Source organism: Burkholderia sp. AU16482, from assembly GCF_002223285.1.
In the GTDB taxonomy this organism is placed as follows: Bacteria; Pseudomonadota; Gammaproteobacteria; order Burkholderiales; family Burkholderiaceae; genus Burkholderia; species Burkholderia semiarida.
This window is the reverse complement of record NZ_NKEY01000007.1, coordinates 113,662-227,892: the sequence shown is the minus strand read 5'-3', so window position 1 is coordinate 227,892 and position 114,231 is coordinate 113,662. Positions and strand designations below refer to the sequence as shown.

Genomic DNA, 114,231 nt, shown 5'->3' with positions numbered 1-114,231 from the left:
CGACGGCCTCGACCAGCGCCTCGGCGTCGGCGATGGCCTTCGCGTGGTGCTGCGCGGCCGCTTCGGCCTGAGCGATCGCCTCGGTATGGCGCTGCGTGATGGCTTCGGCTTCGGCGGTGGCCTCGGCGTGGCGTTGCGCGGCGGCTTCGGCCTGGGCGATCGCCTCGGCGTGGCGTTGCGTGACGGCCTCGGCCTCGGCGATCGCGGCCCGGTGGCGCTGTGCGGCGGCCTCGGCTTCGGCGGTCGCTTCCGCGTGGCGCTTCGCGGCGGCTTCGGCTTCGGCGGTCGCCGCCGCATGACGTTGCGCGGCCGCTTCGGCTTCGGTCGCGGCAGCGTGATGACGCTGCGCGGCGGCCTCGGCTTCGGCGATCGCCGCCGCGTGCCGCTGCGATGCGGCCTCGGCATCCGCGTGACGTTGCGCGAGCGCTTCGGTCAGCGCGGTGGCTTCCGCATGGCGCTGCGAAGCGGCTTCGGCTTGCGCGGCGGCATCGGTATGGCGTTGGGCGGCCGCCTCGGCGACGGCGGTGGCATCGGCATGGCGCCGCTGCGCGGCTTCGGCATCGGCGGCGGCGGCCGTATGGCGCTGCGCGGCGGCCTTCGCTTCGGCTTCCGCCGCCGCGTGGCGCTCGGCGGCAGCCCGGGCCTCCGCCGCGGCGGCGCGCGCGAAGGCTTCCGCGCTGCGTGCCGCCTGCTGCGCGGCGTGGTGATCGTGGAGGAGCTGATCGACGCCCGTGGCGAGCGAAGCGATCTGATCGTTGAGGTTCATGCGTGTCTTCTCTGCGTAAGACCCGCGATTTTAACCGCTGCGCCGATGCCGGTCCGTGCGCGACGTGTAACAAAGTGCGCAAAGCGGCGCGAGGTGCGCCGCTTTGTGTTACTTCAGGTAGCCCGCCGAGCCGAACCAGTCGAGCGCATCGCGCAGCCCTTCGCGATACGGGCGCGCCCGGTAGCCGAGCTCGCGCTCGGCCTTCGCGGACGTGAAATACATCTTGTTCTTCGACATCCGCAGCCCGTCCACGGTGACGAACGGCTCCTTCTTCGTGAACTTCGCGACCGCTTCGGCGCCCACCGCGAGCGGATACAGCGGCCAGCGCGGCAGCGCGATCGTCGGCGCCTTGCGGCCCGTCATCTGCGCGATGTCCGCGAGCATCTGCTGCAGCGGCAGGTTCTCGCCGCCGAGGATGTAGCGCTCGCCGATCCGGCCGCGCTCGAGCGCGAGGAAGTGGCCGTGCGCGACGTCGTCGACGTGCACGAGGTTCAGCCCCGTATCGACGAACGCGGGAATCTTGCCGAGCGCGGCCTCGACGATGATGCGGCCGGTCGGCGTCGGTTTCACGTCGCGCGGGCCGATCGGCGTCGACGGATTGACGATCACGGCCGGCAGCCCTTCGTCGGCGATCATCCGTTCGACCGCGCGCTCCGCGAGCACCTTGCTGCGCTTGTAGACGCCGATCGCCTGCTCGGCCGTGAGCGGCCGGTTCTCGTCGGACGGGTCGCCGGCGCTCGTCACCTTCAGCGTCGCGACGCTGCTCGTGTAGACGATCCGCTCGACGCCTTCCGCGCGGGCCGCGCGCATCGTCGCGACCGCGCCTTCGAGGTTCGCGCGCTCGATCTCGTCGGGATCGGGCGCCCACAGCCGGTAGTCGGCCGCCACGTGCAGCAGGTAGCGCACGCCGCGCAGCGCGGCGCGCATCGACGCCTCGTCGCGCATGTCGCCGGTGACGATCTCGGCATCGAGATCCGCGACGTTCGTGCGCGGACTGGTCGGGCGCACGAGCACGCGCACCGCATAGCCTTTCTGCTGCGCGATGCGCGCGACGGCCGAGCCGACGAAACCGGACGCGCCGGTGACGAGAACGAGATCGCGGGAAGTATCAGTCATGCGTTTCCTTCTGGGCCGCGCGGGCGGCGCGGCGGTTGGGCATCGGCGAGATTGTACGTGGTCGGCGTGCGCGGCGACGCCCGGCCGGCGCGTGTGCGAAGCGGCCGACGCGACTACAATGCCGGGCTTGAATGCAACGGGAGGGCGACGCGATGAGCCGCAATGAACTGGACGAACGGATCGAGACCTACTACGTGCGGGTGCGCGGCGTCGTGCAGGGCGTCGGCTTTCGTCATGCGACGGTGCGCGAAGCGCATGCGCTGAAGCTGCGCGGCTGGGTCGCGAATCTCGAGGACGGCACCGTCGAGGCGATGATCCAGGGGCCCGGCGCACAGATCGACCGGATGCTCGCGTGGCTGCGTCACGGGCCGCCCGCCGCGCGCGTGACCGAGGTGACGTTCGAGGAACGCCGCACCGAGAAGCGCTTCGAACGTTTCCAGCAGCAGTAAGGGGCACACGACGATCATGACGGGGTATCCGGAGGCGGGGCGCGGCCTGATGCTGTCGGTGATGGCATCGACGCTGTTCGCGCTGATGTCGGCTTACGCGAAACTGCTCGCGCCGCTCACGGGGCTCGACATCTTCGCGTGGCGCATCCTCTGGACCGCGCCGGGCGCGCTCGCGCTGATCGCGCTGCGCGGCCGCTGGCCGGCGCTCGTCGCCCTCGCCGCGCGCGGTGCGCGCGACTGGCGCCTGCTGATCGCGCTACCGGCGAGCGCGGCGCTGCTCGGCGTGCAGCTGTGGCTATTCCTGTGGGCGCCGCTGCACGGCCGCATGCTCGAGGTGTCGCTCGGCTATTTCCTGCTGCCGCTGACGATGGTGCTCGTCGGCCGCTTCTACTATCACGAACGGCTCGACCCGCTGCAATGGGCGGCGGTCGCCTGTGCGGCGCTCGGTGTCGCGCACGAGGTGTGGGCGACGCGCGCGTTCGCGTGGCCGACGCTGGTCGTCGCGCTCGGCTATCCGCCGTATTTCGTGCTGCGCCGGCGCATCAGCGCCGATTCGCTGGCCGCGTTCGCGATCGAGATCGTGCTGCTGTGCCCGGTCGCGTTCGCGATGGTCGCGACGAGCACGACGCGTGTCGCCGGCCATCCGCTGCTGTGGGCCGCGCTGCTGCCGGGGCTCGGCATTCTCAGCACGCTCGCGCTCGCGAGCTACCTGAAGGCGAGCCGCATGCTGCCGATGGCGCTGTTCGGGATTCTCGGCTACGTCGAGCCGGTGCTGCTCGTCGTGGTGTCGCTGCTGCTGCTCGGCGAAACGCTGAGCGTCGCGCAGCTCGCGACGTACGGGCCGATCTGGGCTGCCGTCGCGCTCACCGCGTGGCACGGCGCGATGCTGATGCGGCGCCTGCCCGCGCGCGGGTAACGGCCTCGTCGCGATGCGCGGGCCGTGCGGAAACGTGCCGCGCATCGCGTGCTTCATCGACCGTCGAGCGGCGCCCGTTTCGCTGCCGAATCCCGCCGAATCCATTCGATACCGACCGTCAACCGACGCCGCGCTGACGCGAATCTGGCGACGCCGTCAGCTTTATTGCGCCACGCTCGCGCGTGTAATCGAAGAGAAGATTCAGTTGCATTTTGTTACTTAGGGTCTCCGCTGATCGGCCATTAGACTGACCTGACCGACTTCCCTTCGTATGCAGATTTTCGATGAACGGTCATCTCCGTGCCTGGCCAGCCGGGTTGGCGCGATACGGGCATACGCGTATCGCCGCTGATCGCGTTCGCCTGCTTGTTCCCGATCCCCTCCCCGGTGCGCGTTGCACCGCCGCCGTACAGGTGCGCTCATGTCGTTGAGCCCGCTGCATACCATTACGGTGCAGCCGCCGCGCAGCGGCCGCCTGATCGAAATCGATTTCTTCCGCGGGCTGGTGCTGTTGATGATCGTCGTCGATCACATCGGGGCGAGCGTGCTGTCGCGCGTGACGCTGCACGCGTTCGCGCTGTGCGATGCGGCCGAGGTGTTCGTGTTCCTCGGCGGCTTCGCGACCGCGAGCGCGTACGGCGCGATCGCCGAGCGGCACGGCGCGCGCGCCGCGCAGCAGCGGTTCGTGCGGCGCGCGATGCAGATCTACCGCGCGTTTCTCGCGACGTCGACGCTGATGCTCGTCGTGTCGGCGGTGCTCGACCACTACGGGATCGATGCGCCGAACCTCGCGCTCGACGACGTCAGCGTGATGCTCGCGTCGCCGCTCACGGGGCTCGCCGAGCTGCTGACGTTCCAGCGCCAGCCGTATCTCGCGTCGGTGCTGCCGATGTACGTGCTGTTCGCGCTCGCGTCGCCGGTGCTGGTGCCGTTCGCGCGGCGCCATCCGTGGCCGCTCGTCGCGCTCAGCGTCGCGTCGTGGCTCGCGGCGGCCTGGCTCGGCCCGGAGCTGCTGGACACCGACGGCTTCCGCTGGAGCTTCAACCCGTTCGCGTGGCAACTGATGTTCGTCGCCGGCGTGCTCGCGCGCTGCCAGCCGTTCTACCAGCGCATCGCGCTCGGCCGCTGGGGCGCCGCGGCGACCGGGCTCGCGTGCGCGATCGTGCTCGGTTGCGCGAGCTACAAGCTGTTCTCGGGGCTGCCGGTGCCGGAAGGCGTGTTCAAGCGCGATCTCGCGCTGCCGCGCGTCGTGAGCTTCGCGGCCGTCGCGTGGCTGATGGCCGATTGCGTGCGCTTCGGCTGGATCGCGCGGATCGCGCAGGGCGTGCGGCCCGTCGTGGCGGTCGGCCAGCGCGGGCTGGTCTGCTTCGTCGCGGGCGCGGCGATCTCGCTCGTGATCGATTCGCTGCTGCATCCGGTCGTGCGCGGCGCCGATCTGCGGCATGTCGGCGTGGGCCTCGTGGCCGACGCGTGCGCGCTCGGGCTGATGATGGCGGTGGCCGGTTCGGGAACGTGGATCGCGCGATGGCGCGGCGCGGCGGCGTAGGCGCGCGGAAGTGGCGTATGCGGCGCGGCAGGCGCCGCGCGGCGTCAGTGAGGTGAGCCGATACGGGAGCGGGGCGTGGCGGTGGCGTCGTCGGGTTCGGCGTCGTCGCGTTCGTCCTGCGCCGGCTCGTCGCGCTCCGCGAGCACCGCGTCGGCTTCGGCCGCGGCCCGGGCGGCGCGCATCGCGGTGCAGCGCTGCGCGTGCCGGATGTCCGACAGGATCCTCAAAAGCCGCGTCGTCTTGCTTTTCATCGTGTTCTCCCGCCAGTGCGCATCTCGCGAAGCGGATGCGTTGCCTGCAACCAGTGTAGGACGCGTTCGCGTTTCTGGCGGGAGAATGTGGCGTGCATGCCGCACGCCGAGGGATAGTCCTTACTGCGCGGCGGCGGCCTGCGCCTGCAGCGCTTCTTCGCGGCGCTCGTCCGTGCAGCGCTGATGCTGGCGCGACAGGCGGTTCATCAGCGGCAGCAGCAGCAGCGCGAGCAGCATGCCGATCGCGGCGAGCCAGCCGAGCTTCTCGAACAGCGACAGGTAGAGCGGCAGCGATTCGGTGGCCGGCAGTTCGTGCGACGGCATCTGCGCGAAGTTCGCGACGACGCTGCCCAGATACTGCGACACGCCCGTCGCGACGAAATACGCGCCCATCATGAAGCCGCTCATGCGCGCCGGCACGTAGCGGGCGATCATCGCGAGGCCGAGGCCGCTCACCAGCAGCTCGCCGAGCGAGTACAGGCCGTAGCCCCACACCATGAACCACGACGACACGCGGCCGTCGACCGCATAGCGGCCGCTGATCGTGAACACCAGGTAGCCCGCGGCGACCGCACCGAAACCGAGCGCGTACTTCGCGGCGACCGGCAGATCGCGCCCGCCCTTCGCGACGGCGTTGTAGACCCACACGAGCACCGGGCTCAGCAGCATGATCCAGATCGGGTTCAGCGCCTGGAACTGCGCGGCGCTCCACGTGAACAGCGTCGTGCCGAACAGCATGAAGCGCGGATCGACGTTGCGCAGCGCGAACAGCGTCAGCGACGTCGACATCTGCACGTAGAAGATGAAGAACAGGATCACCTGGCCGATCAGCACGAGCGCCGCGATCAGGCCCGCGCGCTCCGAGCGCTCCGATTTCGCGATCATGTACGCGAAGATCGCGAGAATCGCGAATGCGGCCGTCCACACGCTCGCGACCGCGAGCTGCTTGTGCTGCAGCACGTACAGCGTGACCAGCGCGAGCGCGACGCCGCCGGCCGCGACCGCGCCGAGACGCTTCCAGCGGATCGGCTCGTCGTCCGGCTGCGAGCCGACGTGCGCGAGCGTGCGGTGCATCAGCATGAAGTTGAGGATCGCGAGCAGCATGCCGCCGCAGCAGACCGCGAACGCGGTGTGCCAGCCCCAGTGATCCTTGATCCACGGCGTCGCGAGCATCGACACCGTCGAGCCGATGTTGACCGCCATGTAGTAGATCGTGAACGCGCTGTCGATGCGCGCGTCGTCGCCTTCGTAGATGCGGCGCACCAGGTTCGCCGCGTTGGCCTTGAACAGGCCGTTGCCGACGACGATCACGCCGAGCGACGCGTACATGTACGCCAGGTGATCGTTCGGCACCGCGAGCATCAGGTAGCCGGCGCACAGCACGGACGCGCCGATGATCATCGTGCGGCGCGCGCCGAGCACCTTGTCGCCGATCCAGCCGCCGATCGACGGCGCGGCGTAGACGAGCGCGGTGAACGCCCCCCACGTCAGGTTCGCGTGGCTGTCGGTGAAGCCGAGCCGGTCGACCATGAAGAGGACCAGGAGCGCGGCCATGCCGTAGTAGCCGAAGCGCTCCCACATTTCGATGAGGAAGACCGTCGTAAACGATCGGGTCTGTGAAACAGGTGCTTGCATCATCAATCTCGTTTGAAACGGACGGCGCGGATCGCGCGTCGCCTTGGGGTCGAACTGGCGCCGGAGCACGGTGGCCGGGTAGGCTTGGCGTCGGCGATGGAGCAGTCGGGCGGTTAGCCCGGGCCGGGGTCGAACTCCGCGTTGGAAGGCGGAGCAAGCCCCCGACCGGCGCGCGAATGGTAACGTTTGCCGGTCCGGTGCGTCGGGTCCGCGCCACTTAGGGAAACTCCCGATATGGCAGCAGCTTTCAGGAACATTTGTCTCATCATCTACTTGTAAGCTTCGCGACCGTTCTCCGCAAATTCCCGGAGAGCCGCTTGCAGCTTGCCTGTGAAGCCGGCGAGTCTGGCAAGATAGCGCGTCGTTTCGCTCGCTTCGGCCCCTGTTTAGTGCACCGGGCTCAACGCCGAAAGCGTGTACGAAACCGAAGATTAAGCTATCTCTAATTAACTTAGTTACTTTCCATCAAACATTTTTTGACGACCACTTTTCGGCCTGCTATGGTTCCCCCCACTGAAAACTCGCGATCGGCAGACGCTGTCGCACTGGGCAGCAAGATTCGCGCGTTGCGCCAACGTCTGAAGCGCACGCTCGACGACACCGCTACCGCCGCGGGGATTTCGAAGCCGTTTCTGTCTCAAGTCGAGCGCGGGCTCGCGTCGCCGTCACTGACGTCGCTGGCCGGTATCGCCCACGCGCTCGGCGTGACGGTGCAGTACTTCGTGGATACGCCGAGCGAGGAACGCTCGGTGTGCCGAGGCGATCAGTTGCGCTTCTTCGGGTTTGCCGATTCGGCGAACCTGTTCGCGCGACTGACGAACGTGTCCGAAGGGCGCCAGCTGGAGGCGATCCTCGTGAGGATGCCGCCGGGGCAGAAGCGGTCGGAGGTGACGACACATGCAGGAGAGGAGTTCCTGTACGTGATTGAAGGGGAAGTGTCGCTGACGCTGGAAGGCAAGACGTTCGTCCTGCAGGCCGGGGACAGTTCGCACTATCAGTCGACGGTGCCGCACAGCTGGGTCAACACCGCGAAGATCGAGTCGGTGGTGGTCTGGGTCGGTACGCCGCGGCTGTTCTAACGCACGGGTATTCCATCGTTTCTTCGACGGGATGCCCGTCGAAAGAAATGTAAGGAATACTAACATGCAATACGAGAACCACGGGCCTCCCCGATCGCTGCACCCGTCAGCGTCTCACGCGTAAGCCGCGGCATCCGCCGCGCGACGCCCACCGAACCACCTTCTCAAGACCGCCACGATGAAATCCTTGCATGCCATGTCGGCCGTGCTGGCCGCGCTCGCCCTGACGACGCCCGCCGCCCACGCCGTGACCGTTCCGTCCAACGTCGCGCTCGCTCCCCAACAGGACCTCACGCGCCAGGTGCCGGCCGAAGTCGAGTCGCTCGACCCGGCGCACATCGAATCGTGGACCGGCAACACGATCGGCCTCGACCTGTTCGAAGGGCTCGCGCGCATCGACGCGGCCGGCCAGATCGTGCCGGGCGTGGCGCTGTCGTGGGAACGCAAGACGCCGCAGACCTGGATCTTCAAGCTTCGCCACGACGCGAAGTGGAGCAACGGCCAGCCGGTGACGGCCGCCGATTTCGTCTACTCGTGGCAGCGTCTCGTCGATCCGAAGACGGGCTCGAAGTACACGATCCTCGTCGAGTTCATCAAGAACTCGAAGGACATCATCGCCGGCAAGGCCGCGCCGTCGACGCTCGGCGTGCGTGCGGTCGATCCGTACACGCTGGAAGTGACGACCGACGTGCCCGTCGCGTTCTTCCCCGAACTGACCGCGATGGCGCCGCTCGCGCCGGTGAACAAGGACGTGGTCGCGAAGTTCGGCGACGCGTGGACGCGCCCGGGCAACATCGTCAGCAACGGCGCGTACCAGCTCGCCGACTGGCAGCCGAACAACCGCATCGTGGCGACGAAGGACGCGAAGTACTGGAACGCGTCGAAGGTCGTGATCAACAAGGTCACGTACCTGCCGATCGAAAGCGACGAAACCGCGATGCGCATGTACCAGGCCGGCCAGATCGACTACAGCTACTCGATCCCGTCGGGCATCTTCCAGCAGGTCAGCAAGCAGTTCGGCGGCGAGCTGCGCCAGGGCCTGCAGCTCGCGACCTACTACTACTACCTGAACAACAGCGACGCGGCGCTGAAGGACAAGCGCGTGCGCCAGGCGCTGTCGATGGTGATCGATCGCGACGTGCTCACGTCGAAGCTCACGCAGGCCGGCGAGAAGCCGATGTACGGGCTGATGCCGAACGGCACGAAGGGCGTGCAGCAGCCGTTCACGCCGGAATGGGCGTCGTGGCCGATGGCCAGGCGCGTCGCGGCCGCGAAGGACCTGCTGAAGCAGGCCGGCTACTCGGACGCGAAGCCGCTGTCGTTTACGCTCACGTACAACACCAACGACCTGCACAAGAAGGTCGCGCTGTTCGCCGCGTCGGAGTGGCGCACGAAGCTCGGCATCAACACGAAGCTCGAGAACGTCGAGTTCAAGGTGCTGATGAAGCAGCGGCACGACGGCAAGGTGCAGATCGCGCGTGACGGCTGGTTCGCCGACTACAACGACGCGATGACCTTCTTCGACCTGATCCGCTGCGGCAGCGCGCAGAACACCGTCGGCTACTGCAACAAGCAGGTGGACGCGCTCGTCGAGGAAGGCAACCAGAAGCTCGACGACCAGGCGCGCGCCGCGCTGCTCACGCAGGCGCACGACATGGCGATGAAGGACACGCCGATGGTGCCGCTGTTCCAGTATTCGGCCGACCGTCTCGTGAAGTCGTACGTGGGCGGCTATTCGCTGAAGAACGTGATCGACATGCGCGCCTCGCAGGACATGTACCTGATCAAGCACTGAGCGGAGCGATCATGCTGGCCTACGCATTGAGGCGCACGTTGTGGGCGGTGCCGACGATCCTCGCGGTCATCACCGTCTGCTACCTGCTGCTGCACTTCACGCCCGGCGGCCCGTTCGATACGGAGAAGCAGTTGTCCGCCGCGACGCTCGCGAACCTGAACGCGAAGTACCACCTCGACGAGCCGCTGTGGAAGCAGTACCTGCTGTATCTCGGCTCGCTGCTGCACGGCGATCTCGGTCCGTCGTTCCGTTACGTCGACTGGTCGGTCAACGATCTCGTGAAGAAGGCGCTGCCCGTGAGCCTCGGCGTCGGCGGCGTGTCGATCCCGATCTCGATCGTGCTCGGCGTGCTGCTCGGCACCGTCGCGGCCGTGCGCCGCGACAGCGTGATCGACCGCTTCGTGATGCTGATCGGCAACTTCGGCAACGTCGTGCCGCCGTTCGTGCTCGGCCCCGTGATGGTGTGGATCTTCGCGATCCTGCTGAAGACGTCGGCCGGCAACGGCTGGCTGCCGGCCGGCGGCTGGGGCGACGGCGGCTGGCGGTACCGGTTGCTGCCGATCGCGCTGCTGACCCTCATCAACGTGTCGCTGCTCGCGCGCGTGATGCGCGGCTCGATGATCGAGACGCTGTCGAGCAACTACATCCGCACCGCGCGCGCGAAGGGCCTGCCGGGCTCGACCATCGTGCTGCGCCACGCGCTCAAGCCCGCGCTGATGCCGGTCGTGTCGCTATTCGGCACGGTCTGCATCACGTCGATCACGGCGGCCGTCGTCACCGAATCGGTGTTCGCGCTGCCGGGCCTCGGGCAGCTCGTCGTGAACGGTGCGATCAACCGCGACTACACGCTGGTGCTCGGCCTCGTCGTGCTGACGACCGTCTTCGCGGTGCTGTTCAACCTGCTGGTCGACCTCGCGTACGCGTGGCTCGATCCGCGCATCCGTTATTGAGCGAGGCACAGCGATGACCCCGACCACTCCCGTCGTCGGCCTGCCCGTGCAGACCGATTCGCCGCCGCGTTCGCGCTCGCCGCTCGAGCTGGCGTTCGCACGCTTCCTTCACAACCGTGCGGCCGTGTTCAGCCTCGTGCTGCTCGCGCTGATCACGCTCGCGTGCTTCGTCGGCCCGTGGCTGCTCGCGGCCGATCCCGCCGCGAGCGACTGGGCCTCGATCAGCCTGCCGCCGACCTGGGCGAACCAGCACTGGTTCGGCACCGACGAGCTCGGCCGCGACCTGCTCGTGCGCACGCTGATCGGCGGCCGCGTATCGATCGAGGTCGGCCTGCTCGGCACGCTCGTGTCGGGCCTGTTCGGCGTCGCGTGGGGCGCGACCGCCGGCTTCGCGGGCGGCCGCGTCGACGCCGTGATGATGCGCGTCGTCGACATGATGTACGCGATCCCGTACCTGCTGATCGCGATCCTGATGATGACCCTGTTCGGCCGCTCGTTCATGCTGGTCGTGCTGACCATCAGCGCGTTCTCGTGGATCGACATGGCGCGCGTCGTGCGCGGCCAGACGCTGTCGCTGCGCAACCGCGAGTTCGTCGATGCGGCGCGCGCGATCGGCGTGTCGCCGGCGTCGATCGTGCTGCGCCACGTCGTGCCGAACCTGCTCGGCGTGGTCGTCGTGTACGCGACGGTCTCGGTGCCGAACATCGTGCTGACCGAATCGGTGCTGTCGTTCCTCGGCCTCGGCGTGCAGGAGCCGATGACGAGCTGGGGCGTGCTGATCCAGGACGGCGCGCAGAAACTGGAATCGATGCCGTGGCTGCTGCTGGCCCCGGCCGTCATGCTGTGCGTGACGCTCTACTGCGTGAACTTCGTCGGCGATGGCCTGCGTGACGCGCTCGACCCGAAGGATCGCTGAAGATGGCCGCTCTGTTGGAAGTTGAAAACCTCGGCGTGCGCTTCACGCGCAAGGATGCGCCGCCGATCGACGCCGTGAACGGCGTGTCGTTCTCGCTCGAAGCCGGCAAGACGCTCGGCATCGTCGGCGAATCGGGCTCCGGCAAGAGCCAGACCGTGATGGCGCTGCTCGGCCTGCTGGCCGGCAACGGCACGACGACCGGCGCCGCACGCTACCGCGGCGACAACCTGCTCGACATGGATACGCGCGCGCTGAACGCGGTGCGCGGCGACCGCATCGCGATGATCTTCCAGGATCCGATGACGTCGCTCAATCCGTTCCTGACGATCGAGCGGCAGATGACCGAGACGCTGCAGCTGCATCGCAAGCTGTCGCGCAAGGAAGCGATCAAGCGCGCGATCGAGGCGCTCGAATCGGTGCGCATTCCCGACGCGGCGCGCCGCATCCGCATGTATCCGCACGAGTTCTCGGGCGGCATGCGTCAGCGCGTGATGATCGCGATGGCGCTCTTGTCCGAGCCGGAAATCCTGATCGCCGACGAGCCGACCACCGCGCTCGACGTGACCGTGCAGGCGCAGATCATCGACCTGCTGCGCGAGCTGAACCGCGAGCGCGGCACCGCGATCGTGCTGATCACGCACGACATGGGCGTGGTCGCCGGCCTCGCCGACGACGTGATGGTCATGTACGCGGGCCGCACGGTCGAATACGCGCCGGCCGACTCGATCTTCGCGGCGCCGTCGCATCCGTACACGATCGGCCTGCTCAACGCGCTGCCGCGCCTGACCGACGCGGACGATGCGCCGCTCGTCGCGATTCCCGGCAACCCGCCGATGCCCGGCACCGCGCCGGCCGGCTGCGCGTTCGCGAAGCGCTGCACGTATGCGGAAGAACGCTGCGGCGCCGAGCGCCCGGCGCTCGAAACCTATGGCGCCGCGGGCGCGGTGCGCGCGTGCCACCGGCCCGTGGCCGATCTGATCGGAGGTCTGCGATGAGCGTCGATGAACGCCGCCAAGCCGGCGCGACGGACGACATGCTGCTGTCCGTCGACAATCTGAAAGTGCATTTCCGCGTGCCGCTCGGCGGCTATCCGTGGTCGCCGAAGGGCACGCTGCGCGCGGTCGACGGCGTGTCGTTCGACGTCAAGCGCGGCGAGACGGTCGGGCTCGTCGGCGAATCGGGCTGCGGGAAATCGACGCTCGCGCGGGCGTTGATCGGCCTCGTGCCGATGACGGCCGGCACCGTGAAATGGCGCGGCCAGGCCGTCGCGCCCGATCACCTGCGCGGCACCGCGATGCGGCGCGAAGTGCAGATGATCTTTCAGGATCCGCTCGCGTCGCTCGACCCGCGCATGACGATCGAGCAGGTCGTCGCGGAGCCGCTCGTCACGCATCACGCGGGCCTCGGCCGTACCGAAGTGCGCCGCCGCGTGATCTCGATGCTCGAACGCGTCGGCCTGAACGCGCATCACCTGCTGCGTTATCCGCATGAATTTTCCGGCGGGCAGTGCCAGCGCGTCGGCATTGCGCGCGCGCTGATCAGCGAGCCGAAGCTCGTGATCTGCGACGAACCGGTATCGGCGCTCGACGTGTCGATCCAGGCGCAGATCGTGAACCTGCTGCGCGATCTCCAACGCGAACTGTCGTTGTCCTATCTGTTCGTCGCGCACGACCTGGCGGTGGTGAAGGCCATCAGCCAGCGCGTGCTCGTGATGTATCTCGGCCGCGTGATGGAGTTCGGCACGCGGCATGACGTGTACGGCGTGCCGCAGCACCCGTACACGAAGGCGCTGCTCGATGCGGCGCCGACGCCGGAGCCGGCGCGCGAGCGTGCTCGCCGTCCGATGCTGCTGGCGGGCGAGATGCCCTCGCCGCTCAACCCGCCGTCCGGCTGCGCGTTCCGCACGCGCTGTCCGGTCGCGATCGACGCATGCGCGCGGGACGTGCCGCTGCCGGAAGTGCGGCAGGGGTCGGCGGCGCGCGTCGCATGCATCCGCGCGGGCGCGGCGTGCTGAAGTGACACAGCAAACATAACCAAGGCAGGTCAACAGGGGTAGGTGCGGCGCGAACGATCTTCGCACCGCGGGTACAGGCGCGTCCTTGGCGGGGCTCGCCGGGGGGCTGGGAGCGGATCGCGACCGGCGTGGACGATATCAACACAAGACGAGAATTATTACGATGAAAAAGCAGAAGACGATCGGGACGGCATCGAAGATGCTGCTTGCATGGGGACTGCCGGCGCTCGCCGGCGTCTCGCTGACGGGCGTCGCGCACGCCGACGACGCGGCCCCCGCGCCGCTGACGGTCGCGCAGGCCGCGCCTGCCGCCGGCTCGGGCGCGGCCGTTGCGCAGGCAACGACCCCGAACGCCATTGTCAATGCCGAGGCCAGCCAGGCCGTCACGCCGCCCGACGAGCCGTCGGCGCAGTCGAAATCGAACGGCTTCATCGCCGACAGCCATCTCGACTTCCTGTTCCGCAACTATTCGGACATCCTCGACAACAAGGGCGGGCCGCATCGCCATGCGTGGGTTCAGGGCGTGATGGCGAACTTCGAGTCCGGCTATACGGCGGGCCTGATCGGCTTCGGCGTCGACGCATCGCTGTACGCGGGCCTGAAGCTCGACGGCGGCGCCGGCGCGGGCAACATGGTGCACGTGGCGAAGGGCGGCGGCGGGTCGAACCAGCTTGCATGGGCGTACCCGGGCATCTACGACGTGAAGGCGCGCATCTCGAACACGGTGGTCAAGTACGGTCTGCAGGCCGTCGACAACCCGTTCATGGAGCAGCACGACAACCGCGCGCTGCCGCCGACGTTCCTCGGTGCGACGATCGTCAGCAATGAATTCAAGAACGTGATGCTCGAGGCCGGCAGCTTCACGAAGACCGACGCACGCGGCCATACGACGCTTACCAACCTGACGACGCAATACGGCGGCACGCGCGTGAACCGCCTGACCTACGTCGGCGGCACGTGGGACTACTCGCCGAACGGCGAGGTCGCGCTGTACGCGAACCAGGCCGACGACGTGTGGCACCAGTACTACGCGTCGGTGAAGCACAGCATCGGCAGCCCGCAGACGATCAAGTGGACCGGCTTCGGCAACGTCTACTCGACGCACGACACGGGCGACGCGCTGCAAGGCAAGATCAACAACAACGCGTACAGCCTGTCGCTGGCGGCGCAGCACGGCCCGCACGAGCTGCTGGTCGGCTTCCAGCAGGTGCTCGGCGACCAGTTCTTCGACTACCTGAACGAAACGAACGGCATCTTCCTGACCAACTCGATGGACGTCGACTACAACGCGCCGCACGAAAAATCGCTGCAGCTGCGTTACACGTTCTACGGCAAGGAAGCGGGCCTGCCCGGCTTCAAGGCGATGGTGTGGGGCGTGACCGGCTGGGGCGCGGACGGCAGCGCGGGCGCGGCGAACGACCCGAGCAAGTCGAGCATCTACTGGAGCAACGGCGCGCCGGTGCAGGGCCGTCACCACGAGTTCGGCTTCATCCCGTCGTACACGTTCCAGAGCGGCAAGCTGAAGAACACGAAGGTCACGTTCATCGCGATGTGGCACAACGGTTCGGCCCACTACTCGGACGCGACGAACACCGAGTACCGTCTGGTCGTGAACCTGCCGCTGCACGCGTTCTGACCGAAGGGGGCGCAAGGCCCCCTGTCTCGCACGGCCGGCCGGCGATCGATGCGATCAGGCCGGCTTGTGCCATCCCGCTACGGAATCGTTCGCGGCGGGCACCTCTTCCACGAGCGACGTTAGCTGGCGGCCCGTATCGCGCCACGCGTCGAGGCCGCCGCGCAATGCGAGCGCATCGGTGAAGCCTGCATCGAGCAGGCGCTTGGCCATCAGCGCGGCCGTCACTTCGTTCGGGCACGAACAATACACGACGAATTTCTGCGTGAGCGGATAGCGCGCGACGATGTCGCCGATCTGGCGCTCGTCGGCGAACTGCGCACCGGGAATCGTGAACGGGTCGAGCTTGCGGTGCTCGGGCGAGCGGACGTCGAGCACCACCGGCGCGGCGGCGTCGCGCAGCAGCATGTCGAGCTCGTCGACGCCGATCCGCGCGTTCGCGAGCTGGCGGATCAGCGCACGGCGGCGCATCCAGCGCACGGCCGCATAGACCGCGAGCAGCGCGACGATGACCAGCAGCACCGCGCGGCCGAGTTGGCTCGCGCCGGCGAACAGCCAGTCGATCTGCCGGTAGAACACGAGGCCGGCGCCCAGCCCGACGATCGTCCACAGCGCGGCGCCGAGCGCGTCGTAGCCGGCGAACGTGCGGTAGCGCGTGCCGAGCGCGCCGGCCATCGGCACCGACACGAGCGACAACCCCGGAATGAAGCGCGCGACCGCGAGCACGCGCACGCCGTAGCGGCCGAAGAAGCGCTCGGTCTTTTTCACGCAGGTATCGCGCGACAGCGACAGCCGGCAGATCGTCTTCAGCGTCGTGCCGCCGTAACGCCGCCCGGCGACGTACCAGACCGTGTCGCCGACCAGCGCGCCGAGCACCGACAGCGCCACGACCGTCACGAGTTGCGAGCCGATCATCGCCGGATGCATCGCGGACATCGCGCCGAACAGCACGAGCGTCGGCATCGCGGGCACCGGCAGGCCGATGGCCGCCGCGAGCACGTTGGCGAACACGAGAAGCGGCCCGTACTGGGCGACGAGGTCACGGAGCATGACGGCTGGCCGAAAAGGAAACGCGTGGGCAGGAAAGGCGGATGGGCCGATTATCGGCCTTTTTCAACGCAGCGGCGGGAATGATGCAAAGCGCCTGACGGCGGCAGGGGAATGTGGGTGAGCCGGCGCGTTGCACGCGGCTCACCGTTCGGAATCAGGAAGGCGTACGGGCGAGCGACGCGGCGCCGTGGTTTTCGCCGGGCAGCTCGGCGCCGTGCGAGCGGATCGCCGCGATCAGTTCGGCCGGGGTGATCTCGTAGCGAACCTCGCGGTGGATGCCGGGCTTGCGTTCGTCGACCTCGATCAGCAGCACGCTCTTGCCGTCGCCGGTGGCTTCGAGCCGGAGCGAGCGCAGTTCGCGGCCGTCGGCCGCGTCGTGTTCGGTGAGCAGGGTCATTGCCCCGGATGAGCCGGTAGTGCGCATCGAACCTATCCTCGTATCGTGTCGTGGATGCCGGAGCGGCAAGGATGTCTTTGTTGAATACGGCTTGACGCAGTTTAACGCGAACGGGCCGCGACACGGAGCATTTTCGTGGGCCGGAAATGAGGGCTACACCACCGATCCTTCTGATGTTTGAGCCGCGCCGGGCGGGCGTCTGCGCCGGATCGGCCCCGGCCGGAACCGGTACCCGAACGGCGTTCGCGGCCGCCCCGGCGCGGGCGGCGCGCGCCGCGCCGCGCGTCGCCGCGGTGGCGTCAGAAGCGGTCGGCGAGCCCCATCGCCGGGTCGCTGACCGAGTGGCGGCCGGTTTCGACGCGCCCGGCCACGCGGCGCGAGAAGCTCGCGTCGCTGTCGGCGGTGACGATGAAGTCGTACCAGTAGCCGGTCGAATCGAGCTTCCAGTGCAGTTCGGACTGATCGCCGGCGCGCACCGTGACGGTCCACGTGGTGCCGGTGCCATGGCCGTTGCCGTGACCGTGACCGTTTTCGTCGCCGTGGCCATGACCATGGTCGGCGCTTGCGCCGCGCCCGGACAGCGGCCCGTAGACCTGGTTCGACTTCACCGTGAAGCGCACCGTGCCGCCGCCGTCGTTGCGCAGCCGCAGGTGGAGGCTGCCGCTCGCGCCCGCATAGCCGACGCGCACTTCCGGGTGCGGCGCGCGCGCCCCGGCCAGGCGGCTCAGATCGCCGGTGAAGCGGCGGTGATAGCCGTTCGGGCCGAGCACCCACAGGTCATATTTACCGCCGTCGTCCGCGCGCGCGGCCCAGTCGCCATGCAGCGTCTTGCCCGGCTCGACGACGTAGCGCCGCGGAAGCCGGTCGAGGTGCAGCTTGTCGTAGACGTGAAACACGGCGGCCTCGCGGCCGGTGTTCGCGAACTTCAGCGTGACCGTGCCGGCGGCGGCATCGGCGCGCGCGCTCGCGTGCAGCTCGTACGGCAACGCGCGCGACGGGCGCACGCCGGTCGCCTGCGCGGGCAGCGCGGGCGTGGCGGGCGGCACGATCTTCGGCGCGGTTTGCTGCGCGGCGCTCAGCGCATCGGCCTGGCTTTTCGTCGTGCGGCCCGCGAGCGTCGGCAGCGGCTCGTCGTTCGGCGTGCGGAAGTTGAACGCGCTCGTCAGGTCGCCGCACACCGCGCGGCGGTACGCGCTGATCTGCGGCTCCGCGACGCCGAAGCGCTTCTCGAGGAAGCGCAGCGTCGACGTATGGTCGAACACCTGCGAGTTGACCCAGCCGCCGCGGCTCCACGGCGACACGATCCACATCGGCACGCGCGGGCCCGGGCCGTACGGACGGCCGTCGCTGGCCGGCTGGCTCGACGTGGCCGGCGTGAAGTCGTGGTACTCGACCGCGACGTCGGCGGCCGACAGCGTATGGCCGCCCGCGAGCGTGCCGTCGGCGTTGCGCGACGGCACGGCCGGCGACGGCATGTGGTCGAAGAAGCCGTCGTTCTCGTCGTAGTTGACCAGCAGCACGGTCTTGCTCCAGACCTCCGGGTTCGCCGTCAGCGCGTCGAGCACGGCCTGCACGTACCAGCCGCCCTGCGCGGGGCTCGACGGCCCCGGGTGCTCGCTGTACGCGGACGGCGGGATGATCCACGACACTTCCGGCAGCTTGCCGTCGCGGATGTCGTCGCGCAACGTTTCGAGAAAGCCGTATGGCATCGTGTTGCCGAACCCCTTCGCGAGCGGGCTCAGCGGATCGTCGATCGCCGGATCGTAGAACGCGCCGGCCGCCGTCACCGGCTGCGTGATGTCGGTCGACGCGACGTACGTGGGCCGGCGCGCGGCCGGCATCTGCTCGATCGCCGCGCGCCAGTGGCGGAAGCTCATCATCTCGTTGCAGCCGAAGTTGTCGATCAGGCTCTGGTAGACCTTCCAGCTCACGCCGGCCTGTTGCAGCCGGTCGGCGTACGTCGTCCAGGTCCAGCCCTGGCTCGACGGGCCGATGTCGTTGCCGCCGTTGAACTGGTTGTTCAGCGCGGCGATCTTCACGCGGCTGCCGTCGGCCGGGCTGATGCCGTTCGGGCCGTTGGTGCCGCTCCAGTAGAACAGGCGGTTCGCGATCGTGCCCGTGTGCATTCCGCAGTGGTAGTGGTCGCACAGCGTGAACGCATCGGCGAGTGCGCGCTGGAACGGCACTTCGGCCGCGTCGTAGTAGCCCATCGACAGCGGCGTTTTCGTGTCGGGCCAGCGGTTCATCCGGCCGTGATCCCACGCGGCCTGCGCATCGGCCCATGCGTGCGGCGTGCCGCCCGCGCGCTGCGCGTTGCCCTGGCGCGCGTCGAGGTGATACGGCGTCACGGTCGCGGCGGGCGTCACCTTCGTGTACGACTGGTAGAACACGTCGCGACCGTTCGGCGACGGCACCGCGAAGCGGTCGCCATAGCCGCGCACGCCCTTGAACGTGCCGAAGTAGCTGTCGAACGCGCGGTTCTCCATCATCAGCAGCACGACGTGCTTCACGTCCTGGATGGTCCCCGTTTCGTGGAAGGCGGGAATGGCGAGCGCGCGGCGAATGCTCGGCGGAAACGCGGACAGCGCGGCGGCGGCGAGGCCGGAACCGGCGGTCTGCTGAAGGAATTTGCGGCGTGACGTCATGGCGTTCGGATCCTGTGAAGGTGGGAGCGTTCGTGAGTTCGTCTGGCGGTGCCCGGGTGTCGTCCCGCCACGGGACGGTCCGCGATGCATGCGCGTTCGGGGCGTCGGCCGCGTGTCGCGGCGGTGCGCGCATCGCGGCCGGCGCGGCGCTCAGTCTAGGGAGGCCGCATGACGTCGACGTGATGAGGAAATGACATCGCATGTCGCGAAAGCGACGTTGCATGCACAACGATTCGTTCGAGCGCTTTGCGACCTTGAAAACGGTAATAAATTACCGATCGCCGAGGGTGAGGCTGGTCAGAATTTTCCGGATTCCGCGAGCTTGGCGTGAACGGGTTTCGTTGCGGATGCAACCTGACGGAGATGGCGTGACCCCGTGTTTCAAATGCGTGAAATCGGCTAAGCTCGATGCATTGCCGCGCGCGTGCGCGGTCCGCGCCATCGGCGCGACTTTTCGGACCCGGCCCACCCATGACCGATATCAGGATCCGGCACAGCGAGACGCACGACGTCGACGCGATCCGGCAGATCGCCGCGCACCCCGCGGTGTACATGAATACGTTGCTGCAGCCGTTTCCGTCGCTCGAAAAATGGCAGAAGCGGCTCGACGACATACGTGCGCACGGCGTGAGCCTCGTCGCCGAAATCGACGGCACGGTGGTCGGCCATCTCGGCCTGCGTCCCGAGCCGAATCCCCGCAGGCGGCACGCGGCGGCGCTCGGCATGATGGTCGACGCGGCCCGTCACGGGCATGGCATCGGCGGCCGGCTGCTCGCGGCCGCGATCGATCTCGCGGAGAACTGGCTGAACATCACGCGCGTCGAGCTGACCGTGTTCACCGACAACCGCGCGGCGATCGCGCTCTACGAGAAACACGGTTTCCGCATCAAGGGCGAATCGCCGGATTACGCATTGCGCGACGGCGTGCATGCGTCCGTGTATCACATGGCCCGGATCAGGGCGCGGCAATGAAGGGCCGGCCGTCGCGGACGTGACGGCGCGCGCGGCCGTGCAGCCGCGCTGCCGCGCGTCATATTCAATCGAGAATTCGTTCGTTTTCCTTCGGCTGTATCCGTCGTATCGTCGAACGATTTGCCGGCCGATTCGGCCGGCTTCGCTTCTCCGTATCGATGCCTGCGCGGCGCGGCATGTCGGTCGGCTTCATCGTCATCGCTTCACGGCCCTCGTTGCATGCGCGGCATCGCCCTGAAACCGTCTTTTTCAACGGAATCCGCTTCGATGAAAACCGTTCTCCGCAATCTCACCGCCGCCTGCCTGTTCGCCGCCGCCGGTGCGGCGCTTGCCGCTGCCACGCCCGCGGCCGCGCCGGCGGCGAGCGCATCGCCCGACGGTGCGCATCTGCCGCCCGGTATCGCGTGGCAACACGGCGACGTCGATGCCGCATTCGCGCTCGCGAAGCGCGAGGGCAAGCCGCTGCTGCTGTACTGGGGCGCGGTATGGTGCCCGTCGTGCAACCAGGTGAAGTCGACGATCTTCAGCCAGCAGGCATTCAAGACGCGCTCGTCGTTCTTCGTGCCCGTGTATCTCGACGGCGATACCGAAAGCGCGCAGAAGCTCGGCGAGCGTTTCAAGGTGCACGGCTATCCGACGATGATCCTGTTCCGTCCCGACGGCACCGAAGTGACGCGGCTGCCGGGCGAGGCCGATCTCGACCGCTACATGCAGGCGCTGTCGCTCGGGATGACGGCCGCGCATCCGGTGCGGCAGACGCTCGCGACGGCGCTGAAGAACGGCGCGTCGCTGACGCCGGACGAATGGCGCCTGCTGGCCGACTATTCGTGGGATACCGACGGTGCGCTGCCGGTGCCGGCCGATCGTGTCGCCGAGACGCTGCAGTCGCTCGCGCAACACGCACGGGCGGCCGGCGCGAAAGCCGAATCGGCGCGCTTCGCATTGAAGTCGGCGGTGGTCGCCGCGTCGGACGACCCGACGCAGGCCGGTGCGCTCGACAAGGCTGCGCTGGCCGATTCGCTGCGCACGGTGTTGCACGATGCCGCGCTGTCGCGCGCCGATTCGGACGTGCTGGTCGCGGCGCCCGCGCGCGTGGTCGCGTATCTCGGTGGCGACGACGCGCAGCGCACCAAGTTGCGCGGCGCATACGACGCGGCGCTGGCGCGCCTGTCGACCGACACCACGCTATCGTCGATCGACCGGCTGATGGCGCTGCACGGCCGCGTGCTGCTCGCGCGCGGTGGCGCGCGCAGCGGCACGGCGCCCGCCGCACCGGCGGCGCTGGCCGACACCGCACGCAAGCAGATCGCCGCGTCGGTGCAGGGCGCGGCGAACGCGTACGAGCGGCAGGCGCTCGTCAGCGAAGGCGCGGACACGCTGACCGACGCCGGCCTGTACGACGAATCGGATGCGTTGCTGAAGGCCGAGCTGCCGCGTTCGTCCACGCCGTACTACTTCATGTCGGGGCTGGCCGCGAACGCGAAGGCGCGCGGCGACAAGGCGGCCGCGCTCGACTGGTATCGCAAGGCGTACGACGCGGCGAGCGGGCCGGCGACGAAGCTGCGCTGGGGCGCGACTTACTTTGCGAATGCGGTGGAACTAGCGCCGAACGATTCGGCGCGCATCGAAGGGATTGCCGCCAGCGTGCTCGCGCAGGCCGACAAGACCCGGGACGCGTTCTACGGCGCGAACCTGCGCGCGCTGACCAAGGTCGTCACGCAGTTGAACCGTTGGCGCGGCAGCGGCGCGCACGATGCGTCGGTCAGATCGGTCGTCAAGCAGTTCGACGGCGTGTGCGGGAAGTTGCCGGCGGGCGATCCGCAGGCAGCGGCGTGCGCGAAGCTGATCCAGCCCGTGAAGGCGTAACGACGCGTCGACGGATCGTCGAGCGGGCGGGGCGAACGATTACCGGCCCGACTCCGACGGTGCGCCGCGGTCGCTGCCGTATCCGGCGTCGTGCTCGCGGGCAATTTTTGCTTCGGCCGATACGATGCTGGCCGGATAGAACCAGTCGCTCGACTGGAAGCCGGCCTGCTTGAGCGCCTTGACTTCGGCGTGGACCTGCGCGCGCGTGAGCGGCTGGTTCGACTGGGCCTGTGCGGCGAACGGGGCCGAGACGGCCAGGGCGATGGCAACGGCTTGGAACAGGCGCTTCATGATCGGGACCTCCGCGATTCCGGTAATTCGCGGCGCTTCGTTCGTCGAAGCGCCGCGCGACGTTGGAACCAGTGTAGGCCGCGGCGGGCCCGGGAAAAATGCGATCGCGCCCAACGCAGTGTTTTGCTGCGGGTAACAATGGGCGCGTAAGAGGCGAGGTCGTGCAATGGCCCCGGGTAGCCGCGACGCGTGTGCAGGCGCGGCGGCGCGAATTTGACGTGATTCGGCGGTAGGGAAATGAAGTCGGACCGGATGCGCATTCCGGAATTGATTCCGGCGCGCATGCGGTCCGATCTTGAAAGACGGGAAGGCGGCGCACGAAGCGCCGCCCTGATGCCAACGCTTACACGAGCCCCGTCGCGTAGTACACGGCGATCACGAAGAACACGGCGAGCGTCTTGATGACGGTGACCGCGAAGATGTCGCGATACGACTCGCGGTGCGTGAGGCCCGTGACCGCGAGCAGCGTGATGACCGCGCCGTTGTGCGGCAGCGTGTCCATGCCGCCGCTCGCCATCGCGACGACCCGGTGCAGCACGTCCATCGGGATGTTGGCGGCCTGCGCGCCCTTGATGAACAAGTCCGACATCGCGGCGAGCGCGATGCTCATGCCGCCCGACGCCGAGCCCGTGATGCCGGCGAGCGAGCTGACCGACACGGCTGCGTTGACGAGCGGGTTCGGGATGCTCTTCAGCGCATCGCTGACGACGAGGAAGCCCGGCAGCGCGGCGATCACGCCGCCGAAGCCGTATTCCGACGCGGTGTTCATCGCGGCGAGCAGCGCGCCGGCAACGGCGGCCTTCGAGCCGGCCGCGAAGCGGTCGCTGACGCGCTTGAATGCCGTCAGCACCACCAGCACGATACCGAGCAGCAGCGCGGCCTCGACCGACCAGATCGCGACGACGGTCTTGATCGACGTCGTGACCGGCGCGTGCACGCCCGGCAGCACTTCCGGCGCGACCGTGTACGACGCGGCGCCGTACCACTGCGGGATCAGCTTCGTGAACGCGAAGTTCGACACGCCGACGAGGATCAGCGGCAGGATCGCCAGCGCGGGGTGCGGCAGCGCCTTCGCCTCGACGCGTTCCGGTTCGTTGACGAGCGACGTGCCGTAGCCTTCGCCCTTCGCCATTGCCGAACGGCGCCGCCATTCGAGATACGCGAGGCCGACGACGATGATGAACAGCGAGCCGATCGTGCCGAGCGCGGGCGCGGCCCAGGCGGTCGTCTTGAAGAACGTGGTCGGGATGATGTTCTGGATCTGCGGCGTGCCGGGCAGCGAATCCATCGTGAACGAGAACGCGCCGAGGGCGATCGCGCCGGGCATCAGCCGTTTCGGGATGTTGCTCTGGCGATAGAGTTCGGCCGCGAACGGATAGACCGCGAACACCACGACGAACAGCGAGACGCCGCCATAGGTGAGCAGCGCGCACACCGCGACGATCACCGCATTCGCGCGCGAGCGGCCGATGTAGCGGATCGCCGCGTGAACGATCGACTCGGAGAACCCGGACAGCTCGATCACCTTGCCGAACACGGCGCCGAGCATGAAGACCGGGAAATACAGTTTGACGAAGCCGACCATCTTCTCCATGAAGATGCCCGAGAAAACGGGTGCGACGGCGGCGGGTTCGGTCAGGAGCACCGCGCCGAGCGCGGCGATCGGCGCGAACAGGATCACGCTGTAGCCGCGATACGCGGCGAACATCAGGAACGCCAGCGCGGCGAGGACGATCACGAAAGACAAGGGAGTCTCCTAAAAGCTTGGAATGGCTTTGGTTGTTGTTCGATCGCGCGGTGCACCGCGGACCAACTCGGGTTGGTGCAGGTTTCGTGCCATCGGGCGCATTGCGCCGCCGGACATGGGCCCGCCGACGGCCGGCGGGCCCGCGCCGGCGTAAGTCTGACGATTCTACATAAAACGTCTCCATCGGGAGACGTTTCGGCCATCCGGCCGACCCTCGAAATCATGCAGGGCTTTCCCGGACAACGCATTGCGGGGTGTCTCCAGAGTGAGATAATCCGTCTCGTTCCAGAGACAATCTGGCCGACGATACATGGAGACGACGACACGATGATGAACGACTGGGCCCGCCTGCCCGTCAACTACGGCGACGTGCTGCGGCGCGCCGCCGAGTCGCTGTTCCGGACTTTCGAGGATTCGAGTGCGGGCACGGTGGTCGTCGATCGCGAGGCGCGCGTCGTGTGGATGAACGAGCGTTACGCCGCACGCTTCGGTTTCGCCGATCCGCAGCAGGCCGTCGGCCTCGACTGCGAGGCCGTGATTCCGAACAGCCTGATGCGCGAGGTCGTGTCGACCGGGCAGCCGATCCTGCTCGACATCATGGAGACGGGCCGCGAGCCGCTCGTCGTCACGCGCCTGCCGTTGAAGAACGAGGCCGGCGAGACGGTGGGCGCGATCGGCTTCGCGCTGTTCGACCAGTTGAAGACGCTCACGCCGATTTTTTCCCGCTACGCGCAGCTTCAGCAGCAACTGATCGCGACGCAGCGCTCGCTCGCGCAGGCGCGCCGCGCGAAATACACGTTCGCGAGCTTCGTCGGCACGAGCGCCGCGAGCCTCGAGACCAAGCGCCAGGCGCGTCGCGCGGCGCAAGTCGATTCGCCGGTGCTGCTGCTCGGCGAGACGGGCACCGGCAAGGAACTGCTCGCCCACGCGATTCACGCGGCGTCGGCGCGTGCGCTCCAGCCGCTCGTGACCGTCAACGTCGCGGCGATTCCCGACACGCTGCTCGAAACCGAATTCTTCGGTGCGGCGCCCGGCGCGTACACCGGCGCCGATCGCAAGGGGCGCGTCGGCAAGTTCGAGCTGGCCGATCGCGGCACGCTGTTTCTCGACGAGATCGGCGACATGCCGCTGCCGTTGCAGGGCAAGCTGCTGCGCGTGCTGCAGGACAAGGAGTTCGAGCCGGTCGGCTCGAACCGGATCGTGCGGGCGGACGTGCGCATCATCGCCGCCACGTCGGCCGACCTGCCGGCGCTCGTGGCAGCCGGGCGTTTTCGCGCGGATCTCTATTACCGGCTGAACGTGCTGACGATCCACGCGCCGCCGCTGCGCGAACGCGCATCCGACATCGCGGCGCTCGTCTATGCGACGCTCGAGGAACTAGCGGCCCAGCACGGGCGCGCCGCGCACTGCGAGCTGACCGACGATGCATTGCGGATGCTGTGCGCGTATCCGTGGCCGGGCAACGTGCGCGAGTTGCGCAATACGCTCGAACGCGCGCTGATGCTGTCGGACCGTTCGGTGATCGATGCGCGCGCGCTCGCGCCGTTTCTCGGGCCGGTGCGCATCTCGCCGGACGCTGCGGCGCCGGCGCAGCGGATTGCCGCGGTGCCGGCCGAGCAGCGCGCGGGCGACGCGTTGACGGCATCCGGTGCGCCGGCCGCTTCGTATGCCGATGCACTGGCGGCGTGGGAGCGCCAGTTCCTGACCGATGCGCTGGCGGCTTGTGACGGGAAGGTCGTTGAAGCGGCCGCGCGCATCGGCATCGGCCGCGCGACGCTGTACAAGAAACTGGCGGCGCTCGGTATCGCCCGGTAAGCCGATCGGCGACGCCGATGCGGCCCGATGTAACGCATCGAACAGGAGTCACGATGAAGCAGATCGGCATCGCGGGGTGGCTGACCATGTTGCTGGCGGGCGCCGCACTCGCGCAGGCCGGCAACACCGACACGCCCGACGCGCCCGACGTGCGGCGCAACTGGTACAACGATCCGTTCGTCGCGCTGTCGCGGGACGTGGCCGAATGCCCGTTGCCGCTCGGCCCGTGGATGACGCGCGCCGAGATGACGGACGATGCGCACTACCGCGCCGAACGCGGCACGACCTGCTGGCTCGCCCATCGCTGCACGAAGCCGAACTCGTACATGTATGACGCGTCGATCGCCGATGCGGCGAAGGCGCACTTTGCCGGCTCCGATCGTCTGCGCGGCACGAGCCTGTGGATTACCGTGCAGCGACGTTTCATCTACGTCGAAGGATGCGCGGATACGGCACTCGATCGCCAGGCGCTGCAACGCGAATTCGAGGCGCTTCCGGACGTCGAGCAGGTTTTCATTCGCATCACCGACGATCCGCGCAAGCGCTTGCCGTACAAGGCGCGCGGGCAACCCGACCGCACGCCGGACTGACGGCCGAACGGCTGCCCATGGCATACTCGCGACATTCAAAAAAAGGTTGACGGGAACAACAATGAAACACATGCTTGCGTCGGTCTGTCGGTGGCCTCGGGCGGCCGTGATGCTGGTTCTGGTTGCCGGGCTCGGCGGGTGCGGTGGCGGTGCTCCGCTGTTCACTTCGGACGGGCGTCCGACCACGCAGGTGCAATGCACCGGCAGCGACTGGAGCAATTGCACGGACAATGCCCGGGCCATGTGCAATGGAGATTTCGACGTGATCCAGCAATCGACGGATGACGCCGTACGAAATCTTCTCTTCGCATGCAAGAAGAAAAGCGGTTATTGATCCCGAAATGACCGGCTGAGGAGACCATGATCGGGCGAAGCGCTTTTCTGTTTGCTTGAGTCACTTGTTTTTCACGAATAACACTCACGGAGTCCCATCCATATGGCGACCTACAGGCAATTGACCGCGCAGCTCGAACGGCTTCAGCAAAAGATCGACAAGGAACGTGAAAAGGTGATCGCCGACGCGATCGCGACGATCCGCGCGAAAATCGACGAATACGACATCACGCCGGAAGAACTCGGTTTTCGCCCGGCAGGAGCGGCGGCCGCCGCTGCCGCCGCGAAGCCCAGGCGCACCTTGCCGCCGAAGTACCTGAACCCGAAGACGGGCGAAACCTGGAGTGGCCGCGGGCGGGCGCCGGCATGGCTCGGCAAGAATCGCGGACGTTTCCTGATCAAGGACTGACTCCCGAAAATCCTCACCTTTCGCGTGTCGACCGACGGTGCGAATGGCCATGCGGCCTTCGCACCGTTTTGTTTTTGCGCGCGCGTCATGCGATTTTCCCCTACGGATTGAAGTGCAACGCCGCGCAATTAACGGATACCGTTTTGCGAATTTGCCGCGATCCGACTGCATATCGCGGGGAATTTCCGTAAACAACCGCGTAATGGCGCAGCGCACGCGCATTGGCATTCGCCATTTTCGCGGTGCATGCATGACGCGGATTTTCATCACCGTTCGCGTGGTGGCGCGGTATGTCGTGCGATTCCCGAAGATACTCACCATGGCTCCTGTAAATCCTCACCTTTGAGAGAGCGGCTGCAGCGTCGTGCCGCGTTGCGCCCATCGTGCGAGCGACGCTGCGATGCCGGGCCGCATGTGGTGCAGGCCCATGGTGCGGGCATTGACGTCCGTCGAATAGTCGGCCGTTCGGCATATAGGCAGTCGCGGGCGCTTCGCCTATGCTTGGAGTTCGCGTCGATCGGCGCATGGCCTGCCCGGCCGCATGCCGATCGTGTCGTCTTTCGTCACCGCAGGGAGCCGATGTGACCGTTCGCCATCTCGATGCATTGTTCCAGCCCAGGTCCGTTGCGGTCGTCGGCGCGTCATCGCGCGCGGGCAGTATCGGCGCGATGGTGTGGTCGCGCGTGCTCGACGGCGCGTTCCAGGGGCCCGTGTGGCCGGTCAACCCGAAATATCGCGAGCTGGACGGGCATGCGGTTGTCTCCGATGTCGACCGGTTGCCCGCGCCGCCGTCGGTTGCGGTGATCTGCACACCGCCCGCGACCTGGGCCGGCATCGTGCGCAAGCTCGGCGAGCTCGGCACGCGCGTCGCGGTGATCGTCGGCGAGGCGCGCACCGATGCCGATCGCGCCGCGGTCGATCGTACGCTGAAGGCGGCGAAGCCGTTCGTGCTCCGTATCGTCGGGCCCGGCAGCTTGGGCGTGTTGTCGCCCGCGCGGCATGCGCATTTCGGCGCGCCTGCGTATACGGCGCGATCGGGCGGCGTCGCGTGGGTGTCGCAATCGAATGCGTTGACGAACGCGGTGCTTGGCTGGGCCGATGCGCGCGGCCTCGGCTTTTCGCATGTCGTCGCGCTCGGCAGCGAATCCGACGTCGATGCGGGCGACGTACTCGACTATCTGGCAAGCGACCCCGGCACGCGCGCGATCCTGCTCGAACTCGATACCGTGCGCGCGGCGCGCAAGTTCATGTCGGCCGCGCGCGCGGCCGCACGCAACAAGCCGGTGCTCGCGTTGCGCACCGGCCGGGCCGACCCCGGCGACGCGCTGTACACGGCGGCGTTCCAGCGCGCGGGCATGGTGCGTGTCGATGCGCTCGACGATCTGCTCGACGAAATCGAGACGCTCGGCGTCGGCCGTGTCACCGCGCGTGGGGCGGCGACGCTCGTGACGAGCGACGCGGGCGTGGCGAAACTCGCGGTCGATGCGGTGGCCGAGGTGCGCGACGTACTGACAAACTGGTCGCCCGCGGCAACGTCGGCCGTCGCGGCCGCGCTGCCGCATCTCGCGGCACCCGGCAACCCGCTCACGTTGGGCGACGATGCGCGCCCCGAGCATTTTGCCGAGGCGATCAAGGCGCTCGCTCCGTTTCCGCAGACGGGCACGCTGTTCGTCGTTCATTCGACTTCGCACAGCGCGCCGGCCGATCGGGTCGCGCGCACGCTGATCGACTCGCGGCAATACGCGCATCGCGGCATCCTCGCGTGTTTCTTCGGCGCGGTCGACGCGGCGACGCGCGACGCGCTGCATGCGAACGGCATTCCGGTGCATACGACGCCGCAGCGGCTCGCACACGCATATGCGCGTCTCGTCGACTACAACCTCGGGCGCCAACTGCTGATGCAGACGCCGGAGGGCACGCCGCTGCAGCCGGCCGAGTGCGTGGCATCGGCCCAGGCCGATGCGCGCCGCATGGTCGAAGCCGGCCAGCATGAACTGGCCGGCGAAGCCGCGCTGGCCTGGCTGTCCCGTTTCGGTCTGCAGGGCGAGCAGCCGGACGAACCGGCCGGGAAGAAGATCGTCGATATCGCGGTCGACATGTACGACGATTCGAACTTCGGTCCGGTGTTTCGCTATGCCGTGCCGCCCGCGGACGGTGTATCGGCGCCGTTCGTCGTCTACGGCCTGCCGCCGCTGAACACCGTGCTCGCCCGCGCGGTGATGGAGCGTTCGCCGTATGCGCGCAGCACGCCCGTCGAACCGACGCTCGACGCGCTGACGGCCCTGTCGCAGGCCGTTTGCGACGTGCGTGAAGTCGTGGCGATGTCGGTCACGCTGCGCGTGCTGTCCGACCGCGCATGGGTAATCGCGCCGCGCATCACGCTGGCTTCGGGGCGCAGCCGGCTCGCGATCATGCCGTATCCGCGGCACCTCGAGCAGACGCTCGAGTGGCACGGCGAGACGGTGACGATTCGCCCGATCCGTCCGGAGGACGAAGCCGCGCACAACGAACTGCTCGGTGCGATGACGCCGGAAGATCTGCGGATGCGTTTCTTCGGCGCGGTGCGCAGCTTCGATCATTCGCAGGTGGCGCGCATGACGCAGATCGACTACGACCGCGAGATGGCTTTCATCGTGTCGTTTACCGATGTGTCCGGGCGCGACCACACGCTCGCGGTGGTGCGCGCGGTGGCCGATCCCGACAACGAGACGGCGGAGTTCGCGATCGCGGTGCGGCCCGACCAGAAGGGCAAGGGGCTCGGCCGGCTGATGATGACCCGCATCATCGACTACGCACGCTCGCGCGGCACCGCCTGGATGGTCGGCGAGGCGCTGCGCGAGAATTCGGCGATGATTTCGCTCGCGAAATCGTGCGGTTTCGAGGTGTCGACGACGGAGGAGCCCGGTGTCGTGGGTTTCAGGATGAAGTTGCAGCCGTAGGCGTCAGCCCGCGCCCCGACGCTGAAGGGTTAGCGCATGGCGTCGAGGCAGCAATGTTTCGCCATGCCGGAATTTCGATCAGGAATGCAAAGAAGTCGAAAAATCATCCCGGATGAAGCGCTTGCCAACGTGTCGAGCCTGTCGATCGCGGCGATATCGCGAGGCACGGATGAGGTCGGGAGATGCGCACCAGCGTGCTGCGATATTCGTCTTGCGCCGCCGTTTCAAGCGATGTGCTCGCAAATATTCGCGGCCATATGCCGGCCTCGCGGATTCAAAGCCATCACGAAGGTGAGACAGGTGAGATTTTTCGGGAGCAGTGAGGGAGCTTTTCCGGGATAGCGTGGTGAGCCGATACGGGAGCATTCGGTGAGCTTTCCCGGGAACGGCCGGTGAGCACCTGCGGGAGGTGCCGGTGAGCCTTTCCGGGGCGCTTCGGTGAGCACTTGCGGGAGCAATCGGTGAGGATGTTCGGGAGGTGTCAGTCAGCGTCTCGGGGCGCCTTGGGTGAGGTTTTCCGGGAGGCGGTGGTGAGCGCTTGCGGGATGCTGAGGTGAGCTTTTTCGGGAGCATGCGAATGCACGGCTCCCGCGGGCGCGGCGCCGGCCGATGCCGGCGTCATGCGCGGGTGCAGGCACGCAGGAAGCGTGCCCGCGATGACATTCACGCGGTGAGTTTCGACGCCGCGTCGTTCACCTGATCGCGCGAAATCGCGAGTTCCTCGAGGTGCGGATCGGCATAGACGGCGCCGGTTTCGCGCTCGAGGCGGGCGATCGTCAGCGCACAGCGCGCGGTGTCTTTCGGCATCGCGATGAAGCGCTTGACCGATTCGCCGGACGTGAACGCGTCGAAGAGTGCGCCCCGCACGTCGTCCGGAAGCGTCTTGGTCCACTGGTACGGCTTGCCGTTGAACGTGATCGACGGCGGCAGCGTGCGTTCCTTCTTGGTCGCCGTGATGAGCCCGTACGTGCGGGCCGCGTCGCCGATCTGCTCCGGCGAGAAGAGTTCGTCAGGCGTGATGTCGAACTGCTCGATGTAGTTCTCGATCGCCTGCATCGCGGCGGCGCGATCGTCGCGCTTCTTCTGTGCGCGCGCGACGATATCGCGCAACTCGTCCGCTTCCTCGGGCGTGATCGTGAAGCTTGCCTGCTTCTGCTGAAGTTCGGAGAAACGCTGGAATTCTTGATCGTTCAGAAGTTTGGCCATGACATCCATCGGACACGACGGCCGCGACAACCGGCCGCCGTAGTTTTTGAGAGGGCCGCTATTCTAGCGTAGCGCCGCGGGCGCCCGATGCGACATCGCGCATCGGCCGCCGCACGGGCGTCGCGCGCAACCGGAGCCGGCGCCGCTTCGCGTTGTCCGGTGCGCGGTGCCGGCTATCCCGCGTGTCAGCAGGTCTCGGTGCGGCACATCGACAGATGGGCGGCCGTGTCGCGCAGTGCGCCGACGACCACGTCGACGGACGGCGCCATGTGCGCATCGATCCGGCGCATGTACGGGCAGGTCAGCACCGCGATTGCATGGCCGGCCGGCCCGAGGATCGGCACGGTCAGGTCGGTCACGCCGTACGCCTGGCGGCTGTCCTGGCGCAGATAGCCGGACTGCCGGATCGACTGGCACGCAGTCGCGAGCTCCTGTTCGTTCAGCGGCGCCTCGCCCTTGACCTTGCGGTGCTCGGCCAGCATGTGCGCGCGTTGCTCGGCGCCCTGGAACGCCAGCATCATGCGCCCCGACGCCGTATCGGCGAGCCCGACGCGCGAGCCGAGCCGGACCGACACGCCCCACGGCCCGGGCCCGTCCACCTGGGCGATCACGAGCAGGTTGCCGCGATCGTAGACGGACAGGTGGCACGACTGCTCCGCGGCATCGGCGAAGCGCTGCATCGGCGGCAGCGCCTCGGCGATCAGCCGGTTCATCGGCGGATGCCGGTGTGCAAGCGCGAACAGCTTGAGGCTGAGCGTGTAGCGATCGCCGCCGGTCGAACGCATCACGTAGCGGCGCGCGACGAGGCGTTCGAGCATCCGGTAGATTTCGCTCGCGTTACGGCCGAGCTCCTTCGTGATTTCGGTGCGGGTGAGTCCTTCCTTCTGCTCGGACAGGAGTTCGAGAATGTCGAGGCCCTTGTCGAGCGCGGGGGCGCGATAGCGTTCGATAGCGGCCATCGATTCCCGTGCGTCGCAGCCGGGAAGCGGGTCGTTGGTTGTCTGCATTGTCGGTGTGAGGTTGGGGGATTACTCGATCGATTGGCGACGCACGCTGGCCGGTTCTGCACGTGTAGAGGGCGGCCCCGCGGATGGCGATGAAAGCCATCCGTACGAGCTTAGCAATAAACATACAGTGTGCAATGCAGCGTCTTTTTACTGATCATTACCGGAAAAGAACGGATGGGCAAACGTTTCCGATGACAGGGCACCCCGAATAGCCAGTATTCACGCACCGATGGCCGGCGCCATTGCGAATGGCGGCCGAGCCACCGACGCCGGTGCAGCGCGTGCTGCGTCGCAGCGTCTGCGGGTGCACCAATAGTCGGTATCCGTCGCGCGTCATTTCACGGCGCGCGGCCGATGGTACAAAGGGTTGCGGGCCGGCGACGGCGCGGCCGCGCATGCAGCCGGCCGCATGGGGCGGCGTGCGTCGCAAGTGCCGGGCCGTCGTCGCCGATGCACGGACCGGCGGCTGCCCGTTCGATGCGCGCCGTCCTTGCGTATGGCGCCGCGATCGCTGCGCCCGCGCGACCCCCGCGCGTCGACGGCATGCCGCATGCGGCGCCGACGCGCGCAATCGACGATCGACCATCAGTCCGGTGCGCGGCTGCGGAAGGCCGCGCTGGCCGGTATGCTGTCTCATTCGACAACAGAGGTTAAGCACGATGAAACTGCTTCGCTATGGCCCGTCCGGCCAGGAAAAGCCCGGCATCCTCGACGCGGCCGGCCGGATTCGCGACCTGTCCGCACATGTACCGGATCTTGCCGGCGACGTGCTGTCCGACACCGGCCTCGCGCGGCTACGCGCGATCGATCCGGCCACGCTGCCGCTCGTGTCGGGCGAGCCGCGCATCGGCGCGTGCGTCGGGCGCGTCGGCAAGTTCATCGGCATCGGCCTGAACTATGCCGATCACGCGGCCGAAGCCGGGATGCCGGTGCCGAAGGAGCCGGTCGTGTTCGGCAAATGGACGAGTTCGATCTGCGGCCCGAACGACGGCATCGATATCCCGAAGGGCTCGGTGAAGACCGACTGGGAAGTCGAACTCGGCGTCGTGATCGGCGCGACATGCAAGGACGTCGACGAAGCGCGCGCGCTCGATTACGTCGCGGGCTACTGCGTCGTCAACGACGTGTCCGAGCGCGAATGGCAGATCGAACGCGGCGGCCAGTGGGACAAGGGCAAGGGTTTCGACACGTTCGGCCCGATCGGCCCGTGGCTCGTCACGCGCGACGAAGTGCCCGATCCGCAGCGTCTCGACCTGTGGCTCGACGTCGACGGCCATCGTTATCAGAACGGCAACACGCGCACGATGGTATTCACCGTCGCGCAACTGGTCGCCTATCTGTCGGCGTGCATGACGCTGCAGCCGGGCGACGTGATCACGACCGGTACGCCGCCGGGCGTCGGCATGGGCGTCAAGCCGTCGCCGGTGTTCCTGAAGGCCGGCCAGACGGTGCGCCTCGGGATCGAAGGGCTCGGCGAACAGTTGCAGCGCACACGCAACGCGCAATAAGCGCGTGCGCGGCGGGCGCTGGCCGGAGGGCGCAACCCGTCCGCGCGTGCCGGTCACGCGCTTCGACATGTCGGCCCGGCCGCCGTCGGTGGCGGCCGCGAACCGAACGACGATGCAGCCAGCGCACGCCCGTTATTAGCGTGAACAGGCCCTAAACCAACGGCCCGATTCCGCGCGATGCGGAATCGGGCCGTTGTCGCTCGTCGGCGTCCGCACGAAGCGGATCAAACGACGTTGTCCAGCTCGCAATGCGCTTCGAGCCGATATCCGTCGGGATCGACGACGAACGCCGCGTAATAGCCGGGGCCGTAGTGCTCGCGCTTGCCGGGCCCGCCGTTGTCCTTGCCACCGTGCTCGAGCGCGGCGCGGTAGAACGCATCGACCTCGGCCGGCGACGCGGCCTTGAACGACAGGTGCATCCCCGACTCGGGATCGGCGGCGACAGGGCGAGCCGCGTGCTGCAACCACAGCTCGGGCTCGGTCGCGCCGTACCCGATGGCGCTGTCGTCGCTATACAGACGCTTGTAGCCGAGTGCGCCGAGCGCGTTGTCGTAGAAGGTGCGGCTGCGGTCGACGTGGGCAACGCCGAATGAAAGGTGATCGATCATCTGTGGCTCCTTGAACGGAAGGGGACGTCAGTGCGGCAGACCTGCTCAAAGGCACCATGCCAGCCGCTTGTAGCGAAGCGCGCCGAGCGTGCTGTCGTCGTACGCGCGGCCGGCCGCGGTGTGGATAACGTCGAACGAAAGGCAATCGATCATCTGTGTCTCCTTGGATTGAAGGGGCGTCAGTGCAATCAACCTGTTTTTAACCACCATGCTGGTTATGTTAGAAATCGCTCGAGCGCTTGTCAACCGGCATGGTGGTTAGATACGATCGCGTCATGAACAAAATGCAACCTTCTGTCGCGACCGACTGCCTGGTCCCGGCGCCGCCCGATACGCTGAGCGTCGATTTCGCGAACACGCTGTACTGGCGCGGCAGCGATCCGCCGACGGAAACCTTCGCCACGATGGACGACCTCCTGGTGTGGTGCCGCGAGCGGGCCGGCGTGCCGGCCTGCCTGACCGACGCATGCCGCGTGCCCGACAAGGAGAAAGACAAGAGCGACGCGCCGCCGATGCTTGCGCGGGCGCTCGCATTGCGCGAGGCGCTGTACCGGCTGTTTCTTGCACAGGCGGAGCAACGCGAGCCGCAGCCCGACGATCTCGCGCTGCTCGGCGGCTTTCTGGCGCAAGCGTCGCCGCGCGTTGCGCTGGCGCGCGTCGATGGCCGCTATGCGTGGCGGGTCGACGCGTCGAGCGCGACGCTCGCGGGGTTGTTGAGCCCGGTGCTGTGGTCGGCGATCGACCTGCTCGGCGGCGCGCGGCTCGCGAAGGTCAAGCGCTGCGCGAACGATGCATGCCAGTGGCTGTTCATCGACGACAGCAAGAACGGCAGCCGCCGCTGGTGCTCGATGTCGTCGTGCGGCAATCGCGCGAAGGCGTATCGCCACTACCACAAGGCCGAATGACGGCGCGGCCGGCGCCGCCCGAACCTATTTCGCCGACAACTTGCGCCACAGCGTCGTCTTGCTGATGCCGAGCATCGCGCAGGCGCGGTCGCGGTCGCCGCCGCACGCGTCGAGCACCGCGCGGATCTCGTCGGCCTCCGCTCGACGACGGCGCGCTTGCAGGGTTTGCGCGTCGTCGGCGTCGGCCGCATCGGGCCGCGCGGCGAACAGCTCGGGCGCGATCGCTTGCAGTGCGCCGGGTGCGAGCGCCGCGCACGGGGCGGCCGGATCGCTTTCGTCGACTTCCTCGGCCAGCTCGACCGCGATCCGCTCGACCACGTTCTGCAGTTCGCGCACGTTGCCCGGCCAGCGGTAGCGCGCGAGCGTCGCCAGCGTCGCGTCGAGCACGCGCAGCGCGTCGTCGGTGTCGCGCACGCGTTCGGCAAGACGCGGCTCGCGCCGCGCGGCCTGCACGAGCAGCGTCGCCGCGAGCGCGGGAATGTCGGCCGCGCGCTCGCGCAGCGGCGGCAGGCCGATGTTCAGGATGTTGAGCCGGTAATAGAGATCCGCGCGGAACGTGCCGGCCTCGACGGCCGCGAGCAGCGGCCGGTGCGTCGCGGCGATCACGCGCACGTCGATGCGGATCGGCTCGGTCGAGCCGAGGCGGATCACCTCGCGCTCCTGCAGCACGCGCAGCAGCCGGCTCTGCAACGACGGCGGCATCTCGCCGATCTCGTCGAGAAACAGCGTGCCGCGGTGCGCGGCCTCGAACAGGCCGGTCTTGCCGCCGCGCCGCGCGCCGGTGAACGCGCCCTCTTCATAGCCGAACAGCTCGCTCTCGAGCAGCGCTTCCGGAAACGCGCCGCAATTGACCGCGACGAACGGGTAGCTGCGCCGCGCGGACAGCGCATGCAGGCTCTGCGCGATCATTTCCTTGCCGGTGCCGCTTTCGCCGAGCACGAGCACGGTCGCGTCGGATTTCGCGTAGCGGCGCACGAGGTCGCGCACGCGCGTCATCGGCGCCGAGGCGCCGACCACGTCGTCGAGCGCATAGCGTGCGGCGAACTGCTGCGTGGTCGGTTGCGAGCGCAACGCGCGATCGAGCCGTTCGACCGCGCGCGATTCCTGGAACGTCAGCACGCTGCCCGACGTGACGCCGCGATCGACGAGCGGCCCACGATGCACGACGTAGCGCACGCCGCGCACGGTCGCGAGCGCGTCGCCGTCCTCGCCGCGCAGCGTCCGCAGCTCGGGCCGCAGGTCGACGAGCGCGCGGCCGACGGCCGCCGCCGGTTCGACCCCGAGCGCCGACGCGAGCCGCTCGTTGATCGCCTCGACGCGGCCGTGCGCGTCGAGCGCGACCACGCCGTCGCGCAGATGCTGCAGCAGCGTATCGAGCCGCTGGCGGCGGAATGCCTCGGCGTGCGTCGCGTACGCGACCTCGAGCGCCGTCTCGACGGCCTTGCGCACCGACGCATGCGAATACAGGAACACCGCGCCCATGCCGGCGCTGGCCGCGAGATCGGTGACGAGGCCGGGGCCGACGATCGTCTCGATGCCGCGGTCGCGCAGGTCGTGCACGCAGGCTTCCGCTTCCTGCGCGGACTGATATGACGCAAACTGCACGTCGAGGCCGTATGCGGCGACGAAGCGGCGCACTTCGGGCGGCGTTTCGCCGGCGCTGACGAGCGCGATCCGCGCGGCGTCGCGCCGCGCGCGGGCGAGCGCCTGCATCACGTCGAAGCCGGTCGGCGACACGACCACCACCGGCACCTGCGCGCGCGTTTTCAGGAAGCCGCCGTTCGAGCCGGCCGCGACGATCACGTCGGGCCGCGCGGTGCCGGCTTCCGCGATGGCGCTCAGCGCATCTTCATAGGCACGCGTGACGATGCGCACGTCGGCGCGTTCGTCGAATTCGCCGGCGATCTCGCGAAACAGCTCGCGCAGCCGGCTGATGCCCATCGCCCAGATGCGCGGGCGCACCGTGCGGTCGGCCGGGCCGACGGGCTTGGTCGAAGAGAGGTCCATGACGGCCGATTATGCGCGCGTGATTTCATTTTTGAAACATCAAATTGCCGAATTGAAATCGACGGCCGATGCACCGCCCTCGGCGGTTGCTTAAGAATCAGTGGGTTAGCGGCATTCCGCAAGCTGGCCCGGTCCTTGCTGTTATCAGGCATTCCATCAGGAGGCCGTTCATGAGCAATACGCATCTTCAAAGCGCCGGCGCGAAGTTCCGCGCGGCAGTCGCGGCCGAGCAGCCGCTGCAGGTGGTTGGCGCGATCACCGCGTACGCGGCCAAGATGGCGCAGGCCGTCGGCTTCAAGGCCGTGTACCTGTCGGGCGGCGGCGTCGCCGCGAACTCGCTCGGCATCCCCGACCTCGGCATCAGCACGATGGAAGACGTGCTGATCGACGCGACCCGGATCACCAACGCGACCGACCTGCCGCTGCTGGTCGACATCGACACGGGCTGGGGCGGCGCGTTCAACATCGCACGCACGGTCCGCTCGTTCATCAACGCCGGCGTCGCGGCCGTGCACCTCGAGGACCAGGTCGGCCAGAAGCGTTGCGGCCATCGCCCGGGCAAGGAAGTCGTGCCGACCGAGGAAATGGTCGATCGCGTGAAGGCCGCGGTCGATGCGCGTACCGACGACCAGTTCGTGATCATGGCGCGCACCGACGCGGCCGCCGCGGAAGGGATCGACTCGGCGATCGAGCGCGCGGTCGCGTACGTCGAGGCCGGCGCGGACATGATCTTCCCGGAAGCGATGAAGACGCTCGACGACTACCGCCGTTTCAAGGCCGCGGTGAAGGTGCCGATCCTCGCGAACCTGACCGAATTCGGCTCGACGCCGCTGTTCACGCTGGACGAGCTGCGCGAGGCGAACGTCGACATCGCGCTGTACTGCTGCGGCGCGTATCGCGCGATGAACAAGGCCGCGCTGAACTTCTACGAAACGCTGCGCCGCGACGGCACGCAGAAGGCGGTCGTGCCGACGATGCAGACGCGCGCCGAGCTGTACGACTTCCTCGGCTATCACGAATACGAACGCAAGCTCGACGAACTGTTCGCGCAGGGCAGGAAGTAACGCGGCCCGCACCCCCGATACCCATTGGAGAAGGAAAACATGAGCGAGACGAAAGACGCAGCAGCACCGGCCGCCGCAGGCGCATTCAAGCCGAAGAAGTCGGTGGCGCTGTCGGGCGTGACGGCCGGCAACACCGCGCTGTGCACGGTCGGCAAGACCGGCAACGATCTGCACTACCGCGGCTACGACATTCTCGACGTCGCCGAATCGTGCGAATTCGAGGAAATCGCGCACCTGCTCGTGCACGGCACGCTGCCGAACCTGACCGAACTGGCCGCGTACAAGACCAAGCTGCGCGCGCTGCGCGGCCTGCCGAGCGCGCTGAAGGCCGCGCTCGAACAGATCCCGGCGTCGGCTCACCCGATGGACGTGATGCGCACCGGCGTGTCGGTGCTCGGCACCGTGCTGCCCGAGAAGGACGACCACAACCTGCCGGGCGCGCGCGACATCGCCGATCGCCTGATGGCGTCGCTCGGCTCGATGCTGCTGTACTGGTATCACTTCTCGCATAACGGCAAGCGCATCGAGACGGAAACCGACGACGACTCGATCGGCGGCCACTTCTTGCATCTGCTGCACGGCAAGGCGCCGTCGAAGTCGTGGGTCGAGGCGATGCACACGTCGCTGATCCTGTACGCGGAGCACGAATTCAACGCGTCGACGTTCACGGGCCGCGTGATCGCGGGCACGGGCTCGGACATCTACTCGGCGATCACCGGCGCGATCGGCGCGCTGCGCGGGCCGAAGCACGGCGGCGCGAACGAAGTCGCGTACGAGATCCAGAGCCGCTACAGCTCGCCGGACGACGCCGAAGCCGACATCCGCCGCCGCGTCGAGAACAAGGAAGTCGTGATCGGCTTCGGCCACCCCGTCTACACGATCTCCGATCCGCGCAACAAGGTGATCAAGGGCGTCGCGCACAAGCTGTCGAAGGAAGCGGGCGACCTGAAGCTGTACGACATCGCCGAGCGCCTCGAATCGGTGATGTGGGACGCGAAGAAGATGTTCCCGAACCTCGACTGGTTCAGCGCGGTGTCGTATCACATGATGGGCGTGCCGACCGCGATGTTCACGCCGCTGTTCGTGATCTCGCGCACGTCGGGCTGGAGCGCGCACATCATCGAGCAGCGCATCGACAACAAGATCATCCGCCCGAGCGCGAATTACACGGGCCCGGAAGACCTGCAGTTCGTGCCGATCGAGAAGCGCTGAAACGCCCGCCGCGCGCGCCGGCGCCCGTGATGCGGGCGGCCCGCGCGTGCGGCGCGTCATTCCCCGAATTCCGCCCCACATCATGAATACCGCCAACCGCAAACCCCTGCCCGGCACGTCGCTGGACTATTTCGACGCGCGTGCCGCGGTCGATGCGATCGCGCCCGGCGCCTACGACACGCTGCCGTACACGTCGCGCGTGCTCGCCGAAAACCTCGTGCGCCGCTGCGATCCGGCAATCCTCGCCGATTCGCTGAAGCAGATCGTCGAGCGCAAGCGCGAACGCGATTTCCCGTGGTTCCCGGCGCGCGTGGTGTGCCACGACATCCTCGGGCAGACCGCGCTCGTCGATCTCGCCGGCCTGCGCGACGCGATCGCGGACGGCGGCGGCGATCCGGCGAAGGTGAACCCGGTCGTGCCCGTGCAACTGATCGTCGACCACTCGCTCGCCGTCGAATGCGGCGGCTTCGATCCGGACGCGTTCGCGAAAAACCGCGCGATCGAGGATCGCCGCAACGAGGATCGCTTCCACTTCATCGAGTGGACGAAGAAGGCGTTCGAGAACGTCGACGTGATTCCGCCGGGCAACGGCATCATGCACCAGATCAACCTCGAGAAGATGTCGCCGGTGATCCAGGCGCAGGACGGCGTGGCGTTCCCGGACACCTGCGTCGGCACCGACAGCCACACGCCGCACGTCGATGCGCTCGGCGTGATCGCGATCGGCGTCGGCGGGCTGGAGGCCGAGAACGTGATGCTCGGCCGCGCGTCGTGGATGCGCCTGCCCGACATCGTCGGTGTCGAGCTGACCGGCAAGCGCCAGCCCGGCATCACCGCGACCGACGTCGTGCTCGCGCTGACCGAGTTCCTGCGCAAGGAGAAGGTGGTCGGCGCGTATCTGGAATTCCGCGGCGAAGGCGCCGCGAGCCTCACGCTCGGCGATCGCGCGACGATCTCCAACATGGCGCCCGAATACGGCGCGACGGCCGCGATGTTCTTCATCGACGGCCAGACGATCGACTACCTGCGCCTCACCGGTCGCAGCGACGAGCAGGTGAAGCTCGTCGAGACGTATGCGAAGACGGCGGGCCTGTGGGCCGATACGCTCGCGAACGCGCAATACGAGCGCACGCTGACGTTCGACCTGTCGAGCGTCGTGCGCAACATGGCCGGCCCGTCGAACCCGCACAAGCGGCTGCCGACGTCCGATCTCGCCGCGCGCGGCATTGCCGGCCAGTGGGAAGAGAAGCCGGGCGAGATGCCCGACGGCGCGGTGATCATCGCCGCGATCACGAGCTGCACGAACACCAGCAACCCGCGCAACGTGATCGCGGCGGCCTTGCTCGCGCGCAACGCGAACGCGAAGGGCCTCACGCGCAAGCCGTGGGTCAAGAGCTCGCTCGCGCCCGGCTCGAAGGCGGTCGAGCTGTATCTGCGGGAAGCGAACCTGCTGCCCGAACTCGAAAAGCTCGGCTTCGGCATCGTCGCGTTCGCGTGCACGACCTGCAACGGGATGTCGGGCGCGCTCGATCCGAAGATCCAGCAGGAGATCGTCGATCGCGATCTTTACGCGACCGCCGTGCTGTCCGGCAACCGCAACTTCGACGGCCGTATCCACCCGTATGCGAAGCAGGCGTTCCTCGCGTCGCCGCCGCTCGTCGTCGCGTACGCGATCGCCGGCACGATCCGCTTCGACATCGAGAAGGACGTGCTCGGCCACGACCGGGACGGCCAGCCCGTCACGCTGAAGGACATCTGGCCGACCGACGAGGAGATCGATGCGATCGTCGCGTCGAGCGTGAAGCCCGAGCAGTTCCGCAAGGTCTACGAGCCGATGTTCGCGCGCAGCGCCGACGCCGGCGAGCGCGCGGCGCCGCTGTACGACTGGCGCGCGCAGAGCACGTACATCCGCCGCCCGCCGTACTGGGAAGGCGCGCTTGCCGGCGAGCGCACGCTGAAAGGCATGCGGGCGCTCGCGGTGCTCGGCGACAACATCACGACCGACCACCTGTCGCCGTCGAACGCGATCCTGCCGGACAGCGCGGCCGGCGAATATCTCGCGAAGATGGGCTTGCCGGAAGAAGACTTCAACTCGTACGCGACGCACCGCGGCGACCACCTGACCGCGCAGCGCGCGACCTTCGCGAACCCGACGCTCGTCAACGAGATGGCCGTCGTCGACGGCGTGGTGAAGAAGGGCTCGCTCGCGCGCGTCGAGCCGGACGGCAAGGTCATGCGGATGTGGGAAGCGATCGAGACGTACATGAATCGCAAGCAGCCGCTGATCGTGATCGCCGGCGCCGACTACGGCCAGGGCTCGTCGCGCGACTGGGCCGCGAAGGGCGTGCGGCTCGCGGGCGTCGAGGCGATCGCCGCCGAAGGCTTCGAGCGGATCCACCGCACGAACCTGATCGGGATGGGCGTGCTGCCGCTCGAGTTCAAGCCGGGCACCAACCGGACGACGCTCGGCATCGACGGCACCGAGACCTTCGACGTGATCGGCGAACGCACGCCGCGCACCGACCTGACGCTCGTGATTCACCGCAGGAACGGCGAACGTGTCGAGGTGCCGATGACGTGCCGGCTCGATACGGCCGAGGAAGTGTCGATCTACGAAGCGGGCGGCGTGCTGCAGCGTTTCGCGCAGGACTTCCTCGAATCGTCGCAGGCCGCCTGACCGGCGCACACAGGGATAACGCAAACATGGCTCACATTCCTCAAATCAGGATTCCCGCGACCTATATGCGCGGCGGCACCAGCAAGGGCGTGTTCTTCCGGCTGCAGGATTTGCCGGATGCCGCGCAGGCGCCGGGCGCCGCGCGCGACGCGCTGCTCTTGCGCGTGATCGGCAGCCCCGATCCGTACGGCAAGCAGATCGACGGGATGGGCGGCGCGACGTCGTCCACCAGCAAGACGGTGATCGTGTCGAAGAGCACGCGGCCGGGCCACGACGTCGACTACCTGTTCGGTCAGGTCGCGATCGACCGTGCATTCGTCGACTGGACCGGCAACTGCGGCAACCTGTCGGCGGCGGTCGGCCCGTTTGCGATCGCCGGCGGGCTGGTCGACCCGGCGCGCGTGCCGCGCGACGGCGTCGCGACCGTGCGGATCTGGCAGGCGAACATCGGCAAGACGATCGTCGCGCACGTGCCGATCGTGAACGGCGCGGTGCAGGAGACGGGCGACTTCGAGCTGGACGGCGTCACGTTCCCGGCCGCCGAAGTGCAGCTCGAGTTCATGGACCCGGCCGCCGAGGAAGAAGGCGCGGGCGGCTCGATGTTCCCGACCGGCAACCTCGTCGACGATCTCGCGGTGCCGGGCGTCGGCACGCTGAAGGCGACGATGATCAACGCGGGCATTCCGACGATCTTCGTCGAGGCGGAAGCGATCGGCTATACGGGCACCGAGTTGCAGGACGCGATCAACGGCGACGCGAAGGCGCTCGAGAAGTTCGAGACGATTCGCGCGCACGGCGCGTTGCGGATGGGCCTGATCGACACGCTCGACGAAATCGCGACCCGCCAGCACACGCCGAAGATCGCGTTCGTCGCGAAGCCGGCCGACTACGTCGCGTCGAGCGGCAAGCGCGTGAACGCAGGCGATGTCGACCTGCTGGTGCGCGCGATGTCGATGGGCAAGCTGCACCACGCGATGATGGGCACGGCGGCGGTCGCGATCGGCACGGCCGCGGCGATCCCGGGCACGCTCGTCAATCTCGCGGCGGGCGGCGGCGAACGCAATGCGGTGCGCTTCGGCCATCCGTCGGGCACGCTGCGGGTCGGCGCGGAAGCGCGGCGCGAGAACGGCGAATGGACCGTCACGAAGGCGATCATGAGCCGCAGCGCGCGCGTATTGATGGAAGGCTGGGTGCGCGTGCCGGGGGATGCGTTCTGATCGGTACCGCATCGCCCTGGAAGGGGCGTGCGACAAGCGATTTTCCCGCTTCGCCGGCTTCGCGGCCGGCGAAGCGGGCGGCCTGTCCGCCATGGGTGGGCCATCGCGCGATGCGGCCTCCGCAATCGCGATATTCCACGATGTTTCGATTCGAAAGAAAAATCCGGTCGTTGACGGCTGGATGATAAAAATATCCTGACCGTGGAAAACGATTTCAATTTACGTACCGCATGTGCGGCGTAATTTTCTTTCTTTTGGATATCGATTGACCCGGGTCGATGTCCAGTGAAATTGCACGTATTGAAACGTGATATAAGCGACGCTCCTGCCGGAAATTTCGATCATAAACACCCGCAGCCGACAGCATCGCATTCAACTGACCACACCTACCCGGCGGCGAAAACAAGACGACCGGGCCGATGGATTCGGATCCTGCTCTCACGCCGCGAGAGAAAGAAGTCGTGGATCTGCTGCGTCTCGGATTCAGCAACAAGGCCATTGCCGTTCACCTCGGAATCGGACTCGATACCGCGCGACGCCACGTAAGCCGCATCAAGCGAAAGACGGGTGTCCGATCCGTCATCGCATTGCCTGCCGGCGACCTGCCGGACGAGCCCGGATGGCTCGAGCGACTCGACCTGGGCGGTATCCGCCTGAGCCCGGCCGAATCCCGGGTGCTGCGGCTGCTGTGCCAGGGGCACGGCAGCAAGCAGATCGCACGCGTGCTTCAAGTCAGTCCCCGTACCGTCGACAAGCATCGCGAGCATTTACTCGATAAATGCGGCTGCAAATCGACGCGTCAACTGGTCGCCTGGATCGCCAGTCAATACGCGAAGTGTGGCATGGCCAATTTGTCCGGCGAATCCTAATCTGGGTCCATGCGCTGCACATTCGAATCGATGAATTGAGTCGTCGATAATTTTCGAATTTGAAATTGTTCAATTCACCAATAAAGAGGTGTCTTTGGTTTTTGTGCGCGATGCTCGCCGCGTGCAAGAGATTTATTTTCAGCGAGCTTATCCGAGGGGATCAGAAAATGAGCATTCTGAAAGTATGCCGTTGGCCGAAGGTCGGTGTTACCTGGGACGTCATTACCGAGGGGACCGGGGAGCTGAAGAAAAAGGCCGGCGAGAAGTTCTCCGTGACCGGGGTGAACAAGGACCAGCTGAGAACCGAAAGCACGTACTACGTGTATCAGGGCTCGCATGCCGACCAGGGCCAGAAGGTCGTGTGCAAGAGCCTCAGTCCGACCGGGAACGTGGCGGAGTTCCAGGTTCAGGCGCAGCTGTTCCAGGCGGAGGAATACGGCGTGCTCGTCCAGTCGTTCCAGAACGCGCTGGCGGCCGCGACGAAGACGGTCGATATCGGAATCGGCAAGAAGGACTTCGCGACGCTCAAGCAGGCCCGCTACAACCTGTGCTTCGCCAAGAAGGTCGGAGACGCGGCGTACAACGTGGTCTGGCGCGCATCGTTCGAGTATCTCGAGGACAACGAGTTCTCGTGGACGCCGATCTACCAGATCTTCGGAACGAACCGCTATCAGGACGGCATTTCGGTCAAGGCGTCGACCAAGAAGGTCTCGATCGGCCTTGGGGAGATCGTTACCCTCGACAAGTACGGCCAGTTCGGGGCGCCGTCGACGGGCGGCGACCCGACCGCGATCAACATGGAGAACGACTACGGCGACATCCACCCGGGCATCTGCCAACTGAGCACGGGTGTGGACGGCGAGGCCATCAGCACGCCGATCTACGCAGCCCCCGACGTGATGGTGTCCGGGGAGGCATCGTTCACGCCGATCGAGAAAGTGCTCGTGTGGTTCGAGCAGAACATCGAGACGTCGACGATCTTCTCGAAGGCGCGGTCGCGGAGCATCGAGATTGACCTCACGAATACGAATTCGACGGGGCGAGTGTACGAAGGCGGGCAATGGAAAACGCCGTGATCCTGCCGTGACCGACCGGGTTGTCGGCCGTTACGTCGAGATCGATCTCTCCGGCGTTTCGACGGCGGCCCGCGTGTATCGGGGGCGGTCCTGGATCATCCCCTGACGGCAGAGGCCGGCGACGTTTCGCCGGCCTTTTCGTTTGCCGTTCTGCCTGCCGCCTCACGGATTCGAACCGGACGTCGTCGATGCGCGAAAGCACGTCAGAATACGTGTATCCGGCGCACATGCCTGCCTGCGGTGAAGGCTCGCCTATCCCCGCTTCGATCGCATTCCCACGAGGTCGCCATGTCATTGAACGCACCGCTTTCCGGCATCCACATCGTCGAATTCGAAGGTCTCGGCCCCGGCCCGCTCGCAGGCTGGATGCTCGCCGGAATGGGCGCGCGCATCACGCTTGTCGCGCGTCCGTCGGGCCGCACGAGCGCACCGGACGCGCTGCGGGCCCGCGACGGCGACCTGCTGCGTGAAGGCAAGACGATCGTCGAACTCGACCTGAAGGCGCCGGCCGGGCGTGACGCCGCGCTCGACCTGATCGCGCAGGCCGATGCGCTGATCGAGGGCTTGCGGCCCGGCGTGATGGAGCGGCTCGGCCTCGGGCCCGACGTTTGCGCGCGCCGCAATCCGACGTTGGTCTACGGGCGCATGACCGGCTGGGGCCAGGATGGACCGCTCGCGGCCGCGGCCGGGCACGACCTGAACTATGTCGCGCTGACCGGGCTGCTGTCGCTGTCCGCGCCGCGCGACGGCCGGCCGGGCGTGCCGCCGACGATCGTCGGCGATGCGGGCGGCGCGCTCGGGCTTGCTTTCGGGATCGTCTGCGCATTGCTCGACGTGCGCGGCGGCGGGCCGGGCCGCGTGGTCGACGGCGCGATCGTCGACATCGTGTCGATGCTCGGGTCGCTCGCGCTGTGGGCACGCGCGAACGGGCAGCTCGACGGCGCGCAGCCGAGCCTGTTCCACGACGCGCCGTTCTACGACGTGTATCGCTGCGCGGACGGCGAATGCGTGACGATCGGCGCGCTCGAGCCGCCGTTCTATGCGCTGCTGGTCGAACGGCTCGGGCTGACCGACGTCGATCCCGCGTCGCAGTACGACCGGGCGCGCTGGCCCGCGCTGAAGGCGCGTTTCGCGGACGTGTTCGCGCAGCGGCCGTCCGCGCACTGGCGCGCGCTGCTCGAAGGCACCGACGCGTGTTTCGCGCCGGTGCTGAGCGTGGCCGACGCGGCCGTGCATCCGCACAACGCGGCGCGCGGGATCTATCGGACGGATGAGCGCGGGAACGTGCGGGCGAGGGTGGCGCCGCGGTTTTTGCCGTTGGCGGGGGATGACGCGGCCTAGCGGCGCGACTCAGGGGCCAGCCGGCCGCGATATTGCGCGCCGGTTGCTCAGGCCGTTCTCACGCCGTTTCCACCGGCGCATCCGGCATCTTGCCGTCGCCGACCCGATTGATCGTGCCTTGCGCGATCGCGACGAGCCGCTCGTGATCGCCGTCGATGACGAACACGTGGCACTGGCAGGTCGCCTGGTGCCGGCCCGCGTACACGAGCTTCGCGCGGGCGACGAGCGTACCGTTCACGGCCGGCCGCAGATAGTTGATCTTGTATTCGGCTGTGATCACGCGCGGGCCGAGCACGAGCGCGCCGGCGAAGGTCAGCGCGTTGTCCGCGAGATAGCTGATGACGCCGCCGTGCACGAAACCGTGCTGCTGCCGCAATTCCTCGCGCACTGGCAGACACAGCGACACTTCGTTGTCGCCGATATGCATCAGCTCCGTGCCCAGCAGCATGCTGAACGGCTGCGCGCGCAATGCGCCGCGCGCGTGGTCCGTGATGTCGGTCATCGAATTTCCTTCGAAATGAGTGCCCGCTTGCGCTGAACTCTAGGAAGGGGGTTCCGGATAAGCAAGGAAATTCGTCCGCATTTCGTGCAAATCCCGGTGCGATGCGACGCGATTATTGCGTCGAATACCGAAGATCTCCGCGTTTGCGGGCGATTCGACGCGAATGCGCGAGCGAAGCACGCGATTGGCCCGCGTTTCCGGCCGTTCCGCCTAAAGTCCGACGAAGAAATGCCGCTAATGCCGGGGCATTGCCTCATCGTCCGCTTTCCAGGAATCCCCCCATGTTCGGAAAAATCAAGCTCGCGTCGGGTCTGCTCGGCGTGTTGACCGTGTTCTGTCTCTTCCTGTTCGCGATCGAAGCGCTCGGTTTCTGGACGCTCGCGTCGACGCGCAGCGGCGTCGACGATCTGTCGAACGTCGCGATCGCGCAGGTCGACGCGGCCAGCCGCGCGACCGAGCAGCTGCTCGACGCGCGCATCAACCTGTCGCGCGCCGGCACGCGGATGGTGCGCGGCGGGCCGAAGCCCGAAGACATCATCCGCCACGCCGGCGCATCGCTCGCGGAAGCGGACAAGGCGTTCGCCGTGCTGACGGCCGCGCAGCCGGTCGACGAGACCAACCGCACGCGCGTCGCGGCGCTCACCGAGCGCTATCGCGCGCTGCGCGGCGCGTTGGGCGAACTCGTGCAGTTCCTCGACGCCGACAACATCCAGGCGTTCCTCGACCAGCCGACCCAGGGCTTCCAGGACGCGTACATCGCCGAGCTGCATCGCTTCACCGACTATGGCGGCACGTCGAGCCGCGCGGCGCTCGACACGATCGACGGCGGCATGCTGTGGTTCAAGTCGGTCGGCATCGTGCTGCTGGTGGCGATGCTCGCGGCGAGCGCCGCGATCTACGCGGCCGCGCGGCGCGCGGTCGTCGCGCCGCTGGAGCAGGCCGGCCGCCATTTCGAGCGGATCGCGCAGGGCCGTCTCGACGAAGCCGTGCAGGCGGGCGGCGTATTCGAGATCGACCGGATGCTGCGCGGCCTCGCCGCGATGCAGACGAGCATCGCGGGCACCGTGCGCACGGTGCGCCACGCGTCCGACGCGATTCACCTCGGCGCGGGCGAGATCGCCGGCGGCAACGCCGACCTGTCGGCGCGCACGGGCACGCAGGCCGCGTCGCTCGAGGAAACCGCCGCGAGCATGGAGGAATTGACCGCGACCGTCCGGCAGAACACCGACAGCGCCCGCGCGGCGAGCGCACTGGCCGACGCGGCGCTCGAAGCGACGAGCCACGGCGGCGGTGTGGTCGACAGCGTGATCGACCGGATGCGCGGTATCGCGCAGAGCTCGGGGCGGATCGCGGAGATCATCTCGGTGATCGACGGCATCGCGTTCCAGACCAACATCCTTGCGCTGAACGCGGCGGTCGAGGCCGCACGGGCCGGTGAACAGGGGCGCGGCTTCGCGGTGGTCGCGGGCGAAGTGCGCTCGCTCGCGCAGCGCAGCGCGCAATCGGCGAAGGAGATCAAGACCCTGATCGAGGATTCGGTCGCGCAGATCAACGGCGGCGCGGAGCTCGTCGAGCGTGCCGGCGACGCGATGCGCACGGTGTCGGCGTCGATCACGCGGGTCGTGCAGACGATGTCGGAGATCACGGCGGCGTCGGTCGAGCAGAGCGTGGGGATCGAGCAGGTGAACCAGGCCGTCACGCAGATGGATCAGCTCACGCAGCAGAACGCGGCGCTGGTCGAGCAAGTCGCGGCGGCGGCCGCGTCGCTGAACGACCAGACCGCGCACCTGATGCAGGCAGTGTCGGTGTTCGAGCTGGGCGACGGGCGCGCCGCCCGCGGCGATCGCGCGGCGCCGTCGCTTGCCGCGGCAGGTTACGAACCGGCCGGCAGCGCCGCGTAGGCGGTCGCGAGGTGGTAGGGCGTCGTCGACGGCATGTCGGCGCGCGACACCTGCCCGTCCGCCGTCTTGCACTCGAACCAGCCGCGCGGATGCAGGAAGCGCGCGGCGAACCGCTCGATCTGCCGCGCGAGCGGCGCGGAGGCCGGCGTGCCGCCGTGCGTCGCGAGCGCGCGCAGGTATTCGGTCTGCGCCCAGATCCGCTGCGTGCCGTCGATGCACGCGCCTTGCGCGTCGAGCGCCGCGCACACGCCGCCCGTTTGCGGATCGACGCCGTATTGCTCGGCGAACGCGAACGCGCGCGACAGCGCGGCGGGGAGCCCGGTCCGCGCGAGCCGCGCACCGGCCGCGTCGACCAGATAGAACCACTCGAACTGATGGCCGGGCTCGAAACGGTTGTCGGCCGCCCCGAGCGGCAGCTCGGCCACGCAGCCGGTCGCGGCATCGACGAACGTGCGCTCGACGGCCTGCGCGGTGCGCGCGAGCGCATCGTCGAACGCGGTGTCGCCGAACGCGTCCGCGGCCGCGAGCCACGCTTCGGTCAGGTGCATCAGCGGATTCTGCAGCGCGCCGCTGCCGGATGACGAGAAATCGGCGTGCCGTGCGGCATCGAGCAACGCGTCGCCGTGGCGCGGCGCGAAGCGGTCCTGGATCAGCGCGGCGGTGGCTTCGGCCACCGTGCGCGCGGCGGCGTCGCCCGACGCCGCATGCCACGCGGCGCACGCAAATACGATGAATGCGTGCGTATAGAGGTCCTTGGTCGTATCGAGCGGCGCGCCCTGCGCGTCGACACTGTAGATCCAGCCGCCGTGGCGCGGGTCGCGAAAGTGCCGGCACAGCGCATCGAACAGCGCGGCCGCGTGCGCGGTGTCGCCGGCCTGCGCGAACACGAACAGTTGCCTTGCGCACGCCATTGCGCGATAACGGGTCACGGGCAGCGGCGCGTGGGTGGCCGGATCGACGGCCTCGAACGGCAGTTGCAATGCCGGGTCGAACCCTGAACCCCGCCAGATCGGCAAGACGACGTGCGCGAAATGGTGGCGCAGTTGGGCGGCCTGGGCGGAAGCGGAGTCGGAAACGGACATGGTGGGGTTTTGAGCGCTTGGATCGAAACGTGTCGGCGCGGCCCGGAGAATCGGCGCGGCCGGGGCCAAGGATAAAACATTCCGCGCGGCCGGCACCAAAAAAAGGAGATAAATCGAATGCTCAGCAACCTGGAACTCGTGATGCGGCTCGTTCTCGCGGCGGCGCTCGGCAGCGTCATCGGCTTCGAGCGCGAGCGCCTGTCGTGGGCCGCCGGCCTGCGCACGCACATGCTGGTGTGTGTCGGCTCGACGCTGATCATGATCGTGTCGGCGTTCGGTTTCGCCGACGTGCTCGGCACCAGCGACCACATCGTGCTCGATCCGTCGCGGATCGCCGCGCAGGTCGTGTCGGGCATCGGCTTCCTCGGCGCGGGCTCGATCCTGCTGCGCGGCGAGATCGTACGCGGGCTGACGACGGCCGCGAGCCTGTGGTCGGTCGCCGCGATCGGGCTCGCCGTGGGCGGCGGGCTCTATGTCGCGGCGATTTCGGCGACGATCATCATTTTGATCATCCTCGCCGGCATCAAGCCGCTGGAGCGGCGTTATTTCACGGTGCGGCAGCGGCGCCAGCTTGCGTTGACGGTGGCGAGCGGCACGCTGACGTTCGATTCGCTGCACGCGGCGCTCGGCCCCGACAGTGCGCGCGTGAAGCAGTTCATCGTGCAGCGTGCCGACGACGCGGGCGAGCAGGACGAGGTGCGCATCGCGCTCGCGCGGGTGTCGGAAGGCGAATACAAGGCGATCTGCGACAAGCTGCGCGCGCTGCCGGGCGTCACGCGGTTCGACGGCGGGAATGGGTTGTCGAGTGACGAATAGCGGGCCTATCGGCACGAATGCGCTGGGCGGAGGGAGTCGTCGGTCCGGGGCGTTGGTTGATGCCGTCGAGCGCGACGGCAACCTGGACGTCGCTGGTGGAATGTCGTTGGCGTAATCGCAACCGTCAATCGGTAGTGGAGGCGCGATGATATCGGGCGACGTACTTTGCCTGAGCGATGATTTTCCCGTGCATCTGATAAGCGACGACCGCGGGACTTGCCGCCGGCGCCACGTCGATTTTTTCCACGTTCAGGGCGGACGCCGTCACGACATATCGATGCGACGCCCCCTGAGGCGGGCAGGGCCCACCGTATCTGGATTCGCCAAAATCCGTCAACGTTTCGACAGCGCCGCTCGGCATGAGCTTCGGATCGCCAGAAGCGCCTTTTTCGATCGACGACTCCGAAGGTGGAATATTGACGATCTCCCAGTGGGTCCAGCCAAGTCCCCCGGTCGGCGCATCGGGGTCGAAGATCGTCACGACGATGCTCTTCGTGCCGCGCGGAACGTGAGCCCACGAAATGCGCGGCGAAACGTTCTGACCGTGACAGCCGAAACCTCCGTACACGTGTTCGTTCGTAAAGTGCCCGCGATGGAGGCCATCGACCGTGATCGTGAACGGCTCCGCGCTGGCTGTCGCCGGGATGAACGCCAATGCCGTTGAGGTGGATAGAATCGCGGGCAAAAAAATCCTCGGTCGCATGACGTTGCTCCGTTGAAGGGTGAGAGTTCAGTACAACGGTATCCACGGTATCTTGTGGCGATTCGCGCCGGAAGGCGCATTCGCGAACCACGGTGTTGCCTTGGCTGCAACGTCGACGCGTAGCTACTGTCAACGTTTCTCTCGACCTGTTAGCCCTGAGCCGTCGCGACAGCCGGATCAAGGAGATGGGCAGACGGATCATTGACGACGCGTTGTGGAAACTGATCGAGCCACTTCTACCACCGGCCAAGCCCCCGTCGGTTCAAGTATCCGCGTCGCAAGCCCGTGCTGAATCGCGCAGCGCCGACGGGCATTCTGTTCGTGCTGAAGACCTGCATTCGCTGGCGCGATCTTCCTGCCAAAATGGGATGTGGCTCGTGCGTGAGTTGCTGGCTGCTGCCGCGGGACTGGCAAGAGGCTGCAGTCCGGGATGCATTTCACGCGTTGCTGCTGACCAAACTACTGCGAATCCCTGTCGATCCTCGCTTCCCTCGTGGCCGGGCCTTCGCACTGCGAATCGATACTCGCCTTTATGGTCGAAACATGTTCCAATTATTACAACATTGCATGCCACTTTTGATCCGATCATGGACGCCAATCCGGCCACGCAGTTTCCGTGTTCCAACGCCTCTCCGTCAGAGGGTCGCATCCTGACAGCCCTACCAGATACATGGAAACCCGCACCAGTGGCGTCACCGTGGGATGGGATTCAAGTACATAACTATCAGATCAGCGAAGAGGGAGAAGTACGGGATTTGCGATTCGAATCGAACCTGCTTCTTTGCTTGTATCGAAAACCCCACGAGCGGGTTGAAAGCCTCAATCGATTCGGCCGCTGGCAGCACGCCGATGCTTCAGATAGCAGTGTGGCGTATGGTCCACCTAATGCGGCGTTGAATTATCGATGGGGCGTCAACCTCGAGCAAAGCCATCTCATTATCAATATCGATTGGCTTCAGGGTACCTCCGGCCGGATGCCGATCCCGCTCCATGGGTGGTTTGCGGGTATCCACGATCGCATACTGGTGCAACTCATTGACGAGATCGTGCGGGACGCGTCGTCGGGCACGCCTACTGGCGTCGAACATGCCGAGTGGTTGGCGCTCTCGGCGCTTTACCGCTTCACGGCGCTGGCCCGAAATACCACATGGGAGTGCAACATGGGGCTCGCGGATGCGATTATGGACCGGGCATTGCAGTTCATTCACTCCGGGCTGGACTCAACGCTGCGAGTCCGGGAGATCGCTAGCGCCGCGGGCTTCGAGTCAAATTTGTATGGTTTCATGCGCCTGTTTGGAAAGTACACCGGTCTGCCACCACATCAATATGTGATGGAAGCACGCCTCGAGCGTGCGAAGAATATGTTGCTTCGAGGGCAGGGGAGCGTAACCGACGTGGCGCTGGCATGCGGGTTCAACAATATGAGCCATTTCTCGACCGCGTTCAAACGCCGGTGGGCTACGTCACCATCCCAGTTGATCAAGGGAAGCCGATGATCGTCACGGCGAGATATCACGTCGAAATCCGGCTCCCGGTCGGGAACAACACACGTTCCGTCCCGTAGGCCGCCTGTACGGAAAATTTATGAAACAAGCCTACAGCCTGCGCTGGTGGGTCGTGGCGCTCGGCTGCCTCGGTACCATCGTCGATTATCTGTCCCGCAACGCGCTTGGGGTGATGGCGCCGGAACTCAAGTTCATTTTGAACATGAGTACGCAGCAATACGCATACGTGGTCGGTGCATTTCAGGCAGGGTATTTAGTCATGCAACCGATATGCGGGCTGGTCATAGACTTGATCGGCTTGCGGATTGGCGTTGCAGTATTCGTAGGCATTTCGTCATTTGCAGGTATCTTGCACGGCGTGGCCGGTGGATGGCTATCGCTGGCTGCACTGCGTGCGGTAAAAGGCGCCGCCGATGCTGTCGCGATTCCCGCCGGGATGAAAATCGTTGCCGAATGGTTTCCGGATCACGAAAAATCGGTTGCGGTCGGTTATTTCAACGCTGGCACATCACTTGGCTCACTTTTTGCACCGCTGGTCGTCGTATTTCTGTCTCGCGAGTATGGCTGGCAAAGCGCATTCGCCATTACCGGCGCACTGGGTTTCGTATGGTCGACAATTTGGTATTTTGTCTACCGCTCGCCAGGGCAGTACCGCGGGATGGGCAAGAAGAACCAGATAGAGCCTCCCGGTAAACGAATGTCAGTCCGCACCGAGTGGCATGAAGGAATCCGGCGCATGTGGAAGGTCCTTGGAATGCGCCGTTTTTGGGCGATAGCCCAGGCGCGCTTCTTTGCCGAGCCCGTCTGGCAGACCCTGATTTTCTGGGTTCCGCTGTATCTGGCAACGGAACGGCACATGGACCTGAAGCAGATCGCGCTGTTTGCATGGCTACCCTTTCTTGCAGCCGACCTGGGTGGCCTTTTCGGCGGATACTTGTCGCCGTTCCTGATCAACCGCTTTCACGTATCGCTAATCGGATCGCGCGTCGCCGGTGTAGCGCTCGGAGCCGTTCTGATGTTCGGACCCGCGTGTATTGGCCTAGTTGCTACGCCGCTTCAAGCAATCGTTCTGTTCTGCATTGGTGGTTTTGCACATCAGATGATCTCCGTACTTCTCAATACGCTGTGTGCAGACGTCTTCGAACCTGATGAGGTAGGTACTGCAGCGGGACTGGCCGGTACGGTGGCATCGATTGGAGGTCTTGGATTTTCGTTGCTGTTGGGTTCGACTGCCGACCGGTTCGGATATGGGCTTTTCTTTGGAGCATTTGGAGCCTTCGATCTGATTGGGGCGACGATACTCTTCATCCTTTTGCGTGGCGTGACGCGCCGGACTCAGGTAGCCACGGAAGACAGGACCTTCCAATAGTTGCACCGATCGTGGAGTCCGGCGGCTCTGCACGCCAATGAGTGCCGCGTTCCGCCGTGTGTGGCCCGGGAAGTAGACGATGCAGTGGTTCATGACTGAGGGTGTTGCTTAAATCTTCTCGAGTCTATATCCAAAGGTGTATACCGACTGCAGCAGGAGGCCATGCTCCCCATTGAGTCGCAACTTGTTTTTCACTCGATATATATGGGTGTCAAGCGACCGTGAGGACGTGTCGCCTGCGTCTCCCCAGACAAACGTTATCAGGTGGTCGCGGGGAACGACACGCCCGACATTTCTGAAAAGCGTGGCGATGATCTCGAACTCCTTCTTTGTCACTTTAACCGGCTCGTTGTTGATGAAGATATTTCGGCCGCCGCGTGGAATCAGGTAATTTCCGACCGAGACGGAGTCATCTGATTCTTCGGAGATGTTCGTGCGCCGGATTACAGCGTTTACTCTGGCGATAAAATCTTCTTTGCTCATCGGCATGCGGATCCAGTCATCTGCTCCAGCGTTGAGAACATCCGCGGTGGAACAGTCCGACAATACGCCGGATAAAGTCAAGACGGGAATTTTCTTGCCGAGGTTATGCCGAACCCAGCGGACGAGGTCGAGCCCCGACATGGCCGGCGCAGTCAATTCGAAGATAACGAGGTCGAACATCGCTTGTTGAAGGGCGCGCACAGCCTGGGCGCCGTTCTTGACGACGACCACATCATTTTCGCGTTGCTGACAGAGAAGACGCGCGAGATCACCATATACTTCTCGCTCGTCCAAAAACAAAATCTTCATATATCGTTCGTGTGAAGCGAGTATTTCACCTTTGTATGGTGGAAATCCGCCGATTTCGATTGGGGTGTGGTTCTGGTTCTGAGTTAAATCAAATATGTTCGATGATCAAATGCGTTTCTGAAATTCTAATCTTGTAACAAATGATCGCGGCCCGTTTGAACGGGCGGCAGTGGCTCACCAGAGCTGAGGCTTCCCTGAGTCTCATCATGAGCGGGCGGGCTCAGCAAAAATTCTTTCCTGTTTTTTCCTTTAATCCAGTGCGGTTCGCGGCCGACCCCTGACCAAGTACATCCAGAGGCAGGATCGTAGTATTTGGCCCTTCTTTTTCGCTGGCGTTGATGTTCAGGGGGGAACACATCGCGTGCGGTCAAGTTAAACAGTTTCACGCACATTCGAATCTCTGATATCACGGCATCAATCATTTTCAGTTTCTCGATCTCAAGTTCGTGATCAAGCCGTTTCTTCAAATCGAGGTAATTTTGATAGGTCTGCATTGACGTATCCTAAAAAAGTGGAGGCAAATTATCTGCACGGCTGACGTTTCCTCAAGCAATGGCGAGAGGCGGCGGGGCATTCTCTAAATTCACCCGGACGCCGCCGCTATCAGTGCAGCCGGATATAGCTGATGCGCATACTCGCCCATTGATTACTCCGTGCGATCAGATGTCGGTTCATAGATGTCTGTCTTTCTGAAATATTGTCACGCTTCGCCGTGCCGTGCTTTTTGAATTTTTGCTGACCTCGTGGGTGTGAGAAAAATTTGAAAACATTAGACAGAACGGCTGTCGCTCGGAGAAAGGGCGGGGCTGGCGTGACGCACTGCCAGTCACTTTGGAGTGGTGGCTTGTTTCAATCGAGTGCCAATAAATTAGACGGTTGGCGATATTGGAATTGACGAACCTTTACACATATTCACCGTGTTGGTGCATTTTCGTGAAAATTGTTCAGCCCTGGGCCAGATGGTCAATTGGAAAATCGTCGCTAGCCGGTGAGTGGGTTTGGCATTTAGCTCGCCGTTGAAATGTCGACATTTTTTAATTTGTCAGATTTATGTGAAAGGGTCGATTGGCGGAAGCTGCGGCTCGATATCGACGGGGATCTAAATGAACAAGAGTTACAGGACAATTTGGAACGAGGCGCTTGGCGCTTGGGTGGCCGCCTCTGAAAACGACTCGGCTCGCGGAAAGCCGAACAAGAGAAGCGTAGTTGCGCTGATGGCCCTCGCGCTGATTGCGTCCCCGCATACTGTTCTGGCGCAATATTCGGCGGGCTTGGGAGCGGCCACTCAAACAGGTGCGATCGCAATTGGTGGCAATAGCGGGATCACGAATGCATCGACTGCTGGGGACATTGCAATTGGTTCAGCTGCGGCAGCGAATTCAGGTTCGAACGTGATTGGGACCATGGGGCCGGCGGTTGCCATTGGTTGGGGCGCTACCGCGACGAATCTATATGCGACAGCGCTTGGTGCGTTTGCGACCGCCGCCCAATCGCACGCCACGGCGATTGGCGGTCGGGCTGTTGCGCTTGTTGACAGCGCCACGGCAATTGGTTACGGGGCCACCGCTGAAGCCCTAAACTCTGTGGCTTTAGGTAATGGGTCGATAGTCGATGCTTTAATTACTGCGCCGATCGGGACGACAATTAACGGTATCCAATATATTTTTGCCGGGGGGGGCAGCAATGGGGTAGTTAGTGTGGGTGCCCCTGGTGCCGAAAGAACCATCACCAATGTTAATGCAGGGCAGATATCGGCCACTAGTACTGACGCGATCAACGGGTCGGAGCTTTATGCGACGAATCAGGCGATTACTGCTGTCGCTTCGAGCGTGACAAGCCTGTCTACTGCGGCTGCTGGTGCTGTATCCGCAAGCAGTTCAATCGCGTCCCTCTCGACAGGACTCAGTTCAACCAACAGTTCCGTGACGTCGCTGTCGACGTCAACCTCCAGCGGGATCAGCACCGCGCAAAGCGGCGTCACTTCGTTGTCGACAAGTCTGAGTTCGACCAAAAGCACGGTGACGTCGCTGTCGACGTCGGCTTCCACCGGGATCAGCACTGCGCAAAGTGGTGTGACGTCGTTATCGACGGGTCTGAGTTCGACGAATAGCGCGGTAGCCTCGCTGTCGACGTCGGCGTCGACCGGGATCAGCACGGCGCAAAGCGGCATGACGTCGTTGTCGACGGGGCTAAGCGCGACGAATAGCTCGGTGACTTCGCTGTCGACGTCGGCCTCGACCGGGATCAGCACCGCGCAAAGCGGCGTCACGTCGTTGTCGACAGGTCTGAGCGCGATGAATAGCTCGGTAGCCTCGCTGTCGACGTCGGCTTCCACCGGGATCAGTACGGCGCAAAGCGGGGTCACGTCGTTATCGACGGGTCTGAGTTCGACGAATAGCACGGTGACCTCGCTGTCGACGTCGGCGTCGACCGGGATCAGCACCGCACAAAGTGGTGTGACGTCGTTGTCGACGGGTCTGAGCGCGACGAATAGCTCGGCGACCTCGCTGTCGACGTCGGCGTCGACCGGGATCAGCACCGCACAAAGCGGCGTCACGTCGTTGTCGACAGGTCTGAGCGCGACGAATAGCACGGTGACTTCGCTGTCGACGTCGGCCTCGACCGGGATCAGCACCGTGCAAAGCGGCGTCACGTCGTTATCGACCGGTCTGAGCGCGACGAATAGCACGGTGACTTCGCTGTCAACGTCGGCTTCCACCGCGATCAGCACGGCGCAAAGCGGCGTCACGTCGTTGTCGACGGGCCTGAGCGCGACCAATAGCTCGATGACCTCGCTGTCGACGTCGGCGTCGACCGGGATCAGCACCGCACAAAGTGGTGTGACGTCGTTGTCGACAGGTCTGAGCGCGACGAATAGCTCGGTGACCTTGCTGTCGACGTCGGCGTCGACCGGGATCAGCACCGCGCAAAGTAGTGTGACGTCGTTATCGACGGGGCTGAGCTCAACGAATAGCTCGGTGACCTCGCTGTCGACGTCGGCGTCGACCGGGATCAGCACCGCACAAAGTGGTGTGACGTCGTTGTCGACGGGTCTGAGCGCGACGAATAGCACGGTGACCTCGCTGTCGACGTCGGCGTCGACCGGGATCAGCACCGCGCAAAGTGGCGTGACGTCGTTGTCGACGGGGCTGAGCGCGACCAATAGCACGGTGACCTCGCTCTCGACGTCGGCGTCGACGGGGATCAGCACGGCTCAAAGCGGCGTCACGTCGTTGTCGACGGGTCTGAGCTCGACGAATAGTTCGGTAACGTCGCTGTCGACGTCGGCTTCGACCGGGATCAGCACCGCGCAAAGCGGTGTGACGTCGTTGTCGACGGGTTTGAGCGCGATGAATAGTTCGGTGATGTCGCTGTCGACGTCGGCATCGACCGGGATCAGCACTGCGCAAAGTGGCGTGACGTCGTTGTCGACGGGTCTGAGCGCGACGAATAGCTCGGTAGCGTCGCTGTCGACGGGCGTAGCAAATTCTGTGCAGTATGACAACGCAGCGCATACGTCGGTGACGTTGGGTGGTGTCGGCGCGACTACGCCGGTCACATTGACTAACGTCGCCGCAGGCGTGAATCCAACCGACGCGGTGAACTACAGTCAGTTGAGTTCACTGTCGACATCAGCGTCAACGGGCCTTTCGTCGGCGACCAGCTCGATCACGTCGCTGTCGACGTCGACTTCGACCGGGATCAGCACCGCGCAAAGCGGTGTGACGTCGTTGTCGACGGGTTTGAGCTCGACGAATAGCTCGGTGATATCGCTGTCGACATCGACTTCCGCCGGGATCAGCACCGCACAAAGTGGTGTCACCTCGTTGTCGACGGGTCTGAGCGCGACGAATAGCACGGTGACCTCGTTGTCGACGTCGGCGTCGACCGGGATCAGCGCCGCACAAAGTGGCGTGACGTCGTTGTCGACGGGTCTGAGCGCGACGAATAGCACGGTGACCTCGCTGTCTACGTCGGCATGGACCGGGATCAGTACCGCGCAAAGCGGCGTTACTTCGTTGTCGACCGGTCTGAGCTCGACCAATAGCGTGATTGCTTCGCTGTCGACCGGCGCAGCAAATTCCGTGCAGTATGACAATGCAGCACATACGTCGGTGACGTTGGGTGGTGTCGGCGCGACTACGCCGGTCACATTGACTAACGTCGCCGCAGGCGTGAATCCAACCGACGCGGTGAACTACAGTCAGTTGAGTTCACTGTCGACATCAGCGTCAACGGGCCTTTCGTCGGCGACCAGCTCGATCACATCGTTGTCGACGTCGACCTCGACGGGCATCAGCTCGTTGTCGACCGGGTTGAGCACGACCGACAGCACGGTGACGTCGCTGTCGACGTCGACTTCGACGGGCATCAGCTCGTTGTCGACCGGCTTGAGCACGACCGACAGCACGGTGGCATCGCTGTCGACCTCCACGTCGACGGGCCTGTCGTCGGCCAACAGCTCGATCACGTCGCTGTCCACGTCGACTTCGACCGGCATCAACTCGCTGTCGACTGGCCTGAGCTCGACCGATAGCACGGTGGCATCTCTGTCGACTTCCACGTCGACGGGCCTGTCGTCGGCCAATAGCTCGATAAGCTCGCTGTCCACGTCGACTTCGACGGGCATCAGTTCGCTGTCAACTGGCCTGAGCTCGACCGATAGCACAGTGGCATCTCTGTCGACTTCCACGTCGACGGGCCTGTCGTCGGCCAACAGCTCGATCACGTCGCTGTCCACATCGACCTCGACCGGCATCAACTCGCTGTCGACTGGCCTGAGCTCGACCGATAGCACGGTGGCATCTCTGTCGACTTCCACGGCGACGGGCCTGTCGTCGGCCAATAGCTCGATCAGCTCGCTGTCCACGTCGACGTCGACGGGCATCAGTTCGCTGTCAACTGGCCTGAGCTCGACCGACAGCACCGTGACGTCGCTGTCGACCTCGACGTCGACCGGCTTGTCGTCGGCCAATAGCTCGATCAGCTCGCTGTCCACGTCAACGTCGACGGGCATCAGTTCGCTGTCGACCGGCCTGAGCTCGACCGATAGCACGGTGTCGTCGCTGTCGACTTCCACATCGACGGGCCTGTCGTCGGCCAATAGCTCGATCAGCTCGCTGTCCACGTCGACGTCGACGGGCATCAATTCGCTGTCGACCGGCCTGAGCTCGACCGACAGCACCGTGACGTCGCTGTCGACCTCGACGTCGACCGGCTTGTCGTCGGCCAATAGCTCGATCAGCTCGCTGTCCACGTCGACGTCGACGGGCATCAGTTCGCTGTCGACTGGCCTGAGCTCGACCGACAGCACCGTGACGTCGCTGTCGACCTCGACGTCGACCGGCTTGTCGTCGGCCAATAGCTCGATCAGCTCGCTGTCCACGTCGACGTCGACGGGCATCAGTTCGCTGTCAACTGGCCTGAGCTCGACCGATAGCACGGTCTCGTCGCTGTCCACGTCGACGTCGACTGGCATCAGTTCGCTGTCGACCGGCCTGAGCTCGACCGACAGCACCGTGACGTCGCTGTCGACCTCGCTGTCGACCGGCTTGTCGTCGGCCAATAGCTCGATCACGTCGCTGTCCACCTCGACTTCGACCGGCATCAACTCGCTGTCGACTGGTCTGAGCGCGACCGATAGCACGGTCTCGTCGCTGTCCACGTCGACCTCGACGGGCATCAGTTCGTTGTCGACGGGCTTGAGCACGACCGACAGCACGGTGACGTCGCTGTCGACGTCGACCTCGACGGGTATCAGCTCGTTGTCGACGGGCTTGAGCACGACCAACAGCACGGTGACGTCGCTGTCGACGTCGACGTCGACGGGCATCAGTTCGTTGTCGACAGGCTTGAGCACGACCAACAGCACGGTGACGTCGTTGTCGACCTCGACGTCGACAACCGTCAACTCGCTGTCGACGGGATTGAGCGCGACCAACAGCAACCTGGCATCGTTGTCGACGTCAACGTCGACGGGCATTGGCTCTCTGTCGACCGGCCTTAGCACAACCGGGAGCAGCGTCGCGTCGCTGTCGACGGGGCTGAGCACGACGAACAGCAACGTGGCGTCACTGTCGACATCCGCATCCACCGGAGTCAGCTCACTGTCGACGGGCCTGAGCACGACCAACAGCAGTGTAGCGTCGCTGTCGACGTCAACGTCGACCGGCCTCAGTTCGACAAACAGCAGTATTGCCTCGTTGTCGACGGGATTGAGCACGACCGACAGTAACGTGACGTCGCTCTCGACCGGACTGTCCACAACCAACGACAGCCTGGCATCGCTTTCAACCGCAGTGGCGCCGCTCACGTCGATCAAGACCCAGACGACGGACGGTAGCACCGCCATCGGCACCGGGGCCACCGCGGCACCGAACTCGACGGCCGTCGGTCAAGGCGCATCTGCGTCCGGAACGAACTCGACCGCGGTGGGTGAAGGGGCGGTTGCATCCGGGCAAAACTCGACTGCCGAGGGGCAGGGCGCGATCGCCTCGGGCGCTAACTCGAAGGCGGATGGTCAGGCCGCAGCCGCGACAGGAGACAACTCGACTGCATTGGGCCAGGGATCGACTGCTTCGGGAGCCAATACGACTGCGGTAGGACAGGGCAGTGTCGCGAGCGCTTCGAATGCCGTGGCAATCGGTGTCGGTTCGGTGGCTTCGCAGCCCAACACGGTGTCGTTCGGATCGCCCGGCAATGAGCGTCGGTTGACGAACGTGGCGCCTGGCATCAACGGAACGGATGCAGCGAACATGAACCAGTTGTGGGGTGTCCAGTCGACCGTCAATGAGGTAGCACGTCGTGCCTACTCCGGGATCGCCGCGGCAACCGCATTGACCATGATTCCCGAAGTCGACCCCGGGAAGACGATTGCGGTGGGGATCGGAGGGGGGAGTTACCAAGGGTACGCAGCGACTGCGCTCGGGGTATCCGTTCGCTTCAGCGACAACCTGAAAGCGAAGATCGGGGTAGGGATCAGCGGGAGCGCCAGCACTTATGGCGCTGGCGTCTCATATCAATGGTAAAGCGTTGATTTGAGCTCTGGGCGGATGCCGATCCTGTCGGCATCTGCCTGGAGATCTCCCTGTTCGACTGCTAATAAATGTTGCTTCGTCAAATTGGGCGTTTCATGGACAGTTTTCAACAACGCCACGCATGCCGGGTGGAACGATGAGGCCCGCTACGCTCGGGCGTTCCATTAACCACAATCGCAAAAGGCTGCGCCCAGGTGTGGGCATCTCGCTGTTTGCGCGCGACGGCCAGTCGTTGTGGGAAAACGGAATTCACCAGAACATCGCGTTCCTTGCGATGATGCTCAAGCGCTCGGACCGCGTCGGCCCCGTCTATTTCCTGAACGGCGGCGACGCGAATGCGCTGCCGGCCGGTCTCGACCTCGACGGCCTCGACATCCCGCTCGTGAAACCCGTCGACGTCACGCATGAGCTCGACGTCGTGATCGAGATGGGCGCGCAACTGCCGGCCGAATGGCTCAAGCATGTGAAGGCACTCGGCACGAAGCTCGTCGCATGCTACGTCGGCCATACCTACAGCGGCCTCGCCGAAACGCCGATCTTCGACAAGCCTTCGGGACACATCTTCAACGGCACGCAGTTCGACGAAGTGTGGGTGCTCGAAAAGTCGCAAAAGATCGACGTGCCGCTGCTGCGCACGCTCACGCGCGCGCCGGTCCATACGATTCCGCATCTGTGGTCGCCGTACTTTCTCGATCGCCGTATCGCCGCGCTGACGGGCGAAGGCATGACGTTCGGCTATCGGCCTGGTCTCCGCGCGTGGGATCTCGCGACGCTCGAACCGAACATCTCGGTCGTGAAGTCCTGCCATTACCCGATGCTTGTTTGCGACGAGTTCTACCGCGCGCATCCCGAGGCCGTCCAGCATCTGTTCGTCGTCAATTCGATACACATGAAGGCACATCCTACCTTCGTGCATTTCGCGAACAGCCTCGATCTCGTACGCCGGCATAAGGCGACGTTCGAACCGCGCACCGACCTGCCGGGCTTCATGGCGCGCCATGCGGATGCCGTCGTGTCGCACCATTGGGAAAATCCGCAGAACTACCTGTACTACGACGTGTTATATGGCGGCTATCCGCTGATCCACAATTCGACGCTGCTCGGCGATGCCGGCTACTACTACCCCGACTTCGATTCCGTCGCGGGCAGCCAGGCGCTGCTCGAAGCGTGGCTGCATCACGACGAGCGGCTTGACGACTATCGCGCGAAAGCTGACCAGCTGCTGCGATCGGTCTCGATCGACAACCCCGCCAACCTGGACGCGTTCGTTGCGCGCCTGGCCGCATGAACCGGCCCATACGCGTGTCGGAAGCCCATGTGCGTCCAGCGCCCGGCGAGGGCGGGCGCTTCGTCGTCGGCGTATCGCCGTTCGTTCATCGCACCGGCCAGTGGCTGCGGGGCGACGGGATTTTTCGGAACCTCGGGTTTCTGTGTCGGTGGTCGCCAAAGGTTCGCGGAACGCCACGTTTTTCGTCCGAGTGTATGACGACGACATGAGCTACTGCACGAAGGCGATGGTGCAATATGCCCTTGCACGGGATACAGGATCTTACGGGACGCCGGACCTGAGAACGGCCGCCGTAGTGCTGGCTGCGACAGCTTGCGATCGATTGATGCTGTGCGCTCAGCCGATCTTGAGCGTACAAGATGGTGAACGGGTTTTGTATCACGAATGCCTGGTGCGACTTCGCGGCACCGACGATCAACCGATCACATATCCGTCGGCGTTTATTCCCAGTCTGGAACGGCTTGGACTCATGCGCTTCCTGGACCGCTATGTCATTGGCATGGCCATCGAGTTCCTGGAGTCGAACTTCAACATTCGATTGGGCGTCAATATTTCCGCGCAAAGTGCGAATGAGATCGGAGGATGGGCATCGGTTCTTCGGCTGCTTGAAGGCAGACCGGACATAGCGTCTCGTCTTGTGGTGGAGATTACCGAAACTACGCAGTTGTCACCCGTAACAGGTCGAGTATTTGTCGAGCACCTGCGGCGTATCGGCTGTAGTATCGCCCTGGACGATTTTGGCGACGGGTTCAGCGTGGAGAATCGCGCGGTGATTTCTTCGCCCGAAATCATCAAGATTTCTGGTCGAATGTTACCGACGGGCGAATACGACGAGATACATCTCGAGCAGTTCAAGAAATTGGTGACGAGTGCCCGAGACCAGGCATCTCAGGTGGTGGTGGAGGGGATAGAAAGCGCCGACGCATTGCGCACCGCCTCGCTGGCCGGGGCTCACTGGTTGCAAGGCTACTACACTGGCAAGCCGAGCCGGTTGAGAATGACAGAGCAGTCCGCAGGCGGATCGGTCGGGCGCTCGATGCAGCAATTCGAGCGTATCGCCAATGCGGTGATCGATCCGCACATGGACCGAAAGATACACGGCGACGCGAGGCGCGCCTTTGCGGCCGGACTTGCAAGCGCGTTGTATGGCAGGCGTTCCGCTATCGCAACGAGTATGCGCAGTTACCTGACGGACGCGATGGAAAAACACGCGGAAACACACAATACATCATCAGTGCGACTGCTTCGGTGTTTTGCCATGCTCGGTCGAATCAATGGCCAGGAATTGGCACGCTCGATGAAATCGGGAGTCGACTTGTGAATGGTCGATATCGGAATTCTCAAGCGCCAAGCGCCCAGCGGTTCAACCTGGAGGAATAAACGGAAATGGCGACCACCAGACCAGTATCTCGCGCCCGCGGACGTCTCGTCGTCGGCGTGTCGCTGTTCGTGCGCGGCGCCGGCCAGTCGCTGTGGGAAAACGGCATTTTCCAGAACTGCCTGCTGCTGATCCTGCTGCTGCGCCAGTCGCCGCTCGTCGCGGATGCCGTGATGGTCAACGGCAGCGAACAGGTCGCCGATCCGCAGATGATGCTCGGCGAGTGGAACGTGCCGCTGCTGTCGATGGACGAAGCGCTCGAGCGCTGCGACGTGCTGATCGAGATGAGCGCGCAATTCGGCGCGGACTACCTGCGCGCGTTCCGCGAGCGCGGCGGCAAGGTCGTCACGATGCGGGTCGGCAACGACTACGTGATCGACATCGAGCGCGCGATGTTCGACAAGCCGTCGGGCTTCCTGTTCTCGGGCGCGCCGTACGACGCGGTGTGGACGATTCCCGAGTTCGAGCGCTCGTGCCTGCACTACTACCGGACGGGCCTGCGCGCACCGGTCACGATCGTCCCGCACATCTGGCATCCGATGCTGTTCGACAAGGCGCGCGCGACGCTCGGCGCCGGTTTGACGTTCGGCTATCAGCCCGGCAAGCCGCGCTGGCGCGTGACGATGTTCGAGCCGAACATCTGCATGGTGAAGACCAGCATCATTCCGATGCTGATCACGGAGGAAGCCTACCGCGCGAATCCGGCGTTCCTCGAGTTCGTGCGCGTGTGCAACACGATCCACCTGAAGGAACATCCGACGTTCGTGCACTTCGCGAAGAGCCTAGACATCGTGAACCACGGCATCACGACGTTCGAAAGCCGCTACGCGGTGTACGAATTCATGGCCGCGTACGGCGATGCGGTGGTGTCGCACACGTGGGAGAACGCGCAGAACTACCTGTACTACGAACTGCTGTACGGCGACTATCCGCTGATCCACAACTCGCCGTTCCTCGGCAAGGCCGGGTATTTCTATCCGGACTTCGATTGTCAGGAGGGGGGATGGGCACTCTTGCAGGCATTTTCAGAGCACGACGCGAACCTCGACGAGTACCGCGGAAAATCGAAATACGTGCTCGACTCGGTCAGCATCTACAACCCAGAGAACGTCGCGGCCTATACGGACGCAATCGCCGTTCTCTATCGCGACGCGTAATGCGCCGACCTTTCCGGACCCCGACAATGAACGCACGCCTGACCCTCACCCGCGCAAAATGGCTGATTGGCTGCGCCGCCGCATCGATCGCGATCGGCGCACACGCGCAATCTTCCGGTGAATCGGCCGACACGCTGCTCCGCGATTCCGATGCGGTATTCAAGCAACTCGATTCCGGCCTGTACGGCGCGGTATGGACCGACGCCGCACCGTTCCTCAAGGCGCGCATCGAGCAGGACCAGTTCACGGCGCAGATGCAGCAAGCACGCCAGTCGGTCGGCGCGGTGAGCCATCGCGGCTGGGCGCAGGTCACGCGCATCCGCTACGAGCACGCAAGCGGGATCCCCGGCGGGCTCTACGCGAACGTCGATTACGCGACGACGCTGGCGAGCGGCGCCACCATGTTCGAGAAGCTGAGCTTCCGCCTCGAGCCCGACGGCCGCTGGCACTTGACTGGCTACGTACCGCGAAGAGAGCAGAATTTTATCCAGTAGATCGTTGATCTTCGGGGACGGATAGATCGCTTCCCATCTGTTCCGGCGATCGAACTCGCGAAGCATCACCCGCCACGTCGACCAGAAGCCGGGAACAACCTGGGTCGCTTGCTGCATGACGCCGGCCGCCTGAGCGAGGCCGTCGCGTGTCTGAGACGTGCGTTGACGCCCGATCCTGGCCGTGTGCCGACGATATTCAACCTGAACCCTGCTCCTGCTCGCGATGGGGCAGTACGAGGAGGGCTGCGGCTTTACGAGGCGCGCTACCGACTCTCGTCGCATTGGGCGCTGATGCATCGAATCACGTTACGCCGGACCTGCCTGCGCCGCGGCGGGGGCGAGACGTTCGACGGGAAGTCGCTCATCGTCTGGCCGGGACAGGGGCTCGGCGATGTCGTGCAGTTCGCGCGGTATCTGCCGATGCTGAAGCGGCACGGGCTGGCGACGCTGACGGTTAGTGTGGCCAGCTGCGCTGACGCGCCTGTTGCATCGGTCGACAGGGTCGATCGTTGCGTAACGCCCGGCGATGTGACTACATTGCCGGCGCACGATTATGCGTGTCGAATCATGAGCTTGCCGATGCTGTGCGAGACGGCGGTCGACACGATCCCCGCGACGTTTCCGTATTTACACGTTCTGGCGCCGCTGGTCGAGCGGTAGCGCAGCAACGTGCCGGCCGCAGGCTTCAAGGTTGGGCTAGTGTGGGCTGGCGATCCCCGAGCCGGTCAAGCAAATGCGCACGCGACGGACCGTCGGCGCTCGCGGTCGGCGACCGCGAGTAATCGTCGATACAACGGTAATGGAAAATACGTCGATATTTGCGACTAACCGAATGCTTTTTTGCCTGCCAGCTGGAATTGCCGATCGGCACGTTCGTCGCTTCATCGATGGAGATTTCAGGGTACGTGCCGAGGCCTGCGTCGCTTGCCAGTCACACGGCGAGGCCCACTTGCAGCCCGATTTCGTTGGAGCGAGCAGAGTCCAGTCACCTTGCCGTCGAAGAGGGGTTTGCCGCTTGGTTTGAGCGCTTTGGCTTGTTTGTCGGTTAGCATCGGTTTTTGGCCCATCGCGTAGCCCATCGGGGATGACTGGACAGGCTGGATGGAGTCAGAGCAAATTGGATGGGTTGAAGACGCAAGTTATTGATTTGTTGAAGAACAATAGGATTTCACTGGATGTCCCTGGACGATAATCTGGCAGACGTGACCGAATCCGTTTCCACGCCTCGCTCCCGTTCCGCCCGTTCATCGGCCCGTTCCCGCCCGCGCTCGGCCGCTGCCGCAGGCAGCACGTCCGCCGGGGCGACGGCGCGATCCGGCAGCGCAGCGGCTGGCGACGCGTCGCGCGACGAACGGACGCTCGACCTGTTCGGCGATCCGGTGCTCGAGCCCGGCGAGCGCATGCCGGTTGCGGTGCGCGATGAAGCGATCGCGGAAGCCGACGAGTCGGCCGGCGCCGACGACGGGCGACAGGCCACGCTGGATGGATTCAGCCCGCCGGCGGATGCGGCTGCCGCGGGGCTCGGGGAAGCGGAAAGTGCGGCGGCGCCCGATGTGGCAACCGCGGTTGTTTCGACGCCTGAAGGCGGTTTGGCCGCGAACATCAACGGTACATCTGCAGAGGATCGTGCAACGGAGGCAGTGGATTTGCCTGCCGGCGATCGCGTCGTCACGCAGGTCGACGTGCCGGTGATCGATGGCGCCGCGAAGGCCGAGACGACACTGCAAGCCGCCGATGGCGAGGCGGCGCAGGCGGCGGAATCGCAGGCGACAGACGGCGAAGTCGCGAAGCCTGCGGTCGAGGCGGCAGTCGTCAAATCCCGCGAAGGGAAATCTTCCGGTGATGCCGTGAAGGAACGCCGCGCGTCGTCGGGCGGCAAGCGCCGAGCGGCTACCGGGACCAACGAAGCGGCGGCAACGCAAACCGTAGCGGTTGCAACGAGCGTCGGCTCGAAGCCGGAATCGCTTGAATCGAACCTGCCGCCGCTCGCCGCCGCGCCGGTCGAGCCGCAGACACCGGCACAACCGGCACGACCGCCCGAACCGGCCATCGCCGCGCATGCTCCGAAGCCCCGCGACACAGCTGCGCAGCCGGACGCTTCGTCGCCGCCGGTCACGCAGCCCGTGGCCTCCGCCGCATCGTTCGTGACCAAGCCATCGTCGGAGCGTGCACAACCGGCCGCGCCGGCCTTCGATCCGGACACGCACCTGCGTCCGCTGACCGACCGGCTCGCCGCGCTGCAATCCGACGTGGATGGCCTGACGGGCGCGGCCGATCGCGAGATGCGCCGCGTCAACCGGCTGCTGCTCGCGCTGGCCGTCGTCGTGCTGGCCGCGCTCGTCGCGCTGGTGCTGCAAACCCGGCAGATCGCGCACCTGAAGCAGGACGTTGCCACCAAGCAGCAGCGGATCGATCGCCTCGCGGCGGATCTGTCGACGCAGCAGGCCACGCTGATGACGCTCGAGGAGCATCACGAAGCGCTCCTGTCGCAAGTCGACCGGCTTCAGCGCAACGCAAACCGCGAGGCGGCTGTGGCGAAACGGGTTCGCCGCGCGCGTTAATCCTTCCGACCCTATCCTGTAACCCCGACGGAGCAAGGGTCGCCGTTCCGCGACGGCGATCGGCTGTCGTCCACCTGCGGCAAACCGATGCACTCGCTGGCAGAGTTCAGGGAAAACCCTTAGAATGGAGCTCATCTAAGGGAAAACCCTAGCCACATCTGTCAGGAGTCTCACATGAGCTTCATCCTCGCCCTGCTGCAAAAGATCGACGACCTGTTCGTGTCCCCGCACCTGCCGCTCGACGCCGACTACTCGTACGCCGCGCGTCACGCGGAAGCCGAGCGCGTGCGCCGTGCGCACCTCGTGCCGATCGTCGTGTACCGTCGCTGATTCGCTGATTCGCTGATTCGCTGATTCGCTGATTCGCTGATTCGCTGATTCGCTGATTCGCTGATTCGCTGATTTGGCGCGGCGCCCCTGCCTGCCCGTTTCCACCGCCGCGTCGCGCGCCGGTGCGAGTGTCCCGCTACACTGGAAGTTCGATTCCGTTCACGGCGACCGGGCCATGCTGCAGATGCGGCCGATGACGGCCGGCGAATTCCGCGCGTACCGCACGCGAGCCATTGGCGGCTACGCGAGCGATCTCGTTTCCTCCGGGCAAAATGCTGTCGAAGACGCGGCCGATCGTGCGCGCGCCTGTTTCGACATGCTGCTGCCGGACGGCCTGCTGACCGCCGGCCAGACCCTCGTCACGCTCATCGACGCCGCCACCGGCGACACTGTGGGCGACCTCTGGTACGCGATCGTCCACGAAGGGCCGAACCGTACGCTGTTCATCTACGATCTCGACATCATTCCGTCCCGGCGCCGCCAGGGCTGGGCCACGCGCGCGCTCGGAGCGCTCGACGCCGAGGCGCGCCGGTACGGCGTCACCGAGATCGGGCTGTCGGTGTTCAATCACAACGCGGCGGCGCGTGCGCTGTATCGCGCGTGTGGGTTCGTACCGATTACCACGACGTTGATCAAGCCGGTCGTGTCGGGCTGAATCCGTCGGCCCGGGTGCGTCCTCACATGCTGCCGGTTCGGCACGCCGCATAGCCGGCCAACACCGGCACGCTTCCTTATCCTTCCCGTTGGCCAAACGCCCCGTTCGGCCATCCGGCAATCACCGCCTGCCGCCTCAACGCGCGCGGCCTTTCCATCTCCGCAACAGCAACGCGTTGGTCACGACGCTGACGCTGGAAAACGCCATCGCCGCACCCGCGATCACCGGGTTCAGCAACCCGAGCGCGGCGAGCGGCACGCCGACCAGGTTGTAGATGAACGCCCAGAACAGGTTCTGCTGGATCTTGCGATACGTGCGTTTGGAGATGTCGATTGCGTCGGCGACGAGCGCCGGGTCGCCGCGCATCAGCGTGATGCCGGCCGTGTGCATCGCGACGTCGGTGCCGGTCGCCATCGCGATGCCGACATCGGCCGCGGCGAGCGCGGGCGCATCGTTGATGCCGTCGCCGACCATCGCGACGATCCCGCCGTGCGTGCGCTTCAGCGCCGCGACGACGCGCGCCTTGTCGTCGGGTAGCACCTGCGCGTGCACTTCGCCGATGCCGAGCGCCGCCGCGACGGCCGCCGCGCTGCCGCGATTGTCGCCCGTCACGAGCGCGCTCGCGACGCCGCGCGCCGACAGCGCCGCGATCGCGTCGCGGGCGCCCGGCTTCACGGTGTCGCCGAAGGCGATCAGCGCGAGCACCGCGCGCGGTGCATCGGCACGCATCAGCCACGAGATCGTGTTGCCCGCGCGTTCGAGTTCCGCTGCGCGCGCGTCGAGCGCCGGCGGCACCGCGATGCCGAGTTCGTCGCGCCAGCGCGTGCTGCCGAGCGCGAGCCGCTGCCCGCCGACGTGCGCTTCCACGCCGCGCCCGGCCACCGCGCGTGCGTCGGTCGCGACGACCGACTCCGCCGCGCCGCCATGTGCAGCCACGTCCGCGTCATGCGCGGCGACCACCGCACGCGCGAGCGGATGGTCGCTCTGCCGCTGCACGGCCGCGGCGAGCGCCAGCGCTTCGTCGCGCGGCACGTCGACGGCGTCGAACGCCGTCACGGACGGTTTGCCTTCGGTCAGCGTGCCGGTCTTGTCGAACGCGATCACGGTCGTGCGCTGCGCGAGCTCGAGCGCCTGCGCGTCCTTGATCAGCACGCCGTGCCGGGCCGCGACGCCCGTGCCGGCCATGATCGCGGCGGGCGTCGCGAGACCGAGCGCGCACGGACACGCGATCACGAGCACCGCGACCGCGTTGAGGATCGCGGTTTCCATCCCGGCGCCGGCGAGCAGCCAGCCGATGAGCGTCAGCACCGCGATGCCGAGGATCGCAGGCACGAAGACCTCGCTGACGCGATCGACGAGCCGCTGGATCGGCGCCTTCTCGGCCTGCGCGGATTCGACGAGGCGGATGATGCGCGCGAGCGTCGTTTCAGCACCGATCGCGGTGGTTTCGACGACGAGCGCGCCTTCGCCGTTGATCGAGCCGGCCGTGACGGCATCGCCGTCGTCCTTCGGCACGGGCAGGCTTTCGCCGGTGATCAGCGATTCGTCGATGTGCGAGCGGCCCGACACGATCCGCCCGTCGACGGGCACGCGCTCGCCGGGCCGGATGCCGACGTGCGTGCCGACGCGCACCTGCGACAGCGGCACGTCGCGTTCGACGCCATCCTCGACGACGCGCGCGCGGTCGGGGCGCAGCGCGTTCAGCGCGCGGATCGCTTCGGTGGTCTGGCGCTTCGCGCGCGATTCGAGCCACTTGCCGAAGCGCACGAGCGTGACGATGACGGCCGACGCCTCGAAATACAGATGGCCGGGATGCGCGGGATCGCGCAGCAGCATCCACAGGCTCAGCCCGTACGCGGCCGACGTGCCGAGCGCGACCAGCAGGTCCATGTTGCCGGTGCGCGCCTTCACCGCATGCCAGGCCGCGCGGTAGAAGCGCGCGCCGAAGCCGAACTGCACGATCGATGCGAGCACGAGCTGGAGCCAGCCGGGCAGCATCAGGTCGATGCCGAACGGCGCGGCGAGCATCGGCGCGACGAGCGGCGCGCTCAGCACGGCGGCCGCGATCACGAGGTTGCGTTCGCGGATCGCTTCGCGGCGCTTGCGTGCGTCGGGGTCCTGCGCGGGGCCGGCCGGTCGTGCATCGGCGCCGATCGTTGCGCCGGCGGGCGAGGTGGCGGGAAGCGATGCACGGTAGCCGGCCGTGGTGACTGCGGCGATCAACGTGGCGGCATCGAGTGCGCCGGCGCCGTGCACCGACGCGCGCTCGGTCGCGAGATTGACCGTCGCGCGCGCGACGCCCGGCACGGCGGCGAGCGCTTTTTCGACGCGGCCGGCGCAGGACGCGCAGGTCATGCCGCCGATGTCGAGTTCGACGTCGGCGGAAGCGGAGGTGACGACGGGCGTGGCGACGGCAGCCGGCGTCGCGCCGTAGCCGGCCTGTTTCACCGCTTCGACAAGCTGGGCGGTGGATACGTCAGCCGACGCGTCGACCGTCGCGCGTTCGGTCGCGAGGTTGACCGATGCGCGCGTGACGCCCGGCACCTTCGCGAGCGCCTTCTCGACGCGCGACACGCATGACGCGCAGGTCATGCCGTCGATGTCGAGTTCGATCGTCGCGGTGGCAGCCGGCGCAGGCGGTGGCGCCGCGTGTGGCGCGTTCTCCGACGAAGGCGTGGCCGCGACCGTTTCGGTTACCGCTTCGCGCACGGTTGCGCGGTAGCCGGCCTCGCCGATCGCGTCGACGAGCCGGCCGGGCTCGACCGCCTCCTGCGCGGTAACCGTCGCCGCATGCGCGTCGAGATCGACCGCCGCATCGACGACGCCCGGCACGGCGGCCAGCGCGCGCTGCACGCGGCCCGTGCAACCGCCGCAATGCATGCCGTCGACGCTCAGCTCGATCGTTTGCAGCGCCGCGGAGGCGAGTGGTTCAGTCATGTCGGATTCCCCAAAAGCGCGGTTCGTGCCGCGGATGGTTCCAGTATCAACATTCCCATGATGGTAAGGTCAAGTACCGGCGGCGATGCGGCGCAAGTCGATGCACGCAGGGTGTCACAACACGGAAAAAGCGATCGCCCGGCTTCCAGACGGAAAGCCGGTGCGCGCTGAGGACCAAGCTTGGCGCTCGCGAGGCGTTTACGGGCAACTGGCTGAGGGTGCCGGCGCTGTTCCGGATTTTTGCTGAATCCGGCGAACTATTTCAGATTTTTTGACGGTTCGACTAGCGTTTCACCCGTTATTCGGCATATTGGGGGATGCCCTTAGGCGCTATGATACCGGCCTGACATCAGCGCCCACCGTGACGAAACGTTGCGAGACGGTCATCCGGGCACGCTGGGGTGCCTTGTTCGCGTTCGTGAGACGAACAAGGCGTTGACTGAAAAGAACGATATTCGGCCAGTAATCGATGATTGAAAACCAGCGAGAATCAGTTTCCCTGCGACGCGCGTGCGCGTCGCTGGCGATGGCGGCATTGCTTGCAGGATGCGCGTCGCAACCAGACGCGATCCAGCGGAAAACCGGCTGGATGCGCGCGGAAGTCGCCGACTCCTATATCTATGCGTATCCGCTCGTGCTGATGGACGTCGCGAAGGAAGCGGCGACGGGCGGCGACGGTGCGCAACCGGGGCAGGCGCCGCTCAACACGCTGCGCCACGCGCAGGCGCTGCCGCCCGTCGGTGCGGTCAACCCGCCGCTGCCGGGCGTCGACACGCTCGACTCCACCGGCTGGCTCGACGTCGCCGCCGAACCCGTGATCGTCACGCTGCCCGACACGCGCGGCCGCTACTGGGACGCACGCGCGCTCGACATGTGGACGAACGTGCTGTGGTCGTCGTCGAGCGTCGCGGCGCGCGGCCCCCGTGGCGCCGGGCGATCGCAAACGATTGCCTTCGCCGCGAAGGACTGGCAGGGCACGCTGCCGAAGGGCGTGCTGCGCGTCGACGTGCCGTCCGCCAATGCGTGGCTCGAAGTGCGGCTGCAGACGAGCGGCGGGCGCGACCTGACCAACGTGAAGAAACTGCAGCGCGCGATCCGCGTGGTGCCGCTGTCCGTCTACACCGGCGCCGAGCGCGGCGCGTCGGTGGCGGTCCATGCGGGCAGCGCGCCGTCCGAAGCGGTGGGCGGCGGCACGCCGGCCGAGCAGGTGGCCGCGCTCGATCCGAAGGCGTTCTTCACGCGCTTCGCGCGGGCGCTGCAGGACAATCCGCCGCCGGCCGACGACGCGCACGCGCAGGAATCGCTCGCCGACATCGGCGTGACAGCCGGCTACCCGGTGCTGTGGACGGGCGACCGTCTCACGGCCGCGACGGCCGGCGTCGCCGAGGCGCGCGCGCGGCTCGCGACGCCGCCGTCGAACCTGCTGAACGCGAACGGCTGGACCTGGATCGGCGACACGGCCGGCAAGTACGGCCAGGACTACGCGCTGCGCGCGTACGCGGCCTACACGCAATTCGGCACCGCGACGCGCGACGACGAGACGCTCGCGATCACCCGCGTCGACAGCGACGGCCATGCGTTGAACGGTGCAAACCGCTACGTGCTGCATTTCGCGCCGGGTGCGCTGCCGCCGGTGCGCGCGTTCTGGACGCTCACGCCGTACACGACCAACGGCGCGCTGCCCGACGTCGGGTCGGCGCGCCGCTCGCTCGGCGATCGCGACCGGCTGCGCCGCAACCGTGACGGTTCGATCGACGTCGTCGTGTCGGCGTCGCCGGGCGGTACGCATGCGGCGAACTGGCTGCCGGCGCCGCGTACCGATTTCGCGCTCGCGTTGCGCCTGTACGCGCCGAAGCCGCAAGCGAGCGACGGGTCGTGGATGCCGCCCGCCATCGTCCGGAAATGACCGGTTGACCGCCGCCGTTGTCCGGCCGCCGGGCGCGGCGGCGGCGCCCGACCGCCGTACCGCCACCTCCTGAGCCTATACTTTCGGGATAGCGTGCGCGGCCGCCCGGTTTTCCGGCGCGGCCCGGCATCCATTCCCGAGGCATTCAAGCATGGCAAGCGCAGACAAAGAAACCTTACCCTCGACCCTCCATGCCCTCGGCGGCGTTGCACGCTCGCGCCGGGCCCGGCGTATCGGCATCGGCGTGCTGATCTTCCTCGTTTTATTCGGACTGCTCGGCTTCTTCGCGGCGCCGCCGCTGATCCGCCATGTCGCCGAACAGCAGTTGAGCAAGCAGCTCGACCGGCCGGCCACGATCCAGCGCATCGCACTGAACCCGTACACGCTGAACCTCGAAGCCGAAGGCATCCACCTCGGCGAGCGCGGCGGCCAGGGCGACTTCATCGACATCGGCAAGCTCGTCGTGAGGCCGTCGTGGTCGTCGCTGTTCCGCGGCGCGCCGATCGTCAACGAAATCCGGCTCGATTCGCCGCGCTTTCACGTCGTCCGCTACGACGCGCAGCGCTTCAACTTCACCGATCTGATCGAGAAGTTCTCGTCGCCGTCGCCGACGCCCGACAGCAAGCCGACGCAGTTCTCGGTATCGAACATCCAGGTCAACGACGGCCGGATCGATTTCGACGATCGCCTGCTGAACGAAAAGCACGTCGTCGACCACTGGACGCTCGGCATTCCGTACATCGCGACGCTGGCCTCGAAGACGGACATCTTCGTCGAGCCGAAGCTGCGCGCGCGCTTCGACGGCAGCCCGATCTCGATCGACGGCAAGACCAAGCCGTTCGCGCAGTCGCGCGAATCGGAGATCGCGCTGAAGTTCGACCGGCTCGACGTGCCGAAGCTGATCTCGTACGTGCCGGCGAAGCTGCCGGTGACCGTGACGAGCGGCCTGCTGAGCAGCAACCTCACGGTCAATTTCGTGATGAGCGGCGAGACGCCCGCGCTGCGCGTGTCGGGCACCGTCGACCTGAACGACGCGAAGGTGACCGACCGCACGTCGGCGCCGCTGTTCGCCGCGCGCGGCGTGCACGTCGCGGCGGCTGGCCTCGAGCCGCTGCGCAACGCCATGCACTTCGACGAGATCCGGCTCGACCAGCCGGTGGTCGACCTGTCGCGCGACAAGCAGGGCGTGCTGAACGTCGAGAAGCTCGTCGTGCAGCCGGCCGCCGCGCCGAAGGCCGAAACCGGCAAGCCGGCCGCGTCGGCCGCCGCCGTTTCCGCTGGGTCCGGCGCATCCGCCGCGTCCGGTGCCACCGTCGTCGCCGCCAGCGGCGCGAAGGCCGAAGGCGGCGTCGCCGCGAAGGCAGCGCCGCCGCTCGACCTGACGATTCGCCATGTCGCGATCGACGGCGGCACGATCAACGTCGACGACCGCGTGCCGGCGACGCCGACCGCGATCTCGCTGACGAAGCTCGCCGCGACGCTCGACGGCTTCTCGCTGCAGGGCAAGACGCCCGCGAAATACACGCTGTCGACGTCGCTGTCGCGCGGCGGCGACGTGAAGGCCGAAGGTGCGTTCAACCTCGCGGCGAAGCAGGCCGACACGAAGCTGACGGTGGCCGCGCTCGCGCTGCCCGCGCTGCAGCCGTACCTCGGCGAGGCGACGCGTGCGCGCGTGCTCGACGGCATGCTCGGCGCGACCGTCAACGCGAAGACCGACTGGGGCAAGACGCCGCTCGCCGCGGAAGTCGCCGACAGCACGGTCAGCCTGAAATCGCTGAAGATCGCCGCGCCGGACAACAAGGCGCCGGCCATCGTCCTGCCCGACGCAACCGCGAAGATCGCGAAGGTCGACGTCGCCGCGCGCGCCGCGGAGATCGCCAGCGTCGACGCGAGCGGGCTCGCGCTCGACGTGAAGCGCCTGAAGGACGGCAAGATCGACCTCGCGGCGCTGGCCGAACCTGCGCAGGCGGCGGTGCCGCCGCGCACGGTCGCGCGCAAGGCGCAGGCCGCCGCGCCGTCGTGGCACTACCGGATCGATGCGCTGAACGTGAAGGACGCTGCGGCGAACTTCACCGACCTGTCGACGCCGCGCCCGGTGAAGCTCGCGATCAAGCCGCTCGACCTGTCGGTGCAGAAGATCAGCGACGACCTGACGAAGCCGTTGCCCGTGCAACTGAAGGCGACGCTGAACCGCAAGGGCGCGCTGAACGTAACGGGCGACGTGACCGCGCAGCCGCTGAAGCTGGGCCTGAAGATCAACGGCAACCGCCTCGACGCGGCCGCGTTCGAGCCGTATTTCGGCAGCGCGCTGAACGCGACGATTGCCAGCGCGCTGCTCAACGCGCAGGGCAACCTGACGTTCGCGCAGGTGAAGGACACGCCGCGCGCCACCTATCGCGGCGACGTCGCGCTGGTCGACGTGCGGATGCTCGACAAGGCGACCTCCGACCCGTTCGCCGGCTGGCGCTCGCTCGCGCTGTCGAACCTGAAGGCGAACTACGACGAGAAGGGCACCGACGTCGACGCCGCGCGCGTGACGTTCTCGAACTTCTACGGCCGCGTGCTGCTCGACGCGCAGGGGCGGCTGAACCTGAAGGACGTGGTGGCGAAGGAGACGGGCCCCGCGCAGTCGCTCACGCGCGACGCGAGCAAGGGCGAACCGGTGCCGCTGTCGCCGGGCGTGACGCCGCCGGACGCCGCGCAGGCCGCATCGGCCGCGGCCGCGCAGCAGGCGTCCGTGCCGGCCGCCGCGTCGGCGACGGTGGTCGTGAAGGCCGCGCCGCAGCCGCGGAACCCGGTGCGGATGCACTTCGGCGAACTGGTGCTGCAGAACGGCCGCGTCACGTATACGGACAACTTCATCAAGCCGAACTACACGGCGAACCTCGTCGCGATCAAGGGCACGGTCGGCGCGTTCGGCACGGATTCGACGACGTCCGCGCCGGTCGACGTCGCCGCGAACCTCGCGGGCAACGGGCCCATCTCGATCAAGGGCTCGGTGAACCCGCTGATCGAGAAGCCGGCGCTCGACCTCACGGCGACCGCGCACGACATCGAGCTGACCAATCTGACGCCGTATTCGGCGAAGTACGCGGGCTATCCGATCACGAAGGGCAAGCTCAACGTCGATCTGCACTACCAGCTCGCGAACGATCAGCTGTCGGCGAACAACCACATCTTCATCGACCAGTTGACGTTCGGCGACCACATCGAGAACGACACGGCGACGAAGCTGCCGGTGAAGCTCGCGATCTCGCTCTTGAAGAACACGCGCGGCCAGATCGACGTGAACCTGCCGGTGTCGGGTTCGCTGTCGAATCCGGAATTCAGCGTCGGCGGGCTGATCTGGCGCGCGGTGCTGAACCTGATCGCGAAGGCCGTCACGTCGCCGTTCACGCTGCTCGCGAATGCGTTCGGCGGGGGCGGCGGCGAGGATCTCGGCTACGTCGAGTTCGCGCCGGGTTCGTATGTGCTGACCGACGCGCAGGAGAAGAAGCTCGACACGGTCGTGAAGATGCTGACCGAGAAGCCGTCGATCCGCCTCGACCTGATCGGCCGCGTCGATCCGGCGCAGGACACGCCGGGGCTGCGCGACGCGTACGTCGAGCGGCTGGTGCGTCAGCAGAAGCTGAAGGACGTGATCGGCCAGGGCGAAAGCATCGATCCGATGTCGGTGAAGGTCGACAAGGCCGAATACTCGAAATACCTGACGCGCGCGTACAAGGCCGCCGACTTCAAGAAGCCGCGCAACCTCGTCGGCCTGCAGAAGACGCTGCCCGACGCGGACATGAAGCAGGCGCTCGCCGATCACGCACCCGCCGACGACAACGCGCTGCGTGCGCTCGCTCAGCAGCGCGCGCAGGCCGTGCGCCAGTATCTCGACGGCAAGATCGATTCGAGCCGCATGTTCGTCGTCGCGCCGAAGCTCGATGCGAAGGGCATCTCGGACAAGGGCGCGACGACCCGCGTCGACTTCGGGCTGCAGTAAGCGTTATCGCCAGCCGTCATCCGCCGCCGCGCCCGCACCCATCGGGCGCGGCGGCTTTTTTCAGCGCCCGGCGATCGCCGGTTCGCGCTTGTCCAGCTCCTTCCTCGCGGCCAGCGGCAGACGTGCGTCGTCCCACTGCGTCAGCCATTCGACTTCCTTCGCGGTGAACACCTGTCCGTAGTTGCGCAGCGCGTACTGCAGCGCGTCGACGACGTGATGGCGAATGATTTCGGGGGTACGTGCATCGTCCAGCACGAACCGGAGGGCTTCCAGGGTCGACATACTCGTGCTCCGGGTCAGGGAAAACCCTTTATTACACGCCAATAGTCGCGGGCCAAGCCGAAAAAAAATCCTGCCGCGCGGGGCTGGCCCACGCGAGGGCCGTGGATTGCGACGCCTTCATGGGCGGCGACGGGCATCGCGCTCGTCGCGGTGTCGCGCGTGTCGCGCAGGGGCTGGCCGGTTCGGCGTGGGCGAAGGCATCGGCCCGGCGCTTCGCCCGGCGCGCGTCGTGCGCGGGCTTGAAACGGGGCGCGCAACCCGCCATATTGGCCGGGTATCACCCGTTCAACGACGTACCGAAAGGATCGTTCATGCGCCTTCTGCTTGCCCTGCTGCTCCCGTGGTTCCAGTTCTTCACGATCGGTCGCCCGATCGCGGGGATCATCTGTCTCATCCTTCAAATCACGATCATCGGCTGGCTGCCGGCCGCGATCTGGTCCGTGTATGCGCTGAGCCAGTACAAGACCGATCGCAAGATCGAGGCCGCGTTGCGCGGGCGGGGGTAGGGCGCAAGCGACAGCGCAATATTTTCCGCTGACAAGCATGCCGATACCGGGCATTTCGGCAGATATCTACATAATTTGCGGGCCAAGTTAGGCGCGATTTGTATAGATTTCTGCTGAAATGGACAAACGCTATAACGCGATGTCGCTCCCCGAACAGCTTGCGCTGCCGCGCCAGGCAATCGAGGACGTTCTCGCGCATCCCGAGTGGTCGTTGCGCGAATCGGTGCGCCATCTGAAGAAGACGATGCGGCTGACGAGCGCCGAGATGGCGAAGCTCGCAGGCGTGTCGACCAAGACGATTCAGGATATCGAACAGGGCCGCAGTGACGGGACGGTACAGACGATGAATCGCATCTTCGGCATGCTGGGGCTCAAACTGGGTGTGGTGCGGCAGAGCCCGTAGCCGGGCAGCACATGTCGGCCGGAGGTTCCTCGATATTGCGGCGCTGGCTGCATGCGGCTGAAGCGGCATGCCGTCGACGACAAAACGGCCGCCCGGTCCATCGTTCGACCGGGCGGCCGCTCCGGCCTACTTCACCGCAAACAGCGTCAGGTTCATGAAGATCTTGAACGCATAGCCGAGCGTGACGGCGCCGATCACGCCGCCCGCCCACAGAACGACGAACCACATCCAGCCGCGCATCCGCGGCCGTGGCGCCTCGGGCGGGCGATCGGCGGAATCAGTGGTGGTAGTAATGCTGGTCTTCATGGCGCACCTTGCCTCGGAATACCCAGTAACCCATCGTCGTGTAGGCGATGATGATCGGGAGGATAACCGCTGCGCCGACCAGCGTGAAGGTCTGGCTCGAACGCGGCGCCGCCGCTTCCCAGATCGTCATCGTCTGCGGAATCGCGTACGGGAATAGCGTGACGAGCAGGCCGACGTAGCCGAGCAGCACCAGCGCCAGCGCGAGCAGGAACGGCGTCATGTCGTGCCGGCCGCGCACCGCGCGGCGCATCCACACCGCGCACGCGGCCACCAGGAACGGCACCGGCAGCAGACGCCAGAACAGCCCCGAATCGAACCAGCGCTGCGCGATGGCCGGGTCCTGCAGCGGCGTCCACAGGCTGACGACCGCGATGAAGCCGAGCAGCACGACGGTCAGCGGCCACACGACGCGATGCAGGCGGCGCTGCAGGTCGCCTTCGGTCTTCGCGACGAGCCAGCAGCAGCCGAGCAGCGCGTACGTGACGATCAGGCCGAGGCCCGTCAGCAGGCTGAACGGCGTGAGCCAGTCGAACGCGCCGCCGGCGTACACGCCGTCCTTCACGTCGATGCCCTGCAGGAACGCGCCGAGCGCGATGCCCTGAAACAGCGTCGCGCCGGCCGAGCCGCCGATGAACGCGAGATCCCACAGCTGCTTCGTGCGTCGCGCCTTCGCGCGGATCTCGAACGACACGCCGCGGAAGATCAGGCACACCAGCATGAAGATCAGCGGCAGATACAGCGCCGACAGCACCGTCGAATAGACGATCGGAAACACCGCGAACAGCCCGGCGCCGCCGAGCACGAGCCACGTCTCGTTGCCGTCCCACACAGGGGCGACGGTGTTCATCATCAGGTCGCGTTCCTTCTCGTCCGGGAAGAACGGGAAGACGATGCCGATGCCGAGGTCGAAGCCGTCGAGCACGACGTACATGAAGAGCCCCAATGCGATGATCGCGGCCCAGATTACGGTGACGTCCATAGGTTTTCTCGTATGCGAATGGGATGGGCTCAGACGGTCTCGATCAGCTCGTCGACGGCCGACATCGGGCGGCGCGCGGTGTGATCGGGGCGCGTATCGGGCAGATCGTGTTTCGCGTCGTGCTTGACGTCGGGCAGCGCCGGGCCGGCCTTCATCAGCTTCAGCATGTAGTACACGCCGGTGCCGAACACGAGGAAGTACACGATCACGAACGTCATCATCGACAGGCTCACCTGCTGCACCGACAGCGGCGACACGGCCTGCGCGGTGCGCATCACGCCATACACGACCCACGGCTGGCGGCCGGCTTCGGTCGTCACCCAGCCCGCGAGCAGCGACACGAACCCGGTCGGGCCCATCACGAGCGCGAAGCGCTGGAACCACTTCGATTCATACAGGCGGCCGCGGCGGCGCAGCAGCCACGCGAGCGCGGCGAGGCCGATCATCGCGAAGCCGAGGCCGACCATGATCCGGAAGCTCCAGAACACGACCGTCGAATTCGGGCGGTCTTGCGGCGGGAAATCCTTCAGCCCGCGGATCTCGCCGTCCCAGCTGTGCGTGAGGATCAGGCTGCCCAGGTGCGGCACCTTCACCGCGTAGCGGGTCGTTTCGGCCTTCATGTCCGGAATGCCGAACAGGTTGAGCGCGGTGCCGCCCTTTTCGGTTTCCCACAGCCCCTCGATCGCGGCGATCTTCGCGGGCTGATGCTTCAGCGTGTTGATGCCGTGCTGGTCGCCGATCACGGCCTGCAGCGGCGCGAGCACCAGCAGCAGCCACAGCGCCATCGAGAACATCTTCTTCACGCCCTTGTCGCGGCGGCCCTTCAGCAGGTGCCACGCGCCCGTCGCTGCCACCACCAGCGCGGCGACGATGAACGCGGCGATCGCCATGTGGAACAGGCGGTACGGGAACGACGGGTTGAAGATGATCGCGAACCAGTCGGTCGGCACGACGCGGCCGTCGACGATCTCGAAGCCCTGCGGCGTCTGCATCCAGCTGTTCGACGCGAGGATCCAGAACGTCGAAATCAGCGTGCCGATCGCGACCATCAGCGTCGCGCCGAAGTGCGCGCGCGGGCTCACGCGGTTCCAGCCGAACAGCATGATGCCGAGGAAGCCGGCCTCGAGGAAGAACGCGGTCATGACCTCGTACATCAGCAGCGGACCGGTGACGGCGCCGGCGAAGCTCGAGAAGCCCGACCAGTTGGTGCCGAACTGATAGCTCATCACGACGCCGGACACGACGCCCATCCCGAACGCGACCGCGAAGATCTTCGACCAGAACAGGCAGAGGGTTTTGTAGTACTGCTTGCCGGTCTTGAGCCAGCGGTATTCGAGCACGGCGATGAAGCTGGCGAGGCCGATGCTCAGTGCCGGGAAGACGATGTGAAAGGAGACGGTGAACGCGAATTGCAGGCGGGCCAGATCGAGGGCCGAAAGTGCGGTGTCCATACCAGTTGACCGAGGCTTGACGATACCCGCCGGCGGGTGCCGACGGACCCCGGCGGACTGGCGTCGGGGTTGGCTGGAGTATGGGCCGCGATGTTGCACCGCGAAATGCGCCAACTCGTCGCAGATGTCCAGCCCATCGCGCCCGGTTTCGCGGTAAATCTTTGATTCGTATCAAGAAGGCCGTTCGCCGCGCGTGCGGCCGCGGCGTGGCGGTCTGACGCACGTGCGTCAATATGGCGCGTCGCGTCATCGGAACGACGTCGCGCGTCCGGAATCGGCGCGCGCGGCGGCGGCCGGCAGGCGCCGCGCGAATTGCGTACACTCTCAGCTTCGTTTCGGCAGGGCCGGGCGCATCGGTTCCGGCTCGCGTTTACCCAGGGCACAGTGATGATCGATTTACGCAGCGATACCGTGACACGTCCGAGCCAGGCGATGCTGGCCGCAATGACCGCCGCCGAAACTGGCGACGACGTCTGGGGCGACGACCCGACCGTCCTGCGTCTGCAGGCGGTGACGGCCGAGCGGGCCGGCAAGGAAGCCGGCCTGTTCTTCCCGAGCGGCACGCAGAGCAACCTGGCCGCGCTGATGTCGCATTGCGAGCGCGGCGACGAGTACATCGTCGGCCAGCTCGCGCACACCTACAAGTACGAAGGCGGCGGCGCGGCCGTGCTCGGGAGCATCCAGCCGCAACCGATCGAGAACGCGCCGGACGGCACGCTGCCGCTCGCGAAGATCGCCGCGGCGATCAAGCCGCTCGACAATCACTTTGCCCGCACGCGCCTGCTCGCGCTCGAAAACACGATCGGCGGCCAGGTGTTGCCGGAAGGCTATGTGCAGGAAGCCGTCGCGTTCGCGCGCGGCCGGGGCTTGTCGACGCACCTCGACGGCGCGCGCGTGTGCAACGCGGCCGTCGCGTCGGGGCGCCCGATCGCCGAGCTGTGCGCGCCGTTCGACACCGTGTCGATCTGCTTCTCGAAAGGGCTCGGTGCGCCGGTCGGCTCGGTGCTGGTCGGCAGCCGTGCGCTGATCGAGCGCGCTCAGCGCTGGCGCAAGGTGCTGGGCGGCGGGATGCGGCAGTCGGGCATTCTCGCGGCGGCGTGCCTGTATGCGCTCGATCACAACGTCGAGCGGCTCGCGGACGATCATGCGAATGCCGCGCATCTCGCGGCCGGCCTCGCGCGCATCGATTCGGTGAAGGTGCTGTCGCATGCGACGAACATGGTGTTCGCGCAATTCCCCGAAGCCGATTGCGCGCCGCTCGAGGCGTGGCTCAAGGAACGCGGCATCCTCACGCAGATGCTGTATGCGTCCCGCTTCGTCACGCACTGCGACGTGTCGCGCGCGGACATCGACACGTTCATCGACGCGGTCGGCGCGTATTTCGCGCAGCGTCGCGCGTGAAGCGGAATGCGCCGGCCGGCGACGGGCCGGCGCGACGTGGCATGACGCAAAACCCCGAGGGACGACGCGGCATGTAGGCGGTCGATCGTTACCGCGCGGGCGGATTACGCTTGCGACGGCGTGTCGACGGGCGGCGTGCCGTCGTGGAACAGCGATTTCAGTTGCGTGCGCAGTTCGGCGCTGTCGGTGTGCTGGTGTACCGAGACCGCATGTTGCACGGCGGCCTCGAGCAGTTCGTTGTCGGAGTCGGCCGAAATGGCGACCGAGCAATGCATCGCGCTGGGAAACTCGCGGCAATCGATATAGCGGCGGGACATGATGTTCTCCTCACACGAAAGGGAACGGCCGGACCTGGATGATCGGCCGCGCGGCGCGTTCGCGAGGCCGATGGAAAAAGTATAGGCGGCGCGGCCGACTTTTCTCGCCGCAGTGCGCACCGCGCCGGCCGTGTCGATCGCCCGCGCGCCGGCCGGCGCGTCACGGCAACGGCGCGAGCAGCCGGCGCGCCGCTTCGACCACCCGCGCGGACAGCGACGCCATCGTCGGCGACTGCACGGTCCACGCGTGCCAGTACAGCGTGACGTCGGTCGGATGCGTGGGCGCGAGATCGACGAGCCCTTGCGCATCGAGCGGCGCGGTGCCGATCAGTGGCTCCGGCACCATCGCGTAGCCGAGCCCGTGCCGTACCGCCGCGAAGTGCGAATGGGTGCCCGGCACGTAGTGGCATGGATACGCGCCTTCGGGCAACCCGAACTTTTCCTTCAGAAACGACGATTGCAGCGTGTCGCGCCGCGAATACGCGACGACGGGCGCGTGGCGCGCACTCGTGCGGTTCAGCCCGCGTGGAAACCAGCGCACCGCGAACGCGGCGGCTGCGAGCAGCCGGTAGCGCATCGTGCCGAGCGGCGTCGCGAGGCAGCCGCGCATCGGCTTCGGCTCGGTTGTCACGCAGCCGACCGCCATCCCGCTTTCGAGCAGCGCGAACGTGTGGTCCTGGTCCTCGACGATCAGTTCGAACAGGATCCGCTCGCCCGCGAGTACCGACGTCAGCGCGGGCAGGAACCACGTGCCGAGGCTGTCGGCGTTCAGCGCGATCGTCACGGAGATCGGCGATTCGCGCTCGGCCGCGAGCGTGCTCTGGAGGTCGGCCTGCAGCAGCGCGACGCGGCGCAGATGCTGCAGCACGCGCTGCCCGGCCACTGTCGGGCGGCACGGCCGCGTGCGCAGCACGAGCGGCGTGCCGAGGCTCGCTTCCAGCGCGCGGACCCGCTGCGTGACGGCGGACGCCGTCACGTGCAGGCGCACGGCCGCCTGCTCGAAGCTGCCGGTGTCGGCGACGGCCAGCAGCGCGGCGGCCTGCTTCGGATCGATCGTCATCGACATGTCGGGAGCAATTCCTGTGATCGGGGACGAGAACAGGCCGTAGTGTAAGGCAGCGTGCGTTGCCGTCCCGGCGCGGCACGTCGTTCGGCGGTGCGCGATTCGTCGTCGGAATCGGTTGCCGCGCATGGGGCGCGGCGGCGCGGGCATTTTGATCTACGCTGTATGAATGTGCGCGATGCCGCTCGCGCGGCGGCGATGTCGTCGTGCCGGCGCAGGCCCCTGACGACGCCATGCAGTGTGCCGATCCGACTACACCTCACTGAAGAACACGCGACGGAGCAATAAAGCAATGATCTTCCGGCAACTTTTCGACCCGCAGTCGTCGACGTACACGTATCTGCTCGCCGACGGCGCATCGCGCGAAGCGCTGCTGATCGATCCCGTGTTCGAGCAGGTGCGCCGCGACGCGGCGCTGCTCGACGAACTCGGGCTGCGGCTCGTCGCGACCGTCGACACGCACGTGCACGCCGATCACGTGACGGGCGCGTGGCTGCTGAAGCAGCACACGGGCAGCGCGATCGCGATCTCGGCGGCGAGCGGCGCGCAAGGCGCCGACCGCTACCTGAACGACGGCGACCGTTGCGCGTTCGGCGCGCGCTACCTGACCGTGCGCGCGACGCCCGGCCACACGAACGGCTGCATCAGCCTCGTGCTCGACGACGAATCGATGGCGTTCACCGGCGATTGCCTGCTGATCCGCGGCACCGGCCGCACCGACTTCCAGCAGGGCGACCCGCGCGCGCTGTATCGCGCGGTGCACGGCCGGCTCTTCACGCTGCCGGCCGCGTGCCTGCTGTATCCGGCGCACGACTATCGCGGGCTCACGGTGACGAGCGTCGGCGAGGAGCGGCGCTTCAACCCGCGCCTCGGCGGCGATCTCAGCGAAGACGATTTCGCCGGCTACATGCGCAATCTCGGGCTCGCGCATCCGCGCCAGATCGACGTCGCGGTGCCGGCGAACTTGCGGTGCGGCGTGGCCGCGAACGCGCCCGATGCGCAGGCCGCCCCCGGCTGGGCGCCGCTCGTCTATACGTTCGCCGGCTTCTGGGAAATCGATCCGCAATGGCTCGAGGATCATCTGCCGGCCGTGCAGGTCGTCGACGTGCGCGAGCCGGACGAATTCACGGGCCCGCTCGGTCATCTGCCCGGCGCGACGCCGATTCCGCTCGGCGAACTGGCCGCGCGCGCCGGCGAAATCGCGCGGGACCGGCCGGTCGTGACCGTGTGCCGGGCCGGCGGGCGCTCCGCGCAGGCGACGGTGATCCTGAAGCAGGCCGGCTTCGATGCGGTCGCGAATCTCGGCGGCGGGATGCTGCGCTGGCGCGCCGAAGGGCGCGTCGTGATGGACGGCCGGTCGTAGCGGCCGAGGCCGGCTCCCTCGAAAAAAAATCCGGACCGGTGTCGAAACGGCCCGGCGCCGTTCGTCGTCCAGGTATCCGATCATGTGGCGCCGCCTGACGCGGCGCCGAAACCCTGAGAGACCCGCGATGATGCCGACGCTTTACGCCCATCCCTTTTCGTCCTACTGCCAGAAGGTGCTGACCGCGCTGTACGAGAACGGCACGCCGTTCGACTATCGCGTGCTTGCGCACGACGATCCGAAGCCGATGCAGGAACTGGCCGCGCTGTGGCCGCTGAAGCGCTTCCCGGTGCTCGTCGACGCGGGCCGCACGGTGATCGAGGCGTCGATCATCATCGAGTATCTCGGCCTGGCCCATCCGGGCCCCGTGCGCCTGCTGCCCGACGATCCGCGCGCCGCGCTCGAGGTGCGGACGATGGACCGCTTCTTCGACAACTACGTGGCGACGCCGCAGCAGAAGGTCGTGTTCGACGCGCTGCGGCCGGAAGCCGAGCGCGATGCGCGCGGGGTGGCCGACGCGCGCGCGATGCTCGATACGTCGTACGCGTGGCTCGACAAGACGATGGCCGATCGCGAATGGGCGGCCGGCGATCGTTTCAGCCTCGCCGATTGCGGCGCGGCGCCGTTCCTGTTCTACGCGGACTGGACGCACCGGATCGATCCGGCGTTCGCGAACGTGATCGCGTACCGCAAGCGCCTGCTCGCGCGGCCTTCGTTTGCGCGCGCGGTCGACGAGGCGCGGCCGTATCGTTCGTTCTTTCCGCTCGGCGCGCCCGATCGCGACTGACGGGCGCGGCCGTCGCACGGCGTGCTGCCGCTGCACATGGCCGGCAGCGCGCGCCGGGGCGACGGAACGACAGCAGCAGCGGCAGCATCGCGCGTGTGCCCGTCACATCGTGCGCGTGGCCGACTGCGCGAGCGTCAGCAGTTCGTCGAACTGCGTGATCAACTCGAAGCACAGCAGGAACGCGAGCGTATAGGCGGGCGCGGGGAAGCGCCGGATCGTCTCCAGCACCTGCGGCGCGAAGCGCGAGCGGATCGCGTCGCGCGTCAGCAGCCACGCGATCGCGATGCCGATCGCGGCGCCCGCGATCAGGTCGGTCGGGTAGTGAAAGCCGAGATACGCGCGCGGCAGGCAGATGAACACGACCGAATACAGCAGTGCGACGACGCCGACGCGGCGCGCGATGATGAAGATGCCGGTGGCGATCGCCATCCACAGCATCGCGTGATCGCTCGGAAACGAACTCCATGTCTGCAGGGTCGCCGCGCGCAGTCCGGCCGACGGGAAGTGCAGGTGCAGGTCGGTGTTGTAGATCGGCCGCACGCGGAACGGCAGCACCTGCGCGAGCACGCGGCCGACGGCGAGCGCGACGAGCCCGCTCGCGACGGTGGCGACGACCAGTTCGCGTTGCCGTTCGCGATGCGGGCCGGGCTGGAACCACAGCCAGCACAGCACGGGAACGAGCACGAAGCCCTTGAACGTGTAGAGGCCCGCGATCACGCGGATCGCGTGATTCATCAACGGGCCGAACGTCACGTGGGTGAGGAAGATCTGGATCGTGGTGTCGAAATCGTTCATGTCCTGTGCGACCCGGGCGGACGCGCCGCGCATGACGGGCGGCCGGCTGGATCGAAAAGCGCGCTCGCACCGAGCGCAACGGGGGGCAAGTATGTCACCCGTTATTTCGAAGAAAATGCGAAAAAATACCGGGATTCCCCTGATAAACCGGGGCTGTGTGGTGGGGCCGGATGGGCGAGCGCCGTGTGGTGCGGTAGGTCGAATCGTCCGACGTTTGCGGGCGGCCATGCACGCGCGCCGGAAAAATATTTTGTTGAACTGGACAATTCGGCAGGACGGTGCGGACCTTGCGCCGAATGAGTGATTGCCGTGCCGGAGTGGCGTAAATCTGCCGGGCGGCGCAGCGTCATGCGTGTGCCGATCAAAAAATTAAAAAGCGGGCAAGCCTCATCGGCCTGCCCGCCGGCGTGACGCGATGCGCGGCTTCAGTTGCGCCACACCCGCACGGCGAGCGCGGCCAGCGACGTCACGACGGCCAGCGCGGTCACCGCATTCCAGCCCAGTTGCGCGAGCAACGAACTGCCGATTGCCGCGCCCGCCGCCATCCCGATGAACATGCCGACGAACAGCACCGCGTTGAGACGGCTGCGCGACGCGGGATCGATCCGGTAGACGATCGATTGGTGCGCGATCAGCGTGGCCTGCACGCCGAGATCGAAGCCGATCGTCGCGAGCGCGAGCAGCACGAGCTGCGCATGCGGCGACATCAGCGGCGCGGCGGCCATCGACGCGAACGACACCGTCGCGATGCCGATGCCGATACGCGTGACGCGCTCGGGGCCGTGATGGTCGGCCAGACGTCCGGCGATCGGCGCGGCCAGCGCGCCGGCGGCGCCCGCGAGGCCGAATGCGCCGGCTGCCGCGCTGCCGAGATGGAACGGCGCGCCGTGCAGCATCACCGCGAGCGTCGACCAGAATGCGCTGAACCCGACGGCCAGCAGCCCCTGGGCGAGCGCGGCGCGGCGCAGTGCCGAATGCTCGCGCCACAGCGCGCCGAGCGAGCCGATCAGCGCACGGTACGGCAGCCGCGTGGTCGGCTCGAAGCGCGGCAACCCGCGTGCGGCCACCGCGCCGATCACGGCGACGCTGGCGGCCGCGAGCGCGAACATCGCGCGCCAGCCGGCCGTCTCGGCGATGAATCCGGCCACGACGCGCGACAGCAGGATGCCGAGCAGCAACCCCGTCATCACGGTGCCGACGATGCGGCCGCGATGCGTGTCGTGAGCGAGCGTCGCGGCGGCCGGCACGACGTCCTGCGCCATCGTCGCGGCGAGGCCGATCGCGAAGCTCGCCGCGAGCAGCAGGCCGAGCGACGGCGCGACGGCGGCCAGCAGCAGCGCGACGACCAGCGCGGCGGCCTTGGTCACGATCACGCGGCGCCGGTCGAAGCGGTCGCCGAGCGGCGCGAGCAGCAGGATGCCGAGCGCATAGCCGAGCTGCGTGAGCGTCGGCACGAAGCCGATCGCCCGCGCCGACGCGCCGAGATCGGGCGCGAGCGCGCCGAGCATCGGCTGCGCGTAGTAGAGCGGGGCGACGCCGAGGCCGGCGGCGGCCGCGAGCAGCAGCACGAGCCGGCGATCGGGCATCGAATGGGCAGCCGGGCGGGCCGGGGCATGCGCCACGCGGGGCGCGGCGTCGAGACTGGTCGGGGTGGACATCGCGTGCATCCTCGGTTGAAGAAAGGGTTGGACGCGAGTGTGGCGGTACTCGGCGGACGACGGTAGTGCCGCCTTGCGCACATTTGTTATACGCTCCACGAATGACCGAAAAATCTCCTCCCTCTCGCGCTGCTGGCGGATCTCCGCGCGTTCAGACGGTGCCGGTGAACGGTGCGGGCTATCGCTTCGAGCTGATGGAAACCTTCGTGCGCATAGTCGAGGCCGGCAGCCTGTCGGCGGCCGCCGTGCAGCTGCATACCACGCAGCCGACGATCAGCCGCCGGCTGCAGGCGCTGGAAAGTTCGCTCGGCATGCGGCTGCTGCAACGCACGACCCATACGATGCGGCTGACCGTCGACGGCGAGCGGTGCTTCAAGCAGGCGAAGGAGCTGCTGGCGAGCTGGGCGGCGTTCGAGGCCGATTTGCGCGGCGCGCAGGAGGAGCCGGACGGGCTGCTGCGCGTCGCGGTGCCGCACGCGTTCGGGCAGCAACGTTTCGTTGCGCCGCTCGCGCAGTTCCTGCGCGACTATCCGCGCGTGTCGGTCGAGTGGCTGCTGCAGGACGAGGTGCGCGATTTCGTCGGCAGCGGCATCGATTGCGCGATCCAGGTCGGCGAGCCCACCGATCCCGGCGTGGTCGCGATCCGGCTGACGAAGGTGCCGCGTTTCGTGGTCGCCGCGCCGTCCATACTGAACGGCGCCGACGTGCCGGCCGATCCGGACGCGCTCGCCGCGCTGCCATGGCTCGCGTTGCGCACGTACTACCGCAACGAGCTCGCGCTGACGCATGCGGCCACCGGCGACACGCGGCGCATCGCGATCCGCCCGCGCATCACGACCGCGAACCTGTATGCGCTGCGCAGCGCGGCGCTGCTGGGCGTCGGCGCGTGCGTCGGATCATCGTGGATGCTCGCCGACGATCTCGCGCGCGGCGATCTCGTGCACCTCGCCCCCGAATGGGAGGCCGCGTCGCTGCCCGTCTACCTGACTTATCCGCATGCGCAGTTCTATCCGTCGCGGCTCGTGCGGTTCGCCGCGATGATGCGCGAGGCCGTGCCGGCGCTCGTCGAAGGGCGCGACGGCTGAAGCAACGCGGCCCGGGTGGCGGTACGCCGTCAGCCCCGCCGGATCCCTTCGGGCAGCGCGCTGATGCGGCGCACTTCAGGCGAATCGAGCCACGCGCGCGACGTCGCGCAGTCGACGAACATGTCGGTCGCGTCCTCGCCCCAGAACAGGTCGCCGTCGAGCACGAAGGTCGGCACGCCGAACACGCCGTCGGCGATCGCGCGATCCGTGTTCACGCGCAACGCGTCCTTGACCGGCTGGGCTTCGACGGCCGTCACGCCTTCCGGGAAGCCGACGGCTTCGCACAGCGCGGCGAAACCTGCCGGCGTCGACACGTCCTCGCCGTCGCGCCAGATATGCCGGAAGATCCGCTGGATCGCGTCGCGTGAGCCGCCCATCGCGATCGCGAGGCGCAGCGGCTTGATCGGATTGAACGGGTGCGCGGGCGGCATCCGGAACGCAATGCCGAGCTTGTCCGCGCGGTATTGCGCATGCCGATAGGTGAACACGCGTTTGGCCGCGATCTCCGCCGGCGCTTTCTGGCCCCAGTGCGTGAGCAGCGCACCGAGCACGATCGGCCGCGGCTCGAACGCGGCGGCGGGCGGCAACCGGTCGAACTGTTCCTGTTGCAGGTAGGCGAACGGCGAAACGAAATCGAAATACCAGCTGGCGGTGCGCGGGGCGTTCATCGCGGGAGTCTCCTCGGGCGGATCCGGTTGTCGGCTGCAGGGCAGTGTCGCACGCGGCGGCGTTTTGCGCCGCAGCACCGCCTTTCGTCACCGGAATGAACGACCGCTAAGCGGCTTCCACCAGCGCCGCGAGCTTCGCCAGCGCCATCTGCCAGCCGGTCTCGTTGTCGGCGGCCGGCACGCCGGGCGGTATGCCGTCGTGCACGGCGTCCACGCGCGTGCCGCCCGCTTCGTCGGACAGCGTGATCGTGATCGTCATCGCGCCGCGCAGCATCGGGTCGTCGGTTTCGAATACGTCGATCTCGACGATCTGCTGGTCGGGCACCAGCGTGACGAAGCGGCCGTGATAGGTGTCGGTGCGCGCGGTGGTCTTGCCGGTGCCGGCCGACGGCGCGTCGTAGCTCAGCGACACCCGCAGCGCGCCGCCTTCCCGTGTGTCGTACGCGTGCACGCGGCACGTCATGCCGTCGGGCACCTTCCATTGCTCGACCGCGTGCGGGTCGAGCAGCGCGCGATAGACGCGCCCGCGCGGCGCGTTCAGGTGCCGGCTGACCCGGGTCGAATGCGTGTGCGTGTGCAACATGTCGCCTCCCGCGAAGCGTGCGAGACGGTGCACGCCGGCGCCCGGCGTGTCGTCATGCTTCCTTCAGGAATCCTAGGCGCGGGCGTGGCGGCATGCAATGACCGCACGCGAAGCGGCGTTCAGCGCAGCGTGGCGGCAAAGGCGTCGAGCTGCGTGATGCAGGTGTTCCAGCCCTCGAAAAAGCCGAGCGCTTCGTGGCGCTCGCGCGTCGCGGCGTCGGGGTGCATCACGCGCGCCTCGTAGCGGCTGCCCGCGTCGTCGTCGGCCATCGTGACGATCGCCGTGAAGCCGAGCCACGGCGTCTGCGGCCGCCAGCCGCCCGCGAGCATCGACGTGAACGCGATACGCGATTCCGGCACGATGTCGAGGAAGCAGCCGGGGTTGTCGCTCGTGCCGCCATCGGGGCCGCGCATGAACGTATGGAAGGCGCCGCCCGGCCGCAGGTCGAACGCGCGTACCTCGGTGGTCCATGGTTTCGGGCACCACCATTCCTTCAGCAGTGCCGGGTCGGTCCATGCGCGCCACAGCGCGTGGCGCGGCGCGCGCAACGTGCGCGTGATGACGAGATCATTGGCTTCAGCGGGTTCGACGTGGCTGGCTGACATCTTGCTCCTCCTGGTGACGGCGTTCGACGAATTCGACGAGACGATCGGATCGCGCTTCCCACTGCGCGCGCTGCGCGGCGAGCCATGCCTCGGCCTCGGTCAGCCGGCTGCCGACCAGCGCGCAGGTGCGCGAACGGCCGGTTTTCCGGGTCGCCACGAGGCCGCTGCGCTCGAGCACGGCGAGGTGCTTCATGAACGACGGCAGCGCCATGTCGAATGGCGCGGCCAACGCGGAGACGGTCCGCTCGCCCTGGCCGAGCGCGCCGACGATCGCGCAGCGCGTCGGATCGGCAAGGGCATGGAACACGTCGCTGATGCCGGGTTGAAAGTTATCCATTTGGCTAAGTGTAGGCGATGTGGCCATCGGTGCAACGACAATTTTCGTCGCGTACGATGATGGGGCGGTAACGCGCGCCGGTCGGGCGCCGCGTTGCCGGACGCCTGCCGTCGTCGCGCGTGCCGCGACGCCCGGCCCGCGTTCGTTCCGATTGGGGCCCATGCCGAACCCGCGCGTGCGGCCCACCTGACTACCGGAGAGGGCATGACCGAACCCGTTACCGTTCGCCGCGTCGGCGCAAGCGAAGCGATGGCCTGTGTCGATGCGCTGGCCGACGTGCTGATCGATTGCGTCGAAGGCGGCGCGTCCGTCAGCTTCATGTTGCCGATCGAGCGGGCGACCGCCGTCGCGTTCTGGACGCGTGTGGCCGAGGGCGTCGCGAGCGACGAGCGCATCCTGCTCGTCGCCGAGGATGCGTCCGGCCGGATCGTCGGCACGGTGCAGATCGTGATCGCGCAGCCCGAGAACCAGCCGCATCGCGCGGACATCGCGAAGATGCTCGTGTCGCGGCATGCGCGCCGGCAGGGCGTCGCCGCACGACTGATGGCGGCGGCCGACGCGGCCGCGCGCGACGCCGGCAAGACCGTGCTCGTGCTCGACACGGTGATGGGAGGCGACGCCGAGCGGCTGTACGAGCGGGCCGGCTGGCAGCGCGTCGGCGTCGTGCCGAACTATGCGTTGATGCCCGACGGCGCGCCGTGCGCGACGACGTATTTCCACAAGCAGCTCGCGTAACGGCCATCGTCATGCATCCGGCCGCGCCGGCGCCGTTGTTCGCCATGCGTGCGGCCGGTGTCGTTGCGCCGATCGCGCCCGCGTGGCTCGCTGCCGGGTGGCGCCGCCGCACGCTGGTGCCGTGGCGGAGCCGGTGTCGTCGATGCGGGCGCGCGTCGCGTGACGGGTGTGGCCTGTGAGAAAAGCGTCACCGCGCGCGGCCCCCGGTCCGATATAGTCGCGTGCACGCAGCAAGACGCCCACCACACGTCACGAAACCGCCGCCTCGATGAAACGCTCCCACGCCGCTTTCGCCCTCACGGGCCTGCTCGTCGCGCTGCCGATCGCCGCGTATGCGCTCGTCAAGCCGCTGCGCGTCGTCGCGCCCGCGCTGATCCCCGGCGTGTCGTGCCCGAGCACCGACATCTGCACGGACGATGTCGCGAGGCTCGGCGAGGCGCGGCAGCTCTATCACGACGGCTACGCGCGCGCGGCGGCGACCGTCGGCGCGTTCCGCGCCGCACCGCGCGTCGTGTTCTGCGCGACCCGCACGTGCGCCGATGCGTTCGGCCTCGGCACACGCGCGGCGCTGACGCTCGGCGATTTCGGCGTGGTGATCGCGCCGCGCGGCTGGCAGACGTACTTTCTCGCGCACGAGCTGATCCACCACCGGCAGGCCGAAGTACTCGGCAACCTGGCCGTCCTGACCAAACCGCGCTGGCTGATCGAAGGGATGGCGTATTCGCTCAGCGACGATCCGCGCCATCCGCTGGCCGAGCCGTTCGAATCGTGGCGCACGCGGTTCGCCGCGTGGAATGCGGCGCGCGGCACGCAGCCGCTGTGGGACGCCGCGCGGGCGATCGAATAGCGCGACAAGAACGCGGACGCCGCGCCGCGGCGCGCACGGCCAACGCTCAACTCGACGTGGCCGATTCGCCGCGTCGGCCGGCCAGCGTGTCCCGTCCCGCGTCGAGAATCTCGTCGGCCAGCGCCGGATCGGTGCCGGCGATCGCGCGCGACAGCACGAGCGCGCCGACCATCTGGCTGAAGACCGCGAGCGCGTCGCGACGCGTCTGCGCGGGCGTCGCGCCTTCGGCCGCCACCATCCGTTCCAGCCGATCGAGATACGCTGCGAGGCCGTGCGCATAGCACGCGCGCGCCGCATCGGTCAGCCGCGGCGCATCGCCCGCGAAGCCAGACAGCGGGCAACCGGCCTCGACGTTGTCGCGATGCGCGGGCGACAGATACGCGGCCACCTGCGCGTCGAGACTGCCGGCATTCGGTGAATCCGCGCGGTCGTGCATCGCCTTTTCCATCACTTCGGCGACCAGCGCGTCCTTCGACTTGAAGTGGTTGTAGAAGCCGCCCTGCGTGAAGCCGGCTTCCTTCATCAGTTCCGTCAGCCCCACGGCGTCGACGCCGCGCACGCGGAACAGCCGCTCGGCGGCCGCGACGATCGCGCTTCGGTTCTCGGCAGCCTGTTGTCTGGACACGCCCATCGATCTCTCCCTGATTTCCTGTTCGATCGCGTCGATTGAAAAACACAATGGTGATCGCCATTGACACGACCATGCGGCGAGAACACAATGCACCGCAAAGACAATGGTGATCAACATTGACATTGAGTGTAGCCGACTGGGCGGATCGTGGCAAAGCCACGGCGGGTACACCGGATGGCAACGGGTCAGCGTCTTTGGCGCCGTGGGGTGTGGGTCGCGGGCGGCTTGCCGTCGGCGGCAGGCCGCGGCGCCACGGTTCGCCAGGCAACGACAGTCTCGTTTTTACCCGGATCTCACGCGCGGCGAGCCGGCGCGCGGGCGATTCATCACGCGAAAGGACGCATCATGAAAATCGAAGGTGCAGTGGTGTTCATCACGGGCGCGAACCGCGGGCTGGGGCTCGAGTTCGCGAAGCAGGCGCTCGAACGGGGCGCGCGGAAGGTCTATGCGGGCGCGCGCGATCCGGCCAGCGTGACGCTGCCGGGCGTCGTGCCCGTGAAGCTCGACGTGACCGACCCCGCGGCGGTCGCGGCAGCGGCCGAGGCGGCGCGCGACGTCACGCTGCTGATCAACAACGCCGGCATCGCGCGGCTCGGCAGCCTGACCGACGAGGGCGCGCCCGACGCATTGCGCGCTCACCTGGAGACCAACGTGTTCGGGATGCTGGCGATGTCGCGCGCATTCGCGGGCACCCTGGCGGCCCACGGCGGCGGCGCGATCCTGAACATCCTGTCGGTCGCGAGCTGGGTGAACCGGCCGATCCTGTCGAGCTACGGCGTGTCGAAATCGGCCGCATGGGCGTTGACCAACGGGCTGCGCCATTCGCTGCGCGAGCAGCGCACGCAGGTCGTCGGGCTGCATGCCGGCTTCATCGATACCGACCTGACGGCCGGCCTCGACGTGCCGAAAGCCACGCCGGCCGACGTCGTGCGGCAGGCGTACGACGCCATCGAGGCAGGGGCGGAGGAAGTGTCGACCGACGAGTTCACGCGGCAGGTGAAGGCCACGCTGTCGTCGGGCGTCTATCTGGAAGAACCGGCGCCGCGTTGACGCCGCCGGTCGTGCGAACCCGCCGCCCGCGCCGTGGGCGCGGCGGCGGCGGGTCGTGCCGTCAGACCGTGGTGTCGATGATGCCCGGGATCTTCACGTCCGGGTTCACGTCCGCGCCGTAGTCGACCCCGGCGATCTCGAAGCCGAACAGGCGCAGGAACTCGGTCTTGTAGCCCGCGAAGTCCGTCGTCTCGTACAGGTTCTCGTTCGTGACCGTGTCCCACATCGCGACGACCTTCTGCTGCACCTGCGGATCGAGTTCCTTGTAGTCCGCGCGCAGGCGGCCTTCCTCGTCGACATGCGGCGTCGCGCCGTACAGGCTGTCCTTCAGGAGCCCGTACACCTGCTCGATGCAGCCTTCGTGCGTGCCCTTCTCCTTCATCACCTTGAACAGCAGTGACAGGTACAGCGGCATCATCGGGATCGCCGAGCTGGCCTGCGTGACGACCGCCTTCAGCACCGACACGCGGGCGTCGCCGCCGTGCGCGGCCAGCTTGTCGCGGATCGACAGCACCTTCTTGTCGAGATCCTTCTTCGCTTCGCCGATCGAGCCGTTCCAGTAGATGTCGTGCGTGATCTGCTCGCCGAGGTACGTGAACGCGGTGGTCTTCGCGCCGTCGGCCAGCACGCCGGCTTCGGCCAGCGCGTCGATCCACATCTGCCAGTCCTCGCCGCCCATCACCGCGACGGTGCCGTCGATCTCTTCCTGCGTCGCCGGCTCGAGCGACACTTCGCGGATCACTTCCTTGTCGGTGTCGAGGCCGCGGAACGTGACGGCCTTGCCGACCGGCTTGAGCGTCGAGCTGATCGTTTCGCCCGTCTTCGGATGCGTGCGGCGCGGGGCGGCGAGGCTGTAGACGACCAGATCGACCTTGCCGAGATCCTGCTTGATGGTGTCGATCGTGACCTGCTTGACCTTGTCGGAGAATGCGTCGCCGTTGATGCTGCGCGCATACAGCCCCTTTTCGGCGGCGAATTTCTCGAACGCGGCGCTGTTGTACCAGCCGGCCGTGCCCGGCTTCGTCTCGCTGCCTGCGCGCTCGAAGAACACGCCGAGCGTGTCCGCGCCCGAGCCGAATGCGGCCGAGATCCGGGCGGCGAGGCCGTAGCCGGTCGACGCGCCGATCACGAGCACCTTTTTCGGGCCATTGGCGATCGGGCCGTGCGAAGTCACGTAATCGATCTGTTCCTTGACGTTGGCTTCGCAGCCGACGGGATGAGTCGTCACGCAGATGAAGCCACGCACGCGCGGTTTGATGATCATGGGAGAACCTCTAGTCAGAAAGGCGGGGACGGCCTGAAATCGGAAAAATCCCGCGCATTGTAAAGGAAGCGGCCGATCGCGGGCGGGCGCGGCCGGAAGGCGCGCGATCGCCCGGTTATTTCTCTCTTGACAGAAATAACTGAAAAAACTAAATTTCCCACCATGGAACTCACACCGATTGCCGAACGATTCATTCTTCACTGGGGCGAAATGGGCTCGCGGTGGGGCGTCAACCGTACTGTCTCGCAGATTCACGCGTTGCTCTACCTGGCCGGACGGCCGGTGGCAGCGGACGAAATCGCCGAGACGCTGAACGTCGCGCGCTCCAACGTCAGCACGAGCCTGAAGGAGTTGCAGGCATGGCGGCTCGCGAAGGTCGTGCACGTGCTGGGCGATCGCCGCGACCACTTCGAGACGTCGACCGACATCTGGGAGTTGTTCAAGCTGATCGTCGAAGGGCGGCGGCAGCGCGAGATCGAGCCGACGCTCACGGTGCTGCGCGATTGCCTGACGAGCCCGGAGATCGCGAACGAAAGCCGCGAGACCGAACAGCGCATCCGCGACACGCTGCAGTTCGTCGAGACGCTGACGACGTGGTCGGACGAGATGCTGAGGCTCAAGCCCGATACGCTGATGAAGGCGCTCGGCATCGGTGCGAAGATCAGTCAGACGGTCCGGCGCAAGCCGTCGAAGTAAGCGGTAACGGAGAGCGGGCACGCAGCCCGCTTTTTTCGGGGTTGTTGTTTCTGTCATTACAGAAATAACTGTAAATAGAGGACGAACATGAACGCAGTCTTGCCGTCGACCTGCCCGCCCGAGCGTTCCGGCGCACGCGGCATGACCGTGCTCGTGTGCGGCGCGAACGGCTTCATCGGGCGGGCGCTGTGCGCGCAGCTCGAAGCGGGCGGGCATCGCGTGCTGCGCGGCGTGCGTCACGCGGCCGGCCCGCACGACGTCGCGATGGACTTCGTGCGGGACGTCGATCCGCCAGCATGGCTTGCGCGGCTGAACGGCGTGGACGTGGTGATCAACGCGGTCGGCATGCTGGCGGATCGACGCGGCGCGACGCTCGACGCCGTGCATCGCGCCGCGCCGTGCGCGCTCTTTACCGCATGCTGCCGCGCCGGCGTGCCGCGCGTGATCCAGATCTCGGCGCTCGGCGTCGAGCGCGGCGATACGCGGTACTTCGCGAGCAAGCAGGCGGCCGACCGCTTCCTGCAGACGTTGCCGATCGACTTCCGCATCGTGCGCCCGGCGCTCGTCTACGGGGCGGCCGGCGCATCGGCGCGGTTTTTCCGGATGCTCGCGAGCTTGCCCGTGCACGTCCTGCCGGCGGGCGGCCGTCAGCGGCTGCGCCCGGTGCATGTCGACGATCTCGCCGAAGTCGTGGCGCGGCTCGTGACGGAGCCGGCCGATTCGCCGTCGGCGGCGGGCCGCCGCGTGATCGACGTGGTCGGCAGCGACGAGGTCGAATACCGCGAGATGCTGGCCGGCTACCGCGCCGCGCTCGGGTTTCCGCCGGCGGCCCGCGTGACGCTGCCGGGCCCGTTGGTCGGCGCGGCGGCCGTACTGCTCGGCGCGTTGCCGGGCGCGATGCTGACGCGCGACACGTGGACGATGCTGCGCGGCGGCAACACGGGCGATCCGGCTGCCACCGCGGCCGTGCTGGGCCGGCCGCCGCGCCGCATCGGCGGGTTCATCGGCGCGGAAGCCGCCGCGCTGCGCCGCGACGCGCTCGCGATGTGGCGGCGTCCGTTGCTGCTGGGCGCGCTCGCGATCGTGTGGATCTGGACGGCGATCGCGAGCGCCTTCATCCATCCGCTGCACGCAAGCCTCGCGCTGCTGGCGCCCGCGCACCTGACGGGGCTGCCCGCGCTGATCGCGCTTTACACCGCCAGCGCGCTGGACTTCGCGCTCGGCATCGCGACCGTCGTCGCGCCGTCGCGGCGCCTGTGGGCCGTGCAGGCGGCGCTGATCGTCGCGTACTCGGCGGTCATCGCGGTCACGATGCCCGGCCTGCTGGCCGAACCGTTCGGCCCCGTGCTCAAGAACGTGCCGATTCTCGCCATCCTGTTGATCCTCTTTTCAGAAGAAGAACGCGCATGAACACCTATCTCGTCATCAAGGCGCTTCACATCCTGTCTTCGGTGCTGCTGGTCGGCACGGGGTTCGGCACCGCGTTCTACCTGTTCTTCGCGAACCGCACGCGATCGGTGCCCGCGATCGCGGCCGTGTCGCGGCTCGTGGTGCGCGCGGACTGGTGGTTCACGACGCCGGCCGTGATCTTCCAGCCGGCGTCCGGGTTGTGGCTCGCGCATACGGCCGGGTGGCCGTGGCATACGCCGTGGCTGCTCGCGTCGATCGTGCTGTACGCGGTCGCCGGCGCGTGCTGGCTGCCGGTCGTGTGGTTGCAGCTCGAACTGGCGGCGATGGCGAAGCTCGCGCACGCCAACGGCGACGCCGCGTTGCCCGAGCGCTACTGGCGCTATGCGAAGCGCTGGGAACGGCTCGGTTATCCGGCGTTCTTCGCGATGCTGACCGTCTACTTCCTGATGGTGGTCAAGCCGATGTGAGCCCGTCGCCGTCGTGCGGAAGCGGCCTGCCGTTTCCCGCGAGGTCGTGTATAACTTCGGCGTGACCGCGTTCGGCGCGTGCCGTGCGCGCCGAACGTTCGCACCCGACCTCACAAGGAGCCTGCATGCTGCAAGTCCTCGGCAAGATTCCGTCCATCAACGTCCGCAAGGTGCTGTGGCTGTGCACCGAACTGAACCTGCCGTTCGAACAGGAAGACTGGGGCGCGGGCTTTCGCACGACCCACGACCCGGCCTATCTCGCGCTGAATCCGAACGCGCTCGTGCCCGTCATCAAGGACGACGACTTCGTGCTCTGGGAATCGAACACGATCATCCGCTACCTCGCGAACCGCTACGGCGGCGACGCGCTGTATCCGGCCGAGCCGCAGGCGCGTGCGCGCGTCGACCAGTGGATCGACTGGCAGGGCTCGGACCTGAACCGCTCGTGGGTCGGCGCCTTCCTCGGCCTCGTGCGCAAGTCGCCCGATCACCAGGATCCGGACGGCATCGCTCAGTCGATCGCGGGCTGGACGACTCACATGCGCGTGCTGAATGCGCAGCTCGAAAAGACCGGCGCGTACGTGGCCGGCAACACGTTCACGCTCGCGGATATCCCGATCGGCCTGTCGGTGAACCGGTGGTTCGGTACGCCGTTCGAGCATCCGGACCTGCCGGCAGTGTCGCGCTACGTTGAACGGCTCGCGACCCGCGAAGGGTTCAAGCAGTACGCGGGCAGCGCGAATCCGTAATGCGGCGCAGGCAGCGCTTGAAGCGGTGGTATTGCCTTCATCGCCGCTTCACGACCGATTCACCGACGCACCTGCCCGTCGTCACGCACCGGGCGCCGGCACCGCGTCGAGCACGCGTGCGAGAAACGCCTCGTGATTCCACGCGGCTTCCGGCCGCGACAGCCCGAGCCGCACGACCACCAGCTCGCGGCTCGGCACCACGCTGACGAACTGGCCTTCATGGCCGACCGCATGAAACGCGTCGGCCGGCATCGCCCGCGCATGCGGATCGCGATCGTTGAACGGCTCCGGCACCTTGACCCACAGCTGCGCGCCGAATTCCTGCCGCGGTGACTGGGGCGTCGCGCGCGTCAGATAGCGCACCCAGCCTTCGGGCAGCAGCCGCTGCCCGTTCCACACGCCGTCCTGCAGCAGAAGCTGCCCGAAGCGCGCCCAGTCGCGGGCGCTCGCATACATGTACGACGCGCTGACGAGCGTGCCGGACGCATCGGGCTCAAACACCGCGCTGCGCATCCCGAGCGGCGCGAACAGCGCGCGGCGCGGAAACGCGAGGTAGTCGGCGTCGCTGCCGCCCAGCGCTTCGCGCATCACGCGCGCGACGATCGCGCTCGTGCCGCTCGAGTACGACCACTGCGTGCCGGGCGTCGCGGCAAGCGGCTTCGCCGACGCGAACCGCGCGGTATCGGGCTGCGTGAACAGCATCACCGCGACGTCGGAGAGCGGATCGTCGTAGTCCTCGTTGAATTGCAGGCCGCTCGTCATCCGCAGCAGCTCGTCGAGCGTGATGGCCGCGCGCGGATCGCCGCTGCCGCGCCATTCTGGCAGCAGTGCCGACGCGTCGGGCGACAGCCTGTGCCGCGCGACCAGCGTGCCGACCAGCGCGGCCGTGACGGTCTTCGTCATCGACCAGCCGGGCAGCGGCGTGGCGGCCGTGAAGCCGGGCGCATAGCGTTCGGCGATCACCTGGCCGCGCCACATCACGACGACCGCGCGCGTGCGCCGCGGCCGCGCCGGATCGGGTTCGTCGAACGCGCGGTCGAGCGCGGTCTGCAGCTTGTGCGTGTCGATGCCGGCGGGCGGCGTGGCCGGTGCGGGCGGGTCGGGTTGCGCGGGCGGCGGATCGGGGAGGGCCGGCAGCGCGGCGGGCAAGGTGGCCGCCGCCGCACCGGCCGTGGCCCCGAGCGCGAGCGTGCAGCCGAGCCCGGGCCGGAAGTCGGCTTCGCGTTCGGCGAAGCCGGCGAAGGTCGCCACGGCGCGACGATGGTCGGGATCGAGCGACGGGCGCACCAGTTTCAGCAGCGGATGGACGCCGGCCATGATGTCGACGTCGATCACGGATGCGGCCGGACGGCCCGATACGAACACGCCGGAACACAGCGCCTTGGCCGCATAGCCGGTCGCGATCGGCGCGAGCCGGGACAGCATGTAGCCCGTATAGCCGATCGCGGCCACGAACACGAGCGCGACACCGCGCAGTATCGGCTTCTTGAGGGGGATCGTCATGCGCGAGCGTCCTCGGTGGCGTGCCGGCCGGCATCGATGCGGCAGTGTCGCAGGTTCGGGCGATGCGGTGCAATCGCTGCCGTGTGACGCATGATGACCGCCGCGTGTCCGACGGCGCGGCCGGCGTCGCGCATCGGGCGAGTTGATATCGGGTCGGCCGTCGGCCGATAATCGTCCGGCATTGCGCTTTGCTCTGCCCGTCCCACTGACCAACCGAGATCGGAAACGCCATGTCCTACGACAACAACAACCCGTTCGCCAAAATCCTGCGCGGCGAACTGCCGTGCGTGAAGGTCGCCGAAGACGACGCGACGCTCGCGATCATGGACCTGATGCCGCAGGCCGACGGTCACGTGCTCGTGATCCCGAAGGAGCCGGCCGCGCAGATCTTCGAGTTGTCCGGCGACGCGGCCGCGGCCGGCATCCGCATGACGCAGCGCGTCGCTGCGGCGGTGCGCGCGGCGCTCGAGCCGGACGGCGTGTTCATCGGCCAGTTCAACGGCGCGGCAGCCGGCCAGACGGTCCCGCACGTGCACTTTCACGTGATTCCGCGCTGGGAAGGCGTCGAACTGCGGATGCATGCGCGCGAGATCGCCGACGCGGCGACGCTGGAAGCGCTCGCGCAGCGCATTCGCGCGCGCTTCGTGTAACAGCCCGCCCACCGGTCGGCCGTTGCGCCTCCCGAGCCTGTTTCAGCGGTCACACCACGTAACACGTGTAACCGCCCGGGAAACTCGCGCGGCCAGGCCCGGCGCTAGACTGCGCGCATTGTTTCATCGAGCGACAGGAAGGGCGGATCGCCTCTTCGTGCCGGCCGCCGCGTTGTGCTGCGGTGGGGCCTTCGCGAGGTGTCGTTCGTCTTTCGCGCCGGGAATCGAGCCATGTCCAGACTTCTCATCACGCTTGCCCTGATCGGCGGCCTGTCCGGCTGCTACGTGGCGCCGCCGTACGGCTACGCGCCCGCGCCGGCCTACTACGGTTATGCGCCCGCGTACTACGCGCCGCCCGTCACCGTCGGCATCGGCGGCCACTTCCACATCCGCTGATCCGTTGCAGCGCGCCGGCCGAGATATACCGGCTCGGCCGGCTGCGGTCGGCCGGCCGGCCGATGCACGCGAGTTCGCGCGCCGCATGACGGTGCCGCCCGGCGCGCGGGGCGCGCAGTTCCTATACTTCACAGGAAAGCGCATCCCCGCGAGGCCGTCATGACAGTCACCCCGAAGGTCGTCGTCCTGTCGGGCGTATCCACGCTCGTCTATCTCGGGCTCGCCGTGCTCGGCAGCGGCGGGTTCGCTGCGTTCTTCTCGCACCCGCAGCTGATCGTCATCGTCGTCGCGACGTTCGCGATGGCCGTCGCCGCGCTGTTCAGCGAAGGCAACCTGAGCAGCGGCGAGCGCGAAAATCGCGACAACCGTTGGGTGCTCGCGGCCTTCGCGGTAAGCGGCTTCCTGCTCGCGTACCTGCCGGCGCTGACCGACCGGCTCGACGTCTGGACCTTCGGCGGCGAGACGGTGCGCTGGATCGGCGTCGCGCTGTACCTCGTGGGCGGCGGGCTGCGCATGTGGCCCGTGTTCGTGCTCGGCAAGCGCTTCAGCGGGCTCGTCGCGATCCAGCCGGGCCATACGCTCGTGACCGGCGGCATCTACAGCCGCATCCGCAATCCGAGCTATCTCGGCCTCCTCCTCAATTCGCTCGGCTGGGCGCTGGCGTTTCGCTCGGGTGTCGGCGTGCTGCTGGTCGTGCTGACGCTCGTGCCGCTCGTCGCGCGAATCCGCTCGGAAGAGGCGTTGCTGCGGTCGCAATTCGGCGCGGAATACGACGCGTATTGCGCGCGGACGTGGCGATTGCTGCCCGGCGTGTACTGACCCCGCCATCTTCCCCCTCACCATCGTTCGGATGCCCGTTTGCGGCAGGTGCCGATGTGTTGCCACGTGTGTCTCGAACGTACGAGCGCGTGCGTGACCGACGTGTCGCAACGCGGGGACGGACCCTTGCCGGAGTCAATACCGGCAAGGGTTTCAGCCGGATTCGGCGGGCGTGTTCAACGCCTGTTATTCGACAACAACTTGTTACCAGAATGTCCACGGCAAGGATGCGGGACCGGTGCTATTCTTCGCCGCAAGCTCATTGAAATGAATTGGTCCACGGTTCGGCACAATGCCTGGCCCGATGTCGATCGATTCAGGTCGTCGTACCGAGCGGACCTCGATAACCAGAATTGCGAACAAGGAAGAATACGGGAATGTGGAAGAAAATCGCCCCCACTCTCGTCGTCGCCGTGCTGACCGGCGCGACTGCACTGCCGGCCGTGGCCGGTGACTTGAACAACGCGCTCGGCGGCGCGCTCGGCGGGGTTGCCGGCGCAGCGGTCGGCGGCGCGGTTGGCGGCAGCACGGGCTCCGTCATCGGCGGCGCGATCGGCGGCGGCGCGGGCGGCGCGGTGACGTCGAACCGTCGTGAGCGCACCGGCGCGATCATCGGCGGCGCACTCGGCGGCGGCGCGGGTACCGCGGCAGGCAACGCGATGGGCGGCCGCACGGGCGGCCTGCTGGGCGCGGCGGTCGGCGGCGGCGCCGGCGCGGCGCTCGGCGGCAACCTGTCGCGCAGCTCGTACGATCGCGATCACGGCGACCGCGGCTACCGTCATCACCGCAAGCATCGTCACCACCGCGACTGGGACTGATCGCCGCTGGCGCGGCACGGTGCGCGAGCCGCGCACCGGCGCGCTGCCGGCGTCGGCACCCGACGCGAGCCTCGGCCCGGCACGCCGCCGGGTGGCTTCGCCGGCCAGACCGGCGATCCTCCTCCGGCTTCATCAGCCGCTGCCATGTGCCCGATCGACGGGCCGGCAATGCTCCTTCCGCTGTTTTTCTCCGTTTCTCGACGACACCCGTTGCCGCATCCGAATGTGCTCGGACAGGGGCGGCCGAATGACATCTGCTTTTCCTTCGACCCGTCGGCTCGTTTCAGCCTGACGTGACGGTCTCCGTGCGGCCCTCGCGCCGCGATCCGCTGCCGCACACGTATGCCCTCCTTCGCCGCGCCACGGGTAACGGGATGCATCGAGACCAGCGCGTGTCTCCCCGCGTTGCCGCACCGGCGCATCGCGCGAACATCGCGACCGTCAGGATTTCCCTGATGGTCGGCACCTCGCGCGACGCGTCCCCGCCGTGCATCGCGGGCGCCGGCGGGTAGTGGGAAATCGAATGGATGGCATCGCAACATTTAATTGGTCGATCGGGATCGACTTCGCTATCGTCGGCGATGCTCGCGTACGGAGTCGAACCGTGCGGCCGTCCGCGCCTCGCCTGATCGCGAGCGCCGCGGCGCGGCCGCCGGCCCGACCACCCGGGCCGCCGCGTCGCTGAACCGGACGACCCGCCGCGAAGCCTGGCCGACCGATCGAAGGCGCATGCGCTTTCAAGCCACCCCGGCAACGATGTCCCGCCGCCGCACGCGCACTCCACGCGCATGCGAACCGCCCGATGCCGTTTGCGCCTGGGGCCGGACCAACCCATTGCCTGGATGCACTATGTCTAAGACAACGTATTACGCGCCGCATGGCGGCCACCCGCCGCAGACGGATCTGCTGACCGATCGCGCGATGTTCACCGAGGCGTACGCGGTGATCCCGAAGGGAGTGATGCGCGACATCGTCACGAGCTGGCTGCCGTTCTGGACCCACACGCGCCTGTGGGTGATCGCGCGCCCGCTGTCGGGGTTCGCGGAAACCTTCTCGCAGTACATCGTCGAAGTGAATCCGGGCGGCGGCAGCGACAAGCCCGAGCAGGACAAGCACGCCGAAGCCGTGCTGTTCGTCGTCGAAGGCGAAGCCGAGCTGACGCTGCAAGGCAAGCAGCACACGCTGAAGCCGGGCGGCTATGCGTTCATTCCGCCGGGCGCGGACTGGACGCTGCACAACGTCAGCGATGCCGCGGTGCGTTTCCACTGGATCCGCAAGCACTACCAGGCCGTCGACGGCATTCCGCTGCCCGAAGCGTTCGTGACGAACGAGCAGGACGTCGAGCCGATTCCGATGCCGGGCACCAACGGCGCATGGGTGACGACGCGCTTCGTCGACATGAGCGACATGCGTCACGACATGCACGTGAACATCGTGACGTTCGAGCCGGGCGGCGTGATCCCGTTCGCCGAAACGCACGTGATGGAGCATGGCCTGTACGTGCTGGAAGGCAAGGCCGTCTATCGGCTGAACCAGGACTGGGTCGAGGTTGAAGCCGGTGACTTCATGTGGCTGCGTGCGTTCTGCCCGCAGGCGTGCTATTCGGGCGGGCCTGGGCGGTTCCGTTATCTGCTGTACAAGGACGTGAACCGTCACATGAATCTGACGCTGAACCCGGCGCGCTGAAGCGCCGCGTACGTCGGACATGAAAGCCCGCCGGCGTATGCCGGCGGGTTTTTTTCGGGGGCTTCGTGGGTTAGAAAGTCAGCGGACAAGCTGTCCGACAACCCGAGCCCACATCGCCCGAAGGCGTCGCGCGCGGTCTTCGAAGAGATATGAGGCCGCAAGCGCCAGGAGACCTGAAATCGCACCCGTCACGATGTGCTCGACATAGGGAATACGGTAGTGACTCGTGTGCGAGTAGGCGTCGCCCAACGTCGTCAGGACGCCGACGACCAGCGCGTTGCCGTATCGATGCGCGTAGAGTTTCGCCACAGGCGTGAAAGTCAGAAGTACAGCCAGGAGCCCTGTCAGGAGACCCGTATGAAAGGCGATGGTCCAGTGGGCAAGGCTCATGACGTTTCCCCAGCTCCCGGGCATGCAGGTCATGCACGCACTGGTCGGCTGCCAGAAACGCTGGACGAAGAGTCTGACGCGGTGCTTCCACTCGGTTGACATGATGCGTTTCCGTCGATGTCGTCGCCACGGCCGGCGTCGCCACACATAGACGGAGCGGCTGCGCGCGGTAGGGGCCGGGCAATCACCTGAACATGCGGGAATACTACTCCACGATCAGACGGCCGCTGTTTCGAGCGAGCCCGGAATTCAACGCTTGAGTCTATCGGTGCGGCACCGTCCGTGACGCGCGTCGAACGATGCGCTTGCGCGCGAGGTCGACGGCTGGAATCGGACCCGGAGCAGACGCCAATCCACAGCAACAGCGGCCACCCGAGCAATGTAAAATGGTTGCACGAACAGCACTCGCGGAGAACGGCTAAGGTGGCAGTCGAGTCCATACTCGAGGCAGAGCGTGATCGCTACCTGCAATTCTTCCGTTCGACGGTCAGCCAACTTCAAACCTCCGTGCGCAACGTGGCGACGGAAGTCCTGATCTCCATAAACAACGATCGGATACCGTATCCGTACCGCTACCTTCGCGTCGATGCCTTGGCAAAGGATGAAAGAGATCAAATCAAACCGTACGAATTCGCTATCGATCCGGACCCAGCATTCGTTGCAGAAATTTTCCGTTTCCGTGCGTTCGACCTGAATCTCCATCCATTCACGTGGAATAGATTGCAGGTGGTCTTCGATCGGCAGCCGCCAGAGACCTTTGCGTTGGACAACTGGATTACCACATGGCTAGACGTAGGTGAATGCGGTGGCAATAGCGTCGATGGATTAGCCGGTGCGATCCACGGTGCGAGCCAAGTCGAATCTAACGATCACTGGTCGTTCTTCACAGTTGACTTCGGGACCGCGCCGACGACAGCCCTGATGCATCTTCTCGACATCATCGCAAAACGAGGGGTAAAGCAGATCTTCCTCAAAGCAGGCTGAACAAACGTCGCCGCCGCTTCTTTATCGACGAATCAGGCGAGATACCAAGCGTCTGCCCGGGCCGAATCCCGTCCGCCGCCCGACAATCGACGATCGGACAGCATGTGCGAAGGGCAAAGCTATCGCAGCAATATGCTCCCGCGGATCTCGGCAGGCCGTCCAACCACCCACGACAGATTGCGCTGACCATGACCCACGGGAAGGCCCCCATAGATTGGGGCGCCGAGCGGCGCCAGTGCGTCCAGCAGAACGTCCGTGAGTAAGTAGTCGGCCCCGGCTGGCAACGGGCAGCGGATGAAGTCGCCGAGCACAATCGCGCGTGCGCCATCGAGGATACCGGCGTGACGCATCGTCATGATGCTGCGGTCAATGCGGTATGCAAGTTCAGTAACGTCCTCCAGAACGACAATCGAGTCGCGAAATCTCGGCTGCCAACGGCTGCCGGCCATGCTCGCGAGTACCGTGAGATTGCCGCCGACAAGCGACCCTTCGATCGAATCAGCCGACCCATGCAGACGTTCGAGCGGCAGTGGCGTCGGCGGGACCCCGGTGAGCGCACCCAGAACGCTGAGGCGCGACTCCTCGTCAACTTTCGTCGCGAGGCCGTTGAGCGTCGGCCCGTGAATTACGTCGATGCCGGGAATCTGCCGCAGCGCGCAGAAAAGCGCGGTCGCGTCGGAGAAGCCGATCACGGTTTTCTTTCGGGGCACGGTAGTGGGCAGCGCGGGCAGCACATGCGTAGAGCCATAGCCGCCGCGTGCGATCCAGACGATATCGACTGCCGGGTCTGACAACGCCGCAAGCAGATCGTCGATACGATCCTGATGAGATCCCGCGAGATACCGGAACCGGTCAGCTACGTGCGCGGCCACAGAGACGGAAAATCCCCAACTTTCCAGCAGCGACACGGCCAGCGCCAGGTTATCCCTGTCAGGAATGCCCGCCGGCGCCACGACGGCCACCCGTTTACTTTGCACTATCAAGTCGGTTGCTCCGTTGTTTCACCGGTCGCCGGCGCCAAGCATTGAGCGGAACGTAGCCGCGCGCCAACCAGAGCCCGCCTCCGCATTGAAAGCAGAAATCGTTGCATCTTGCCTACCTCTTGCCGCTTCTGACGCAACGATTGTCTCGAACGGCGAGCCGCGAGCCGCCGTATGCACGAGACATCATGCGACCCGCAAGCTTACGACATGCGCCCCCGGTGAAGTGGCAATGCAACCCGATTCACGCCTTTATCAGCCTGACGCCGATTGTCGACGATTCAGGCGCTGAGGTCGAGTAGCCGTTCCTGGCCGAATACCGGTGGTCTTCGCAGCTTTCCTGCGGAAATCCGCGATGAGCTGTTTTCATGGCCGATGCGTATCGCTACAGCCCGAGCGCTCTCGTCGCGAGCATCGCAACCTGCAGCCGCGTGTCGGCCGGCTGGCCGTCTTCCATCAACCACACGGCCGACAGCCCGGCCCACGCGAGAATCCATTGCAGCAGCCGACGCGAGTCAAGCTGCGCGGCATCCGCCACGACCACGACACGCCGCTCGAAACGCACCGGATCGACCGCGATGTCATGCGCAGGATTACAGAACAGGTTCGCGTAATCGAACGTGCGCTCGCCGCGCAGCCCTTTCGGGTCGATCGCGCGCCAGCCGCGATCGCCGAAATGAAGAATGTTGTCGTGGTGAATGTCGCCGTGCAGCACGACTTCGTCGACGGAAGGCTCGGCGAGCAACTGGCGAGCGGCCGTCGCCGAGCCGCGCAGCGCGTCGTTATCGACATCGTTCGACAGCAGCGCGTAAAACCAGTCATGCAGCGGCACTACCGACGGTACCTGCGGCGCACGATGCGCGTGCAGCCGCGCGACGACGTCGCACGCGATGCGCATCGTGTCGTCATCGTGGCCCGCGGCCGACAACGCGGCGAGCGTCGGCGTCGGCTGCGCGCGCTCGAGCAGGATCGCGTCGCCGTCGTGCTGCCACACCTGCGCGGTGCCTTGCCCGTTCCACCAGGCCATCAGCGCATTGCCGCGCCGCTCTTCGTCGCACGTCGCGACTTTCAGCATCGCGGGCCGCGCGTGCCACACGACCGGCAGCAGGCCGCCGCTCGCGGTCAGGATCGGGCCGCCGTCGGGAACGAGGCCCCACAGGTCGAGGTATCGATCGAACATCCGACGATGGTACAAGCGAACCGGCTCGCGCGCCCGGCACACGTGACCGCAACGGCATGCCGCAAACCCGCATGCACGGTCCGAGCGGCCTCCAAAGCGCTTTCCTAAATAAAATTTAGCCAGCCAAACTTTGGCTAAAGAATGTTCCGGTTTCGCGCCATCCCTTCGACAATGCGCGCCTTTCGTGACCGATCGGCGCGCCGCCCGCGCGCCGGCCGTCGCGGCATTGAAGAAGGAGCCCGACATGACCGATCCCACCGCCCACCCGCCGCCACCGCCCGCGCCGCCAACCGCACCGCCGCGCCGCCGCCGCGTATGGCGCACGCTCGCGGGCGCGCTGCTCGGCCTGACGCTCGCGTGCGCGGGCATCGGCGCGTGGACGATCGATCGCATCTGGACGCAGTTGCCGTCCGTCGAACACCTGGCCGTCTATCGTCCCGCGCTGCCGCTGCGGATCTTCTCGCGCGACGGCGACCTGCTGGCCGAATACGGCGTCGAGCGGCGCGAGTTCGTGCCGCTCGAACGCATCCCGCTGCTGATGCGCCATGCGCTGCTCGCGGCCGAGGACGCGAAGTTCTACGAGCACGGCCCCGTCGATATCGGCGGCCTCGCGCGCGCGACGTTCGCGAACGTCGTCACGGGGCAGCCGGGACAGGGCGGCAGCACGATCACGATGCAGGTCGCGCGGAACTTCTACCTGACGCGCGACAAGGTGCTGAGCCGAAAGCTCGCCGAGATCCTGATGGCGGCCAAGCTCGAACGCGAATACAGCAAGGACAAGCTGCTCGAGCTGTACATGAACGAGATCTATCTGGGCGAGCGCGCGTATGGCTTCGCGGCCGCCGCGCACGTGTACTTCGGCAAGCCGCTCGACGCGCTGAGCGCCGGCGAGGCGGCCGTGCTCGCCGGGCTGCCCAAGGCGCCGTCCGCGTTCAACCCGGTCGTCAACCCGGCGCGCGCGACCGCGCGGCGCAATTACGTGCTCGGCCGCATGCATGCGCTCGGCCAGCTCGACGATGCGGCGTATCGCGCGGCCGTCGACGCGCCGATCGCGCTCGCGACCACGCCGCCGCCCGGCATCGTCGCCGCGCCGTACGTCGCGGAGCGGGCGCGCCGGATGATGGTCGAGCGGTTTCATGACGATGCGTACACGCTGGGCCTCGACGTGACGACGACGATCTCGATGCGCGACCAGCGCGCGGCCGAAGCCGCGCTCGAGCGCACGCTGAGCCGTCAGGCGCGCGCGAAGCGCGATACGCGCAACGGGCTCGAAGGCGCGCTCGTGTCGCTCGATGCGGCTACCGGCGACATGCTCGCGCTGGTGGGCGGCGCGGATTTCAATCGCAACGTGTTCGACCACGCGTTGCAGGCGTATCGCCAGCCGGGGTCGAGCTTCAAGCCGTTCGTCTATTCGGCGGCGCTGGAGAAGGGCTACTTCCCCGGCGTGCTCGTCGACGATACGCAGCGCACGCTCACGCATGCGGAAACCGGCGCGCGGCCGTGGCGTCCGCGTAATTTCGCCAACCACTACGAGGGCTTCATTCCGGTGCGGCGCGGGCTCGTCCGTTCGAAGAACCTGGTCGCGGTCAGCCTGATGCAGGCCACCGACGCGCGCTACGTGCAGCAGCACGCGGTGCGCTTCGGCTTCGACGCGCAGCGCAATCCGGCGTCGCTGCCGCTCGCGCTCGGCGCGGGCGCCGTGACGCCGCTCGAACTCGCGAGCGCGTACAGCGTGTTCGCGAACGGCGGCACGCGGATGGAGCCGCGCCTGATCCTGTCGGTGAAGCAGCGTCACGGCGGCGCGATGTACGAGGCGACCGTGCCGGCGGGCGAGCGGGTCGTGTCGGCGCGCAATGCGTTCGTGATGGACAGCATGCTGCGCGACGTCGTGCGGGCCGGCACCGCGCGCGGCGCGCTCGCGCTGCGGCGCGACGACGCGGCCGGCAAGACGGGCACGTCGAACGGGTCGAAGGACGTATGGTTCGCGGGCTACTCGTCGGGCATCGTCGCGGTCGCATGGCTCGGCTACGACACGCCGCGCCCGATGGGGCGCGCGACCGGCGCGACGCTCGCGCTGCCGGTCTGGCTCGACTACATGAAGACGGCCGTCGACGGGCGCACGCCGGTCGATGCGACGCCGCCGCAGGACGTCGTGCTCGTCGACGGCGATTTCGTCTACGCCGAATACACGCGCGGCACGTGCACGGCCGACGTGCCGGCGTATATCCGCAGCCGCTTCGCATGCGGCGGCGCGGCGGCCATCGATGCGCCGGATGCGTTGGGTGCGCGGGTCGACCACGGCAAGCGCGACGAACCGATGCCCGCCGCCGTCGATGCGGCCGAGCGCGAACGCGTGCTCGACCTGTTCCGGACCGACGACTGACGCGCGCGATGCATACGCTCTACCTGATTGCGATCGTCGCGGAAGCGATGTCGGGGGCGCTGATGGGCATGCGCCGCGGAATGGACCGCTTCGGGCTCGCGCTCGTCGGCGCGGTGACGGCGCTCGGCGGCGGCACGGTGCGCGACGTGCTGCTCGGCCACTATCCGCTCGGCTGGATCGCGCATCCCGAATACCTGGTGATCACGCTCGTCGCGGCGACCGTCGCGTCGTGGGCGGCACGCCATGTCGCGCGGATGAGGGCGCTGTTCGTCACCGTCGATGCGATCGGCCTCGCGGCGTTCACGATCATCGGCTGCGACGTCGGCGCGTCGGCCGGCACGGCGCCGATCATCGTCGTGCTGGCCGGCGCGATCACGGGCGTGTGCGGCGGGATGCTGCGCGATTTGCTCTGCAACGAGATGCCGCTGATCCTGCGCGAGGAGCTGTATGCGAGCGTCGCGTTCGTCACGGGCACGCTGTATGTCGGGATGCAGTCTCTCGGCATCGACGCGGGGTTCGCGACGCTCGTCGCGATGGCGGCCGGCTTCTCGATGCGGATGCTCGCGGTGCGGCTCGGCTGGAAGATGCGGACCTTCGGCGCCGCGGACGTCGAGCATTGAGCGCACGCGCCGGTGCCTGCCGCGCCGGCATTCAGTCCGGCTGCATCACCTGAAAGACGTTCCCTTCCTACGCGGGCACCATCACCGGCGGCGTCCCGTCGCCGGTTTCCACCATCTTCACCGCGAAGCCGTAGCACCGCGCGATATGGGCCGGCGTCATCACGTC

101 protein-coding genes and 2 pseudogenes (2 of these 103 cut by a window edge) are annotated in these 114,231 nt (G+C 66.8%); 65 read left to right on the top strand and 38 right to left on the bottom strand.

The window, feature by feature from the left end; all coding sequences use genetic code 11:
• Positions 1–766: the 5' portion of a hypothetical protein gene (locus CFB35_RS27970; protein ID WP_060011205.1), read on the bottom strand. 557 nt of this gene lie to the left of the window's left edge; 766 of the gene's 1,323 nt are visible here — the first part of the coding sequence; it begins with the start codon at positions 764–766; its stop codon lies off the left edge, out of view.
• 108 nt (positions 767–874) lie between these two features.
• The gene (hpnA, locus tag CFB35_RS27965) at positions 875–1,882 is read right to left on the bottom strand and encodes a hopanoid-associated sugar epimerase (protein ID WP_011353724.1); all 1,008 of its coding nucleotides are present in this window, start codon (positions 1,880–1,882) and stop codon (positions 875–877) included.
• A 152-nt stretch (positions 1,883–2,034) separates the two neighbouring features.
• Here hpnA and CFB35_RS27960 point away from each other — a divergent pair, with 152 nt between their 5' ends.
• From CFB35_RS27960 to CFB35_RS27950, 3 genes are all read left to right on the top strand, one after another.
• Positions 2,035–2,331 carry an acylphosphatase gene (locus tag CFB35_RS27960; RefSeq protein WP_006480292.1) on the top strand — a complete coding sequence of 99 codons (297 nt, stop codon included), beginning with the start codon at positions 2,035–2,037 and terminating at the stop codon, positions 2,329–2,331.
• Positions 2,332–2,347: 16 nt separating this feature from the next.
• On the top strand, positions 2,348–3,247 hold the full coding sequence (rarD, locus tag CFB35_RS27955) for an EamA family transporter RarD (RefSeq protein WP_060011207.1): 900 nt from the start codon (positions 2,348–2,350) through the stop codon (positions 3,245–3,247).
• A gap of 421 nt (positions 3,248–3,668) precedes the next feature.
• Positions 3,669–4,793: an OpgC domain-containing protein gene (locus tag CFB35_RS27950; protein WP_060011209.1), complete on the top strand. Its 1,125-nt coding sequence runs from the start codon at positions 3,669–3,671 to the stop codon at positions 4,791–4,793.
• A 44-nt stretch (positions 4,794–4,837) separates the two neighbouring features.
• On the opposite strand, the gene CFB35_RS27945 is transcribed toward CFB35_RS27950, so the two are convergent.
• Both CFB35_RS27945 and CFB35_RS27940 read right to left on the bottom strand, forming a co-directional pair.
• Positions 4,838–5,044 carry a hypothetical protein gene (locus CFB35_RS27945; protein ID WP_059581729.1) on the bottom strand — a complete coding sequence of 69 codons (207 nt, stop codon included), beginning with the start codon at positions 5,042–5,044 and terminating at the stop codon, positions 4,838–4,840.
• A 120-nt stretch (positions 5,045–5,164) separates the two neighbouring features.
• Positions 5,165–6,682: a peptide MFS transporter gene (locus tag CFB35_RS27940; RefSeq protein WP_060011293.1), complete on the bottom strand. Its 1,518-nt coding sequence runs from the start codon at positions 6,680–6,682 to the stop codon at positions 5,165–5,167.
• Between the two features lie 497 nt (positions 6,683–7,179).
• Between CFB35_RS27940 and CFB35_RS27930 the strand changes: the two genes are divergently transcribed.
• The 7 genes from CFB35_RS27930 (at position 7,180) to CFB35_RS27900 (ending at position 15,069) form a co-directional block, all read left to right on the top strand.
• Positions 7,180–7,758 carry a cupin domain-containing protein gene (locus CFB35_RS27930; protein WP_011548888.1) on the top strand — a complete coding sequence of 193 codons (579 nt, stop codon included), beginning with the start codon at positions 7,180–7,182 and terminating at the stop codon, positions 7,756–7,758.
• A 178-nt stretch (positions 7,759–7,936) separates the two neighbouring features.
• Positions 7,937–9,553: a peptide ABC transporter substrate-binding protein gene (locus CFB35_RS27925; RefSeq protein ID WP_059581732.1), complete on the top strand. Its 1,617-nt coding sequence runs from the start codon at positions 7,937–7,939 to the stop codon at positions 9,551–9,553.
• 11 nt (positions 9,554–9,564) lie between these two features.
• Positions 9,565–10,503 carry an ABC transporter permease subunit gene (locus tag CFB35_RS27920; RefSeq protein WP_059644375.1) on the top strand — a complete coding sequence of 313 codons (939 nt, stop codon included), beginning with the start codon at positions 9,565–9,567 and terminating at the stop codon, positions 10,501–10,503.
• 13 nt (positions 10,504–10,516) lie between these two features.
• On the top strand, positions 10,517–11,419 hold the full coding sequence (locus tag CFB35_RS27915) for an ABC transporter permease (protein ID WP_059644373.1): 903 nt from the start codon (positions 10,517–10,519) through the stop codon (positions 11,417–11,419).
• Between the two features lie 2 nt (positions 11,420–11,421).
• Complete coding sequence (locus CFB35_RS27910; RefSeq protein WP_059581740.1) at positions 11,422–12,414, top strand: ABC transporter ATP-binding protein; 993 nt, start codon at positions 11,422–11,424, stop codon at positions 12,412–12,414.
• Positions 12,411–13,433, top strand: a complete 1,023-nt coding sequence (locus CFB35_RS27905; protein ID WP_179231802.1) for an ABC transporter ATP-binding protein — start codon at positions 12,411–12,413, stop codon at positions 13,431–13,433. Before CFB35_RS27910 ends, CFB35_RS27905 begins: the two co-directional genes overlap by 4 nt.
• A gap of 163 nt (positions 13,434–13,596) precedes the next feature.
• Positions 13,597–15,069 (top strand): OprD family porin, encoded by a 1,473-nt coding sequence (locus CFB35_RS27900; RefSeq protein WP_059581745.1) that lies wholly within the window; start codon positions 13,597–13,599, stop codon positions 15,067–15,069.
• 54 nt (positions 15,070–15,123) lie between these two features.
• Here the strand turns inward: CFB35_RS27900 and CFB35_RS27895 are convergent, their stop codons facing one another.
• The 3 genes from CFB35_RS27895 to CFB35_RS27885 all read right to left on the bottom strand — a co-directional run bounded on the left by CFB35_RS27895 (position 15,124) and on the right by CFB35_RS27885 (position 19,158).
• Entirely contained in the window at positions 15,124–16,116 is a 993-nt protein-coding gene (locus CFB35_RS27895; RefSeq protein WP_059581748.1) for a DedA family protein/thiosulfate sulfurtransferase GlpE, read from the bottom strand.
• Positions 16,117–16,270: 154 nt separating this feature from the next.
• Positions 16,271–16,540 (bottom strand): hypothetical protein, encoded by a 270-nt coding sequence (locus CFB35_RS27890; protein WP_059581751.1) that lies wholly within the window; start codon positions 16,538–16,540, stop codon positions 16,271–16,273.
• Positions 16,541–16,812: 272 nt separating this feature from the next.
• Entirely contained in the window at positions 16,813–19,158 is a 2,346-nt protein-coding gene (locus tag CFB35_RS27885) for a phosphocholine-specific phospholipase C (protein WP_060011215.1), read from the bottom strand.
• A 471-nt stretch (positions 19,159–19,629) separates the two neighbouring features.
• Here CFB35_RS27885 and CFB35_RS27875 point away from each other — a divergent pair, with 471 nt between their 5' ends.
• Both CFB35_RS27875 and CFB35_RS27870 read left to right on the top strand, forming a co-directional pair.
• Positions 19,630–20,130, top strand: a complete 501-nt coding sequence (locus tag CFB35_RS27875) for a GNAT family N-acetyltransferase (protein WP_089465862.1) — start codon at positions 19,630–19,632, stop codon at positions 20,128–20,130.
• 267 nt (positions 20,131–20,397) lie between these two features.
• On the top strand, positions 20,398–21,996 hold the full coding sequence (locus CFB35_RS27870; RefSeq protein WP_089465861.1) for a thioredoxin family protein: 1,599 nt from the start codon (positions 20,398–20,400) through the stop codon (positions 21,994–21,996).
• 39 nt (positions 21,997–22,035) lie between these two features.
• On the opposite strand, the gene CFB35_RS27865 is transcribed toward CFB35_RS27870, so the two are convergent.
• Entirely contained in the window at positions 22,036–22,287 is a 252-nt protein-coding gene (locus tag CFB35_RS27865; RefSeq protein ID WP_089465860.1) for a DUF4148 domain-containing protein, read from the bottom strand.
• Between the two features lie 343 nt (positions 22,288–22,630).
• Positions 22,631–24,034 carry a GntP family permease gene (locus tag CFB35_RS27860; protein ID WP_059581760.1) on the bottom strand — a complete coding sequence of 468 codons (1,404 nt, stop codon included), beginning with the start codon at positions 24,032–24,034 and terminating at the stop codon, positions 22,631–22,633.
• A 327-nt stretch (positions 24,035–24,361) separates the two neighbouring features.
• Here CFB35_RS27860 and CFB35_RS27855 point away from each other — a divergent pair, with 327 nt between their 5' ends.
• The 5 genes from CFB35_RS27855 (at position 24,362) to CFB35_RS27835 (ending at position 30,120) form a co-directional block, all read left to right on the top strand.
• Positions 24,362–25,849, top strand: a complete 1,488-nt coding sequence (locus CFB35_RS27855) for a sigma-54-dependent Fis family transcriptional regulator (protein ID WP_089465859.1) — start codon at positions 24,362–24,364, stop codon at positions 25,847–25,849.
• A gap of 53 nt (positions 25,850–25,902) precedes the next feature.
• A complete protein-coding gene (locus tag CFB35_RS27850; RefSeq protein ID WP_089465858.1) occupies positions 25,903–26,439 on the top strand; it encodes a BON domain-containing protein in 537 nt (178 codons plus the stop codon).
• A gap of 61 nt (positions 26,440–26,500) precedes the next feature.
• Entirely contained in the window at positions 26,501–26,773 is a 273-nt protein-coding gene (locus CFB35_RS27845) for a hypothetical protein (RefSeq protein WP_059608900.1), read from the top strand.
• A 102-nt stretch (positions 26,774–26,875) separates the two neighbouring features.
• Positions 26,876–27,181, top strand: a complete 306-nt coding sequence (locus CFB35_RS27840; RefSeq protein WP_089465857.1) for an H-NS family nucleoid-associated regulatory protein — start codon at positions 26,876–26,878, stop codon at positions 27,179–27,181.
• Positions 27,182–27,762: 581 nt separating this feature from the next.
• Positions 27,763–30,120 carry a GNAT family N-acetyltransferase gene (locus tag CFB35_RS27835; protein WP_089465856.1) on the top strand — a complete coding sequence of 786 codons (2,358 nt, stop codon included), beginning with the start codon at positions 27,763–27,765 and terminating at the stop codon, positions 30,118–30,120.
• Positions 30,121–30,783: 663 nt separating this feature from the next.
• Here the strand turns inward: CFB35_RS27835 and CFB35_RS27830 are convergent.
• On the bottom strand, positions 30,784–31,335 hold the full coding sequence (locus tag CFB35_RS27830) for a hypothetical protein (RefSeq protein WP_059581772.1): 552 nt from the start codon (positions 31,333–31,335) through the stop codon (positions 30,784–30,786).
• Positions 31,336–31,511: 176 nt separating this feature from the next.
• The gene (locus CFB35_RS27825; RefSeq protein WP_059581775.1) at positions 31,512–32,333 is read right to left on the bottom strand and encodes an IclR family transcriptional regulator; all 822 of its coding nucleotides are present in this window, start codon (positions 32,331–32,333) and stop codon (positions 31,512–31,514) included.
• Between the two features lie 659 nt (positions 32,334–32,992).
• On the opposite strand from CFB35_RS27825, the gene CFB35_RS27815 reads away from it, so the two are divergent.
• On the top strand, positions 32,993–33,841 hold the full coding sequence (locus CFB35_RS27815; RefSeq protein WP_059644333.1) for an ureidoglycolate lyase: 849 nt from the start codon (positions 32,993–32,995) through the stop codon (positions 33,839–33,841).
• A gap of 224 nt (positions 33,842–34,065) precedes the next feature.
• On the opposite strand, the gene CFB35_RS27810 is transcribed toward CFB35_RS27815, so the two are convergent.
• Complete coding sequence (locus CFB35_RS27810; protein WP_059581780.1) at positions 34,066–34,449, bottom strand: VOC family protein; 384 nt, start codon at positions 34,447–34,449, stop codon at positions 34,066–34,068.
• 275 nt (positions 34,450–34,724) lie between these two features.
• On the opposite strand from CFB35_RS27810, the gene CFB35_RS27805 reads away from it, so the two are divergent.
• On the top strand, positions 34,725–35,354 hold the full coding sequence (locus tag CFB35_RS27805) for an ABATE domain-containing protein (protein WP_226093802.1): 630 nt from the start codon (positions 34,725–34,727) through the stop codon (positions 35,352–35,354).
• A 24-nt stretch (positions 35,355–35,378) separates the two neighbouring features.
• Here CFB35_RS27805 and prpR read toward each other — a convergent pair whose 3' ends face one another.
• Positions 35,379–37,361, bottom strand: coding sequence for a propionate catabolism operon regulatory protein PrpR (gene prpR / locus CFB35_RS27800; RefSeq protein WP_089465855.1), 1,983 nt, complete (start codon positions 37,359–37,361; stop codon positions 35,379–35,381).
• Between the two features lie 170 nt (positions 37,362–37,531).
• On the opposite strand from prpR, the gene prpB reads away from it, so the two are divergent.
• The 8 genes from prpB to CFB35_RS27765 all read left to right on the top strand — a co-directional run bounded on the left by prpB (position 37,532) and on the right by CFB35_RS27765 (position 46,817).
• Positions 37,532–38,425, top strand: coding sequence for a methylisocitrate lyase (gene prpB / locus CFB35_RS27795; protein WP_059581788.1), 894 nt, complete (start codon positions 37,532–37,534; stop codon positions 38,423–38,425).
• A 39-nt stretch (positions 38,426–38,464) separates the two neighbouring features.
• On the top strand, positions 38,465–39,637 hold the full coding sequence (gene prpC / locus CFB35_RS27790) for a 2-methylcitrate synthase (RefSeq protein ID WP_059644323.1): 1,173 nt from the start codon (positions 38,465–38,467) through the stop codon (positions 39,635–39,637).
• Positions 39,638–39,719: 82 nt separating this feature from the next.
• Entirely contained in the window at positions 39,720–42,314 is a 2,595-nt protein-coding gene (acnD, locus tag CFB35_RS27785) for a Fe/S-dependent 2-methylisocitrate dehydratase AcnD (RefSeq protein WP_089465854.1), read from the top strand.
• A gap of 26 nt (positions 42,315–42,340) precedes the next feature.
• Positions 42,341–43,531, top strand: coding sequence for a 2-methylaconitate cis-trans isomerase PrpF (prpF, locus tag CFB35_RS27780; RefSeq protein WP_060032935.1), 1,191 nt, complete (start codon positions 42,341–42,343; stop codon positions 43,529–43,531).
• Positions 43,521–43,730 carry a hypothetical protein gene (locus tag CFB35_RS34670; RefSeq protein WP_124860187.1) on the top strand — a complete coding sequence of 70 codons (210 nt, stop codon included), beginning with the start codon at positions 43,521–43,523 and terminating at the stop codon, positions 43,728–43,730. The genes prpF and CFB35_RS34670 overlap by 11 nt, the downstream gene beginning before the upstream one ends.
• Positions 43,731–43,950: 220 nt before the next feature.
• Positions 43,951–44,400, top strand: coding sequence for a response regulator transcription factor (locus CFB35_RS27775; RefSeq protein WP_081083368.1), 450 nt, complete (start codon positions 43,951–43,953; stop codon positions 44,398–44,400).
• A 167-nt stretch (positions 44,401–44,567) separates the two neighbouring features.
• Positions 44,568–45,476, top strand: a complete 909-nt coding sequence (locus tag CFB35_RS27770) for a hypothetical protein (RefSeq protein WP_060317894.1) — start codon at positions 44,568–44,570, stop codon at positions 45,474–45,476.
• A 288-nt stretch (positions 45,477–45,764) separates the two neighbouring features.
• Positions 45,765–46,817 carry a CaiB/BaiF CoA-transferase family protein gene (locus CFB35_RS27765; RefSeq protein WP_089465853.1) on the top strand — a complete coding sequence of 351 codons (1,053 nt, stop codon included), beginning with the start codon at positions 45,765–45,767 and terminating at the stop codon, positions 46,815–46,817.
• Between the two features lie 58 nt (positions 46,818–46,875).
• Here CFB35_RS27765 and CFB35_RS27760 read toward each other — a convergent pair whose 3' ends face one another.
• Positions 46,876–47,319: a PaaI family thioesterase gene (locus CFB35_RS27760; RefSeq protein ID WP_006480333.1), complete on the bottom strand. Its 444-nt coding sequence runs from the start codon at positions 47,317–47,319 to the stop codon at positions 46,876–46,878.
• A 281-nt stretch (positions 47,320–47,600) separates the two neighbouring features.
• On the opposite strand from CFB35_RS27760, the gene CFB35_RS27755 reads away from it, so the two are divergent.
• A complete protein-coding gene (locus tag CFB35_RS27755) occupies positions 47,601–49,220 on the top strand; it encodes a methyl-accepting chemotaxis protein (RefSeq protein ID WP_089465852.1) in 1,620 nt (539 codons plus the stop codon).
• Here the strand turns inward: CFB35_RS27755 and CFB35_RS27750 are convergent.
• Positions 49,193–50,302: an AGE family epimerase/isomerase gene (locus CFB35_RS27750; protein ID WP_089465851.1), complete on the bottom strand. Its 1,110-nt coding sequence runs from the start codon at positions 50,300–50,302 to the stop codon at positions 49,193–49,195. The two genes, CFB35_RS27755 and CFB35_RS27750, sit on opposite strands and share 28 nt — an antisense overlap.
• A gap of 117 nt (positions 50,303–50,419) precedes the next feature.
• Between CFB35_RS27750 and CFB35_RS27745 the strand changes: the two genes are divergently transcribed.
• Entirely contained in the window at positions 50,420–51,118 is a 699-nt protein-coding gene (locus tag CFB35_RS27745; RefSeq protein ID WP_089465850.1) for an MgtC/SapB family protein, read from the top strand.
• Positions 51,119–51,242: 124 nt separating this feature from the next.
• Here the strand turns inward: CFB35_RS27745 and CFB35_RS27740 are convergent, their stop codons facing one another.
• A complete protein-coding gene (locus CFB35_RS27740) occupies positions 51,243–51,821 on the bottom strand; it encodes a YbhB/YbcL family Raf kinase inhibitor-like protein (RefSeq protein WP_089465849.1) in 579 nt (192 codons plus the stop codon).
• A 185-nt stretch (positions 51,822–52,006) separates the two neighbouring features.
• Here CFB35_RS27740 and CFB35_RS27735 point away from each other — a divergent pair.
• The 3 genes and pseudogenes from CFB35_RS27735 to CFB35_RS27725 form a co-directional block, all read left to right on the top strand.
• Positions 52,007–52,283 (top strand): annotated as a pseudogene (locus tag CFB35_RS27735) (transposase); the annotation flags it as partial.
• 125 nt (positions 52,284–52,408) lie between these two features.
• Positions 52,409–53,317: an AraC family transcriptional regulator gene (locus CFB35_RS27730; RefSeq protein ID WP_179231801.1), complete on the top strand. Its 909-nt coding sequence runs from the start codon at positions 52,409–52,411 to the stop codon at positions 53,315–53,317.
• 88 nt (positions 53,318–53,405) lie between these two features.
• Entirely contained in the window at positions 53,406–54,695 is a 1,290-nt protein-coding gene (locus tag CFB35_RS27725; RefSeq protein WP_089465847.1) for an MFS transporter, read from the top strand.
• A 108-nt stretch (positions 54,696–54,803) separates the two neighbouring features.
• Here CFB35_RS27725 and CFB35_RS27720 read toward each other — a convergent pair whose 3' ends face one another.
• Positions 54,804–55,487, bottom strand: coding sequence for a response regulator transcription factor (locus CFB35_RS27720; RefSeq protein ID WP_089465846.1), 684 nt, complete (start codon positions 55,485–55,487; stop codon positions 54,804–54,806).
• A 125-nt stretch (positions 55,488–55,612) separates the two neighbouring features.
• Positions 55,613–55,981 carry an H-NS family nucleoid-associated regulatory protein gene (locus CFB35_RS27715; protein WP_089465845.1) on the bottom strand — a complete coding sequence of 123 codons (369 nt, stop codon included), beginning with the start codon at positions 55,979–55,981 and terminating at the stop codon, positions 55,613–55,615.
• Positions 55,982–56,590: 609 nt separating this feature from the next.
• Here CFB35_RS27715 and CFB35_RS34665 point away from each other — a divergent pair.
• From CFB35_RS34665 to CFB35_RS27640, 10 genes and pseudogenes are all read left to right on the top strand, one after another.
• Positions 56,591–62,308, top strand: a pseudogene (locus CFB35_RS34665) (ESPR-type extended signal peptide-containing protein); the annotation flags it as partial.
• 21 nt (positions 62,309–62,329) lie between these two features.
• On the top strand, positions 62,330–62,515 hold the full coding sequence (locus CFB35_RS35720) for a YadA C-terminal domain-containing protein (protein WP_290370972.1): 186 nt from the start codon (positions 62,330–62,332) through the stop codon (positions 62,513–62,515).
• A gap of 145 nt (positions 62,516–62,660) precedes the next feature.
• Entirely contained in the window at positions 62,661–63,812 is a 1,152-nt protein-coding gene (locus CFB35_RS27670; protein WP_089465841.1) for a DUF2827 domain-containing protein, read from the top strand.
• 205 nt (positions 63,813–64,017) lie between these two features.
• The gene (locus tag CFB35_RS27665) at positions 64,018–65,133 is read left to right on the top strand and encodes an EAL domain-containing protein (protein ID WP_143328765.1); all 1,116 of its coding nucleotides are present in this window, start codon (positions 64,018–64,020) and stop codon (positions 65,131–65,133) included.
• Between the two features lie 65 nt (positions 65,134–65,198).
• A complete protein-coding gene (locus CFB35_RS27660; protein ID WP_089465839.1) occupies positions 65,199–66,347 on the top strand; it encodes a DUF2827 domain-containing protein in 1,149 nt (382 codons plus the stop codon).
• A gap of 26 nt (positions 66,348–66,373) precedes the next feature.
• Positions 66,374–66,841 carry a DUF4019 domain-containing protein gene (locus CFB35_RS27655; RefSeq protein WP_089465838.1) on the top strand — a complete coding sequence of 156 codons (468 nt, stop codon included), beginning with the start codon at positions 66,374–66,376 and terminating at the stop codon, positions 66,839–66,841.
• A gap of 162 nt (positions 66,842–67,003) precedes the next feature.
• The gene (locus CFB35_RS27650; RefSeq protein WP_143328764.1) at positions 67,004–67,501 is read left to right on the top strand and encodes a hypothetical protein; all 498 of its coding nucleotides are present in this window, start codon (positions 67,004–67,006) and stop codon (positions 67,499–67,501) included.
• Positions 67,502–68,043: 542 nt separating this feature from the next.
• Positions 68,044–69,402: a flagellar hook-length control protein FliK gene (locus CFB35_RS27645; RefSeq protein ID WP_089465836.1), complete on the top strand. Its 1,359-nt coding sequence runs from the start codon at positions 68,044–68,046 to the stop codon at positions 69,400–69,402.
• 174 nt (positions 69,403–69,576) lie between these two features.
• Positions 69,577–69,732, top strand: a complete 156-nt coding sequence (locus tag CFB35_RS35130; RefSeq protein WP_167351646.1) for a hypothetical protein — start codon at positions 69,577–69,579, stop codon at positions 69,730–69,732.
• 175 nt (positions 69,733–69,907) lie between these two features.
• Positions 69,908–70,387 (top strand): N-acetyltransferase, encoded by a 480-nt coding sequence (locus CFB35_RS27640; protein ID WP_089465835.1) that lies wholly within the window; start codon positions 69,908–69,910, stop codon positions 70,385–70,387.
• Positions 70,388–70,522: 135 nt separating this feature from the next.
• Here the strand turns inward: CFB35_RS27640 and CFB35_RS27635 are convergent, their stop codons facing one another.
• Positions 70,523–73,324, bottom strand: a complete 2,802-nt coding sequence (locus tag CFB35_RS27635; protein ID WP_089465834.1) for a heavy metal translocating P-type ATPase — start codon at positions 73,322–73,324, stop codon at positions 70,523–70,525.
• Positions 73,325–73,793: 469 nt separating this feature from the next.
• Between CFB35_RS27635 and CFB35_RS27630 the strand changes: the two genes are divergently transcribed.
• Both CFB35_RS27630 and CFB35_RS27625 read left to right on the top strand, forming a co-directional pair.
• On the top strand, positions 73,794–75,230 hold the full coding sequence (locus CFB35_RS27630) for a DUF1254 domain-containing protein (RefSeq protein ID WP_059581835.1): 1,437 nt from the start codon (positions 73,794–73,796) through the stop codon (positions 75,228–75,230).
• 151 nt (positions 75,231–75,381) lie between these two features.
• Positions 75,382–79,218 (top strand): DUF748 domain-containing protein, encoded by a 3,837-nt coding sequence (locus CFB35_RS27625; RefSeq protein ID WP_059581838.1) that lies wholly within the window; start codon positions 75,382–75,384, stop codon positions 79,216–79,218.
• Between the two features lie 60 nt (positions 79,219–79,278).
• Here the strand turns inward: CFB35_RS27625 and CFB35_RS27620 are convergent, their stop codons facing one another.
• Positions 79,279–79,500, bottom strand: a complete 222-nt coding sequence (locus CFB35_RS27620) for a hypothetical protein (RefSeq protein ID WP_011548933.1) — start codon at positions 79,498–79,500, stop codon at positions 79,279–79,281.
• A gap of 311 nt (positions 79,501–79,811) precedes the next feature.
• On the opposite strand from CFB35_RS27620, the gene CFB35_RS27615 reads away from it, so the two are divergent.
• Both CFB35_RS27615 and CFB35_RS27610 read left to right on the top strand, forming a co-directional pair.
• A complete protein-coding gene (locus CFB35_RS27615; RefSeq protein WP_059582194.1) occupies positions 79,812–80,006 on the top strand; it encodes a YqaE/Pmp3 family membrane protein in 195 nt (64 codons plus the stop codon).
• A 118-nt stretch (positions 80,007–80,124) separates the two neighbouring features.
• Positions 80,125–80,409 carry a helix-turn-helix domain-containing protein gene (locus CFB35_RS27610; RefSeq protein WP_059581841.1) on the top strand — a complete coding sequence of 95 codons (285 nt, stop codon included), beginning with the start codon at positions 80,125–80,127 and terminating at the stop codon, positions 80,407–80,409.
• Between the two features lie 126 nt (positions 80,410–80,535).
• On the opposite strand, the gene CFB35_RS27605 is transcribed toward CFB35_RS27610, so the two are convergent.
• Genes CFB35_RS27605 through CFB35_RS27595 form a run of 3 tightly spaced genes read right to left on the bottom strand, consistent with a single transcriptional unit; the run spans position 80,536 to position 83,145 of the window.
• Positions 80,536–80,715 carry a hypothetical protein gene (locus CFB35_RS27605; RefSeq protein ID WP_034187692.1) on the bottom strand — a complete coding sequence of 60 codons (180 nt, stop codon included), beginning with the start codon at positions 80,713–80,715 and terminating at the stop codon, positions 80,536–80,538.
• Positions 80,687–81,694 (bottom strand): cytochrome d ubiquinol oxidase subunit II, encoded by a 1,008-nt coding sequence (gene cydB / locus CFB35_RS27600; RefSeq protein ID WP_059581843.1) that lies wholly within the window; start codon positions 81,692–81,694, stop codon positions 80,687–80,689. The genes CFB35_RS27605 and cydB overlap by 29 nt, the downstream gene beginning before the upstream one ends.
• 29 nt (positions 81,695–81,723) lie before the next feature.
• Complete coding sequence (locus CFB35_RS27595; RefSeq protein WP_059581846.1) at positions 81,724–83,145, bottom strand: cytochrome ubiquinol oxidase subunit I; 1,422 nt, start codon at positions 83,143–83,145, stop codon at positions 81,724–81,726.
• Between the two features lie 387 nt (positions 83,146–83,532).
• On the opposite strand from CFB35_RS27595, the gene ltaE reads away from it, so the two are divergent.
• Positions 83,533–84,546 carry a low-specificity L-threonine aldolase gene (gene ltaE / locus CFB35_RS27590; RefSeq protein WP_059581849.1) on the top strand — a complete coding sequence of 338 codons (1,014 nt, stop codon included), beginning with the start codon at positions 83,533–83,535 and terminating at the stop codon, positions 84,544–84,546.
• Positions 84,547–84,650: 104 nt separating this feature from the next.
• On the opposite strand, the gene CFB35_RS27585 is transcribed toward ltaE, so the two are convergent.
• Both CFB35_RS27585 and CFB35_RS27580 read right to left on the bottom strand, forming a co-directional pair.
• A complete protein-coding gene (locus CFB35_RS27585; protein WP_059581851.1) occupies positions 84,651–84,863 on the bottom strand; it encodes a DUF1059 domain-containing protein in 213 nt (70 codons plus the stop codon).
• 160 nt (positions 84,864–85,023) lie between these two features.
• Positions 85,024–85,929, bottom strand: a complete 906-nt coding sequence (locus CFB35_RS27580) for an HTH-type transcriptional regulator ArgP (RefSeq protein WP_059581854.1) — start codon at positions 85,927–85,929, stop codon at positions 85,024–85,026.
• Between the two features lie 289 nt (positions 85,930–86,218).
• Here CFB35_RS27580 and CFB35_RS27575 point away from each other — a divergent pair, with 289 nt between their 5' ends.
• Both CFB35_RS27575 and CFB35_RS27570 read left to right on the top strand, forming a co-directional pair.
• A complete protein-coding gene (locus CFB35_RS27575) occupies positions 86,219–87,289 on the top strand; it encodes a rhodanese-like domain-containing protein (RefSeq protein ID WP_060011231.1) in 1,071 nt (356 codons plus the stop codon).
• A gap of 127 nt (positions 87,290–87,416) precedes the next feature.
• Positions 87,417–88,076, top strand: a complete 660-nt coding sequence (locus CFB35_RS27570; protein WP_059581859.1) for a glutathione S-transferase family protein — start codon at positions 87,417–87,419, stop codon at positions 88,074–88,076.
• Between the two features lie 102 nt (positions 88,077–88,178).
• On the opposite strand, the gene CFB35_RS27565 is transcribed toward CFB35_RS27570, so the two are convergent.
• Together CFB35_RS27565 and CFB35_RS27560 are read right to left on the bottom strand one after the other, a co-directional pair.
• Positions 88,179–88,871 carry a phosphatase PAP2 family protein gene (locus tag CFB35_RS27565; protein WP_089465914.1) on the bottom strand — a complete coding sequence of 231 codons (693 nt, stop codon included), beginning with the start codon at positions 88,869–88,871 and terminating at the stop codon, positions 88,179–88,181.
• A 425-nt stretch (positions 88,872–89,296) separates the two neighbouring features.
• A complete protein-coding gene (locus tag CFB35_RS27560; protein WP_060011301.1) occupies positions 89,297–90,529 on the bottom strand; it encodes an MFS transporter in 1,233 nt (410 codons plus the stop codon).
• A gap of 101 nt (positions 90,530–90,630) precedes the next feature.
• Between CFB35_RS27560 and CFB35_RS27555 the strand changes: the two genes are divergently transcribed.
• Positions 90,631–91,614: a LysR family transcriptional regulator gene (locus CFB35_RS27555; protein ID WP_059581861.1), complete on the top strand. Its 984-nt coding sequence runs from the start codon at positions 90,631–90,633 to the stop codon at positions 91,612–91,614.
• A gap of 29 nt (positions 91,615–91,643) precedes the next feature.
• Here CFB35_RS27555 and CFB35_RS27550 read toward each other — a convergent pair whose 3' ends face one another.
• The 4 genes from CFB35_RS27550 to CFB35_RS27535 form a co-directional block, all read right to left on the bottom strand.
• Complete coding sequence (locus CFB35_RS27550; protein WP_059581864.1) at positions 91,644–92,282, bottom strand: 2-hydroxychromene-2-carboxylate isomerase; 639 nt, start codon at positions 92,280–92,282, stop codon at positions 91,644–91,646.
• Positions 92,283–92,388: 106 nt separating this feature from the next.
• Positions 92,389–92,865 (bottom strand): SRPBCC family protein, encoded by a 477-nt coding sequence (locus tag CFB35_RS27545; protein WP_059581866.1) that lies wholly within the window; start codon positions 92,863–92,865, stop codon positions 92,389–92,391.
• A 119-nt stretch (positions 92,866–92,984) separates the two neighbouring features.
• A complete protein-coding gene (locus CFB35_RS27540; protein WP_059581869.1) occupies positions 92,985–93,470 on the bottom strand; it encodes an SRPBCC family protein in 486 nt (161 codons plus the stop codon).
• The gene (locus tag CFB35_RS27535; RefSeq protein ID WP_059581871.1) at positions 93,442–93,807 is read right to left on the bottom strand and encodes a helix-turn-helix transcriptional regulator; all 366 of its coding nucleotides are present in this window, start codon (positions 93,805–93,807) and stop codon (positions 93,442–93,444) included. Before CFB35_RS27535 ends, CFB35_RS27540 begins: the two co-directional genes overlap by 29 nt.
• A 204-nt stretch (positions 93,808–94,011) precedes the next feature.
• Between CFB35_RS27535 and CFB35_RS27530 the strand changes: the two genes are divergently transcribed.
• Both CFB35_RS27530 and CFB35_RS27525 read left to right on the top strand, forming a co-directional pair.
• Positions 94,012–94,542 carry a GNAT family N-acetyltransferase gene (locus CFB35_RS27530; RefSeq protein WP_060011234.1) on the top strand — a complete coding sequence of 177 codons (531 nt, stop codon included), beginning with the start codon at positions 94,012–94,014 and terminating at the stop codon, positions 94,540–94,542.
• 268 nt (positions 94,543–94,810) lie between these two features.
• Positions 94,811–95,389: a hypothetical protein gene (locus CFB35_RS27525; RefSeq protein ID WP_060011236.1), complete on the top strand. Its 579-nt coding sequence runs from the start codon at positions 94,811–94,813 to the stop codon at positions 95,387–95,389.
• Between the two features lie 46 nt (positions 95,390–95,435).
• Here the strand turns inward: CFB35_RS27525 and CFB35_RS27520 are convergent, their stop codons facing one another.
• Positions 95,436–96,020: a TetR/AcrR family transcriptional regulator gene (locus tag CFB35_RS27520; RefSeq protein ID WP_060011238.1), complete on the bottom strand. Its 585-nt coding sequence runs from the start codon at positions 96,018–96,020 to the stop codon at positions 95,436–95,438.
• A 345-nt stretch (positions 96,021–96,365) separates the two neighbouring features.
• Between CFB35_RS27520 and CFB35_RS27515 the strand changes: the two genes are divergently transcribed.
• Positions 96,366–97,070 (top strand): SDR family oxidoreductase, encoded by a 705-nt coding sequence (locus CFB35_RS27515; RefSeq protein WP_059641434.1) that lies wholly within the window; start codon positions 96,366–96,368, stop codon positions 97,068–97,070.
• A 61-nt stretch (positions 97,071–97,131) separates the two neighbouring features.
• Here CFB35_RS27515 and fabV read toward each other — a convergent pair whose 3' ends face one another.
• Positions 97,132–98,334: an enoyl-ACP reductase FabV gene (gene fabV, locus CFB35_RS27510; protein ID WP_060011240.1), complete on the bottom strand. Its 1,203-nt coding sequence runs from the start codon at positions 98,332–98,334 to the stop codon at positions 97,132–97,134.
• Positions 98,335–98,496: 162 nt separating this feature from the next.
• Between fabV and CFB35_RS27505 the strand changes: the two genes are divergently transcribed.
• From CFB35_RS27505 to CFB35_RS27490, 4 genes are all read left to right on the top strand, one after another.
• Positions 98,497–99,030: a GbsR/MarR family transcriptional regulator gene (locus tag CFB35_RS27505; protein WP_011548968.1), complete on the top strand. Its 534-nt coding sequence runs from the start codon at positions 98,497–98,499 to the stop codon at positions 99,028–99,030.
• Between the two features lie 87 nt (positions 99,031–99,117).
• Positions 99,118–100,440, top strand: a complete 1,323-nt coding sequence (locus CFB35_RS27500; protein WP_089465833.1) for an SDR family oxidoreductase — start codon at positions 99,118–99,120, stop codon at positions 100,438–100,440.
• Positions 100,437–100,907 (top strand): DUF2269 domain-containing protein, encoded by a 471-nt coding sequence (locus tag CFB35_RS27495; protein ID WP_059581888.1) that lies wholly within the window; start codon positions 100,437–100,439, stop codon positions 100,905–100,907. Before CFB35_RS27500 ends, CFB35_RS27495 begins: the two co-directional genes overlap by 4 nt.
• A gap of 125 nt (positions 100,908–101,032) precedes the next feature.
• Positions 101,033–101,656 (top strand): glutathione S-transferase family protein, encoded by a 624-nt coding sequence (locus tag CFB35_RS27490; RefSeq protein ID WP_059581890.1) that lies wholly within the window; start codon positions 101,033–101,035, stop codon positions 101,654–101,656.
• 81 nt (positions 101,657–101,737) lie between these two features.
• Here CFB35_RS27490 and CFB35_RS27485 read toward each other — a convergent pair whose 3' ends face one another.
• Positions 101,738–103,159, bottom strand: a complete 1,422-nt coding sequence (locus tag CFB35_RS27485; RefSeq protein ID WP_059581893.1) for a serine hydrolase — start codon at positions 103,157–103,159, stop codon at positions 101,738–101,740.
• 230 nt (positions 103,160–103,389) lie between these two features.
• On the opposite strand from CFB35_RS27485, the gene CFB35_RS27480 reads away from it, so the two are divergent.
• The 5 genes from CFB35_RS27480 (at position 103,390) to CFB35_RS27460 (ending at position 107,528) form a co-directional block, all read left to right on the top strand.
• Positions 103,390–103,809, top strand: coding sequence for an HIT family protein (locus CFB35_RS27480; protein WP_059581895.1), 420 nt, complete (start codon positions 103,390–103,392; stop codon positions 103,807–103,809).
• Between the two features lie 231 nt (positions 103,810–104,040).
• Positions 104,041–104,205: a hypothetical protein gene (locus tag CFB35_RS35125; protein WP_162838116.1), complete on the top strand. Its 165-nt coding sequence runs from the start codon at positions 104,041–104,043 to the stop codon at positions 104,203–104,205.
• Positions 104,206–104,364: 159 nt separating this feature from the next.
• Positions 104,365–105,024 carry an isoprenylcysteine carboxylmethyltransferase family protein gene (locus tag CFB35_RS27475; RefSeq protein ID WP_059581898.1) on the top strand — a complete coding sequence of 220 codons (660 nt, stop codon included), beginning with the start codon at positions 104,365–104,367 and terminating at the stop codon, positions 105,022–105,024.
• 377 nt (positions 105,025–105,401) lie between these two features.
• A complete protein-coding gene (locus CFB35_RS27470) occupies positions 105,402–105,842 on the top strand; it encodes a hypothetical protein (protein WP_059581902.1) in 441 nt (146 codons plus the stop codon).
• Positions 105,843–106,691: 849 nt separating this feature from the next.
• A complete protein-coding gene (locus CFB35_RS27460; RefSeq protein ID WP_059581905.1) occupies positions 106,692–107,528 on the top strand; it encodes a bifunctional allantoicase/(S)-ureidoglycine aminohydrolase in 837 nt (278 codons plus the stop codon).
• A 78-nt stretch (positions 107,529–107,606) separates the two neighbouring features.
• Here the strand turns inward: CFB35_RS27460 and CFB35_RS27455 are convergent, their stop codons facing one another.
• Positions 107,607–108,020, bottom strand: a complete 414-nt coding sequence (locus CFB35_RS27455; protein ID WP_059581907.1) for a hypothetical protein — start codon at positions 108,018–108,020, stop codon at positions 107,607–107,609.
• A 321-nt stretch (positions 108,021–108,341) separates the two neighbouring features.
• Between CFB35_RS27455 and CFB35_RS27450 the strand changes: the two genes are divergently transcribed.
• Positions 108,342–108,902 (top strand): hypothetical protein, encoded by a 561-nt coding sequence (locus tag CFB35_RS27450; RefSeq protein WP_124860230.1) that lies wholly within the window; start codon positions 108,342–108,344, stop codon positions 108,900–108,902.
• Between the two features lie 119 nt (positions 108,903–109,021).
• Here CFB35_RS27450 and CFB35_RS27445 read toward each other — a convergent pair whose 3' ends face one another.
• Together CFB35_RS27445 and CFB35_RS27440 are read right to left on the bottom strand one after the other, a co-directional pair.
• Positions 109,022–109,885: an LD-carboxypeptidase gene (locus CFB35_RS27445; RefSeq protein WP_060011245.1), complete on the bottom strand. Its 864-nt coding sequence runs from the start codon at positions 109,883–109,885 to the stop codon at positions 109,022–109,024.
• A gap of 382 nt (positions 109,886–110,267) precedes the next feature.
• Complete coding sequence (locus tag CFB35_RS27440; protein WP_089465831.1) at positions 110,268–111,062, bottom strand: aminoglycoside phosphotransferase family protein; 795 nt, start codon at positions 111,060–111,062, stop codon at positions 110,268–110,270.
• Positions 111,063–111,306: 244 nt separating this feature from the next.
• On the opposite strand from CFB35_RS27440, the gene CFB35_RS27435 reads away from it, so the two are divergent.
• Complete coding sequence (locus tag CFB35_RS27435; protein WP_089465913.1) at positions 111,307–113,445, top strand: penicillin-binding protein 1A; 2,139 nt, start codon at positions 111,307–111,309, stop codon at positions 113,443–113,445.
• Positions 113,446–113,453: 8 nt separating this feature from the next.
• Positions 113,454–114,065 carry a trimeric intracellular cation channel family protein gene (locus CFB35_RS27430; protein WP_089465830.1) on the top strand — a complete coding sequence of 204 codons (612 nt, stop codon included), beginning with the start codon at positions 113,454–113,456 and terminating at the stop codon, positions 114,063–114,065.
• Between the two features lie 67 nt (positions 114,066–114,132).
• On the opposite strand, the gene CFB35_RS27425 is transcribed toward CFB35_RS27430, so the two are convergent.
• Positions 114,133–114,231, bottom strand: partial view of a heme ABC transporter ATP-binding protein gene (locus CFB35_RS27425; RefSeq protein ID WP_059581923.1) — the 3' end only. Its footprint extends 732 nt past the window's final position; 99 of the gene's 831 nt are visible here — the last part of the coding sequence; the start codon falls outside the window, past its right edge — the gene reads right to left on this strand; the stop codon is at positions 114,133–114,135.

Bases quoted from the DNA above. Each gene is read 5' to 3' on its own strand.
- CFB35_RS27895 (WP_059581748.1), bottom strand. From the start codon at position 16,116: ATGCTCCGTGACCTCGTCGCCCAGTACGGGCCGCTTCTCGTGTTCGCC.
- CFB35_RS27655 (WP_089465838.1), top strand. From the start codon at position 66,374: ATGAACGCACGCCTGACCCTCACCCGCGCAAAATGGCTGATTGGCTGC.
- CFB35_RS27920 (WP_059644375.1), top strand. From the start codon at position 9,565: ATGCTGGCCTACGCATTGAGGCGCACGTTGTGGGCGGTGCCGACGATC.
- CFB35_RS27615 (WP_059582194.1), top strand. From the start codon at position 79,812: ATGCGCCTTCTGCTTGCCCTGCTGCTCCCGTGGTTCCAGTTCTTCACG.
- CFB35_RS27635 (WP_089465834.1), bottom strand. From the start codon at position 73,324: ATGACTGAACCACTCGCCTCCGCGGCGCTGCAAACGATCGAGCTGAGC.
- CFB35_RS27570 (WP_059581859.1), top strand. From the start codon at position 87,417: ATGATGCCGACGCTTTACGCCCATCCCTTTTCGTCCTACTGCCAGAAG.
- CFB35_RS27480 (WP_059581895.1), top strand. From the start codon at position 103,390: ATGTCCTACGACAACAACAACCCGTTCGCCAAAATCCTGCGCGGCGAA.
- CFB35_RS27930 (WP_011548888.1), top strand. From the start codon at position 7,180: ATGGTTCCCCCCACTGAAAACTCGCGATCGGCAGACGCTGTCGCACTG.
- CFB35_RS27580 (WP_059581854.1), bottom strand. From the start codon at position 85,929: ATGTCGATGACGATCGATCCGAAGCAGGCCGCCGCGCTGCTGGCCGTC.
- CFB35_RS27915 (WP_059644373.1), top strand. From the start codon at position 10,517: ATGACCCCGACCACTCCCGTCGTCGGCCTGCCCGTGCAGACCGATTCG.
- CFB35_RS27475 (WP_059581898.1), top strand. From the start codon at position 104,365: ATGACAGTCACCCCGAAGGTCGTCGTCCTGTCGGGCGTATCCACGCTC.
- CFB35_RS27545 (WP_059581866.1), bottom strand. From the start codon at position 92,865: ATGTTGCACACGCACACGCATTCGACCCGGGTCAGCCGGCACCTGAAC.
- CFB35_RS27905 (WP_179231802.1), top strand. From the start codon at position 12,411: ATGAGCGTCGATGAACGCCGCCAAGCCGGCGCGACGGACGACATGCTG.
- CFB35_RS27830 (WP_059581772.1), bottom strand. From the start codon at position 31,335: ATGGATGTCATGGCCAAACTTCTGAACGATCAAGAATTCCAGCGTTTC.
- CFB35_RS27810 (WP_059581780.1), bottom strand. From the start codon at position 34,449: ATGATCGATCACCTTTCATTCGGCGTTGCCCACGTCGACCGCAGCCGC.
- CFB35_RS34670 (WP_124860187.1), top strand. From the start codon at position 43,521: ATGCGTTCTGATCGGTACCGCATCGCCCTGGAAGGGGCGTGCGACAAG.
- CFB35_RS27565 (WP_089465914.1), bottom strand. From the start codon at position 88,871: ATGAACGATTTCGACACCACGATCCAGATCTTCCTCACCCACGTGACG.
- CFB35_RS27945 (WP_059581729.1), bottom strand. From the start codon at position 5,044: ATGAAAAGCAAGACGACGCGGCTTTTGAGGATCCTGTCGGACATCCGG.
- CFB35_RS27855 (WP_089465859.1), top strand. From the start codon at position 24,362: ATGATGAACGACTGGGCCCGCCTGCCCGTCAACTACGGCGACGTGCTG.
- CFB35_RS27815 (WP_059644333.1), top strand. From the start codon at position 32,993: ATGAAACTGCTTCGCTATGGCCCGTCCGGCCAGGAAAAGCCCGGCATC.
- CFB35_RS27620 (WP_011548933.1), bottom strand. From the start codon at position 79,500: ATGTCGACCCTGGAAGCCCTCCGGTTCGTGCTGGACGATGCACGTACC.
- CFB35_RS27640 (WP_089465835.1), top strand. From the start codon at position 69,908: ATGCTGCAGATGCGGCCGATGACGGCCGGCGAATTCCGCGCGTACCGC.
- CFB35_RS27960 (WP_006480292.1), top strand. From the start codon at position 2,035: ATGAGCCGCAATGAACTGGACGAACGGATCGAGACCTACTACGTGCGG.
- CFB35_RS27740 (WP_089465849.1), bottom strand. From the start codon at position 51,821: ATGCGACCGAGGATTTTTTTGCCCGCGATTCTATCCACCTCAACGGCA.
- CFB35_RS27525 (WP_060011236.1), top strand. From the start codon at position 94,811: ATGAAACGCTCCCACGCCGCTTTCGCCCTCACGGGCCTGCTCGTCGCG.
- CFB35_RS27575 (WP_060011231.1), top strand. From the start codon at position 86,219: ATGATCTTCCGGCAACTTTTCGACCCGCAGTCGTCGACGTACACGTAT.
- CFB35_RS27890 (WP_059581751.1), bottom strand. From the start codon at position 16,540: ATGCGCACTACCGGCTCATCCGGGGCAATGACCCTGCTCACCGAACAC.
- CFB35_RS27560 (WP_060011301.1), bottom strand. From the start codon at position 90,529: ATGTCCACCCCGACCAGTCTCGACGCCGCGCCCCGCGTGGCGCATGCC.
- hpnA (WP_011353724.1), bottom strand. From the start codon at position 1,882: ATGACTGATACTTCCCGCGATCTCGTTCTCGTCACCGGCGCGTCCGGT.
- CFB35_RS27540 (WP_059581869.1), bottom strand. From the start codon at position 93,470: ATGTCAGCCAGCCACGTCGAACCCGCTGAAGCCAATGATCTCGTCATC.
- CFB35_RS27825 (WP_059581775.1), bottom strand. From the start codon at position 32,333: ATGCAGACAACCAACGACCCGCTTCCCGGCTGCGACGCACGGGAATCG.
- CFB35_RS27840 (WP_089465857.1), top strand. From the start codon at position 26,876: ATGGCGACCTACAGGCAATTGACCGCGCAGCTCGAACGGCTTCAGCAA.
- CFB35_RS27530 (WP_060011234.1), top strand. From the start codon at position 94,012: ATGACCGAACCCGTTACCGTTCGCCGCGTCGGCGCAAGCGAAGCGATG.
- CFB35_RS27490 (WP_059581890.1), top strand. From the start codon at position 101,033: ATGCTGCAAGTCCTCGGCAAGATTCCGTCCATCAACGTCCGCAAGGTG.
- cydB (WP_059581843.1), bottom strand. From the start codon at position 81,694: ATGGACGTCACCGTAATCTGGGCCGCGATCATCGCATTGGGGCTCTTC.
- CFB35_RS27940 (WP_060011293.1), bottom strand. From the start codon at position 6,682: ATGATGCAAGCACCTGTTTCACAGACCCGATCGTTTACGACGGTCTTC.
- CFB35_RS27775 (WP_081083368.1), top strand. From the start codon at position 43,951: ATGGATTCGGATCCTGCTCTCACGCCGCGAGAGAAAGAAGTCGTGGAT.
- CFB35_RS27745 (WP_089465850.1), top strand. From the start codon at position 50,420: ATGCTCAGCAACCTGGAACTCGTGATGCGGCTCGTTCTCGCGGCGGCG.
- CFB35_RS27670 (WP_089465841.1), top strand. From the start codon at position 62,661: ATGAGGCCCGCTACGCTCGGGCGTTCCATTAACCACAATCGCAAAAGG.
- CFB35_RS27605 (WP_034187692.1), bottom strand. From the start codon at position 80,715: ATGAAGACCAGCATTACTACCACCACTGATTCCGCCGATCGCCCGCCC.
- CFB35_RS27950 (WP_060011209.1), top strand. From the start codon at position 3,669: ATGTCGTTGAGCCCGCTGCATACCATTACGGTGCAGCCGCCGCGCAGC.
- CFB35_RS27875 (WP_089465862.1), top strand. From the start codon at position 19,630: ATGACCGATATCAGGATCCGGCACAGCGAGACGCACGACGTCGACGCG.
- ltaE (WP_059581849.1), top strand. From the start codon at position 83,533: ATGATCGATTTACGCAGCGATACCGTGACACGTCCGAGCCAGGCGATG.
- CFB35_RS27715 (WP_089465845.1), bottom strand. From the start codon at position 55,981: ATGCAGACCTATCAAAATTACCTCGATTTGAAGAAACGGCTTGATCAC.
- CFB35_RS27500 (WP_089465833.1), top strand. From the start codon at position 99,118: ATGAACGCAGTCTTGCCGTCGACCTGCCCGCCCGAGCGTTCCGGCGCA.
- CFB35_RS27720 (WP_089465846.1), bottom strand. From the start codon at position 55,487: ATGAAGATTTTGTTTTTGGACGAGCGAGAAGTATATGGTGATCTCGCG.
- CFB35_RS27470 (WP_059581902.1), top strand. From the start codon at position 105,402: ATGTGGAAGAAAATCGCCCCCACTCTCGTCGTCGCCGTGCTGACCGGC.
- CFB35_RS27845 (WP_059608900.1), top strand. From the start codon at position 26,501: ATGAAACACATGCTTGCGTCGGTCTGTCGGTGGCCTCGGGCGGCCGTG.
- CFB35_RS27460 (WP_059581905.1), top strand. From the start codon at position 106,692: ATGTCTAAGACAACGTATTACGCGCCGCATGGCGGCCACCCGCCGCAG.
- CFB35_RS27850 (WP_089465858.1), top strand. From the start codon at position 25,903: ATGAAGCAGATCGGCATCGCGGGGTGGCTGACCATGTTGCTGGCGGGC.
- CFB35_RS27505 (WP_011548968.1), top strand. From the start codon at position 98,497: ATGGAACTCACACCGATTGCCGAACGATTCATTCTTCACTGGGGCGAA.
- CFB35_RS35720 (WP_290370972.1), top strand. From the start codon at position 62,330: ATGATTCCCGAAGTCGACCCCGGGAAGACGATTGCGGTGGGGATCGGA.
- CFB35_RS27885 (WP_060011215.1), bottom strand. From the start codon at position 19,158: ATGACGTCACGCCGCAAATTCCTTCAGCAGACCGCCGGTTCCGGCCTC.
- acnD (WP_089465854.1), top strand. From the start codon at position 39,720: ATGAATACCGCCAACCGCAAACCCCTGCCCGGCACGTCGCTGGACTAT.
- CFB35_RS35125 (WP_162838116.1), top strand. From the start codon at position 104,041: ATGTCCAGACTTCTCATCACGCTTGCCCTGATCGGCGGCCTGTCCGGC.
- prpF (WP_060032935.1), top strand. From the start codon at position 42,341: ATGGCTCACATTCCTCAAATCAGGATTCCCGCGACCTATATGCGCGGC.
- rarD (WP_060011207.1), top strand. From the start codon at position 2,348: ATGACGGGGTATCCGGAGGCGGGGCGCGGCCTGATGCTGTCGGTGATG.
- prpB (WP_059581788.1), top strand. From the start codon at position 37,532: ATGAGCAATACGCATCTTCAAAGCGCCGGCGCGAAGTTCCGCGCGGCA.
- CFB35_RS27630 (WP_059581835.1), top strand. From the start codon at position 73,794: ATGATTGAAAACCAGCGAGAATCAGTTTCCCTGCGACGCGCGTGCGCG.
- CFB35_RS27555 (WP_059581861.1), top strand. From the start codon at position 90,631: ATGACCGAAAAATCTCCTCCCTCTCGCGCTGCTGGCGGATCTCCGCGC.
- CFB35_RS27900 (WP_059581745.1), top strand. From the start codon at position 13,597: ATGAAAAAGCAGAAGACGATCGGGACGGCATCGAAGATGCTGCTTGCA.
- CFB35_RS27925 (WP_059581732.1), top strand. From the start codon at position 7,937: ATGAAATCCTTGCATGCCATGTCGGCCGTGCTGGCCGCGCTCGCCCTG.
- CFB35_RS27660 (WP_089465839.1), top strand. From the start codon at position 65,199: ATGGCGACCACCAGACCAGTATCTCGCGCCCGCGGACGTCTCGTCGTC.
- CFB35_RS35130 (WP_167351646.1), top strand. From the start codon at position 69,577: ATGAGCTTCATCCTCGCCCTGCTGCAAAAGATCGACGACCTGTTCGTG.
- CFB35_RS27750 (WP_089465851.1), bottom strand. From the start codon at position 50,302: ATGTCCGTTTCCGACTCCGCTTCCGCCCAGGCCGCCCAACTGCGCCAC.
- CFB35_RS27665 (WP_143328765.1), top strand. From the start codon at position 64,018: ATGAGCTACTGCACGAAGGCGATGGTGCAATATGCCCTTGCACGGGAT.
- CFB35_RS27550 (WP_059581864.1), bottom strand. From the start codon at position 92,282: ATGAACGCCCCGCGCACCGCCAGCTGGTATTTCGATTTCGTTTCGCCG.
- CFB35_RS27625 (WP_059581838.1), top strand. From the start codon at position 75,382: ATGGCAAGCGCAGACAAAGAAACCTTACCCTCGACCCTCCATGCCCTC.
- CFB35_RS27910 (WP_059581740.1), top strand. From the start codon at position 11,422: ATGGCCGCTCTGTTGGAAGTTGAAAACCTCGGCGTGCGCTTCACGCGC.
- CFB35_RS27725 (WP_089465847.1), top strand. From the start codon at position 53,406: ATGAAACAAGCCTACAGCCTGCGCTGGTGGGTCGTGGCGCTCGGCTGC.
- CFB35_RS27585 (WP_059581851.1), bottom strand. From the start codon at position 84,863: ATGTCCCGCCGCTATATCGATTGCCGCGAGTTTCCCAGCGCGATGCAT.
- CFB35_RS27515 (WP_059641434.1), top strand. From the start codon at position 96,366: ATGAAAATCGAAGGTGCAGTGGTGTTCATCACGGGCGCGAACCGCGGG.
- CFB35_RS27595 (WP_059581846.1), bottom strand. From the start codon at position 83,145: ATGGACACCGCACTTTCGGCCCTCGATCTGGCCCGCCTGCAATTCGCG.
- CFB35_RS27610 (WP_059581841.1), top strand. From the start codon at position 80,125: ATGGACAAACGCTATAACGCGATGTCGCTCCCCGAACAGCTTGCGCTG.
- fabV (WP_060011240.1), bottom strand. From the start codon at position 98,334: ATGATCATCAAACCGCGCGTGCGTGGCTTCATCTGCGTGACGACTCAT.
- CFB35_RS27485 (WP_059581893.1), bottom strand. From the start codon at position 103,159: ATGACGATCCCCCTCAAGAAGCCGATACTGCGCGGTGTCGCGCTCGTG.
- CFB35_RS27755 (WP_089465852.1), top strand. From the start codon at position 47,601: ATGTTCGGAAAAATCAAGCTCGCGTCGGGTCTGCTCGGCGTGTTGACC.
- CFB35_RS27730 (WP_179231801.1), top strand. From the start codon at position 52,409: ATGGACGCCAATCCGGCCACGCAGTTTCCGTGTTCCAACGCCTCTCCG.
- prpR (WP_089465855.1), bottom strand. From the start codon at position 37,361: ATGGACCTCTCTTCGACCAAGCCCGTCGGCCCGGCCGACCGCACGGTG.
- CFB35_RS27520 (WP_060011238.1), bottom strand. From the start codon at position 96,020: ATGGGCGTGTCCAGACAACAGGCTGCCGAGAACCGAAGCGCGATCGTC.
- CFB35_RS27430 (WP_089465830.1), top strand. From the start codon at position 113,454: ATGCATACGCTCTACCTGATTGCGATCGTCGCGGAAGCGATGTCGGGG.
- CFB35_RS27765 (WP_089465853.1), top strand. From the start codon at position 45,765: ATGTCATTGAACGCACCGCTTTCCGGCATCCACATCGTCGAATTCGAA.
- CFB35_RS27495 (WP_059581888.1), top strand. From the start codon at position 100,437: ATGAACACCTATCTCGTCATCAAGGCGCTTCACATCCTGTCTTCGGTG.
- prpC (WP_059644323.1), top strand. From the start codon at position 38,465: ATGAGCGAGACGAAAGACGCAGCAGCACCGGCCGCCGCAGGCGCATTC.
- CFB35_RS27455 (WP_059581907.1), bottom strand. From the start codon at position 108,020: ATGTCAACCGAGTGGAAGCACCGCGTCAGACTCTTCGTCCAGCGTTTC.
- CFB35_RS27760 (WP_006480333.1), bottom strand. From the start codon at position 47,319: ATGACCGACATCACGGACCACGCGCGCGGCGCATTGCGCGCGCAGCCG.
- CFB35_RS27870 (WP_089465861.1), top strand. From the start codon at position 20,398: ATGAAAACCGTTCTCCGCAATCTCACCGCCGCCTGCCTGTTCGCCGCC.
- CFB35_RS27805 (WP_226093802.1), top strand. From the start codon at position 34,725: ATGAACAAAATGCAACCTTCTGTCGCGACCGACTGCCTGGTCCCGGCG.
- CFB35_RS27440 (WP_089465831.1), bottom strand. From the start codon at position 111,062: ATGTTCGATCGATACCTCGACCTGTGGGGCCTCGTTCCCGACGGCGGC.
- CFB35_RS27535 (WP_059581871.1), bottom strand. From the start codon at position 93,807: ATGGATAACTTTCAACCCGGCATCAGCGACGTGTTCCATGCCCTTGCC.
- CFB35_RS27435 (WP_089465913.1), top strand. From the start codon at position 111,307: ATGACCGATCCCACCGCCCACCCGCCGCCACCGCCCGCGCCGCCAACC.
- CFB35_RS27865 (WP_089465860.1), bottom strand. From the start codon at position 22,287: ATGAAGCGCCTGTTCCAAGCCGTTGCCATCGCCCTGGCCGTCTCGGCC.
- CFB35_RS27770 (WP_060317894.1), top strand. From the start codon at position 44,568: ATGAGCATTCTGAAAGTATGCCGTTGGCCGAAGGTCGGTGTTACCTGG.